This is a genomic window from Serratia sp. NGAS9, from assembly GCF_009905295.1.
Classification (GTDB): Bacteria; Pseudomonadota; Gammaproteobacteria; order Enterobacterales; family Enterobacteriaceae; genus Serratia; species Serratia bockelmannii.
The window spans coordinates 3316682-3431018 of record NZ_CP047605.1 but is presented as its reverse complement, the minus strand read 5'-3'; the positions used below and the strand labels follow the sequence as shown (position 1 = coordinate 3431018).

The following is a 114337-nucleotide window of genomic DNA, read 5'->3' as shown; positions in this document are numbered from 1 at the left end:
TTTACGATCGGATGATCCAGGTTGCCGATCGGGAATTCACGAACTGGCTGAACACATTAAACGAGAAGGAGTGACGCGATGGGCATAACGTTGGAACAGCTTATTGCGGATGAAAAGCCCGAGGTCGTGGCCAAAGCGCAGGCGCTGGCGGCGGACATCATGCTGAACATTCACCTTGCCGAGCTGCGTGAAAAAGTACAGAAAACGCAGGTTGAAATGGCGCAGGCGCTGGGGATCAGGCAGCCGACCGTTGCCGTGATGGAAAAACCGGGCCGCGATCTGAAACTGTCTTCGCTTAAACGCTATGTTGAGGCGGCCGGCGGCAAACTGCGCCTGGACATCGAACTGCCGGACGGTTCGCACTACGAATTTGTGCTGTAAGCGCTAACGGCAGAAAAGCAAAAGCCCGCTCAGGTTTCCCCGAGCGGGCTTTGCGTACCTGGGATGCTTTGAAACAACCAGGCGGCCGTAAAAGCAAAGAGGCGCAAGACGGGCAGGCTGTCTGAGCACTGTCGTTTGGGCCGGATAGCGTTAAACAAGCCACGCGCACTCCCTTTACGATGTCTTGCTTGCCCGTAACTGTCTCCTTGCTCCTTAGCTGAAACGATACAAATTATATTGATAAGTAGCTCGTTTAATGTGCAAAAAGTCAACGTCTTTCATTAAAACTGCGATGAAATTCGTATTTTTATCGCGCTATTTCGTCAAGTACTCACCCGGTGAAGCTCATCACATTTCTTTAACCTGCTTAACAGTAGATTTTCCTTGTTTATAAAAAATCGATTCAGCTAAAGGGGAAGGGAAATGAAAAAGACATGGGTGATGGCGGTGTTTTCGGCCCTGATTTCAGGGCAGGCTGCGGCGCAGAGTTGGGTGCTGACCAGCGCTGAAGATGGCGTGGAGAAAGGAAACTGGAAGATTTCGAGCGAGGCGCTGAAGATTAAGGATAAAACGTTCAGCATTGAGCAGAAGGTGTTGCACGGCGGTAAGCAAGAAGGCAGCAAAGTCGTGATTATCCGCAGCGAGGATGGCCTGACCATCACGCTGAGTCCCACCCGTGGCATGAACCTCCTGCGGGCAGAAGGATTTGGCGCGAAAATGGGATGGGATTCCCCAGTCAAAGAGGTGGTCAACCCCGCCTTTATCAACCTGGAAAGCCGCAATGGGCTCGGCTGGCTGGAAGGTTTCAATGAGATGATGGTGCGTTGTGGCTATGAGTGGACCGGTCATCCGGTGACCGAAGGAGGGCAAATGTACACGTTGCACGGCAAAGCGGGCAATACGCCGGCCTCGCGGGTTGAGGTTGAGGTCGCGGATACGGCGCCGTATGAAATTCGTGTTCGCGGCCTGATCAAAGAGAGCACATTCAAAAAAGCCGATCTGCAAACCCTGACCGAATTGCGCTATGTGCCCGGCAGCAACAGTTTCCGCCTGCATGATGTGTTAACCAACCGGGCGGATTATCCCCATGACTACCAGATTATTTATCACAGCAATTTCGGCGCACCGATTCTGGAAAATGGCGCCCGCTTCCTGGCGCCGATGGCCAGCATCAGCCCGTTTAACGACTATGCCAAAGCCGGGCTGAAGACCTGGGCAACCTATGCCGGTCCAACCAAAGTGTTCGATGAAATGGTCTTTAACATTAAGCCATTATCGGATCCGAATCATCAGACACTGGCGGCGCTGGTCAATAACGCGGGCGACAAAGGGGTGGCGATTCAGTTCGATACCCGCCAGTTGCCCGTCCTGACGCTGTGGAAGAATACCGATACGTTAAAACAGGGGTATGTCACGGGGATTGAGCCGGGCACCAGCTATGCCTACCCGGTCACTATCGAGCGCGAACAAAAACGCGTTAAGCAGCTGCAGCCAGGCGCCAGTGCGCAGTTTGATCTGACCTATACCTTGCTGCACAGCAAAGCGCAGGTGGCGGATCTGGAGCAGAAGATTGCGGATATTCAGGGCAAGGTAAAAATTGATGAGAATGACGCGCCGATAGCCAAAGAGTAACGCTGCCTGTCGATGCATTTAGCGTTAAAGCAAAAAGCCCGCTTAAGTTTCCTTAAGCGGGCTTCTCTAAATATGGCTCCTCTGACTGGACTCGAACCAGTGACATACGGATTAACAGTCCGCCGTTCTACCGACTGAACTACAGAGGAATCGTGTGAACGGGGCGAATAATAGCGGGGCGCCTGGGGTTTGTCAAAGCGCTAAACTGCAAAAAAAGTGCGTTTGCTGAGGGAATGAGCACCTTGCGCTGTTTTTCGGCATTTTCCATCGCTATGCGTTGATTTTTGCATCCCAAATCGTTTTGACGCCGCTTGCACACGCCTTTGCACGGCGATGGTGCAGGGCCGTTCTCCCTCCCATACTTCCTCTCGCGCTAGCCGTATTGCCCAGTCTCCGGCTAACGCCGCCACACGCCGCGCCGCAACTGATATGTAGGATGAATAAGCAAACAATATGTATTCGTCGTCACAATGGCTGGATTTTTGCTTACCCATTTTTGGGGAATGCGACTGCGCTCTCAAGAAAATTATTTTCCCCGTCTACACATAAAGTGACTGATCCGCGCCCCAGGGCGTTTCGCTACAACAGTGCTGAGGAAGATAACAATGTCATCGAAATTGATAAAAAGTCCGCTCGCTGCTTTGCTCATCGGTTGTTTAGGTACGGCGTTTTCCGCGCAGGCCGATATTGTCATCGGCGTCGCCGGGCCGTTCTCCGGGCCGAACGCCACATACGGCGATCAGTATTGGCGCGGGGCTTCGCAGGCAGCGGCGGATATCAACGCCGCCGGCGGCATCAAAGGGGAAAAAATCAAACTGGTGCAGGGGGATGACGCCTGCGAACCGAAGCAGGCGGTCGCGGTCGCCAACCGGCTGGTGGATCAGGACAAGGTCTCGGCGGTGGTCGGCCACTTCTGCTCCTCTTCCACCATGCCCGCCTCCGAGGTGTATGACGAGGCCGGCATCATCGCCATTACCCCCGGCTCCACCAACCCGCAGATCACCGAGCGCGGCATGAAGACGATGTTCCGCATGTGCGGGCGCGACGATCAGCAGGGGGTGATCGCCACCAACTACATGCTGGATACCCTGAAGGCCAAACGCATCGCGGTGATCCACGATAAAGACACCTACGGCCAGGGGCTGGCGGACGCAGCGAAGGCGGCAATGAACAAGCGCGGGGTCAAGGAAGTGCTGTATGAGGGGCTGTCGCGCGGTGAGAAAGATTTCAACGCGCTGGTGACCAAGATCGCCTCGGTCAAGCCGGACGTGGTCTACTTCGGCGGCTGCCATCCGGAAGCCGGGCCGCTGGTGCGCCAGATGCGCGAGCAGGGCGTGACCGCCAAGTTCTTCTCCGGCGACTGCGTGGTGACCGAAGAGCTGGTGACCGCCGCCGGCGGGCCGCAGTACACCAACGGCGTGCTGATGACCTTCGGCAACGATCCGCGTCAGATCGCGGAAGGCAAGGCGGTGATCGCCAAGTTCCGTGCCAGCGGTTTTGAACCGGAAGGGTACACCCTCTACTCCTATGCCTCGATCCAGGCGATCGCCGCCGCCTTCAACGCCACCGGCGGCAAAGACAGCGCCAAGGCCGCCGAATGGCTGAAGTCGCACGATGTCGACACCGTGATGGGCAAAAAAGCCTGGGATCAGAAGGGCGACCTGAAGGTCTCGGACTACGTGGTCTATCAGTGGGATGACAAGGGCAAATATCACCAGCTTTGAACAACCCAATACTGACGTTGTGACTCTATGACAGACGGGCTCGCCGCCCTGGCGAGCCCGTTCCGCGATGACCTTTGGGCCGCGTCGGACTGCGTTGGCGGCCTTACCAGGCGAGACTGCTCATTATGGATGTATTCTTTCTGCAACAGCTGATCAACGGCCTGACCCTCGGTGCGGTGTATGGCCTGATCGCCATTGGCTACACCATGGTTTACGGCATCATCGGTATGATCAACTTCGCTCACGGCGAGGTGTACATGATCTCCGCCTACCTGTGCGCCATCGGTTTGGCGCTGCTGTCGTTCTTCGGGCTGCACTCGTTCCCGTTGCTGATCCTCGGCACGCTGGTGTTCACCATCGTCATCACCGGGGTGTACGGCTGGGTGATCGAGCGTATTGCCTACAAGCCGCTGCGCAACTCCACCCGCCTGGCGCCGCTGATCTCCGCCATCGGCATGTCGTTAATCCTGCAAAACTACGCGCAGATAAGCCAGGGGCCGCGCCAGCAGGGTATCCCTACGCTGCTGAGCGGCGTGTTCCGCCTGGAGTTCGACGGCGGCGTGGTGCAGATCACCTACACCAAGGTGTTCATTCTGGTGGCGTCACTGCTCGGCATGGCGATCCTCACCTACATCATTCAGCGTACCCGGCTGGGGCGCATCTGCCGCGCCACCCAGCAGGATCGCAAAATGGCCTCGATTCTCGGCATCAATACCGATCGGGTGATCTCGCTGGTGTTTGTGATCGGTGCTGCCATGGCCGGGCTGGCCGGGGTGCTGATCACCATGAACTACGGCACCTTCGATTTTTACGTCGGCTTTATCATCGGTATCAAGGCCTTCACCGCCGCGGTGCTGGGCGGCATCGGCTCGCTGCCGGGCGCGATGCTGGGCGGGCTGCTGCTCGGGGTGGCGGAGGCGCAGTTCGCCGGCATGGTGAACTCGGATTACAAGGACGTGTTCTCCTTCGGGTTGCTGGTGGCGATTCTGATCTTCCGTCCGCAGGGGCTGCTCGGCCGGCCGCTGATCGCCAAGGTTTAAGGAGAATGCCATGTCGCAATCCGTGATCAACGGCGGGCTGGACGTTAAACGCAGCCTGCTGGACGCCGTCTTGGCCGGGCTGATCGCCCTGATCGTGTTCGGGCCGATCGTCGGCATCGTGCTGAACGGCTACAGCTTCAACTTCGAACCGCACCGGCTGGTGTGGATTATCGTCGCGGTGATGGTCGGGCGGCTGCTGCTGAGCCTGTTCCTGCAAACCGCGCCGGGGCGCAGAGTGCTGGCGCGCTTCGACGGCGGCAACGACGGCGTCTACGTACGGCCGCTGGGCGATAAATCCAACCTGCGCTGGTTCCTGCCGCTGATGGCGGCGATCGCGCTGCTGTTCCCGTTCGTCGCCACCAAATACCTGCTGACGGTGGCGATCCTCGGCCTGATCTACGTGCTGCTCGGGCTGGGGCTGAACATCGTGGTCGGGTTGGCGGGGCTGCTCGATCTGGGGTACGTGGCGTTTTACGCCATCGGCGCCTACGGGTTGGCGTTGGGCTACCAGTATCTCGGGCTGGGGTTTTGGGCGATGCTGCCGCTGGGGGCGCTGATGGCGGCGTTGGCGGGCGCGCTGCTGGGTTTCCCGGTGCTGCGCATGCACGGCGACTACCTGGCGATCGTCACGCTCGGGTTCGGCGAGATCATCCGGCTGGTGCTGAACAACTGGATGTCGCTCACCGGCGGGCCGAACGGCATTTCGGTGCCGGCGCCGACGGTGTTCGGCCTGGAATTCGGCCGGCGCGCCAAAGACGGCGGCGTGCCGATCCACGAGTTTCTCGGCATCGATTACAACCCGAATCTCAAGTTCATTTTCATCTACGCGGTGCTGTTTTTGGTGGTGCTGCTGGTGCTGTACATCAAGCACCGGCTGACGCGCATGCCGATCGGCCGCGCCTGGGAGGCGCTGCGCGAAGATGAGATCGCCTGCCGCTCTCTCGGGCTGAACCACGTGCTGGTGAAGCTGTCGGCGTTTATGCTGGGCGCCTCCACCGCCGGGCTGGCGGGGGTGTTTTTCGCCACCTATCAGGGCTTTGTCAACCCGACCTCGTTCACCTTCTTCGAGTCGGCGCTGATCCTGGCGATCGTGGTATTGGGCGGCATGGGGTCTACCCTTGGCGTGGTGCTGTCGGCCTTCGTGCTGACGGTGGCGCCGGAGCTGCTGCGCAGCTTTGCCGAATACCGGGTGCTGTTGTTCGGCGTGCTGATGGTGGCGATGATGATCTGGCGGCCGCGCGGGCTGGTGCGCATCAGCCGCGCCAGCTTTGCGGAACGCAAGGGGGTGGCGCCATGAGCGACGCCATTTTGCGGGTGGAACACCTGATGATGCGCTTTGGCGGCATCAAGGCGCTGAACGACGTCAATCTGGAGGTGGAGCGCGGCTCCATCACCGCCCTGATCGGCCCCAACGGCGCCGGCAAGACCACGGTGTTCAACTGCCTGACCGGTTTTTACCGCGCCACCGGCGGCGCGATCCTGCTCAATACCCACAAGCGGCCAACCGATGTGATCCAGGTGCTGGGGCAGAAGTTTCGCGCCGGTGATTGGATACGCCCGAAGCGGCTCGGTTCGCGCCTCTATTACAAGATGTTCGGCGGCACCCACCTGGTCAACCGCGCCGGGCTGGCGCGCACCTTCCAGAATATCCGCCTGTTCCGCGAAATGTCGGTGGTGGAGAACCTGCTGGTGGCGCAGCACATGCAGAGTAACCGCAACCTGATCGCCGGGGTGCTGAATACGCCGGGCTACCGCCGGGCGGAAAGCGCCGCGCTCGATCACGCCTTCTACTGGCTGGAGGTGGTAGATCTGGTGGACTGCGCCAACCGGCTGGCGGGGGAGATGTCCTACGGCCAGCAGCGGCGGCTGGAGATCGCGCGCGCCATGTGCACCGCGCCGGAGATGATCTGCCTCGACGAGCCTGCCGCCGGGCTGAACCCGGTGGAGACGGCCACGCTGAGCCGCATTATCCGCTTCCTGCGCCAGCATCACGGTATCACGGTGCTGCTGATCGAGCATGATATGGGCATGGTGATGGAGATCTCCGATCGGGTGATCGTGCTCGATCACGGCGACGTGATCGCCCGCGGCACGCCGCAGGAGATCCAGCACAACGAGGCGGTGATCGCCGCCTACCTGGGCGCGGACGAAGAGGAGCTGGCGGGATGAGCGAGGCGATGCTGGAATTTCGCGAAGTGGACGTGTTTTACGGGCCGATCCAGGCGCTGCGCAAGGTGTCGCTGCAGGTTAACGCCGGGGAGACGGTGGCGCTGATCGGCGCCAACGGCGCGGGCAAATCCACGCTGTTGATGTCGATCTTCGGCCAGCCGCGCATCGCCGGCGGGCAGATCCTGTTTGGCGGCGAGGACATCAGCCGCCGCTCCACGCACTTTGTTGCCAGCAGCGGCATCGCGCAGGCGCCGGAAGGGCGGCGCATCTTTCCGGACATGAGCGTAGAGGAGAACCTGCTGATGGGCACCATCACCGTCGGCAATCGCTACCTGGAGGAGGATTTGCCGCGCATGTTCGAGCTGTTTCCGCGCCTGAAAGAGCGGCGCAACCAGCGGGCGATGACCATGTCCGGCGGTGAGCAGCAGATGTTGGCGATCGCCCGCGCGCTGATGAGCCGGCCGAAGCTACTGCTGTTGGACGAGCCGAGCCTGGGGCTGGCGCCGATCGTGGTGCGGCAGATCTTCGGCGTGCTGCGCGAGCTGACCCGCAGCGGCATGACGCTGTTTCTGGTGGAGCAGAACGCCAACCACGCGCTGAAGTTGTCCGATCGCGGTTATGTGATGGTCAACGGCCAGATCCGCCTCACCGGCAGCGGCCAGGAGCTGTTGAACGATCCGGAGGTGAGAAAGGCCTATCTGGGCGGCGGCTGAGCGCCGCCCCACGGGCAGGGATGCCCGCGTTCATCCCTCGATGGCGCTTCGTTCTTGATCATCGTAGCGCGAGCGGGCCGCTCTGAAGGAGCCGGCGGAGGAGATAATCCACGACCAGAGCGGCAGCATGTTGAGCAGCATCTCTTCCCCCGCGTCGGTGATGGTGTAAACCACGCGGGGCAGTTTTTCCTGATAATCGCAGCGCGATATCAACCCGTCCCGCTCGAGATGGCGCAGCGTCCGCGTCAGCATTCTCTGCGTCACGCCCGCTAATTGGCGGCCTATCTCGCCGTGGCGCAGCGGCCCGTGGGTACCCAGGAGATGCAATACCCCCAGCGACCAACGGTTGCCCGCATGCGCGAGGATCTCACGCTTTAACCCTTCATCGTCGTTGCTCAATGCTTCACAGAACGCCTGTGAAAATTGCAGCAGCGCTTCCCGATCGTTCGTCATATTCCTCTCCGGTATCACGCGTGTACCTAATTGAACCCGTTTTTGTCAGCTGTCAGGATGGCGCAGTGTCAAGACAGGAGGCAAGAATGAAATCCACAAATCCATCTATCAATACCGTGCTCATCCTCGGCGCCGGTGAACTGGGGCTGCCGGTATTGCGTGCGATGAGCCGGCAGGCTCGGTTACACCATGCTTTAAAAATCAGCGTGCTGCTCCGGCCGGAGGCCGCCCGCGCCGTGAGCGGCCCGCTCCGGGCGCGGCGGGATGAGCTGGCGCGGCTTGGGATCGCCGTGGTGGAAGGCGATCTGCAGCAAAACGGCGTGGAGGCGCTGAGCGCGCTATTCCGTTCCTTCGACGCGGTGATCAACTGCAGCGGCTTTGTCGGCGGGGCGGGCACGCAGATAAAGATCACCCAGGCCGTCTTGCTGGCGGGCGTGGCGCGCTACTTCCCGTGGCAGTTCGGCGTGGACTACGATGTCGTGGGTAAAGGCAGCGGGCAACAGGTGTGGGATGAACAGCTTGAGGTGCGTCACCTGCTGCGCGCGCAGAGCGCAACGGAGTGGGTGATTGTTTCCACGGGCATTTTCACCAGCTACCTGTTTGACCCCGGCTTTGGCGTGGTGGACGCGGCAAGCAAAACGGTGCGCGCGCTGGGCGACTGGCGCTACGCGGTGACGCTGACCACCCCTGAGGACATTGGCCGGCTGACGGCCGCGATTTTTTTCCATCGGCCCGCGTTTCGCAACCAGGTAGTCTATATCGCTGGGGACACGCTGACCTACCGCGAGCTTGCCGATGTCATGCAGGCGCACTGGGGCGTTGAGGTCAACAGAGTCTTGTTGGACAAAGAGCGGCTGCAGGAGGAGGTGCGGAACCATCCGCGCGACGTCGGCGCCAAATACCGGCTGGCTTTCGCCCGCCCCGACGGCGTGGCCTGGGATAAGGCGAAAACCTTCAATGCGCGCCAGGGCATAGCCACCACCACCGCCGAGCAGTGGCTGGCGCAGCAATGGCCGATCTCTCAGGACGGTTAGTCGCCTGAGCGCCGGAATCAGAACTGGCGCTGCATCCAGCGCACGTTCAGCCGCACCAGGGCGATGATGGCGCTGGAGAGCAGCCGCAGCCCGCCGGGCATGTCGCGGCGGCGGATGTCCAGCAGCAGCACGGTGCGCACCTGCGGGCTGTCGTTCCACACCTCGTGTTCGAAGGTATCGTCCCACAGCATGAACTCCCCTTCGTGCAGCCGGTATTCGCGGCCGTCCACTTTCAGCACCGCCGCGGGTACGCCGTCGGCGCGTTTGGGCATGTCCAGCACCAGATAGCCGCGCAGAATGCCGCGAAACGGCCCGCGGTGGGGCGGCACCTGCTTGCCGGGCGCGAGGAAGGAGAGCGAGGCGGACAGTACGTCCGGCGACGAAGCGATCAGCGCCGCCAGCGTCGGGCAACGCGCCAGGTTGCGGTCAATCGGCTGGCCGTAGGCCTTCATGATGAACATGCGCCAGTCGCGCGCGTCGTTGGCGGAGATCGATTCCTGCTGGATCATGATCTCGTGAAAACGGGGAATATTGTGCAGATCGTGGGCGACGGTCAGCGCCTCTTCGCGGATCTGCCGCCATTGAGCGGTGAAACGTTCGGCGTCGGGGAACAGCGCGGCGCTGTCGAGCACTGGTTTGCCCTGAATGCGGCGATCGTAAACATTGCGCAATGCGAGCACGGACCAATCATAAATCGCAGACATAATGACCTCGCCTCAGAAAACGCCAAAGGGACACTGCGCGCGGTTCTTCGGCGCGGCGCGTCCTGTGTGGCGGCCGGAGGGGAAGAGCGGCAGGAAAAATTGGTACGCTTCAAGAGATTAGCACAGCATTTGTGCAACCGTGTGTCTGCGAATGTGTCGAAATGCGGCGAAAAAAACCACACAATTAAAGTGTGACGCGTATCGCATTTAGCGGGCCGGTTGGTTAAAATATCGCTACTTGCCCGCACCTGTCCGGATTTTGTTTACCATGGAACACGCTCCCGTTTCGCGCTCAACCGCCTGGTTGCGCGTGGTTATCCTCGCCGTCTCGGCCTTTATCTTCAACACCACCGAATTTATCCCGGTCGGTCTGCTGAGCGATATCGCCGTCAGCTTCTCGATGCAAACCGAACAGGTCGGCTTGATCATTACCATTTATGCCTGGATCGTCGCCGCCGCCTCGTTGGCGTGCATGCTGCTGACCAGCAAAATTGAGCGCCGCAAGCTGCTGATCGGCGTGTTCATGCTGTTTATCGCCAGCCACGTGCTGACCGCCGTGGCCTGGGACTTCACCACGCTGGTTATCTCGCGCGCCGGCGTGGCGCTGGCGCACTCGGTGTTCTGGTCGATCACCGCCTCGCTGGCGATCCGCGTGGCGCCGCCGGGCAAGAAAGCCCAGGCGCTGAGCCTGCTGGCGGGGGGCACCGCGCTGGCGATGGTGCTCGGCCTGCCGCTCGGGCGGGTGGTGGGGCAGTTGCTCGGTTGGCGCATGACCTTTATCGGCATCGCGGTGTGCGCCACCCTGGCGCTGGTGCTGCTGTGGCGCCTGCTGCCGGTACTGAAAAGCGAGCATTCCGGCTCGCTGGCCAGCGTGCCGCTGCTGTTCAAACGCCCGGCGCTGGTGGCGCTGTACATGCTGACTATCATCGTGGTGACGGCGCACTTCACCGCCTACAGCTACATCGAGCCGTTTATCCAGACCGTGGCCGGGCTGTCGGAGAACTTCACCACGCTGATGCTGCTGCTGTTCGGCGCCGCCGGCATCGTCGGCAGCCTGCTGTTCAGCCGCTACAGCGAGCGGTTTCCTTCCGGCTTCTTTATCGGCGCCATCGTGCTGTTGGCCTTGAGCCTGCTGCTGCTGTTGCCGGCCGCCGGCAGCGAAAGCCACCTGACGGTGCTGTGCATCTTCTGGGGCATGGCGATCATGGCCATCGGCCTGTCGATGCAGGCCAAAGTGCTGAGCCTGGCGCCGGACGCCACCGACGTGGCGATGGCGATCTTCTCTGGCCTGTACAACTTCGGCATCGGCAGCGGCGCGCTGCTGGGCAACCAGGTGAGCCTGCATCTGGGCATGGGCAACATCGGCTTCGTCGCCGCGCCGCTGGCGCTGATCGCTCTCGGCTGGTGCCTGCTGAGCGTCTATCGCAGCGAACGGCTGCAGCAGCACCACAGTCGTTAATCCACCGATTCGGGATGCCGCTGCGGCATTCCGCGCTGCATTTTCCTGCTATAAAACAGGCTGCTGCAGCGTTTTATGCTTAACTTTTTTTCATAGTCTGCTAATTAAAAATTTAACTCCGACGCCGCTTCGCTAGCATAGAAAGTCATCAAAAATGTTAATGCGAGGTTAACGGTGAGTGAATCTGTAGCGGCGTCGCCGATCCATGCGCGGGATTTGGCGACCAGAATCGACGCCTTGCCCGCGTCGGCCGGCCTGTGGCGCTTTATTATTCTGCTGTCGCTGGGCGGTTTTTTCGAACTTTACGATCTGTTCCAGACCGGCTATATCAGCACCGGCCTTATCGCCGACGGCATTTTCCACACCGGCGCGCAGGGCGTCTTCGGCGTATCGGATCAGGCGGCCTTTGCCTCCGCCACCTTTCTCGGCCTGTTCGTCGGCGCCAGCCTGCTGAGCCCGTACGCCGATCGCTTCGGCCGGCGCGCCACCTTTATGTTCGCCCTGATCTGGTATGGCGCTTTCTCGCTGCTGCTGGCGTTTCAACAGCAGGCGGAATGGGTGATCTTTCTGCGTTTTCTGGTGGGCGTTGGGCTCGGTATCGAGCTGGTGACCATCGACACTTACCTGACGGAATGGGTCCCCGCGCACCTGCGTACCCGGGCTTTCGCCTTCGCGTTCTTCGTGCAGTTTCTGTCGGTGCCGGCGGTGGCGCTGATGTCCTGGTGGCTGGTGCCGCAGACGATTTGGGGCCTGAGCGGCTGGCGCTACGTGGTGATCGCCGGCGCGCTGGCTTCGCTGGTGATCTGGCTGGTGCGCAAGGGGCTGCCGGAGTCGCCGCGTTGGCTGGTGCAGCAGCGGCGCTATGCGCAGGCCCGGCAGGTGATGCGGGACATGGAACGGCGCTGCGGCGTGGCGGTCACGGATTTTCCGTCGCGCCCGGTGGACGATGCCGAGGGGGCGCCGCTGCGCGGCCGCTTTCGCGACATCTGGGCGCCGCAGTATCGCGATCGCACGCTGATGCTGGTGGTGATGAACTTCTTTCAGGCCATCGGCTTCTTCGGCTTCGGCAACTGGCTACCGGCGCTGCTGTCGGGCAAGGGTGCTTCGGTCACCCACAGCCTGCTGTACGCTTTCTTCATCACGCTGGCTTACCCGCTGGGCTCGCTGCTGTGCAGCTTCTACGCCGACAAGATGGAGAACAAGTGGCAGATCGTGTTGTCCTGCCTGGTGACGGTGATCTTCGGCTCGCTGTTCGCACTGCAGAACAACCCGCTGTGGCTGATCCTGTGCGGTTTCTTCATCACCTGGTCCAACGCCTGGCTGACCTACAGCTACCACTCTTACCAGTCCGAGATTTTCCCGACCCATATCCGCGCCCGCGCCGTCGGCTTCTGCTACTCCTTCAGCCGGCTGTCGACGGTGTTCAGCAGCATCATCATCGGCATTATCTTGCAGTACGGCGGTTCGTTGGGGGTGATCGCGTTTATCGTCGCCAGCATGCTGATCGTGATGCTGGTGATCGGGCTGTTCGGCCCGAAAACGCGCGGCATCGATCTGGAAAACATCTGACGTTTTGCGCCGGCGGTGACGCCGGCTGCTTCAGCAAAAAAATTCGCGATCATGCGAAAATTATTCCGTTATCACTGCCTTTGCGCCTGCCGTACTGTTAACCCGTACAAAATCCAATTCGATACCGAGCGGGGAACACGTCATGAGCACCCTTACCGCGCCCGATGGCGCACGCATTTTCTATAAGGATTGGGGCCGCGGCCAGCCGATCCTGTTCTCCCACGGTTGGCCGCTGTCCGCCGACGCCTGGGACAACCAGCTGCTGTTTTTCGGCCAGAGCGGATTCCGCGTGATTGCCCACGATCGCCGCGGCCACGGCCGTTCCGATCAAACCTGGCACGGCAACGACATCAACCAATACGCCGACGATCTGGCTCTGCTGATCGAAACGCTGGATCTGCGCGATCTGATCCTGGTCGGCCATTCCACCGGCGGCGGCGAAGTGGCGCGCTACATCGGCCGTCACGGCAGCGATCGGGTGGCGAAGGTGGTGCTGGTCGGCGCCGTGCCGCCGCTGATGCTGCAAACGCCGGTCAACCCTGAGGGCACGCCGATGGCGGCCTTCGACGGCATTCGCAGCGGCGTGGCGGGCAACCGCTCGCAGTTCTTCAAAGATTTGGCGGTGCCGTTCTATGGCCTCCACTGCGACGAGGTGGAGAGCAATGCGGGGCTGATCGACCACTTCTGGCTGATGAGCATGCAGGGCGGCGTGAAAGGGCAGTACGAGTGTGTGCGCGCGTTCTCCGAAGTGGATTATACCGCCGATCTGCTGGCGATCGACAAGCCGACGCTGCTGGTGCACGGCGATGCCGATCAGATCGTGCCGATCGGTGCCTCGGCGCTGAAAGCCGCTAAGCTTATGCAACAGGCGGAGCTGAATGTTTACGCCGGCGGTTCTCACGGTTTGGCGCAGGTCGATCCCGATCGCTTCAACGCCGATCTGCTGGCCTTCATCCAGAATTCGCCGTTTTAAGGGGGCGCGATGAACCTGACTGCTATCGCCGCCCGCTGCGTACAGCGGCTGAATGCGCCCGCGGTGCGCTGGCTGCTGCTGCTCGCGATTTGTACCGCCTATATTCAGGGCGGATTGGTCAAGGCGTTGAACGTTGAGGGCGCCATCGCCGAAATGACCCACTTCGGCCTGCAGCCGGCGGCGCTGTTCGCCGTGCTGGTGACGCTGCTGGAACTGGCGGCGTCGGCGCTGATCCTGAGCGGCTTTTATCGCTGGCTCGGCGCGTTGGCGCTGGCCGGTTTTACCCTGATGGCGACGCTGATGGCCAATCCGTTCTGGCAGTTCGACGGGGCGGAGCGCGGCCAGATGATGAACGGATTTTTTGAACACCTCGGGCTGGCCGGCGCGCTGTTGCTGGTGGCATTTAACGATTTGAAGGAGCGAACGGATGGCTGAACAGACGGAAAACAAGGCGGCGGCGGGCGGCTTCGCGCCGCTGAAAATCCCATTATTTGCGGTGCTGTGGGGTGCCACGGTGCTCGGCAACGTCGGCAGCTTTATGCGTGACGTCGCCAGCTCGTGGCTGATCACCGACCTGTCGAGCAACCCTTCGGCGGTGGCGCTGATGCAGACCGCCGCCACGCTGCCGGTGTTCCTGCTGGCGATCCCGGCCGGGGTATTGTCGGACATCCTCGATCGGCGACGCTTTCTGATCTTCGTGCAAATTCTGCTGGCCTGCGTCAGCGGCAGCCTGTTGCTGCTGTCGCAGACCGGTGCGCTGACGGTGGAATACCTGCTGGCGCTGACCTTCGTCGGCGGCATCGGCGCGGCGCTGATGGGGCCGACCTGGCAGGCGATCGTGCCGGAGCTGGTACCGCGCACCGAGCTGAAAAACGCCGTGGCGCTGAACTCGCTGGGCATCAACATCGCCCGTTCCATCGGCCCGGCGGCCGGCGGTCTGCTGTTGGCCAGCTTCGGTGCCGGCGCGGCCTACGGCGCGGACGTGATGAGCTATGTGCTGGTGATCGCGGCGCTGCTGTGGTGGAAGCGGCCGAAGGCCGAGGACAGCGGGCTGTCGGAGCATTTCTTCGGTGCCTTCCGCGCCGGCCTGCGTTATGCCCGCTCCAGCCGCGAGCTGCACGTGGTGCTGCTGCGGGCGGCGGTGTTCTTCGCCTTCTCCAGCTCGGTTTGGGCGCTGTTGCCGCTGGTGGCGCGCCGCATGCTGGGCGGCAGCGCCGGTTTCTACGGCGTTCTACTGGGGGCGGTAGGCGCCGGGGCGATCCTTGGGGCTATTGTGCTGCCGCGTCTGCGCCAGCGGCTGAATGCCGACGGGCTGGTGTTGCTGGCGGCGGTGCTCACCGCCGTGGTGATGGCGGCCCTGTCGCTGGCGCCGCCGCAGTGGCTGGCGGTGGTGCTGCTGCTGGTGCTGGGCGCCGGCTGGATTATCGCGCTGACCACGCTTAACGGCGCGGCGCAGGGCGTGCTGCCCAACTGGGTGCGTGGCCGTGGTCTGGCCATTTACCTGATGGTGTTCAACGGCGCGATGGCGGCGGGCAGCCTGCTGTGGGGACTGGTGGCGCAGGAGCTGGGCGTGGCCGCCACGCTGCTGGTCGGCGGCGTCGGCCTGTTGGCGGCGGGGCTGCTGTTCCACCGCCTGCGTCTGCCGACCGGTGAGGCCGATCTGCAGCCGTCGAACCATTGGCCGGAGCCGTTGGTTAACACGCCGGTTGAAAACGATCGCGGCCCGGTCATGATCCAGGTGGAGTACCGCATCCGCGAACAGGACCGGCCGCAGTTCTTGCGCACGCTGCTGATGCTGGAACGGGCGCGCCGCCGCGATGGCGCTTACGCCTGGGGCATCACCGAGCATACCGGCGATCCGGAATGCATCATGGAGTGGTTCCTGGTGGAGTCCTGGGCGGAGCACCTGCGGCAGCACCAGCGGGTGTCGCACGCCGACGCCGACCTGCAGCAGGAGGCGCTGCGCTTCCACATTGGCCCTGAGAAACCGGTGGTGCATCACTTCCTGTCGCTCGACCGGCGTCAGGTGAAGCATTAACTGCACGGCCAGGCGGCGAGAAGGTGCTATGCTTTTGGTCGGTTCGGCGGCGCGGCCGCCGTAAGACGAATGTAGTCAGCACAGGGAGACACATTGATGACGGCACCTTCTGCTTTTGCCCGCGAGCTTGGGCTGCGCTATCCGATCGTTCAGGGGCCGATGAACGGCGCGTCGCCGCCGGCGTTGGCGGTGGCGGTGAGCAACGCCGGGGCGCTGGGATCGTGCGCGGCGGCGCTGTTTTCACCGGCGGTGATCCTCGAACGGGTGCAGCAGATCCGCGCGCAGACCGCCGCGCCGTTCAACATCAATCTGTTTCTGCTCGATGAGCAGCACCCGGATCTCGCCGAGCTCAAGCGCGCCCAGCACCTGCTGCGGCCGTTCCGCGAAGCGCTGGGGCTGAGTGAGCCGCCCATGCCGATCCAATTCGCCGAAAACAACCGCGACCAGATCGCGGCCCTGTTGGAGGCGGCGCCGCCGGTGGTCAGCTTCACCTTCGGCGTGCTGCCGCGCGCCACGGTCACGCAGTTCAAGAAGGCCGGCTCGCGGGTGATCGGCACCGCCACCACGGTGGCGGAAGCCCGCGCCTGGGAAGAGGCGGGCGCCGACTTCGTGTGCGTCTCGGGCGCGGAGGCGGGCGGCCACCGCCCGACCTTCCTCGGCGACATTGAGCAATCCTGCGTCGGCCTGATGGCCCTGCTGCCGCAGGTGGTGGCGGCGGTGAAGATCCCGGCGATCGCCGCAGGCGGCATCATGAACGGGCGCGGCATCGCAGCGGCGCAATTGCTGGGCGCGCAGGCGGCGCAGCTGGGCACCGCGTTCCTGTGCAGCCCGGAGTCGGGCATCGCCGAAGCCTGGCGGGCGGCGCTGCGCAACGCCGGCGATGACAGCACGCGCCTGACGCGCGCCTTCAGCGGCCGCCCGGCGCGCGGCATCGTCAATGATTTCATGCGGCAGATGCGCGCGGAAGAGGCGCAGATCCTGCCTTATCCGGTGCAGAACGCGCTCACCGGCGATATCCGCCAGGCGGCGGCCAAGGCCGGGCGCGGGGAGTTTATGTCGCTGTGGGCCGGGCAGGGCGTGGGCCTGGCGCGGCCGATGCCGGCGGCGGAGCTGGTCGCCACCCTGGCGGCGGAGCTGGAAGCGGTGTGAGCTCGTCTGCGCGATTTATTGCTGTGGCAATGTAAAAAGACGCCGGGGTGAGGCCTGAGAAGAGATGAACAGTCCGGCGTGAAGGCCGGACTGCGGGTTTGCCTTGGCTAGACGAGAATATCGGCGGAAGCGTCGACATGCCCAACGATTTTGACAAGGAAATCAGGTAATTGATTGCCGGAGAGATTGATGGCCAGATCGGTGACATTCTGCTGCGCGTCATAATTCAGCGCCGCTTCATACAACGAGCCGCTTAAACTATCCACGAAGTGCAGCTCGCTCCCGTCGGCCTTAGCCGTCTGGTTGAGCCACGACAGATCGATTTTATCCACCGCCGTCTGGAAATCGCGGATCCAATCCGGCGCGGCGGCTTGGCTGTCGCCGGCTTCGCGGAAGACGAAGGTGTCCGCACCTGCATTGCCCCAGAGCTGATCGGCGCCGCCGGCACCGTAAATGATGTCGTTGCCTGCACCGCCTTTTAGCGTATTGTTCAGCGCGTTGCCCACTAAAATGTCTGCGCCGCTGCCGCCGATGATATTTTCAATCTGCGCGCCGTAGGCGATGGCGATATTTGCCTTCAAGCCGCCCACATCAGAGAATGCGCCTTCGTTAATGTTGATGCGCTGATCCTGGCTGTAGCCTGAAAAATCCAGCGTGTCATTGCCGCCGGCATCCCAGATAGCCGCCACGATTTTGTCCGTGGACGCCTTAACGCTCAGAAAGTCTCTGTCCGTATTCGAGTTGAAACCATAGGTGGTATCGCCGGTGCGCGTGGTGGTATTCGCGCCGTAAAGCTTCTGTATGGCGGTAATATCATCCAGCTGCGGCCCTGATGGCCAAACGCCTTTATAGTCAGCGCTGGTGTATTGTTCGTTAAAATAGCTCATCAAAGAATATTGATGGTCGTCTTCATAATACTTCGCCGAGTTGGCGTAGGTGGGGTAGGTGGCATTTGACGCATCATAATTGCCGGGATGAGAAAGCCCCAACGCATGCCCTATTTCATGAGTCAGCGTATCCCTGGCGTAGTTATTGGTTTGCGGATTGGAGGCGTCGTAGCCGTTATTGCCGCTGATCCAAATGGTGCTTTTGAGATTGCTCTGCGTACTTTCATACGAGGTGTAATTGCCCCCGCTGGCCGCCTTATAAAAACCAAACTTTATATCTGCATTTTTCGCGTCGTTGCCTTTAACCTCGGTGAACGTGATGTTGGCCACATCCGACCAGGATTGCAATGAAAGCTTGGTTTGGGCTTGCTGGGCGGCGGTAAGCTGCGCGGCGCCCGTCTTGTCGCTGTCGGTATAGACGGGGAAAGAGTAGGTCAAGGTAGCCGCATGGTCGGTCACGCCTTTGCCATTGGCGGAATAATGGCTCCTCAGCAGCAGATCTGAAACCTCTTGCGTGGTATATGACGGTTTACTGCTCCCCGCGTGATCGCCTCTTTCATAACGGGTTAAATAATCGGAAATCTTATCGGTCGCTAATGACATATCAAACTCCTTTGGACGTTGACAATATTGCAGCTAACGCTCTATATGCTCGTACACAGGTTTGAAAATCAGGGGTAATTAATGTGATATCATTGGTTTGCCTCCTTGGTCTGGCTTGAATATTGCGTTCAAGCGGAATATATCCTTATCATTAATCACGGTGAGGAATTAATTGTGCACTGTGATTGAGTTAAAGCAGTATAAACACAATTATTTCATTAATGAGTTATTCTTATATGAATCTTTTACATAAGATATGCGTAAAAGGCGTGCTTAAATAACCAGGTGGAATTAAATTTTTATTTAATATTACACTGTAATTGGCTCGCGAAATTTACGTGATTGATTTATCTTTTTGCTTTTATTTAATTTTTATCTATGAATGGCGGCGAGTACCCGCCATTGCCGCAATGCATATGGGCGGCTACTCGCCGGCGCTCGTCATTAATTGAGTACGGGATTATTAAGGGCGTCCGCGTACACCGATTAACTTACCTGATACTTAAAAACTGTAGGTGCCCTGCGCCAGCACGAAGTTCATGTTTTTCAGCCCGGCATGTTGCTGCAGGCTGTTGCTGACGTCGAAGTAGACATAGGCCACCTTGAACTGAAGATCGCTGCGCGGTGTCCAGGTCGTTTCAACCTGATACTGGTTGCCGATAAAGCGCGAGCCCTGCGCGCTGCCCTTCACCGGGCGCATTGGCCCGAGGTAGAAGGCATCCTCGCGGCGTTGCCGCCACAACGCGTCCCAGCTGAAGTCGATGGCCAGGGTTTGCCACGGCGTCATCGTGACCGAAGGGTGGATGGCGATCAGGTTAGCCGGCGCCACCAGCCCGTTCTCGGTCAGGTAGGGCAGCTTGGGGTACATGGCGTTAAAGGTGTTGAGCTGCCCATCGTGACCGTTTTTATCGCCGCTGGCGATGCCAATCTTGCCGCCGAAGCGCGGTTGCCAGCGCCAGTCGTTGACCGTATAGCCGGCGTGCGCCGACGCCGACCAGGCGCGGATGTCACGCTGTTCTGCGCTGCCGAACTGCCAGGCGGCTTCATTATCCCAGTCGAACCCCTGTGCCGCGCCGAAAATGCGTGCGCCGAGGGTATAGCGCCGCTCTTGCCCGCTGAGCTGCGCGTAGTGGACGTCGTTATCCTCAAAGCCGAAGGTGTAGAGATCGAGCGAGGAGGCCAGCGCTGCCAGCGGCGTGGTGCCGTACAGCCCCCAGACCTTTTGGCTGTTGTCAGTATCGTCGTCGAAACTGCCGGTTTTGAGGGTGACGGGATGGCCGATAAAGGCGTCGAGGCGGTTTTTATCCTTGGCCCAACTGGCGCGGATAGCATCGAAGGAACGGCGCACGTTGGGGCCGTCGCGGGTGCCCAGCAGGTGCAGCGAGCCCAGCGCAATCTCCTGGCGGCCGGCCCGCAGGGTGCCGAGGCCGTAGGCGGTGGGCAGTTTTAAGTCCACATAGCCCTGGCCGAGATAAGCATGATCTTCGTCGGTCGGCTTGCGCCCGCGATCGCGCGGGGTGGCCAGCGACGATCCCACCTGCACATAGGCGCCGAAATAGTCGCCGTAGTCGAGGCGCGCGCCAACCAGCAAGCGCTGCATGAAAGTGTCGTCGCGTCCGCCGCTCAGATCCCGTTGATCCGTCCATTCATAGCGCTCGCGCAATGAACCGTCGAAAGATAAGGTGGCCGCATCGCCCAACGGGATGTTTTTCCAGGGGGAAGCGGCGGGCTCCGCCGCCAGCGCGGGGAGCGTGGAGAACAGCAACAGTGCGGGTAGCGTGCGTTTCATCATGGATATCCGAAGAAAAGAGCGCGCCGCAGCGCGCCTTGGGTTTATTTAGCCGTCTGGTGAATTTCGGCGATGTAGCCGCCGGGAAAACGCACCAGCGCCGAGGCGCGGCGTTCCGCCGCCGTCGAACGCCACAGCACCTGCGCGCCGCTGGCCGTCGCTTTGGCCAGCGTGGCCTGCAGATCGTCGACGCCATAGCCGGTGCGCTCATGGCCGAACGGATAAGGCAGATGCCCGTCGGTGACGAAAATGCGCGTTTTGCCGAAGCGGGAGTCCAGTTCGATCTGGCGGATCTTGCCGTTGCCGTTACGGCCGATCGCCGTGTCGCTGACCTGTTCGTCGCTCACGACCTTGCCGTGTGAGAACGCCTGGTAGCTTTTCAGGAAATCGTCGACGCGGTAGGCGGAGAGATACAGGCGGTTTTCCGGCACGCTCAGCAGCGGCTTGTAGTCAGGCGCCTTGGTGTGCCAATAGAGCTGCATGTTGACGCCGCCGGGCCACTGGATCACCGCGTCGCGGCCGATCGGATCGTCGAAAGGCGCAACCTGCACATCGGCGCCGGCGTCCCTGGCTTGCCGGATGGCGGCGTCCATATCCCTGACCAGAAAACCGTTGCGCTCGGCGCCGAACGGGTACGGGATCGGCGTTTTGAAATCGAACACCGAGAAGCTGCCGGCCGGCGTCAGTATCAGCTGGGAGTAAGTTTCGCTGGGGGTGGGCGTGACGTTGACCAGCACGCGTTCGGTACTGGTGCCGCCGAAGGTTTTCAGGATGCTGTCGACAAAGGCGTCCATCTTGCCGCGTTCGACGTAGACATGGGTGGTGTCATATTGCGGCCCCACGGCAAGAGGCGCCGTATCGGCCGCCCATGATACGGCAGGGAGCAGTAGCGCAAGGGCCGATATCCTCAGCCGACGAGAAGAAATGCCGATAATATGTTGCATGATGACCTCCAGGTAGCGGTTATTTTCCTGAGTGAAGCGTAATTCCCTATGAGCTTTCCCGTCGGCTGAAAAATAAAAACGAAAAACGCAATGTGCGTCGTGAAACATTAAATAAGGGCGATGTTCTGGCGCCTAAGCGAATATCGCGCAGGTGCAAAATATCTCTTTTTATGGGCGTGGAACGGTGGGGCGCCTTTGCCGGCTCAGCCCGCTATCGCTAAGGAATGGCGGTGGTCATGAGGCCCGCTTCGCCGCGTGTTGAGGTGAATCGAGGATAATCCATAACGGTGTTCTCCTAGATGGGATATATCGCATGAGCCAGCTGAGTTTACGGTCTTCATTGCCGTCTAAATATAAATACAGCATTAAAAGAATTGCCGCCCATCAAATTTTTATATGACTTGTTGAGTAAATACGAATAAGCGGGGAAAGAGAATATCGCGGCGCCTGACAGGGCTGACGTGGAGCAGAGGTGGTGCTGATCTCAGGGGAAAAAACGGCCTGCCAAAGCAGGCCGTTGGGGGGACGTTACGCCAGATCGAAACGATCGAGGTTCATCACTTTGTTCCAGGCGGCGACGAAGTCGTGGGCGAACTTCTCCTGCGCGTCGGCGCTGCCGTAGACTTCGGCCAGCGCCCGCAGCTGCGCGTGCGAACCGAACACCAGATCGACGCGGGTGCCGGTCCACTTGACCGCGCCGCTGCGGCGATCGCGGCCTTCGAACAGGCCGTCTTCACCGATCGGGTGCCAGGTGGTGCCCATGTCGAGCAGGTTGACGAAGAAGTCGTTGGTCAGCGCCTGCGGCCGCTGGGTGAACACGCCGTGCTGCGTGCCGCCAACGTTGGCGCCGAGCACGCGCAGCCCGCCGACCAGCACCGTCATTTCCGGCGCGGTCAGGGTCAGCAGCTGCGCCTTGTCGACCAGCAGCGTTTCGGCCGGCACGCGGTATTTACCCTTCAGGAAGTTGCGGAATCCGTCGGCGAGCGGCTCCATCGCCTCGAAGGAGTCCACGTCGGTCTGTTCCTGCGAGGCGTCCATGCGGCCCGGGGCGAACGGCACCGTCAGGGTGAAACCGGCGTTCTTCGCCGCCTGTTCCACGCCCGCCGCGCCGGCCAGCACGATCAGATCCGCCAGCGAGACGCGCTTGCCGCCGGTCTGCGCGTCGTTGAAGGCGCGTTGGATGCTCTCCAGCTTGGCCAGCGTCGCGGCGAGTTGCGCAGGTTGGTTGACCGCCCAGTCCTTTTGCGGCGCCAGGCGAATGCGCGCGCCGTTGGCGCCGCCGCGTTTGTCGGAACCGCGGAAGCTGGAAGCGGAAGCCCAGGCGGTGGAGACCAGCACCGACACCGGCAGGCCGGAAGCCAGCACGGCGTTTTTCAGCGCGGCGATGTCCTGCTCGTCGATCAGCGGATGATCGACCGCCGGGATCGGATCCTGCCAAATCAGCTCTTCCTGCGGCACTTCCGGGCCGAGGTAGCGCGCGCGCGGCCCCATATCGCGGTGGGTCAGCTTGAACCAGGCGCGGGCGAAGGCGTCGGCCAACTCTTCCGGATGCTCATAGAAACGGCGCGAAATCTTCTCGTAGGCCGGATCGAAGCGCAGCGACAGGTCGGTGGTCAGCATGGTCGGGCGGCGTTTCTTGTTGGGATCGAAGGCGTCGGGAATGGTTTCACCGATGTCTTTCGCTACCCACTGATGCGCCCCGGCCGGGCTTTGGCTCAGCTCCCATTCGTATTCGAACAGGTGGCGGAAGAAGTCGTGGTTCCACTGGGTCGGGGTGGTGGTCCAGGTGACTTCCAGGCCGCTGGTGATGGCGTCTTTGCCAACGCCGGTGCCGAAGGTGCTGTGCCAGCCGAGGCCCTGCGACTCCAGCCCGGCGGCTTCCGGATCGGCGCCGACGTTAGACGCCGGGCCGGCGCCGTGGGTCTTGTCGAAGGTGTGGCCGCCGGCGATCAGCGCCACGGTTTCTTCGTCGTTCATCGCCATGCGGGCGAAGGTTTCACGGATGTCACGTGCGGCGGCCACCGGATCGGGATTGCCGTCCGGGCCTTCCGGGTTAACGTAGATCAGACCCATCTGCACTGCCGCCAGCGGGTCCTCCAGATCGCGGTCGCCCGAGTAGCGGCTGTTTGGCCCGCCGCTCAGTTCCAGCCAGATCTTCTCAGAACCCCAGTAGACATCGTCCGGCTCCCAGGTGTCGGCGCGGCCGCCGGCATAGCCGAAGGTTTTGAAGCCCATCGATTCCAGCGCCACGTTGCCGGTCAAGATAATCAGGTCGGCCCAGGAGAGGTTGCGGCCGTATTTCTGTTTGATTGGCCACAGCAGGCGACGCGCCTTGTCGAGGCTGACGTTGTCCGGCCAGCTGTTGAGCGGGGCGAAGCGCTGCTGGCCTTCGCCCGCGCCGCCGCGGCCGTCGCCGATGCGGTAGGTGCCGGCGCTGTGCCAGGCCATGCGGATGAACAGGCCGCCGTAGTGGCCGAAGTCTGCCGGCCACCATTCCTGCGAGTCGGTCATCAGGGCGTGCAGATCCTGTTTGACCGCCGCCAGATCGAGACTGTTGAAGGCATCGGCGTAGTTGAAGTCTTTATCCATCGGATCGGACAGGGGGGAATGTTGGTGCAGCGGTTTCAGGCTGAGCTGATTAGGCCACCAATCCTGATTGGTGGGGCCGTTCTGCGGTGCGGGCTGCTTGCCGCCCGAAAACGGGCATTTGCTTTCAGTTGTCATAATGCGCTCTCTGCTTCCATAAAGGTGCTCCAGCCGCCGGGCGTGGAGCGGTTAACAAGGCATGCGGGTAAGGCTTGCGTCGGGTGTTGCGCTAAATAACTGAACTCAATGGATTCGCATCGCCCCGGCCGCTAACGGGCAAAAGGCGACTCATGGCTAAGCTTAGTCAGCGGTGGCGGAGAGATAAAATAGGAATGAGTGAATATTGTGATAGCTTGCGGCGATTTATGGGTGTGCTATTGATAGTCAACACGCCGTGTTATCGGCGCCGCAGCATAACCTTGAGCACCGCGTCCGCCAGCTTGCCGAACGGCGCGCGCAGGAGGTCGGTAAAACGCCAGCGGCTCTGGATAAAGACGCCTTTGGCGTGGCTCAGCGCCCGAAATCCTTCGATGCCGTGACAGGCCCCCATGCCGCTGGGGCCGATGCCGCCGAACGGCAGATCGTCCTGGGCGAAATGCAGTAGGGTGGCGTTAACGCTGACGTTGCCGGAGGTGGTGCGCGCCAGCAGCCGGTCCCGATCCTCGCCCGGCGGACCGAAGTAGTAGAGCGCAAGCGGGCGTGGCCCGGCGTTGATAACGTCGATCGTTTCATCAAAGGCGGCGTAGGTGCGCACCGGCAGCAGCGGCCCGAAGATCTCCTCTTGCATGATCCGGCTGTTGTCGGGGGCGCCGACGATAAGCGTAGGGGCCAGCGTGTTCGGCCGTTCAGACGCCGAGTCCGGGCGGTGGCCCACCGGATGGATTTGCGCGCCCCGCGCCTGGGCATCGGCGAGCAGATCGTGCAAGCGGTGGTAGTGCCTGTCGTTGATGATGGCGCCGTAGTCGTCGCCGGTTGGCCCGTCGGGATAAAAGCTTTTAACCGCCGCGTCATAGAGCGCCATGAAGCTTGCCAGATCGTCCTGATGAACCAGCAGGTAATCGGGCGCGATACAGGTTTGGCCCGCGTTTGACAGCTTGCCGAACGCCACGCTCTTGACGTTTCTGGCGTTAACCGCGCCGCGCGCCATGACGGCGGGGCTTTTGCCGCCCAGTTCAAGCGTTAACGGCACCAGATGTTTGCCGGCCGCCTGCATGACCTGACGGCCGATCGCCGTGCTGCCGGTGAACACCAGATGGTCGAACGCCAGCTCGCTGAATTTGGCCCCGACGTCCGGCCCGCCGGTCACGACGGCGACCTCATCGACAGGAAACAGCGCCGCCAGCATCGTTTCGATGAGGCGGCTGGTATGTGGCGTGAGCTCCGAAGGTTTCAGCATCACGCGGTTGCCGGCGGCCAGCGCGGTGGCCAGCGGGATGAAGGTCAACGAGAAGGGATAGTTCCACGGCGCCATGATGCCAATCACGCCCTTGGGCTGATATTGCACATAGGCGCGTGCGGCCTGATACGGCAGGGCGACGTGGCGGCGCTCCGGCTTCATGAAGCGTTTCAGGTTGCGCAGCAGGTAATCGATCGCCTGAACGGTAACCAGAATCTCCAGAATGTCGGTTTCGTAAGGCGAACGGTGGCCGAAGTCCGCGCTGACGGCCGCCGCCAGCGCGGCGCGCTGGGCCAGAATGGCGCTTCGCAAGCGGCGCAGGGCGGCCTTGCGCTGTTGCATCGTCGGCGCGCCGTCGCGCAGGAAGGCGTGGCGCTGGGCGGCAAGCCACGGCTCCATCGTCGTGGCGGTGTCATCTCCTTGCACTTGAATACTCCTGATGCCGATCGCGTTACTGAGGGAAATACCGCTTGCCGGGCCACTATTGACCTTAAAGTGAACTTTAAACCTATACTCGTTAAACGATCAACGCAAGATCGTCGGCCAACCGGGATGAGGGAGCCAGAGATCCCGGCGCCGCGCGCAGTATAAACCTTCTTTTTTAACCATAGTGTAAATGGGAGAAACGACATGGGTTATGTAACGACCAGCGATGGCGTCGAGATTTTCTACAAGGATTGGGGCCCAAAAAACGGCAAGGTTATCTACTTCCACCACGGTTGGCCGCTGTCCAGCGATGATTGGGATGCCCAGATGCTGTTCTTCGTGAACAAAGGGTTCCGCGTGGTTGCGCACGATCGCCGCGGCCACGGCCGCTCCAGCCAGGTGTGGGAAGGGCACGACATGGATCATTACGCCGATGACGTCGCCGCGGTGGTAAAACACCTGGGCGTGCAGGGCGCCATGCACGTAGGCCACTCGACCGGCGGTGGCGAGGTGGTGCGCTATATCGTGCGCCACGGCGAGGACAAGGTGTCCAAAGCGGTGCTGATCAGCGCGGTGCCGCCGCTGATGGTGAAAACCGACGCCAATCCGCAGGGCACCCCAAAATCGGTATTCGATGATTTCCAGGCGCAGCTGGCCGCCAACCGGGCGCAGTTCTATTACGACGTGCCCGCAGGCCCGTTCTATGGCTATAACCGCCCGGGTGCCAAACCGTCGGAGGCCATTATCTGGAACTGGTGGCGGCAGGGCATGATGGGGGGCGCCAAGGCGCACTATGACGGCATCGTCGCCTTCTCGCAGACCGATTTCACCGAAGATCTCAAGAAGATTGCCATTCCGGTGCTGGTGATCCACGGCGATGACGACCAGGTGGTGCCTTATCAGGATTCCGGCGTGCTCTCGGCCAAGCTGGTGCAAAACGGCACGCTCCATACCTATAAGGGCGCGCCGCACGGCATCCCGACCACCCATGCCGATCAGGTCAACGCCGATCTGCTGGCGTTCGTGAACAGTTAAGCGCGAACAAGCACTTTTGCTCCGCCCTGAGTGGGCGGAGTTTTTTGTATGCAAAAACCCCCAGCTAGGCTGGGGGTTCCGTAAAGCTTTCAGCTTTGAGCCAGTTATAAAGACCCCTTTTGATTTGTTAAAACAGTTTGCGGTCTGGCAACTGCGAACGTTCAACAAGAAATCAAAAGGGGGTCCCTATGAGGGACGAAAAGAGCTTAGCGCACACGCGCTGGAACTGTAAATATCACATAGTATTTGCGCCGAAGTACCGAAGACAGGTGTTCTACGGGGAAAAGCGCAGAGCAATTGGCAGTATCTTAAGAAAGCTTTGTGAATGGAAAAGCGTGAATATTCTGGAGGCGGAATGTTGTGTGGATCACATCCATATGCTTCTGGAAATTCCCCCCAAGATGAGTGTATCGGGGTTTATGGGGTATCTGAAGGGCAAGAGCAGCCTGATGCTTTATGAGCAGTTTGGGGATTTGAAGTTCAAATACCGTAACAGGGAGTTTTGGTGTCGAGGGTATTACGTTGATACGGTGGGTAAAAATACAGCCAAGATACAAGAATACATAAAGCACCAACTGGAAGAGGATAAGATGGGTGAGCAGTTGTCGATCCCCTATCCAGGTAGCCCGTTTACGGGTCGTAAGTAACCGATAGAAGCAAATGTCAGATCGCGATGCGCCTGTTAGGGCGCAGCTGGCAAGAGAGCCTTATAGGCGCATATGAAAAACCTCCGGCTATGCCGGAGGATATTTATTTGATTGCGATGAGGAACGCCAATGCAAACGATCCTGGGCGCCAGTGGCCAGATCGCCCAAGAGCTGGCGCGTGAACTGAAGCGCGCGTACACCGATGATTTAAGATTGGTCAGCCGCAACCCGAAGAAGGTCAACGACAGCGATACGCTGGTCGCGGCCGACCTGCTCGATGCACAGCAGACCCTGGCGGCGGTGAAGGGCAGCGACGTGGTGTATTTCGCCGCCGGCCTGCCGCCGGATTCGGCGCTGTGGGAGCGGCAATTTCCGACCATGCTGCAGAATGCGTTGGACGCCAGCCGTACCGCGGGCGTGCCCTTTGTTTATTTCGACAATACCTATATGTATCCGCAGAACGGCGAACTGCAGACGGAATCGACGCCGTTCGCGCCTCGGGGGCGCAAGGGACGGGTGCGCGCTCTGATGACCGAGAAGGTGCTCGACGAGATGGAGCGCAAGCAGATCCCCGTGCTGATCGGCCGTGCTCCTGAGTTTTATGGGCCGGGAAAAACGCAGAGCTTCACCAATGCGTTGATCGTCGACAGGCTGAAAGCGGGGGAAAAACCGCGCGTGCCGGTTCGCGACGACAGGCTGCGCACGCTGATCTGGACGCCCGACGCCAGCCGTGGGTTAGCCCGGCTCGGCAATACGCCCGACGCGTTCGGCCAGACGTGGCATCTCCCGTGCTGCGACGAACGGCTCACCTATGCGCAGTTCGCCGCCTTGGCCTGCGAGGTGTTTGGGAAGGACATTTCATATTCCGTCATCGGCAAATGGGCGTTGATCGCCGCAGGGCTGGTTTCGTCCGGGGCGCGTGAGATGCGCGAGCTGCTGCCGCGCTACGAGTACGACAACCTGTTCGACTCGACCAAGTTCAAGCAGCGCTTTCCCGACTTCGCCGTCACGACGTATCGCGCCGGGCTGGAAACGATTTGGCGGGAGTGGAAGAACACGCAAGCGCCGCGTTAAGATGCCCGCCGCGCCAGGGCTAGCCATAGCGCGCTACGCTGGGCTGCCGGCCCACTCGAGCCATTAAGCGAGCCTCGCCCCTCACCGGGCGGGGCTTTTTATTGGCTGCGCGAAAGCGGATCACCAGTGATAGCTGATGCCCATATCGAGCTTGTCCGACGCATCGACGCCGGCCGCGTGCTGCGAAAGGTTATTGAATTCATAGTTAATAAACACCTGCATGTTGCTATTGAGCAACCAAGTCACCCCCAACTCTTCGTAGTTCAATAAGTCGGTGTTGCGGCCTGCCCGGGCCTGTATTAAACGGGTATAGCCGATGTTGGGCTGAATATGGTCCGTCAGCCGGTATTTGACGAGCGCTTCATAACTTGACGCCGAGCCGCGGTTAGCGGTTTGTTGCGGGCTGATGGCGTTGTCGCTTTGGGTGAACACGGCCGCAAGATAGATTTTTTTCGACGCATAGAGAACCCCTTCGGCCAGCGTATCGATGCGTCGGCGATAGCCGGCGGCGTGTTGCTGCCGCTGCGTGGTTTGAGACGCCGAGGCGGCGGCGATGAGGCTGAGCGTCGGCGTCAGCGCATAACGGAACGAGGCGCCGAAGCCGTTGCCGTTTTGTTTGCCCGGCGCTTGCCGATCGTCGCCGTCTTTGAACTGATATTGCAACGCGAGGGCGGCGCGCCGCTGAAACAGGCTGAAAGTTTGGCGGTAGGTGAGCAGGTTATGCGCCCGGCCGCGCATAAAGTTATCGATGTAGTTGTACGCCATTTCCCTAAACAGCGGGGAGCGATCGGTCAGGGCGGTCACATCATAAAGTACGCCCCAGTTGCGGCCGATATCGAGGCTGCCCAGGGTGGCGTTTTGCACGCCGATATAGGCGAGCCGGGTGCTGTTTCGGCTCGCGTCGGCGAAGCTGACGGTATATTCCCAGTGGGCGTAAGCCTGCCAGCGCGGCGCGATCTTTTTTTTGCCTATCAGGCCGAAATAGAGGTAGCTGCGGTCGCCGTCGTCGCGTTCGTTTTGGCCGCTGTAGCGTCTGGCGATAATCGTGCCGTAGAAATTCAGGCTGTTTTGCTGCGATCCCATCAACGACACGGCGAAGGCGCCGCGCGGCAACAGGGCCAGCAGGGGGAACAGCATGCCCGCCGAAAAATAACGAGGATTGCGTTTTATCATGATGGCACCGTCCCTGTGCGCGGCAAACCCGTGTGCTTGCCGCCCCGGCGAAGCTTAAGCGTGCGTTTCGCGTTTAAAGTAACTGACGATCCCCTGAGCGATCGCCGTGGCAATTTTATTTCGGAAGGCGGGGGTGCCGAGCAGCCTTTCTTCCTCAGGGTTGGTGATGAAAGAGGTTTCCACCAAGACGGAAGGAATATACGGGGACTTTAAGACCACGAAGGCCGCCTGTTCGGTATTTTTGGCATGCAAATGATGGATGGGCGCAATATGCTGAATCAGGTGCGAGCCCAGCGCCAGGCTCTCTTTGATTGTTTCCGTCTGCTCCAAATCAAACAGTATCTTCTGCAAATAGCGATCTTTCTTGATGACGTTGGGGCCGGCGAGATCGTCCGCCGCGTTTTCACTGTTCGATAAGTATTTCGCCATCGCGCTGCTGGCGCCTTTATTGGAAAGCGCAAAAACCGACGCGCCGCAGGCACTGGGGCAGGTAAAGCCGTCGGCGTGGATGGACATGAAAAGATCGGCGCCATGCCGGTGCGCGATCTCCACCCGATCGTACAGCGGAATAAAAACGTCGCTGTCGCGCGTCAGGCGGGCATCGATGCCGTGTCGATCAAGCTGTGCACGCACATTTCTGGCGATCTCCAGAACGACATGTTTTTCCAGCGAACCGGTGTGGCCAATGGCGCCGGAGTCGATGCCGCCATGACCGGGATCCAACATGACCAGGAATCTTTTTCGCGCCCCCTGAGGGCCGTTCTGCTTTTTGGGACGTGGCAGGCCGTGGGCGTGAGCCAGCGGGGAAACGGCGCCGTTCAGCGCCAGGGCCGCCAACCCTGCCAACATCATTCTGCGGCGAGATAACCGGGTGTTCAAAAGGTCCGTCTTAGCCATAAGGTTAACCAGCATAAAAGGAAAGGGTGTTTTTGTTATAACATAACAATTTCACGCGCCGGCGGGGTTGTCTGTTAGCGGCTGTTACTTTTAATGTCATTCCTTAAATTCACTGGTTTTTTATACTGCATTTATTTTGTTTATTGAATGTTTGTATTGATATTAATTTGTTTTGCATTTGTTAATTCTTATTTTGACACACTATTTAATCTAATATTTCAAATGAGATTTATTCTCCTCTTTAATTGATATGTTATAACGTAAATATTAAAACGGATAAAAAGCGGGGTCTTTGCCGCCGGCATGAAGCTACTCACGTTTTTGGAGCGTTAACATGACTTTTAAACACCAGGAAAAAGAGACACTAAATATATTCGCCGTTCTCGCGGTCTCGTTAAGCACGGTCATCGCCATGCTCGACAGTACCATCGCCAACGTGGCATTGCCGGTGATCGCCAAAGATTTCGGCGTTTCCGAATCGGCCTCCATCATGATTATTAATGCCTACCAGTTTGCCGTTGTCGCCTCTTTGATGCCCTTCGCGGCGCTGGGCCGCGCGGTGGGCAATAAAAAGATCTTTATAGCCGGGGTGGTGCTGTTCGCTTTTTCATCCTTGGGCTGCGCGCTGTCCACGACGCTGTCGATGCTGACGGCATTCAGGGTGATACAGGGCTTCGGTGCGGCGGCGGTGCTCAGCGTCAATGCGGCGCTGATCAAGGAGATATACCCGGAAAGGCTGCTGGGGCGCGGCCTGGGGATCAATGTGATGGTGGTGTCGGTTTCCGCCGCCGCCGGGCCGTCCATCGCCTCGGCGATACTTTCTCAGACGAGCTGGAACTGGCTGTTTACCATCAATGTTCCCATCGCCTGCCTGTCGCTGCTGCTGAGCCTGATCTTCCTGGCCCCCCGCGAGCGGCGCAGCGTTGGATTCGACAGCGGGGGGGCTCTGTTGGTGTTTGTGCTGTTTATCGCTTTCTCGCTCAGCACGATGAGCATGACCACCCACCATCTGCCGGCGGCGGCGCTCAGCTTTGCGGTATTCGCCGGGCTGGCCGGGTGGCTGTACATCAATCAGAAAAGAAAGGCCAACGCCGCGCTGATCCCGATCGCGATGCTGCATAACCCGACGCTGTCATTGTCTTTGCTGATGTCGATGCTGTCTTACAGCACCCAGCTTTTGGCTTTTGTATCGCTGCCTTTCTATTTCCACAATGTCCTGCAAAGAAACGTGGTGGACATCGGTCTGCTGCTGACCGCCTGGCCGCTGGCCACCATGGCGTCTTCGCTAATTTCCGGCGATTTGGCCAAGAAATACGATCCCAATCTCGTCGCCCTGTCAGGCCTCGCCTGCTTGTTGGCCGGCATGCTGCTGATGGCCAATTTGCCGAGCGATCCGTCGAATGGGGCGATCGTATGGCGCGTGGCGCTGTGCGGCATCGGTTTCGGCCTGTTTCAATCACCGAACAACCTGCTGATCATGACCTCGGTCTCGCACGAAAACAGCAGCATCGCCAGCGGCCTGTTGGGCAGCTCCCGGTTGATCGGGCAAATCGTCGGTTCGGCGTTAGTGGCGATTTTCTGCAATATGCGCGGCGCGCAAGCGACGAATATCAGTTTAATGGCGGGGGCGGCATTCTCGTTCCTTTCTCTGGTCGTGAGCTATATGCGCTTCAAGTCCGCCGTTACGTTAAAAACCAGCAAATAGAAGCACGAGGTTTCCCATGCGATTTATCCCATTAGTGCCGTTGGTTATCGGGATGGCGGCGTTTTCCCTTGCCGGTTGCACGACCTACCACGACGTGGCGTTGCAACAAAAAGAGGCGGGGCTCAATAGCCCGTATTACCTGCTGCAGCCGCCGGTCTATGTCGGCGACCAGTTGAAATATGGCCTGAAGGACGGCAGCGGCGGCGAGCTGAAGGTGGCGAAGGTGGAACCTAAAGACATCGTCGCCGACAGCGGAAAAATCATTCCCCTGGCAGAGCTTTCTTTCCTGCAACGAAAAGACCTTTCCACGGGAAAAACCGCCGCGTTGGTTGGCGGCGGCGCGGTAGCCACCACGGCAATCGTCTTTGTGGCCGGGATAACCATTATGGCAGCAGGCATCGCCGCGTCGGCCTAATACAGCCCATCGACGCGCGCCGCCGAGCGTGCGCGCAGGAGGCACCATGTGCGTAACAGTGAAATTTATCGCCACCGCGCTGCTGGCCCTATTTGCCTTGCCGACGGTGCCTTGCGCCGGCGCCAGCCTGCCGGCGGCGGCCGAGCCGTTGCAAAGCGCGGCGACGCAAACGCTGCCCGGCAGCTACCCGCGGATCGTCATCACCGGCAACTGCCCCTTCGGCGTGATCCTGGCGAACGAGGCGGCCTATCGGCACGTCGTCGGCGTGGGGCCCTGGGCGTTCATGCATGCCGATAGGCATGTGTTGAAGGACATGAAGCCGGATATCGGCAGGATCACGTCCGATTTCATCAATAAAGACTATCGGGTCAACATGGAGTCGTTAATGAATCTGCGGCCCGACATCATTTATTACTACGGCAAAAGCCAGGACGATCGGCTGGAAAGGGCGGGCGTGATGACGGTCGATCTGGACGCCGGCGGGAAGACCAAATACCAGCCGATGGTCACCCAGGTGTATTGGGAAAATACCTTCGCCGACACACTCGGCCTGCCGCGTACGCATAAATTCAAAGACGCCTGGGAAAAGACCCTGAAACAGATCCGCCCCTATGCCGCCGCCATCCGCGCGCAGCACGTCAGGGCGTTGTATCTCGAAGAAAGCGACGGCAGGCAGCTGAAGGTGAGCGGCCCGCACACCTACGGCGACACCTACCTGAAAATGGCCGGCATGGACAATGTCGCCGGGGATTTGCCGGTAAAAGGGGATGCCGGCAGGTACATCAACGTTTCGATGGAGCAGATCATGGCCTGGGATCCGGATGTGATTTTCGTGGTGTTCGGCAGCGCCAAAGCACTGCTGCGCGGGGGGATCCCCGGCCAGGCGTGGGAGACGCTCAGGGCGGTGAAAAACGGCAAGGTTTTCTCGACGCCGGTGGGCATTCACAACTGGGGGGGCCTGTCGGCGGAAACGTCACTGTTGCCGCTGTTTATGATCAACCGGTATGCCCCTGAAGACATTAGCGACAAAACGCTGCGGGAGGAGACGCGTCGCTATTATCAGACGATGTTCTCTTATGCGATCCCGGACCGGTTGCTGGATGAGGTGCTGGCGCAACGCTAGTGCCACGGTTGAATAGCGTGAGTTCGTTGGAGGAGCTTGGGGATGCCGGGCAGAGGAAAATATGTGGCGATCATGGCGGGATTGTTTATTTCGCTCTGTGTGGTCGCCTTCGCATCGCTGTTTGCCGGCCGCTACGCCTTGTCGGCCCATGATGTGGTGCAGATTTTATGGCAGGGGAACATGCCGGGGGAAAACCAGGCCCGCTACTCGGTGATTTTTAACCTGCGCGCGCCGCGGGTGGTGGCGGTGATGCTGGTGGGCGGTGGGTTGGCGGTCGCCGGTGCGACCTTTCAGGCGGTGCTGAAAAACGCGCTGGCCAGCCCGGACGTGCTGGGCACCTCTTCCGCCTCCGCCTTTGGCGCTGCGCTGGGCATTTTGTTGAGTTTGCCTTTTGCCCTGAGTTCCCTGCTGTCGTTTCTTTTCGGCGTGGTGAGCTTGCTGCTGGTGCTGGGCATCTGCCGCCTCAAACGCCGGCAGGATGCACTCACCACGATTTTGTCCGGCATGATTATCGCGTCGCTGTTTATCGCGTTTGTCTCGGTCATAAAATATGTCGCCGATCCGCAGGATACCTTGCCGGCGATCGTCTTTTGGCTGATGGGCAGCTTCGCTTCGGTAGCGAAAGCGCAGGTTTATTGGCTGATCCCGCTGTTTGCGGCGTGTTACCTGACTATCTACCGGCTCAGGTGGAACATGAACATTCTCTCGCTGGGAGACGACGAGGCGCGCATCGCCGGCCTGAATCCGCCTCGGCTGAAGATCCTGTTGCTGATCGCCGCCTCTTTGCTGGTTTCCGCCTCGGTGAGCTTGGCCGGCGTGGTGGGGTGGGTCGGCTTGGTGATCCCGCATTTGGTGAGAAGCGTGTTGGGGTATAACCACGGCCGCCTGATCCCCGCTTCGGCGCTGAGCGGGGCGCTGTTTTTGCTGGCGATCGACAATATCGCCAGAGGGGCCACCTATGCTGAAATCCCGATCGGCATCCTGACCGCGCTGATCGGCGCGCCGCTTTTCGCTCTCCTTTTTGTTATGAGCAGCAAACATGATCACAGTTAACCAGCTGACCCTGGGTTTCAAGGGGCGAGAACCCCTTCTCGACAACGTCAGTTTTCATCTGGCGCGGGGCAAGATCCTCAGCGTGCTCGGGCCGAACGGCGCCGGTAAAACCACGTTGCTGAGACACATCGCGGGCCTGTGCCGGCCCCTGTCTGGCGTGTGCCAGATCGGCCGCATCGACAATCGGCCCGCCCGGTTGGCCTATGTGCCGCAGGCGAAAACGCCGCATTTCGCTTATGGGGTGCTCGATTTTGTCACTTTCGGCTGTGCTCGCCAGGCGGGGTGGTTCGCCAGGCCGCGGCGGCAAGATGTCGCCAAGGCGCAGGCGGTGTTACACGCGCTGGAGATCGCGCCGTTGGCGCAGAAAAATATCAACCAGATCAGCGGTGGAGAACTGCAGATGTGTTATTTCGCCAAGGCGCTGGCGGCGGATCCCGACGTCATGATCCTCGACGAACCGGAATCGAATCTGGATTTTTACAATCAGGCTAAAATGATCGAGATGCTCTGGCGCCTCGCCAAAGAGCGGCAGATGACGATCGTGCTGAATACGCATTTTCTGCATTATGCCGATCGCATCTCCGACAAGTGCCTGCTGATGAATAAGCGACAGTGCATGTTTGGCGATAAAAACGCCTTGCTGCAGGAGGATATCCTGGAGCGTTATTTCCAGGTGCCGGTGAGAAAGTGCCGGTACGAATATGCCGGCGTCAGCGAAGAAACGTTCATTGTCGCGCTACCGCACCCCGCTTGAGCGCCGCCAGCGCGAGGGTGATTGAGGGATATCCCTCATTGCGGCCCCGCCGGCGGTTATTTAAGCTGAAAGAGAAATGCAACGGTGAATATGGAGATAATCATGACTGATTCAGTATCCAACGATCGTAATCCCACCCCGGATGTGGCGGAAGACAACGCATTCTTCCCATCGCCTTACTCCCTCAGCCAGTACACCTCGTCCAAAACCGACTTCACGGGTGCCAGCTACCCGAACGCCTATCGCGGCGGCAAGTGGAAGGTGCTGATGATCGCCTCGCAGGAGCGTTACCTGCTGATGCAAAACGGCAAGTTCTTCTCGACCGGCAACCACCCGGTCGAGATGCTGTTGCCGATGTATCACCTGGATCTGGCCGGTTTCGAGATCGACATCGCCACGCCGTCCGGCGATCCGGTGAAGCTGGAGATGTGGGCGTTCCCGCATGAAGATGAAGCAGTCAAGGCCACCTACGAGAAGTACCGCAGCCAGCTCAAGCAGCCGAAAAAGTTGACGGAAGTGGTGAAGGATCTGGATGGCGGCAACTACCTCGGCGTTTTCATCCCCGGTGGCCACGGCGTGCTCAATGATATCCCGTTCAGCGAAGAGGTGAAAAAGACCCTGCACTGGGCGCATGACAACGATCGCTATGTGATTTCGCTGTGCCACGGGCCGGCCGGTTTGCTGGCGGCGGGCATTGGCGAGAACAAAGAGGATTTCCTCTATCGCGGCTATGAGATGTGCGTGTTCCCGGACTCGCTCGATACCGGCGCCAACATCGACATCGGCTATATCCCCGGCCCGATGCCTTGGCTGGTGGGCGAACGCCTGCGCGAGCGGGGCGTTAAGATCGTCAACGCCGACATCACCGGCAAGGTGCATAAAGATCGGCGCTTGCTGACCGGCGACAGCCCGCTGGCTTCCAACAACCTCGGCAAACTGGCGGCAGAGACGCTGCTGGCCGACGTCGCCACGCGATGAGCGACGAGATCGCGCAGCGCGCTTTCCAGACGGCGCTGGCGATGGACCACGAGCGAACCCTGTCCGCCATTCAGGGGCGGGTTCGCGCCTTCGCCGCGCCGTTCGGTTTCGATCGCTTTGTGCTGTTTTCCGCTTCCGCCACGGCGGAAGCGGGGATCGAGCATATCTATTGGGTCGAAGGCGACTGGTTCGGCGACGGCGAGGCGGTCGATGCGCTGACCTACGTGCGGCACTGCCCGGTGACCCGGCACATGCTGCGGGCCAGCGAGCCGTTCTTCTGGACCAAAACCCGGGCGCAGCAGGGCGAGCGCTACCGGATTGTGCGCACGCCGCGCGGAGCCGGTCTGCACGGCGTGCAGATCCCGGTGTTCGGCCCCGCCGGCCTGGAGGGCGCCGTCAGCCTGGGGGGCGAGCGCATCGACACCTCGCCGCCGGTGCGGCTGGCGCTGTCGCTCGTGGGTTCGGCGGCCTTTCTGGCGGCGCGGCGGCTGTTCGAACCGGCAGCCGGTGAGGGGGGGAGCCGGCTGTCGGCGCGCGAGCGCGAGGTGCTGAGCTGGACCGCCATCGGCCGGCGGCAGGCGGATATCGCCGCGATGCTCGGCCTGTCTGAACGCACGGTGGAAAACCACCTGCGCCGCATTCGCCAACGCCTTGGCGCCGCCACCACCGCGCAGGCGATCAGCGTGGCGATCCGCCTGGGGGAGATCGCCCCCGAGAGCCGTTAGCCCGCCGCCATTTGCCGCAGCAACCACTCGCGTAGCGCAATGATATCGGGGCGCTGCGCAGTTTCTTCGGTGGCCATCAGATAGTAGTTGGCGCCGGGTAACGCCATCTCGAACGGCGCGGCCAACACGCCGCGCTGCAACAAATCGCGTGCCAGCAGCCGGCTGGCGATCACCACCCCCTGGCCGGCCACCGCCGCCTGCAGCGCATGGGTTTCGTCGCTGAAGGTCAGCCCGGCTTCCACATTCAACCCTTCCGGCCCGTAGCGCCGCCGCCAGTTTTCCCAGGTCGGCGCGTCGGCGGGCACCTGCCGATGTTCCACGTGAAACAGCGTTACCCGCTGCAAATCCTCGATGCGCTCCAGCGCCAGCGCCGGGCTGGCCACCACGATAAAACGATCCTCATGCAGCAAGGTGCAGTGCAGATCGCTTTCCGGCGTTTCGCGGTAGCGAATGGCGACGTTCACGGTGCGCTGGCTGAGATCGACCCGCTCGACGCTGGTGTGCAGGTGCAGATCGATGGCGGGAAACTCCGCCTTGAAATCCGCCAGGCGCGGTACCAGCCAGTGGGTGAGAAAATTGGAGGTGGTGGTGACGGTCAGCGCCGGCGGCTGCTGGGCGCGGGTGATTTGGGCGACGGACTGCTCCAGCGCGGCGAAGGCGCGCTGGGTGCCGGCATACAGGATCTCGCCGGTCTCGGTCAGGCTGACGCCCTGCGCGCTGCGCTCGCACACCCGGCATTCCAGCACCGACTCCAGCAGCTTGATCTGGTGGCTGACTGCCGTCGCGCTGACGCCCAGCGCTTCGGCGGCATGTTTAAAGCTGCGGCAGCCGGCCACGGCGTGGAAGGCGCGCAGCGCGCCCAGCGGCGGCAAACGGGTTTTTCTCATGGCTGAATTATTCTCATCCAAGGCTGAAAACTATGAGTTTGTCTGAGCGATTATACAAGAGATAGGCTACTGACATGTGAACAGGGAAATGAATTTATTTCATCATTTCCATCATGTCGGGAGTGAACGATGAGCCTTTATATCAACAACGGTGCCCTGGGCGCCATGGCACACACGGGAGCGGCGGCGAGCGCCCTGGCGCTCAGCGTGCCGGCCGCGGCAGGCGCCTTGCTGCTGAAGACCGAAAATCTGCTGGGCATCGGCGCGACCCTGATGCTGCTAACGGCATTGGCGCTGGCGTTTCTCGGCGGCGCCGCACTGGCCCGTCTACGGCCGCTGCGGAACCGGCCTGCGCTGGCGATTCTCCGCTACGGCTTTTTACTGGCAGCGGTGGGGTGGCTATTGACGCTGCTGATGCTGTTCGGCGGCCATGATTGGCCGGCCCTGCTGGCGGGCATCGTCCTCGGCGGTCTGGGGCAGGGCGTCGCCTACCGCACGGCAGTGGGGGAGAAAGCGGCGTTCGCCGTGGCGTGCAGGCTGACGATGGTGGTGACTATCGTGGCCGTAGTGATTGCCGCTTCGCTGGTGCAAACCTATGCCGCACCGGGGATAAAGGGAGCCTGTTTCGCGCTGGCGTTGCTGGTCGACCTGGCGTTGCTGGGGGCATTGATGGCGCGGGTTGCGGAGCGGGATGGGGAGTGAGCCGTCGCGCTGAAGATAAACAGCCCGCCCGGGGTAACGGGCGGGCTTCGCTTAGGCGGCCGCCAGTTCTTGCGGCGTAACGTTTTGCAAGCCGACAAGCTGAATGGCCGGCTGCTCCAGCGTGATGCCGAAGTCGCCTTGATCCCAATTGTAGATATTGACGACGTGCTGATTGAGCGCGCTTTCGCCCTGCATGAATATCGACAGATCCTGCGTATGGGTTTGCGCGTTGTAGTTCAGCGAGAAGCTGCTGTTTGAGCCTTCGGCGCCGAAGGCCAGCAGGTGGTTATCGATAGACAGGGAAGAGGCCTGTAAAAAGCCCAGTTCGAAGCTGTCGTCGATGTAAATATTGTGGGTCTGCTTCACGGGAATATTCAGCAGGCTGTTGGGGAAAGGCACATCGTTGGACAACATGCTCAGGTTCACGCCGAGATAATCCTGCGGCGCACTCCCACCCGACGCAGTGGTATAGCCGTGCTCGAAGCGAATCTCGCTGGAGCCTTTGCCCAGGTTAACCTCCAGGCCGTTGGCCGGTGTCAGCACCCGATCGTTAAAGGTGACGTTATCCTTAAAGTTCGTCAGCTTCACAGCCTCGATGTTGTACAGCCCGTCCTTAAAACCGTACAGCCCGATGCCGTTTTTCTCGACCACCCCGCGCCCGCCGTAGCTGCCCTGGGCGTCAAACTTCAGGTTTACCCCGTGCGACAGGCTGGAATAATCGACCGTATCATGACCGCTGCCGCCGTCGATGACCGTCCAGCCGTAGTTGCCGGCGTTGTTTTGCCAGCCGCGCGGCACGCTGATGGTGTCGTTGCCGCTGCCGGTGTTAACGGCGATATTGCCGAACGCCAGCGTGAAATCATCGTCATACAGCGTACCGACGCGGTACAGATTCGGCGTGGACAGCACGTCGGCAATGTCGTTGAAAATCGCCGAGCCGATATCCAGCTTGCCGGGAATGAGGCTGCCGCCGCCGGTCACGCTGCTGCCGTAGGATTCGGTGTAGAAATCACGCGCCGCTTCGGCGGCGAGGCGGATGGTCTCGTGGCCAATGCCGAGGGTGGTTAAATAGGTGGGCACTTCGCCCGCCAGCAGCGTTTCAACCACGTAGCTGAGGTTTTTCATCTGCATGGAGACCTGCGCCGCCGCAATCAAATCGTAGGTGCCGCTTTCGACCTTAAAAGGCGAGGTGTCGTTGGTGGCCACCCATTCGGTAAAGAACGAGTTATCGCCTAAATAAGAGAACAGCGTGGTGCCGGCCCAGGGGGAATAGTTGGGGGCGCCGGTCGAGGAGGCATCGGTGAACACCTCGGATGCCGCCGCGCCCGCGTCGATCAGGCCGACCTCGTGAATGTCCGGCACTTTGGCGCTGGTGCGCGGGGCATCCGGCAGCGGCGCGTTGGGATCGCTGCTCAGATCGACGCCAAACAGCGTCTTGGCAAAGTTTTTGGCGATGTTGTCGGAGGCATTTTGAATGCGCGTTTCCCAGTCATCGGGCACATGCCCGGTGCGCAGCTCATACTGCAGCTTGGTTTGGTCGCGAATGTAATGGGCAAACGCCCCCTGATTCGAGTTCACGCCATAGGCGCCTTTGATCCAGGTATAGACCGCGATATCCACGCCTTGAATAGGTTGGTTGGCATGGTTGGGATCGGTGAGCGCATCGACGGATGCGGCATACACGGCCGGCCAGTCGCCGGCTTTGGCGGCCTCCCAAATCGCTTGCAGTTTTTCTCGGTCGGTAATGACGTAAGCCATATAAACACTCCTTGTTGCTGAGGGATTGCTGTGAAATTCAACATGATGAATGGAGGCGCGCGATGGAATAAACCGAAACCCGTACAGCCAGAAACGCGCATGCCGCGAGCCGCAGCGAACGATGGGCGGCAGGCGCCCATAGCGAAAGGATAGACGTAACTTATCGAGTGCGAACAATTCGCTTATCGATTGTTTTTACAGGATTATTGCTGTAAATCGGCGGGTTAACCCGCGTATTGGTGCCAGGGAGGGATTTCCGTCAGCTGGGTTAGGAATCTTCTTAGATAAAAGAGTGGGTTTCGCTGGTGGGGGTTGGCCAAACGTTGGCGTTATGGCGGTGATTGTGGTTGCCGCTTTGCGGATTCACACCGACGGCAACGCAGGGGGGCGCTCCAACGCTGCTGGGGTGTGGAATGGGGTGAGGAAATGCCGGCGTGGGGACTCTGGCGGTCGGCTTTTTGCCAGAAGCGGACGTATAAACTGCTTGTACTAATTATTAGGTAATAAATTGCAGTCTCTTCCCTGCTTCTACATATTCAGAAAGATCATTCGAAACATCTAGTTGATGTAGATAATTAGTGGTTGAAAGGTGCCAGGAATGACGGAAGAATAGGCCTATATTGCTGAGTTTAAATGGGTTGAGGGGCAAAAAGTGGACTCGCCTGAAACAGTAAAGAAAATCGTTATGCTGGCCATTTTGGTCAGTCTTACCGCGGGTTGCGCACCGTTACACCCTTCCGGTTGCCATAAGACCACGGCAACGGGTAGTTGCAGTTCAGGACGTTGGGATGATCAGGATGAATGGGGCGTGCAAGCGAGGGCAATCAGGGCGGCAATAAATGCTGAACTTGATGAGCCGCAAAACTGGAAGGGGAAAAAATGCAGGTTGCATATTGAATTTGCTCAGGATGGCACGGCTTTAAACGTATCAACCAGCAATGGCAATACAGCCTATTGCGAAGCGATAAAGTCAGCAGCCCATAAAGCCAAATTTCCAGCCTTCAACAATCCAGAAGTCTATAGAGATTTTCAAAAATCGGGCTTCGATATGCGCGGTTAGCCCGATAATAGCCCTTTCAGTGCCCGCTTCTCGCTCATAGCAGACCCAATGACCACGTAGCCTGTCCGTTGCGTGCCAGAAGCGGAAGTAGCTAATAACAGTTTGAGTGGATCAACCGGGGGGACAGTTCAGTTGCGTTCCAGGAGAGGACATTACTGGCCCTCACCGTTCTTTGCTTTTTTACGCATGTTCTCCGATCAATACATACATGCTGATGAAGTCATTCAATCAATCTTTTCTGCTTAGGCTGCGCAAACCATTTTGGCGAAAAGCAGATAGATTTGGTGTTGTCTTAACCTACAAACTGTAATGTGCAAGGCCGCTTTCACGGCCTAATTCATCGCGGAGTATTATCTTCTATATATGTCAAATATCAGATATAAACCCAAAGCTATCGAACATTGCATCCTTCATTTCGCGGACTTCATTTTCCTTTACCTTATAAACTTCATTATTGAAATCAACAATGGTCTCAAAGAATATATTTTTATAATATTCATACAATCCAGTGGTTACTAGGAATTCCTTGAAATCAAATTTATAACTTTCTCTCGGATTATCATCTAATCTCTCTCCGATAAAAATATTTTTATTTTTTTTTGAGGACGTTTTATTATAACGATAAGATGAAAGGTCCTCTTTGTCGATAATATCTGGGATTATTTTTATAAACTCAGAATCTATATCAAACTTATCTCTTTTTTCACCTTTTATTACGTTCAAGAAGTCTAGTTTTAAAATTGTTTGTATCGTAGTATAGCCGGTTAAGGTGACAAATGTATCATTCAGTGTACTTTCCCCATAAAGCCCTCCGCGTGATAATAATTCGTCAAATAGTACAGAAATTTCTTCATAGGTCAGGTTAGCATATTTTTCAAACCCAGTGGTTTTGAATGTTTCAAGCGTGATCTCATTCAAAAAAGATAGATTATCTAAATAGTAGAGAAATTGTAGTAGGTTATCGAATTTAGGTGATGACTGGAGGGATTTTCTCAAAAACGCATAAATTTCACTTTTAATGGTTTTTTCCTGCATTGTACTAATAAAAAATGCAGCAAAAAACTCCTGTACCGATTTATGAAGATAAACAAAACGGTCATTACCATCGGCCTGCAACAAACAGGTTATGTTCACAATGTCGTTAGTGAATGCTTCAGCTAATTTTTCATCATACCCATGGCTTTTAATAGCACTTTTTATATGTTGATGAAGCGTGTGTGAGTCAAGATAGTACTGTTCTCTTAATAATGATTTAAGGCAAAGGTTTGAGAAAAGCGTACGGGCGGGTTCCACCTCAATACCTGACTCTCTCTCCCTATTATTATAACCTTTTGTTTTATCATGTCGCGCATATAAAACGCCAAATAGCTGGCGATAAAAATCAGTAATATCCTTTGGCACTTCATCCATGTATGGAAAGCAATGATATAAGAGCGTAACCATAATAGGGTTACTGATGGTTTCCTCAAAGTATGTATTCTCAATAAGCAGATTACACAGGCTTCGAAATGTTGTCTTGTTAGATTTGTTGTCCTGTCTTTCAATCAGGTTAAGTATGTGCAGTTTATCTTCTAAATCTATTTTCTTTACCTCCAGATTATTAATTCCTGGCATTTGACAAATTTGCGTGTTTGGTCTGCTTGTTGTTATAAGTGGACAGGCATAAGTTTTGTTTAGTTCGAGTATCGACTTAATAGCTTGAACTGTGGTCTCCTGCCGGATTTCATCAAATCCATCAAGCAGTAAAACTATCTTTTTCGATTGGAGTAAGTATTCAACATTCGAGTCTGTAACCGTAATGTGGAGGCTTTTAAGTAAATTCTTGAAGTATGCTAGTATATCTCCGTCCGGTACGTTTCTAAGCTCAATGAAAAAAGGAACTCTCTCCGCTTTTTTAATTTCCTCTAGAAAAAGCTTGCGCAGTATAGTGCTTTTTCCCTGGCCGGCTATACCAATAATATTAACGATCCCGCTAAACTGAAGGATAAAGTCATCTTTTATTGATATTGAGTCACCGTTAGATGCAGTAACGACTGTCAGTGGGTGATAAATATCTGTAAGTGTTACATCGTCATTCGGATTTATAAGAGTACGCATTTTAAGCGTATGTTGGACGTGTTTTTCGATGAATTTATTTTTGGACCATCCGTTATGTAGTTCGTGAACTATCTCTTTTGCATCTTCGCAATCTCTTGGCCACTGAGAGTTGAAAATCTTCTGAAGCATTAACTCAACGGATTTTACTACTGCGGCTTCTATAATTTTAGCAGTGAATGGGTCTACCATGATATCGCACCTTTAGGCTGTCCTCTGATATATTTTCTACTATACAATAGCCCACTAAAAATTTTAACAATTAAAAATTTCCGTTTGCTATCAATAGCATTTAGCATTTAGCATTTAGCATTTAGCATTTAGCAGTTTTCAGGTACAGCCTTCGTAGGGGGAACATGTAGATCTCCTATCGGTATAGCTGATTACGAACGTCCGCTTTTCGCTCATAGCGGACTATCGTTCGCCTGACCAAATAAGCCTCAGTGCGATGAAACAAATACCGAGGCAGGCTGCGCGGGCGGAATGGCGAAGTTACGCTGCATGCGTTTTATCTCCTCTGCCGGTGGCAGACCAAACAGACGCTTGAATTCGCGGTTAAATTGCGATGGGCTTTCATAGCCAACGGCGTAACTCGCGGCGGCGGCGGTGATTTGTTGGCGCACCATCAGCATCCGTGCCTGGTGCAGGCGTACCGATTTCACATACTGCATCGGCGGCATCTGCGTTATCGCTTTGAAATGGCTATGAAAGGTCGGCACGCTCATGCCGGCCATCATCGCCAGTTGCGTCAGCGTTAACGGCTCCGCGTAAGCGGCATGGATGTGCTGCAACGCTTTACCGATTTTGCCAAACTGCCCCTGCAAGGCCAGCGCGGCACGCATTGCGTTGCCTTGTGCGCCTGTCAGCACGCGGAAATAAAGCTCACGCACCCGCGCCGGGCCGAGGATCGCCGCCTCAAGCGGGTTAGCCAGGACGTCAAGTAAGCGAAGTACGGCCATTTTTACCGCGCCGTCCATGGGGCTTGACATCATGCTTTGCGGCGCGACGGGAGGATGCGGGGCGCCATGCTGTTCAATCTGCAACATCAGTTCAGCGGCAAGCTGAAAATCCAGATGCATATAAATCGCCAGCAGCGGATGTGCTGCCGACGCGTCGGTTTCCATCACAAACGGCACCGGCACCGAAACCGCCAGGTAGTGCTGCTCATCATATAAATAGGTCTGTTGACCGAAATAACCGCGTTTGCTGCCCTGGCAGACAATCACGATCCCCGGATCGTAAAGCACCGGCGTTCTGGCAAGCGGGCGATCGGAACGCAAAATTCGCACATCAGGTAGGGCAGTGAGGTTGTATCCCTCTTGCACCGCAAGTCTATTCATCAGGGCAATCATGTCGGACATCCCACCACCTCATAAAATCAGGCAAGAAAAAGAGAAAATACGGCCTAAAAATGCGGCAGGGAAGAGAATACCATGCAACCTTCATGGTTCATGGGAGTTCTTTTTATGGCATCTGCAAAAACGATTTTAATTACCGGCGTCAGCAGTGGCTTTGGTCAGGCGCTGGCGCGGGAAGCCCTCGCCGTGGGGCATCGGGTTATAGGGACGGTGCGCAACAGCGAAGCGCTACAGGCTTTCGCCGCGCTCGATACGCAGCGGGCTTTTGGCTATCTGCTTGATGTCACGGACGTTGAACGTATTGATGAGGTGGTTGGAGAGATAGAGTCTGCCATTGGTCCGATAGATGTGCTGGTGAACAATGCCGGTTACGGCCATGAAGGCATTCTGGAAGAATCCCCGCTTGCAGAGCTGCGCCGCCAGTTTGACGTCAATGTGTTTGGCGCGGTGGCGATGATCAAAGCCGTGCTGCCGGGCATGCGCCAGCGCCGTCGGGGCCACATTATCAATATCACCTCAATGGGCAGTTTCATTACCTTGCCCGGTATCAGCTATTACTGTGGCAGCAAATTTGCACTGGAAGGAATATCAGAAACCTTAAGTAAAGAGCTTGCCCCGTTCAACCTACACGTGACCGCCGTGGCGCCCGGTTCGTTTCGAACGGACTGGGCCGGGCGTTCAATGGTACGCAGCCCTCGCCGTGTCCCTGACTATGACGCGCTATTTGAACCTGTTCGTCAGGCGCGCCAGGAAAAAAGCGGCAAGCAACTCGGCGATCCGATTAAGGCGGCTCATGCCATGCTGGCATTGATCGAGAGCGGGAACCCGCCAACGCATCTGTTGTTAGGCAGTGACGCATTAAGTTTGGTGCGGCAAAAGCTCGAGGCGCTAGGTAAGGAAATTGAACAATGGGAGAAACTCACCCGTTCAACGGATGGCTGAACGGTGTCGGGTAGAGAGTGTGTAGGGGATCACCGATTATGATCCGCCCAACAGCAAAAAGCCCGCTCAGGTTTCCCTGAGCGGGCTTCTCTAAATATGGCTCCTCTGACTGGACTCGAACCAGTGACATACGGATTAACAGTCCGCCGTTCTACCGACTGAACTACAGAGGAATCGTGTGAACGGGGCGAATAATAGCGAGGCGCCGTCGGCATGTCAAAGGCGGATTACACATTCTGTGACTGTTTGCTTACAGAATGCGCAACCCGTTGAGTTTTTTGGCAGATTTAGCCCTCGAGCGCCCGCTGCAGGCGCAGCTGATAGCGGTAAACGCCGGCGGTGAGCAGGTAATCCCGGTGCACGCTCGGGCTCCAGGAATCGTCGCCGCCCACCCCCATATGGAAGCCGTCCAGATGCAGCCAGGTGCCTGCTTCCGGCTGCAGCAGATGCTGGTGGCTGCAGGCCATCAGCTGTTGCAGGCCGTAGCGGCTGAGCGAGAAGTGGAAGCGGCCGTCGATGCGCCAGCCGCCGTAGCGCAGGCTGCGGGTGTCGCAGCGCAGGCCGTTCTCGCCGGGGAAAATATACGGCGTGTGCAGATCCGCCAGCGGCAGGCGCCAGCGCCCGTGTTGCGCGGCCAGGCAGCGATCCGGGTAGTTCTCGTGCGGGCCCAGGCCCAGCCATTCCGCCTGCGGCTGCACCGTCGCCAGTTGGCAGTGCAGGCCGATGCGCGCCGGCGGCGGCAGGGCGTCGGCCACCTCGACCTCCACGTTCACGCTCACCGCGCCCAACGCGTCGAACAGCCACTGTTTGCGGCTGATCAGCAAAATCTCCCCGTCCACGCCGAACTGGTGTTCGCTCACCACCTGCACGACGTTTTGCATCGCATCCGCCTGCAGCCGCGTGCAGCGCTCCTCCAGCCGGTACAGGCCCGCCAGCTTCCAGCGTTCGACCCAGGCGTTGGGATCGATATGGTCCGCTTCGCTGACGCCGATGTCGTTATCGATCGGCGCGCGCGCAAAGCCGTCGCGCAGCGGCGTCAGCAGCTGCGGCTGTTCATTCTGCCACCACTGCGTCAGGTGGCCGCTGCTGCGCTCGAAGCGCCAGCGCTGGTCGCCGTGGGTGAGCGTCAGCCCCTGCTCGTCTTCAGTCAGTGTGGGCGGCAGGCCCTGCGCCGGCGGCGGGGCGGGATGCAGCGCGCGCGGCACCCGCCACTGATCCCAGGCGCAGCGGTGGTGCGCTTCGGACCAGTCGGTGGCCTGCGGCTGCACCACCTCCACGTTCAGCCACAGCTCGCCGGGCTGATGCAGCATCGGCAGCCGGTCGAGCAGGGTGAAGCGAGTGCTGCCCTGCGGCGGCAGCGCCAGATCGAAGCTGCCGCTGGCGCGCTCCACGCCGTCCAGCTCCAGCCGCCAGTTGAGCTGTTCGTTGTCGGTGTGGCGGAACAGGTAATCGCTGGTGACGGTCAGCGTTAGCGAGGCGGCGTCGAAGGCGAAGCGGAACAGCTGCTGGGCCCGCTGCGCTTCGAACAGTGCCGGGTGTGGGGTACGATCCGCGAACACCAGCCCGTTCAGGCAGAATTGGCGATCGTTGGGGGAGTCGCCGAAGTCGCCGCCGTAGGCCCAGAACTCTTCGCCGCGCTCGTCGCGTTTGATCAGCGCCTGATCGACCCAGTCCCAGACAAAGCCGCCCTGCAGGCGCGGATGTGCATGGAACGCGCGCCAGTAGCGCTCGAAACCGCCGAAGCTGTTGCCCATTGCATGGGCGTATTCGCACAGGATCAGCGGCCGCTGTTCCTCCGGCAGGCCGATCCACTTGCCGAGCGCCCATTTGGGCACCGCCGGGAACGGCTGATCCTGATCCACTCGCGCATACATCGGGCAGATGATGTCGGTAGCGGCGGTGTCGGCGCCGCCGCCTTCATATTGCACCGGGCGGGTCGGATCCTGGCTTTTCACCCAGCGGTACAGCGCGTCGTGGTTTACGCCGTGGCCGGACTCGTTGCCCAGCGACCAGATAATGATGCAAGGGTGGTTGCGATCGCGTTGCACCATGCGGGTGACGCGCTCGCTCATTGCCGGCAGCCACAGCGGATCGTCAGCCAACCGGTTCATCGGCTGCATGCCGTGGGTCTCGATATTGGCTTCGTCCACCACGTACAGCCCGTAACGGTCGCACAGCCGGTACCACAGCGGGTGATTGGGGTAATGCGAGCAGCGCACCGCGTTGAAGTTGTGCTGCTTCATCAGCAGGATGTCGTGGCGCATCGTCGCCTCGTCCATCACCTGGCCGTGGCGCGGATGATGCTCGTGGCGGTTAACGCCGCGGATCAGCAGCGGCTGTCCGTTGAGCTTCAGCAACCCGCCGCTGATTTCTACCTGACGGAAGCCGACGTCATAGGCCTCCACCTCGATAATCTCCCCCTCGGGCGAGAGCAGGGCGACGGTGGCGCGATACAGCGCGGGCGTTTCGGCGCTCCACAGCGCCGGGCGTTCCACCGGCAGGCGCAGCGTGACGCGATCGTCATAGGCGCCGCGCTCGTCCACGATCTCGCTGCCGAGCGGCTGGGTGCGTTCGGCCACCCGCGTGCCGTCGCGCCACAGCTGAACCTGCACCTGCAGCGGGCCGGGCCGGTTGGCGCGCGCCGTCACCACCAGTTCGCCGCGGGTAAAGCTGTCATGCAGCGGCGTGGTGATGCGCACATCGCTCAGGTGCGCGGCGGGTTTGTGCAGCAGGCTGACGTCGCGGAAGATGCCGCTCATGCGCCACATGTCCTGATCTTCCAGATAGCTGCCGTCGCACCAGCGCAGCACCATCACCGCCAGCCGGTTTTCACCCGGCCGCAGCCACGGGCTGAGATCGAACTCCGCCGGCAGGCGGCTGTCCTGCGAATAGCCGACCCAGTGGCCGTTGCACCATAAATAGAACGCCGAGTTGACGCCGTCGAAGATAACGCGCGTCTGGCCGGCGGCCAGCCAGGCCGGATCGACGCTGAAGGTGCGCGAGTAGCAGCCGGTCGGGTTGTCTTCCGGCACGCGCGGCGGATCGACCGGGAACGGGTAGCGCACGTTGGTGTAGATCGGCGCATCGTAGCCGGCGAGCTGCCAGTTGCCCGGCACCGCCAGCGGGGCGGCGTCCGGCAGATCCTGCTGCAGCCAGCCTTCCGGCGCCGCCTCTGGGCGCGGGAAATAGCTGAAGCGCCACTCGCCGTTCAGCGACCGGCGGCTGGCGCTGGGGGCATCGTCGCGCGCGTCTTCCACCGTGCGCCAGCTGGCGAACGGCGGGTGAGCGTCCAGCCGGCGGTAGTGGGTGCAGGCCGGGTTTTGCCAGTCACGGCGGGCGAGGATCTCGGTCAGGGAAGCAAGGGGCGCAGCGGGCATCGGCGATCGTCCTGTCGGCTAGGTGATGCTCACCAAGATGCTGACCGGCGCATAAAAAGTAAAGCGGTTACACGCAACCTTGCAAGGGCGATCAAATAACCGTTAATGCGGTTCGCCGGCGCGGTAGATCCGCTGCGGGCGGCCGACCTTGCCGTAAATGATCTCGGCGCGCAGCTGCTGCGCGGCGGTGCAAAACTCCAGATAACGGCGCGCGGTGGTGCGGCTGAGCCCCATTTTTTGCGCAACGCTTTCAGCGGTGTGGCGCGCGGCGGGTTCGGCAAACAGTGCGCGGACCTTGCCCAGCGTCAGCTCGTCGATGCCGGCGGGCAGCGCCGCCTGCTGTTCGCCACGGGCGTAGGTGTTGAACATCTCGTCGATGCGGCGCTGGTTGAGGCGCGCTTTGTCCTTCAGCGCTTCGCGGCGTTGGCTGAAGCGCTGCAGGGTCTGGCTCAGCCGGTCATAGGCCAGCGGTTTGATCAGGTAGTCGAACACGCCGTAACGCAACGCCTCGGCCACGGTGGCCATGTCGCTGGCGGCGGTGATGAACACGATGCCGCCGCGATACCCGCTCAGCGTCAGTTCGCGCAGCAGGATGATGCCCTGGCCATCGGGCAGAAAGTTGTCCAGCAGAATCAGGTCCGGCTTGAAGCGCTCGGTCATGGCGCGAGCCTGCGCCAGGGTGCCGGCCAGCCAAATCTGGCGGCAGCCGCCGTTCTGGCGGATAAACTCCGCGTGCATTTCCGCCAGCGGCGTTTCGTCTTCAACGATCAGGATGTTCAGCCATTCCATAATGAAACCTACTATTGCAATCAAGATGCTAAATGAATGTAAGTAAACTGCGGCGCCAAATAAAGATTATCTCAATAATAAACACCATAAGATTAATTAAGCAAATAAAGAACATTAAATAACTTATTAACCGGGAACGGTTTGTGAAATAGGTCAATAATCGGCGTTTTTTTTCTGTTTACCATTGCTTTATCGAACGCGAAGCGGCGTTTATCTCCATGGTTTTTAAGGTTTTAATTATCCTTGTTGATGTTAATTAAAATGCCTTTTTGTATTTAACTTGTTGTTTGTCAGTTAACCCAGAGAGCGTGTTATGTTAGGCGATGCTGTATTTAATCGGGTAAAGCGATCGGATCATAAAGCGATTTCGGAAATAAGCGCCTTCTTGCGCAGTAACGATCTGAATATCGACACCACGGTTGAAATATTTATTACCGTTACCCAGCACGACAAATTGGTCGCCTGCGGCGGTATCGCCGACAATATTATCAAATGCGTCGCCATCAGTCCGCTGATGCGTGGCGAAGGGTTGGCGCTGGCGCTGGCGACCGAGCTGGTGAACCTGGCCTACGAGCGCCATCACACTCAGCTGTTTATCTACACCAAGGTGCAGAACGAGCCGCTGTTCCGCCAGTGCGGTTTCTACCCGATCGCCACCGTGCCGGGCATCGTGGTGCTGATGGAAAACAGCCCGTGTCGCCTGAAGCGCTACGCCGCCCAACTGGCGAGCCAGCGCCGGCCGGGCGATACCATCGGCAGCATCGTGATGAACGCCAACCCCTTTACCCGCGGGCACCAGTATCTGGTGCGTCAGGCGGCCAAGCGCTGCGACTGGCTGCACCTGTTTCTGGTAAAGGAAAACACCTCGCGCTTCAGCTATGAAGACCGGCGCCGGCTGGTGCTGGCCGGCACCGCCGATATCCCCAACCTCACGGTACACGAAGGCTCGCAGTACGTGATCTCGCGCGCCACCTTCCCCTGTTACTTCATCAAGGATCAGGGCGTGGCCGACGACTGTTACACCGAAATCGATCTGAAGATCTTCCGCCAGTATCTGGCGCCCGCGCTGGGCATCACCCACCGCTTCGTCGGCAACGAGCCGTTCTGCGCGGTGACCGCGAAATACAACCGCGACATGCGTTACTGGCTGGAAACGCCGGCGCTGCCCAGCCCGCCGATCGCGCTGGTGGAAATCGAGCGTTTGCAATATCAGGGCACGGCGATCTCCGCCTCCTGGGTGCGCAAGCTGCTGGCGGCGGGGGACTTCCACGCCGCCGCGCCGCTGGTGCCGCCGGACACCCTGTACTACCTGCAGGATCTGCAAACGCAGCGCCGGGCCAAGGCGGCCCCGCATCCTTTTGAGTCCGCACAATCAGGTGAATGATGAAAATTATCCGAGAAGCAATGGCCGGCACGCTGGAATCCAGCGATGTCATGGTGCGCATCGCGCCCGCCGAGGGGCCGCAGCACGATCTGTTGATCGCCAGCAGCGTGGAAAAACAGTTCGGCGCGGCGATCCGCCACACCCTGCTGGAGGTGCTGCAGCGCTATGAGGTGGAGCCGGTGCAGGTGATCGTCGACGACAAGGGGGCGCTGGACTGCGTGCTGCGCGCCCGGCTGGAAACCGCGCTGATGCGCGCCTGCGAGGGCGGCCAACTGCCGTGGGAGGCGAAAGATGAAAACGCTGAATAAAACCCGGCTGCGCCGCAGCATGCTGTTCGTTCCCGGCGCCAACGCGGCGATGGTCAGCAACGCCTTTATCTACCAGGCCGACGCCCTGATGTTCGATCTGGAAGACTCGGTGATCCTGCGTGAAAAAGACGCGGCGCGCCGGCTGGTGTACCACGCGCTGCAGCATCCGCTGTATCAGGAGGTGGAAACCATCGTGCGCGTCAATGCGCTCGACTCCGCCTACGGCCTGGCGGACCTGCAGGCCGTGGTACGCGGCGGCGCGGACATCGTGCGCCTGCCGAAGACCGACAGCGCGCAGGACGTGGTCGACATGGAGCGCGAGATTGCCGCCATCGAAGCGGCCTGCGGCCGGCCGGTCGGCAGCACCGGGCTGCTGGCGGCGATCGAATCGGCGCAGGGCATCACCCACGCGGTGGCGATCGCGCACGCTTCGCCGCGCCTTATCGGCATCGCGCTGGGGGCGGAAGACTATGTGCGCAACCTGCGCACCGAACGCTCGCCGGAGGGCATCGAGCTGCTGTTCGCCCGCTGCTCGCTGCTGCAGGCGGCGCGCGCCGCCGGCATTCAGGCGTTCGACACCGTCTATTCCGACGCCAACAACGAAGCCGGCTTCCTGCAGGAAGCGGCGCTGATCAAACAGCTCGGCTTCGACGGCAAATCGCTGATCAACCCGCGCCAGATTGAGCTGCTGCACAACCTGTACGCGCCGACCGCCAAAGAGGTGGCGCACGCGCAGCGGGTGGTGGACGCCGCTGAAGCAGCGGAGCGGGAAGGGCGCGGCGTGGTGTCGCTCAACGGAAAAATGGTCGACAGCCCGGTGATTGAACGCGCCCGGCTGGTGCTGGAGCGCGCCGCGCTGTCCGGCTTGCGGGAAGAACCGGCGCAGCACGGGGAGGAAGCATGATGAACCGCCAACAACGATTGATGACCTTCGCCAACCCGGCGGATCTGCCGGGCTATCAGGACGTGTCCAAAGCCAACCTGCAGGCGCGCAAACCGCGCGATCTCAAGCTGTGCGACTCCTTGCAGGAAGCGGTGCGCCGCAGCGGACTGCAGGACGGCATGACCATCTCCTTCCACCATGCGTTTCGCGGTGGCGATTTGACCCTCAATCAGGTGATGGAGACGCTGGCGGCGATGGGGTTCCGCAACCTGACGCTGGCCTCCAGCTCGCTGACCGACTGCCATGCGCCGCTGGTTGAGCATATCCGCCACGGCGTGGTGAGCCGCATTTACACCTCCGGGCTGCGCGGCCCGTTGGCGGACGCCGTTTCGCGCGGCCTGTTGGCGGAGCCGGTGCAAATTCACTCGCACGGCGGCCGGGTCAACCTGATCGAATCCGGCGAGCTGAAGATAGACGTGGCCTTCCTCGGCGTGCCGGCCTGCGATGAGTTCGGCAACGCCAACGGCTACAGCGGTGAAGCCTGCTGCGGCTCGCTCGGCTATGCGCGGGTGGACGCCGAGGCGGCGGGCACCGTGGTGCTGCTGACCGAGCAACTGGTGCCGTATCCGCATCATCCCGCCAGCCTGGCGCAAGATCGGGTGGATCTGATCGTGCAGCTGGAGCGGGTGGGCGATGCCGACAAGATCGGCGCCGACGCCACGCGCATGACCTCGAACCCGCGCGAGCTGCTGATCGCCCGCCGCGCCGCCGAGGTGATCGCCGGCTCCGGCTACTTCACCGAAGGGTTCTCGCTGCAAACCGGCACCGGCGGCGCCTCGCTGGCGGTGACCCGGTTCCTGGAAGACAAGATGCGCGCCCGCGGCATTCGCGCCGCGTTCGCCCTCGGCGGCATCACCTCGACCATGGTGGATCTGCACGAGAAAGGGTTGATCGGCAAGCTGCTGGACGTGCAGAGCTTCGATCGGGCGGCGGCGACCTCGCTGGCGCGCAACCCGCGCCATATCGAAATCAGCGCCAACCAGTACGCCAACTTCAGCTCCAAGGGCGCGTCGGTCGATCGGCTCGACGTGGTGGTGCTGAGCGCGCTGGAAATCGACACCGGCTTCAACGTTAACGTGCTGACCGGCTCCGACGGCGTGCTGCGCGGCGCGTCCGGCGGCCACTGCGACACTGCCGCCGCCGCGCGGCTGGCGATCATCGTTGCGCCGTTGGTGCGCGGGCGCATCCCGACGCTGGTGGAGCAGGTGACTACCTGCGTCACGCCGGGCTCCAGCATCGACATTCTGGTGACCGACCACGGCATCGCCGTCAATCCGGCGCGGCCGGAGCTGGCGCAGCGCCTGCGCGAGGCCGGGCTCGAGGTGGTGAGCATCGACTGGCTGCGCGCCCGCGCGCTGCAGCTGACCGGCGAACCGCAGCCGATCGCGTTTACCGACAAGGTGGTGGCGGTGGTGCGCTACCGCGATGGTTCGGTGATCGACGTGGTGCATCAGGTGGCGGAGTAAGCGATGGCCGCCGTCGATCCCCAACTGGCCGCCGAACGCGCGGTCAGCCTGCCGGCGCTGCTCACCAGCCGCGAATGCCGCCAAGCGCGCCAGCAGGCGTGGCTGGCGCAGCACGAGTGCACGCTGCTGGTGCTGACGCTGGTGGTGCCCGGCCCGGTGAAGGACAGCGCGTTGACGCGCGGCATCTTCAACCTCGGGTGGGCGGCGCTGCTGCGGCTGTGCGCCGAACAGGGTTGGCCCAGCCCGCAGGCCGAGGCGCTGGCGCTCGCCACCGGTTGCGAAGGGTTTGTGGCTCTGCGCGCCGATGCCCAGCGGGTGAAAGACTGCGCCATGCAGCTGGAGGTGAGCCGCCCGATCGGCCGGCTGTGGGATATCGACGTGCTGGATACGCAGGGGCGCATTTTGTCGCGCCGCGACATCGGCCTGCCGGAACGGCGCTGCCTGCTGTGCGGCCAACCGGCCAAGATCTGCGCCCGCCAGCGGCGGCACAGCAGCGAGCAGCTGCTGCATGAAATGGAAAGGATGTTCAACGATGCGATCTCTGCCGATTAATCCACCCGCCCGTCACACCGAGCCGGCCTGCGGCTTCGCCCGCGCCGCTTTCCGCGCGCTGCTGGTGGAGGTCAACCTCACGCCCAAACCGGGGCTGGTGGATCGCCATAATACCGGCGCCCACCGCGACATGGATCTCGGGCACTTCTACCGCAGCGCCCGCGCCATCGGCGTGTGGCTGCCGCGCTTTATCCAACGCGGACGGGAAGACGCGGCTTTGCCGGCAGAGCAGCAGCTGGCGCGGCTGCGGCCGCTTGGCCTGGCCTGCGAAAACCAGATGTTTCGCGCCACCGGCGGCATTAACACCCACAAGGGCAGCGTGTTCTCACTCGGGTTGCTGTGCACCGCCTTCGGCCGCCTGCAGCAGCAGGGCCGCGCCATCGGCGCAGAAGCGCTGTGCGCCGAGGTGGCGGCGATGTGTCGGGGGCTGGTGGAGCGTGAGCTGCGGCGCAACAACGCCGGGCAGACCGCCGGCCAGCGGCTGTTCGCCGCGCACGGGCTGAGCGGCGCACGCGGCGAGGCGGAGTCCGGTTTTCGGTTGGTGCTTGACGGCGCGCTGCCGCTGTATCGGCAACGGCTGGCCGCCGGTGGCGACGAACAGCGGGCGCTGCTGGACAGCCTGCTGTGGCTGATGGCCCACAACGACGACACCAACGTCGCCTCGCGCGGCGGCCTGCACGGGCTGCGCTGGCTGCGGCGCCGGGCGGCCTTGCTGCTGGCGCAGGGCGGCTCGGCGGGGGAAGCGGGCCTGGCGCGCCTGCGGCGCTTCGATGCCGACTGCATTGCCCGCAACCTCAGCCCCGGCGGCAGCGCCGACTTGTTGATAGTGACCTGGCTGCTGGCGCAGCTGGGTGCCCAAGAATAATAACCAAGCCTTCAGGAGAGTCCCTATGTCCCAAACCCAGGAAAAGATCTGGAAAGCGATAGCGCCGCTGGCGGTGCTCGCGATCCTGTTATTGATACCGGTGCCCGACGGCATGCCGCCGCAGGCGTGGCACTACTTCGCCATCTTCGTGGCGATGATCGTCGGCATGATTCTGGAGCCGATCCCGGCCACCGCCATCAGCTTTATCGCGGTAACCGTCAGCGTGCTCAGCGCCAACTGGGTGCTGTTCGGCGCGCAGGAGCTGGCGGAGCCGGGCTTCAAGGCCGGTAAAGAGGCGCTGAAATGGGGGCTGGCGGGCTTCTCCAGCACCACCGTCTGGCTGGTGTTCGGCGCCTTTATCTTCGCGCTGGGCTACGAGGCCACCGGGCTGGGGCGGCGCATCGCGCTGTTCCTGGTGAAGTTCATGGGCAAGCGCACGCTGACGCTGGGCTATGCGGTGGTGATCATCGATATCCTGCTGGCGCCGTTCACGCCGTCCAACACCGCGCGCACCGGCGGCACGGTGTTCCCGGTGGTGAAAAACCTGCCGCCGCTGTTCGATTCTTTCCCTAACGACCCCTCCTCGCGCCGCATCGGCGGTTACCTGATGTGGATGATGGTGGTCGGCACCAGCATCAGCTCCTCGATGTTCGTCACCGGCGCCGCGCCGAACGTTTTGGGCATCGAGTTCGTCGGCAAGATTGCCGGGGTGCACATCAGCTGGATGCAGTGGTTCCTGGCGTTCCTGCCGGTCGGCCTGCTGCTGCTGATCATCGCGCCGCTGATCTCCTACTACCTGTACAAACCGGGCGTGACCCACAGCAGCGAAGTGGCCGCCTGGGCGGATACCGCGCTGGGGGAAATGGGCAAGCTGACGCGCAAGGAGTACACCCTGATCGGCCTGGTGCTGCTCAGCCTGTGTCTGTGGGTGTTCGGCGGCAAAATGCTGGACGCCACCGCGGTATGCCTGCTGGCGGTGTCGCTGATGCTGGCGCTGCACGTGGTGTCGTGGAAAGAGATCACCAAATACTCCAGCGCCTGGAACACGCTGGTTAACCTGGCGACGCTGGTGGTGATGGCCAACGGCCTAACGCGCTCCGGCTTTATCGACTGGTTCGCCCAGACCATGAGCACCCACCTGGACGGCTTCTCGCCGAACATGACGGTGGTGGCGCTGGTGCTGGTGTTCTACTTCGCCCACTATCTGTTCGCCAGCCTGTCGGCGCATACCGCCACCATGCTGCCGGTGATCCTAGCGGTCGGCAAAGGGCTGCCGGGCGTGCCGATGGAACAGCTGTCGATGCTGCTGGTGCTGTCGATCGGTATCATGGGCGTGCTGACGCCGTACGCCACCGGGCCGGGGGTGATCATCTACGGCTGTGGCTACGTGAAATCGAAAGACTACTGGCGCCTGGGCGGCATTCTCGGCGTGGTGTACATCGCCGCGCTGCTGCTGATCGGCTGGCCGATCATGAGCCTGTGGTACTGAGTTGAAGCCACGCGGCCACCGCCCGGTGGCCGCGGTTACGATCCTTTCCCGTGAACCCTGTCACACACTTGTCACACTAACCCCGCCATCATACGCAGGCAAACGCTAACACCTTAAAAATAATCATTTTCCGGGAGCCTCTGCGGATGAGAAAAAAAACGTTATTGCTGTGCCTGCCTTTGTTATTCACCGGGAACGCGCTGGCGGACGCCGGCGGTTATCAATTGGAACAGGTGCTGGTGATGAGCCGCCATAACCTGCGCGCGCCGCTGGCCAACAACGGCAGCGTGTTGGCGCAGTCCACGCCGAAGGCTTGGCCGGCCTGGGAAACGCCGGGCGGCCAACTGACCACCAAGGGCGGGGTGCTGGAAGTGTATATGGGGCACTACTTCAACGCCTGGCTGAAGCAGACCGGCCTGTTGCCGCAAGAGGGCTGCCCGACCGCCGGCAGCGTGTACGTCTACGCCAACAGCCTGCAGCGCACGGTGGCCACCGCGCAGTTCTTCAGCAACGGTGCGTTCCCTGGCTGCGACGTCAGCGTGCATCATCAGGACAAGATGGGCGAGATGGATCCGACCTTCAACCCGATCATCACTGACACCAGCGAAGCCTTCAACCAGCAGGCGCTGGCGGCGATGAACGCAGCGCTGGGATCGCTGAAGCTGGACGCCTCTTACCAACAGCTGGCGAAGATCATCGACTACAAGGATTCCGCCGCCTGCAAGACCGACAAACACTGTGACCTGACCAAAGAAGCCAGCGTGATGAGCGCGGTGCCGGGCAAAGAGCCGGGCGTCTCCGGCCCGCTGCGGGTGGGCAACTCGCTGGTGGACGCCTTTATGCTGCAGTATTACGAAGGTTTCCCGATGAAAGAGGTGGCCTGGGGCAAAATCGCCACCCCGCATCAGTGGCAGCAGCTGGCGCAGTTGAAAGACGGCTATCAGGATTCGCTGTTCACCTCGCCGGTGGTGGCGCAAAACGTCGCCAAACCGCTGCTGACCTACATCAACAACGCGCTGCTGGGCGAGCGCAAACCGGACGCGCCGAAGTTGACGGTGCTGGTCGGCCACGACTCCAATATCGCCTCGCTGCTGTCGGCCATGCAGTTCCAGCCGTATCAGCTGCCGCAGCAGTACGAGAAAACGCCGATCGGCGGCAAACTGGTGTTCCAGCGCTGGCGCGACGCGCAGAACGACCGTGAATTGCTGAAGATTGAGTACGTCTATCAGTCCACCGAACAGCTGCGCAAGGCGACGCCGCTGACGCTGCAAACCCCGCCGCTGCGCGTGACGCTGGCGCTGAAAGGCTGCCCGATCGACAAAGACGGCTTCTGTGCCTGGAGCGATTTCGAAAAGACCATGAAAGGCATCTTGTAATGCCCGGCCTCTCTTCCGATCGCGGGGGAGAGGCATAGGCGCGGCTGCCGGGGGATTGTGCTTGAATCCCCTCAACCGATCACCTAGCATTTCGTTAGGTGTAACGGGGAGAGAAAACCATGCGACCATCCATTGTTCTTGCAGAACATCGCCAGGCGATCCGAAAAACGGTTGGGCTGTTCCCTGCGGCCAATCCGCGGATTTTCGGCTCGGTGCTGCATGGCACCGATCGGGAGGGCAGTGATTTGGATCTGTTGGTCGATGCGTTGCCGGGTGCCACGTTGTTTGATCTGGGAGGGCTGCAGTCGGAACTGGAAGCGCTGCTGGGCATTCAGGTGGATCTGCTGACGCCGCTCGATTTGCCGCCGACCTTTCGTCAGCAGGTTTTGGCGGAGGCCCAACCGGTATGAAAGATGCGCGGTTGGTCGATTATCTGAGCCACATGCAACAGGCGGCGCAGGATGCCTGTGATTTCGTTGATGGCTTGGCGGCGGCAGATTTTATCGAAGATAAACGCACTCAGCAGGCGGTCATTATGAGCCTGATTATTATCGGTGAAGCCGTGACGAAAATCATGGATGGCAGCCCCGCGTTTACGCAACGCCATCCTGAAATCCCCTGGCGAAACATGCGCGGCATGCGTAATCGCATTGCGCACGGTTATTTTGATATCAACCTTGAAGTGGTCTGGGCGACGGTGCAAACGGCGTTGCCGGAACTGCTTACACAGCTGTTGGCGGTACGCCAGGATGCTGAGAAGTTAAACGACGGTGATTAAGCTTTCTTTGGACAGTGACTCTGGTTCCTGCCGGAGCCCCACTTTTATCCGCAATATCGAATTTTTCACGCCGGACGGCTATCCGGGCCAGGTCGCGCGCTGCCATTTTGCGCTGGCGGAGTATCGCGACGAGAGTTTTCCCGAGGCGGGCTTTGCGCTGCCGGACCACCTGGCGCGCGCGGTGCCGAAACGCCGTGCGGAGTATCTGGCCGGGCGTGTTCTGGCGCGGCAACTGTTGGCGCCGCTCGGTTTTGCCGATTTCACCCTGGCGCGCGGCGAAGATCGCGCGCCGCAGTGGCCGCCGGGCATCGCCGGGGCGCTGAGCCATAATTCGCATACCGCGCTGTGTGCCGTACACCCTGAGCGCGGGCTGGGCGGCGTTGGGCTGGATGTGGAGACGCTGCTCTCCGACGTGCGGGCGGAGGAGCTGTGGGGGGCGATCGTTTCGGCGGGGGAGCGCGAGGCGTTACTGCGCGAGGCGCTGCCGTTCAACGAACTGCTGACGCTAACGTTTTCCGCCAAAGAGAGCCTGTTCAAGGCGCTTTATCCGCAGGTGCGCTGTTACTTCGATTTTCTCGATGCGCGCATGGTCGCCGTGGATACGCAGCGGCAGACGTTTGTATTAGCGTTGCTTAAGACCTTGACGCCAAATTGCCCCGCCGGCCGCCGGTTTAACGGGCGTTTTTGGCGTGAAGGTGACGATGTCACGACTTTTATTTTTTGCTAAAACATAATAATAACAGTGTGTTATTTCTTGCGGCGCCGTAACGCGGATGTGCCGCGGCGGGCGGAAAGATTCATTCATCGGAGATTGACCCACGGTGGGGTTCCGGTGTAGTTTATTCTCCTTTTATGGCTAATGATAATTATTCGCATAAACATTATCATTGGTAAGGCGCAACAAAGGAGTGGTCTTGTGGCGACACTGACGACAGAAAACCAAACCTTCCCCGGGTTTGTGTACGCCGAACAATCGACCTTTTTGTACCGGTCCGAATTCCGGTCCCTCTCCGCCGACGGCGTGTTTGAGCGTATCGAAACGCCGGCGTTCGGCGGCGAGCAGGAAGGCAGCGCGCTGGCGCAGCATATTCGCCAGGCGCTGGCGCGCGCCAAAGCCGCCGGCCAAGAGACGCCGGTGGTGGTGGGCGCCATTCCGTTCGATACGCGCCGGCCTTCCTGCCTGTACGTGCCTGAAAACTGCCAGTTTGTCGCCAACGACAGCTTTACCCGCGCCGCGCGCCCGATGCTGCAACAGCCGCATCGCCTGGCCGCCTGCACCAGCATTCCGGACGAGCCGCGCTTCAAGCACGCGGTGGCGGAAGCGGTCAGCCGCTTTAAACAAGGCAAGCTGGACAAGGCGGTGCTGTCGCGCATCCTCGACATCGAGCTGGAGCAGCCGGTGGCGGGCCACCAGATCCTCAATAACCTGATGGTGCAGAACCCGACCGGTTATCACTTTTCCCTGCCGTTGGCCGATGGCGGCGTGCTGATCGGCGCCAGCCCGGAGCTGCTGATCCGCAAGCAGGGCGGCGAGATCCACACCAACCCGCTGGCGGGCTCGGCGCGCCGTCAGGACGATCCGCAGCAGGATCGCCTCGGCAGCGAGCGCCTGATGCGCTCGACCAAAGACAAATACGAACACAAGCTGGTGATCGACGACATCCGTCGGCACCTGGCGCCGCTGTGCGCCAGCCTGAGCGTGCCCAGCGGCCCGTCGCTGCTCAGTACCGGCACCATGTGGCATTTGTCCACCCGCATTCGCGGCGAGCTGCTGAACCCGAATATCAACGTGATGCAGCTGGCCTGTCTGCTGCATCCGACGCCGGCGCTGTGCGGCTTCCCGACCGAGAGCGCCCGCCAACTGATCGCCGATCTGGAACCGCACGATCGCGGCCTGTTCAGCGGCATCGTCGGCTGGTGCGACGCCAACGGCGACGGCGAGTGGGCGATCGTCATCCGCAGCGGCCTGCTGCGCGGCAACCGGGTGCGGCTGTTCGCCGGCGCGGGTATCGTCGCCGCCTCGACGCCGCAGTCCGAGTGGCTGGAAACCGCCGCCAAACTGGGCACCATGCTCAACGCTTTCGGCCTGAACAGCGGCGCGCTGTAGGGCCTCTTTGCGGCGCAGCGCGCGCCGCATCCTATCCTTTTCGCAGGAGACAACGATGAACAACAACATGACCCGGCTGTGCGCCCGGATGGCGGTGTGCGCATGAGCATTCAGATGGATTTCGCCGGCAAACGCGTGTGGGTGACCGGCGCGGCGCGCGGCATCGGCGAGCAGATCGCCCGGCATTTTTTGACGCAGGGCGCCGAGGTGGTGGGGTTTGATCGCGAGTTCGCCAATCCGGATCTGCCTTACCCTTGCGTGACGCTGGACATCAGCCGGCCGGAGCAGGTGGAGGCGGTGTGCCGCCAACAGCTGACGGAGAACCCGCGACTGGACGTGTTGGTCAACGCCGCCGGCATTCTGCGCATGGGCAATACCGAAGATCTGAGCGTGGATGACTGGCATCAGTGCATCAACGTCAACGCCTCGGGGGCGTTTTACCTGTTCCGCGCCGTGCTGCCGCACTTCAAGGCGCAGCGCAGCGGGGCGATCGTCAGCATCGGTTCCAACGCCGCGCACGTACCGCGCGCGCAGATGGCGGCCTACTGCGCTTCCAAGGCGGCGCTGACCAGCCTGAACCACTGTGTGGGGCTGGAAATGGCGCCGTTCGGCGTGCGCTGCAATCTGGTGTCGCCGGGCTCGACCGACACGCCGATGCAGCGCGGCATGTGGCAGACCGACGATGCGCAGCAACGCACCATCGCCGGCTTCCCCGAGATGTTCAAGCTGGGGATCCCGCTGGGCAAAATCGCCCGTCCGGACGAGATTGCCAACGCGGTGTTGTTCCTGGCCTCCGACCTGGCCAGCCACATCACCATGCAGGACATCGTGATCGACGGCGGCGCGACGCTGGCCGCCTGAGTCAGACCCGCTGGCGGCGCAGCAGGTGCTGCGCGCCTTCCGCCGCCAGCAGCAGCACCGCCAGCCAGATCGCCAGATAGGTTGGCCATTCGCTTTGGCTGATGCTCTCGCCGAGCAGCAGCGCGACGATCACCAGCAGCACCGGCTCCACATAGCTCAGCAGGCCGAACAGGCTGAACGGCAGCAGGCGGCTGGCGAGGATGTAACACACCAGCGCCACGGCGCTGATGACGCCGAGCAGCGGAATGCGCCAATACAGCTCGGCATTGATCGACAGCGCCGCCGCGCCGCCGTCGCCGAAGGCGAACCAGGCCGCCGCCGGCAGCATCAGCGCCAGTTCGCACCACAGCCCGCCGAGATTGTCGGTGCCGAAACGCCGCCGCAAAATAAAGTAGAGCGGATAGCCCAGCGCCACCACCAGCGTCGGCCATGAGACGCCGCCCGCCTGATACAGCTCATTGCCTACCCCCACCATGGCGCACGCCACCGCCAGCGTTTGCAGCAGCGACAGCCGATCGCGGTAGATCAAACGGCCCGCCAGCACCATGGTCAGCGGCAGCAGAAAATAGCCGAGCGATACGTCGAGCGCCTTGCCGTGCAGTGGCGCCCACAGGAACAGCCACAGCTGCACCCCCAGCAATGCCGAGGTGAGCAACAGGCCCAGCAGGCGCCGCGGCCGTTGGCCGATCCCGACCAGCGTGTCGCCCACTTTGCGCCAATCGCCGGACAGCGCCATGAACAGCGTCAGGAACGGCAGCGTCAGCAGCGTACGCCAGCCGTAGACCTGTTCGCCGTTCAGCGGGGTGAGGGTAGAGGTGAAGTAATACATCGCGCCGAACAAGATGGAGGCGACGACCGAAAGAGTGATGCCCTTAATCACACGCATTCCTGGTGAGTGATTGATTTTATGGCGGCTACTGTAGAGAAATTTGCCGCCAACGACAATGGCGTTGCCGGGCGCTGGACAATCGGCGGCGGCGGGTTACAATGAATACTGTGTATTTATACAGGTTGTGGCGATGACAATCGATCTTTTTGAAGACGCGCTGCCGCCGCCGTGGCGCGAAGAGATCGCCCCCGGCGCGGTGGTGATGCACGGCTTCGTGCGCGATCACGGGCCGGAGCTGCTGGCGGCGGTGCAGGGTGTAGTGGCCCAGGTGCCGTGGCGGCATTTAACCACTCCCGGCGGGCACGTGATGTCGGTGGCGATGAGCTGGTGCGGCAACGGCTGGACCAGCGACAGCCGCGGCTACCGCTATTCGGAACGCGACGCGCGCAGCGGCAAACGCTGGCCGGCCATTCCGCCCATCCTGATGGCGCTGGCGGACGAAGCCGCGCGGCAGGCGGGCTTTGGCCCCTTCGTGCCGGACTCTTGCCTGATGAACCGTTACGATCCGGGCAGCAAGCTGTCGCTGCATCAGGATAAAGACGAACACGACTTCGGTGCGCCGATCGTCTCGGTGTCGCTCGGGCTGCCGGCGGTATTTCAGTTTGGCGGGCTGCAACGCAGCGACCGGGCGCGGCGCATCCCATTGGCGCACGGCGACGTGGTGGTGTGGGGCGGCCCATCGCGGCTCTGTTTTCACGGCATCCTGCCGGTCAAGGAAGGCTACCACTCGCTGGTGGGGCCGCACCGCATCAACATCACGCTACGCAAGGCGCTTTAACGGCGGCTCCTGCGCCAGGCAGGCGACGAGATAGTCGATAAACACCCGCAGTTTGGGCGGCAGATACTGGTTGGGCGCGTAAAGCAACCACAGGCCGCCGTGATAGCTGCTGAGGAAATCCCATTCCGGCAACACCTGCACGATCTCGCCGTCGTCGAGCGCCTGGCGAGCGGTAAAATACGGCAGGCTGCCGATGCCGATATGCCGTTTCACCGCGTCCAGCCGCACGCCGGTGTGGTTGGCGGCGTAGCGACCGCGCACGTTGACCGTCACCGTTTTGCCGCTGCGGCGGAACTTCCATTGCGCATCGCTCGGCGTCTCTCCCAGATAGATGCAGCTGTGCGCCGCCAGATCGTGCGGGTGCTGCGGCGTGCCGTGCTGCGCCAGGTAGTGCGGCGTGGCGCACAGCAGATGGTCTATTCTCATCAACTGGCGGCCGATCAACCCGGGCGACGGGCGATCGGTAATGCGCAGCGCCAGATCGACCCGATCGTCGATCAAATCCATGTAGCGATCTTCCAGCCGCAGCCTCACGTCCACCTTTGGGTAGCGGCGCAGGAACTCCGGCATGTGCGGATGCAGCACAAAGCGGCCCACCGCTTTGGGTACGCTGACGCTGACCAGCCCTTCGGGCTCCACGGCGCCGCGCCCGCCGATCGCCATGACCGCGTCGGCCGCCGCCAGCAGGGTGCGGCAGTGCGCAAACGCCTCTTCGCCGCTTTCGCTCAGCCGCAGTTTGCGGGTGGTGCGGTGCAGCAGCTGCAGCGCCAGCGCCTGCTCGAGCTTCGCCACGCTGCGGCTGACGGCGGAAGGCGAAGTGCCCAGCTTGCGGGCGGCGGCGGAAAAACTGCCGCTCTCTACCACCTGAACGAAAATGGCCATTTCGGGCAACAGCGCGTAAGAAAGATTTGTGCTCATGACGCAAAGGTCCATTGTGATGGCGGCTGATTATGCTCCGATTATGACATGAATATAATGGCTCTTCGAACCGAGGAGAAAAATGATGACCGAACGACGTTATTACTACAGCGACGATTTACAGGGCCAGGCACGGGTGTTGAGCTGCGCGCCGGCCGAGGCGGGCGCTTACGCCGTGGAGCTGGACGCCACGCTGTTCCACCCGCAGGGCGGCGGCCAGCCGTCCGATGTGGGAGCGTTAGACGGCGTCGCCGTGCTACGGGTGCAGCAACAGGGGGATTCCGTGGTGCACTTTACCGCCGCGCCGCTGCCGATCGGGCCGGTCACGATGCAAATCGATGAAGCGCAGCGTCGGCTGCACGCCCGTTGGCACTCCGGCGGGCATCTGATCGGCTGGCTGGGCGAAACCCGGGGGTGGCGGCCGGTCAAGGCGCATCATTGGCCGGGGGAAGGGCGCATCACTTTCGCGCCGGGATCGGATGCGCAGACGATAGAAGCGGACTTTTTGCAGGCGGAGCTGGCGCGCTTGATAGCCGCCGATTTACCGCGCCGCCAGCAGGCGGTGGACGGTTTGCGCCAGATCGGTTTCGGCGAGCTGCCCGCCTACGGCTGTGGCGGCACCCATGTCGCCGCGCTGGGCGAGGTGGGCGCGATCGCGATCACCGGCATAAAGATGAAGAAAGGGCAGTTGAATGTGCAGTATGAGCTGGGTTGAATAAGGGAGAGCGGCTCAACGCCCGGCCTGCCGCAGCTGGGTGCAGAATGCGCATTGACATCCCGCTACCGGCACTGCCGCGCAGCTGCCGATGTTCACCGGCTGGGCGTCCATGGCGTGAAAGCCGTAAAACAGATTTTCGATGTTTTGTTCCGCCGCGCGCGCCTGTTCCGGGCGCGGTTCGGGCACTTTTGACTGAAACGCCGCGGCCTTGCCGGCCAACAGGCTGAGAAACAGCAGCGACAGCTGGATTTTCATCGTCGTCTTCCTTTGGCTGAGGTTTTGATACTTTATAACAAAATGCATTCGCCGCCAAGCGACGCGTCTTGTGCGATTTACACCATTGGTTAGCGAAATTAGTTCGTTCAATTCCCCGCCGATTTGGTTTGTTATCTAACCCATAACTTTCAGAAATAATATGGGTGCGGCGCGAATGTTTAAGTTTTCTTTCAAGGCATTAACCGGTGGAATAGCGGTGGCGTTAGGAGGGGCGGCGGCGATGAGCCCGGCGTTGGCGGCGGTGCAGGGCGGCACGCTGATCTACCTCGAACAGCAGGCGCACACCAATCTTTATCCGCCTTCCGGTGGGTTTTACCCCAACGGCGGTATTCTCAATCAGATCACCGATAAGCTGACTTACCAGAACCCCAAGACGCTGGAAATTGAACCCTGGATCGCCGAGTCCTGGAGCAGCAACGCCGACAAAACCGAATATACCTTCAAGCTGCGCCCCGGCGTGACTTTCTCCGACGGCACGCCACTGGACGCCAACGCGGTGGCGAAGAACTTCGACACTTACGGGCTGGGCAACAAGGAGAAACGCCTGCCGGTTTCCGAGGTAATCAATAACTACCAGCGCAGCGAAGTGGTGGATCCGCTGACGGTTAAATTCTACTTCACGCGGTCGTCGCCGGGTTTCCTGCAGGGCACCGCCACTATTGGCTCCGGGCTGGTATCGCTCGGCACGTTGAACCGCAGCTACGACGAACTGGGCGATGCGCGCCATATCATCGGTTCCGGTCCGTTTGTGGTCAGCGGCGAAACGCTGGGGCGTGAGGTCGAGCTCAGCGCCCGCAAGGATTATGACTGGGGGCCGGCCAAATCGCCCCAACAAGGGCGAGCCAATCTGGACGGCATCAAGGTGATCGTCACCGGTGAGGACAGCGTGCGCATCGGTGCGCTGCAGGCCGGGCAGGCGGATTTTATCCGCCAGATCCAGGCCTATGACGAGAAGCAAACGCAGGATCAGGGCTTTATCATTTATGCCGCACCGACGCGCGGCGTCAACGACAGCATCGCTTTCCGGCCGGATAACCCGCTGGTGGCCGATCTGCGCGTGCGTCAGGCGCTGCTGCATGCCACCGACAGCAAACAGATCGTCGATACGCTGTTCTCCGCCAACTACCCGCAGGCCAAATCGGTGATCGCCTCCTCGGCCGCCGGCTTTGTCGATCTGTCCGACAAGCTGAAATTTGACCCGCAGCAGGCTAACCGGCTGTTGGATGAAGCGGGTTGGAAAAAGGGCGGCGACGGGCTGCGGGAAAAGGACGGCAAGAAGCTGGTGCTGACGGTGTATGAATCGTTGCCGCAGCCGCAGAACAAGGCGGTGTTGCAGCTGGTTTCGCAGCAGTGGGTGAAGGTCGGCGCGCGGCTGAACATTCTGGCGGGCGACGCCGGCAGCCGGGTGGCGGATAATCTCGACCCACAGAAAACCCCGGCGACGGTGGTGGAGGTGGGGCGCGCCGATCCGGATGTGATCAAAAGTCAGTTTTATCCAACCAATCGCGATGGGCTGCTGCAGAAGGGCGGTACCAGCAGCAACAGCAATTTTAGTGATGACAAGCTGAACGCCCTGCTGCTCGGCATTGCCTCCGAGGTTGACGCGCAAAAGCGCCTGCAGACAGCCGGTGAGGCGCAAAACTACCTGATTGACCAGGCCTACGTGATCCCGTTTTTTGAGGAGCCGCAGGTGTTCGCCGGCGCGCCTTATTTGAAGGGGGTGAGCTTCGAAGCGGTCGGCCGCCCGAGCTTCTACGGCGCCTGGTTAGAGAAACATTAAGGGGGCGCAATGAAGCGATATCTGGCGGGGCGCATCGGGCAGGCGGCATTGGTGCTGTGGGCGGCCTTTACCCTGTCGTTCCTCCTGCTGCAGGTGCTGCCGGGCGATGCGATCCTGATCAAATTCCAGAACCCGGACATGGGGCTGAGCCCGGCGCAGATCGCCGACATGCGCGCGGCCTATGGCGCGGATGTCCCCTTGTGGCGGCAGTATCTGCATACCCTGGGCAGCGTGCTGCATGGCGATTTGGGCTTCTCAATGCAGGCCGGGGTGCCGGTTACCGCGCTGCTGGCGGCTAATCTGCCCGCCACGCTGCAGTTGGCGGTACTGGGCTTTGCGGTGGCGTTGCTGCTGGCGCTGATTATCGCTTTTGCTTCCAACCTGACCGGCTTCGGCTGGCTGCGTTCGGCGCTGCAGATGCTGCCGTCGCTGTTCGTTTCAGTGCCCACCTTCTGGCTGGGCATTGTGCTGATTCAGCTCTTTTCGTTCCGCCTGAAGCTGATCCCGATCATTAACCCCGGCGAGTGGCAGGGGTTGATTTTGCCGATCGCGACGCTGGCGCTGCCGATCTCTGCGCCGTTGGCGCAAATTCTGATCCGCAGCATCGATGCGGTGCAAACCCAGCCGTTCGTCGCGGTGGCGCGGGCCAAGGGCGCCAGCCGCAGCGGGGTGCTATGGCGGCATATGGCGCGCAACGCCATGCTGCCGGCGCTGACCATCGCCGGCATGCTGTTCGGCGAACTGATCGCCGGGGCGCTGATCACCGAAACCGTGTTTGGCCGCAGCGGCCTGGGGCAATTGACCCAGCAAGCGGTGGTCAACCAGGACGTGGCGGTGCTGCAGGCGATAGTGCTGATCTCGGCCACCGCTTTCGTCATCATCAATTTGCTGGTGGATCTGCTGTTCCCACTGCTGGATCCGCGGCTGAAAACCCAGGCAGGAGCATCCCTATGAGCAGTATCTCCTTTGAAAAAGCCACGGTTCCTGAGCGCGATCTGTCCGGCGCTGAAAGTGAAGGCGCGCTGCCCGCCAGTCGTCCAAGCCGCCGCCGTGTCCCCCTGACGCTTTTGCTGGCCTGGGCGGTCATTGCGCTGGTGGTGCTGTGGGCGTTGGCGCCGCAGCTGTTTACCGCCTACAGCGGCACCGAAGGCATTGCCGGCGCGCAGCGGCTGGCGCCCGGCGGTGACCATTGGCTTGGCACCGATCAACTGGGACGCGACCTGTATGCGCGCATGGTGTACGGCGCGTCTCAAACCCTGGCCGGCGCGGTAGTGGCGGTGGCGCTGGGGTTGGTGTTCGGCACCGCGCTCGGCCTGATCGCCGGTGCGTTGGGCGGCGTGGCGGACGACGCGGTGATGCGCGTCGTCGATGTGCTGTTGTCGATCCCCGGCCTGCTGCTGTCGCTGAGCATTATCATCCTGCTTGGTTTCGGTACGGTCAACGCCGCCATCGCGGTGGGTGTCACTTCAGTTGCCAACTTTGCCCGTCTGGCACGGGCGGAAGTGGTGCGAGTGCGGCACAGCGATTACGTTGAAGCGGCCTACGGCAGCGGCGGTAGCTTTTGGGCGGTGCTGTGGCGGCATATCCTGCCGAACTCGCTGACTTCGGTGATCGCCTTCTCGGCGCTGCAGTTCGGCAGCGCGATCCTGGCGATCGCCACCCTGAGTTTCCTCGGTTACGGCACTCCGCCGCCAACCCCGGAATGGGGGCTACTGATCGCCGAAGGGCGCAACTACATTTCCACCGCCTGGTGGCTGACCACCTTCCCGGGCATTGTGGTAGTGGCGGTAGTGTTGGCGGCTAACCACATCAGCCGTTCGCTGGGAGGAAAAGCGCGATGAGCATGCAAGCGGCATGGCAACGGGCGGCGCGGCCGCCGGTACTGGCGCTGGACAAGGTTTCCATCGCCTATGAGGGCAACGAAGGCAGGCGAAGGGTGGTGCATGAGGTGTCGTTCACGATTGAGCCGGGCGAGGTGGTGGCGCTGGTTGGCGAATCCGGTTCCGGCAAAACCACCACGGCGCAGGCGATCATCGGCTTGCTGGCCGACAACGGCCACCTTGAACAGGGCACCATCCGGCTGCACGGCACCGATATCGCCGGCTGGTCATCGCGGCGGCTGGATGCGGTGAGAGGGGCGCAAATCAGCCTGATCCCGCAAGATCCCGCCAGCTCGCTCAACCCGGTAAAAACCATCGGCGAGCAGGTGGCGGAGATCGTCAATATTCACCGCCGGTTGCCGCGCGCGCAGGTACAACAGCGGGTGACGGAACTGTTGACTCGCGTCGGGCTGACGCACCCGGAACTGCGGGCGCGCCAGTTTCCGCATCAACTTTCCGGCGGCATGAAGCAGCGGGTATTGATCGCCATCGCTATTGCGCTGCAGCCGGCGTTGATCATTGCCGACGAACCGAGCAGCGCGCTGGACGTGACGGTGCAAAAACGCATTCTCGATCTGATCGACGAGCTGCGGCGCGAATTTGGCACTGCAGTGTTGCTGGTGACGCACGATTTGGGCGTGGCGGCGGAACGCGCCGATCGACTGCTGGTGTTCCGCCACGGCCGGGTGCAGGAACAGGGGGCTACCGCCGAGGTGCTGCGCGCGCCTGCCAGCGCATACACCCGCAAACTGTTTGCCGATGTGCCTTCATTGAGCGGCGCCGTTGCGCCGCCGCCGAAACGCAGCGGGCAGCCGCCGGCGATCGTGGTTCAGGCGCTGGTGAAGGATTTTCGGCTGTCCGGCGGCCAGGGGTTCCGCGCGCTGGATAGTGTGTCGTTTAGCGTGCCGCGCGGCACCACCCATGCGTTGGTAGGAGAGTCCGGGTCGGGCAAAAGCACGCTGGCGCGTTGCCTGCTGGGCTTCGAGCGGCCGGATGCCGGGCAGATCCTGATCGACGGCGTCAACGTTATCGGTCTCAGGGGCGAAGCGCTGCGTCAGTTTCGGCAGCGCATTCAGCTGGTTTATCAGAATCCGTTCAGCTCGCTCGATCCCAAACAGACTCTCTATCGGGTGATTGAAGAACCGCTGCTGAATTTCGCGCCGATCGGCAAACCGGAGCGCGATCGGCGGGTGCGTGAGCTGTTCGAACGGGTTGCGCTGCCGCCCGATTTGCTGAACCGCAGGCCGCACGAGTTGTCCGGCGGCCAGCGTCAGCGGGTGGCGATTGCCCGCGCGCTGGTGCTGCAACCGCGAATATTGGTATTGGATGAGGCCACGTCGGCGCTCGACGTCACGGTGCAGGCGCAGATCCTGCATTTGTTGCAAGAGTTGCAGCAGGAGCGGGACCTGACCTACCTGTTTATTTCTCACGATCTGGCGACGGTGCGGCGGATTTCGCACAGCGTTTCGGTATTGCACCGCGGTGAACGGGTGGACGGCGGCGCCACCGCCGAGCTGTTCGCCATGCCGGGGAGCGATTACACCCGTCAATTGATCGCCGCCATTCCCGGCCGCGCATCGCATGCCGGACAGCCAAAATTCGAGGAGGCGATATGAGCGGAAAAAGACTCGGTTTCTTCACCCGATTGCTGGATCAGGGCAGCGCACAGGAGCGCTACCGGCTGGCGATCGAACAGATCGTGCACGCCGAACGAGCCGGGTTCAACACCGCTTGGGTGGCGCAGCACCACTTTCATGCTGATGAGGGCGGTCTGCCATCACCGCTGGTGTTTTTGGCGCAGGCGGCGGCACGCACCCGCCGTATCCGGCTGGGCACCGGGGTGATCACTTTGCCGATGGAGTCGGCGCTGCGGGTGGCGGAAGACACTGCGGTGCTGGATCTGTTGTCCGACGGCAGACTGGAGGTGGGCGTGGCCGGCGGCGGCACGCCGTCTTCTTTCGCCGCTTTCGGTCTCGACGCCGGTCAGCGCAACACGGCATTCGCCGAGAATTTGCGCACGTTGCTGAGTGCCTGGCGCGCAGAGGCGTTGGGCGGCGAAGACAACCGGCTGTACCCGGCGGCGCCGCAGCTGGCGCAACGTGTCTGGCAGGCCACGTTCTCGGTGGAAGGGGGGGGACGGGCCGGCCGCGCCGGTGACGGCCTGATGCTGTCGCGCACGCAGCCGCGCCCCGCGGACGCGCCTGACCTGCCGCTGGACGAACTGCAGAATCCGATCATTGACGCTTATCTGGCGGCGCTGCCGCCAGGGGTGGCACCGCGCATCATGGGGTCGCGCACCGCGTTTGTCAGCGAGAACGGCCAGCAGGCGCGCGACTTCGCCACGGCCGGGTTGAGCCGTGGGCTGGAGCGTATGCGCGCCAGCGGCCACCGGTTGGCCGATACGTCGCTCGACGGCCTGATCCGCGCTTTCGACGTGCACTTGGGCACGCCAGATCAGGTGATAGCCTCGCTGCAACGGGACAGCGCGCTGGCGCGCGTCACCGATCTGGCGTTTCAGGTGCACTCTATCGATCCACCGCACGCCCATATTCTGCGTTCTATCGATCTTATCGCCCGCCACGTGGCCCCTGAACTGGGCTGGCGGCGCGGCACGCCTGCCGCTGCTTATGAATATCACGTTGAGGAAAAGCTATGACGACATTATCGCACCAGGTCGATCTGCTGGCCGAACTGGCCGAGATTGCGCCGGATTCCACGCTGGCGCAGGCCAGAGCCACCCGTCAGGCGGCGACCGATGCCGTTCAGTCCAGCTATCTGGCGCTGTTTGCGCCTGCGGACGCCGGCGATTTTCCGCTGGCGCAGCGGCTGCGCTTGGCTCAGCGCATCAGTGAATGGCACGGCGAGCCGCGCTTGGCCGCGCACTACGCTGCTCTGCTGGAACGTCAGGGCGACGCGCCGGAAGACGAGCGGCTGCCGGTGGCGTTGGCGCATGCAGAACGTTTGGCGTTTCAACCGGCCAACGCCAACGCCCAGCACTTGCAGGCGCTGCGGCAGGCCGGCTGGTCGCTGGACGCCATCGTCACATTGTCGCAGTTAATCGCCTTTGTCAGTTTCCAAAGCCGCTTGCTGCGGGGCTACCGGCTGTTGGGCGGCAAGACGGACGACGCTGCGGCGCATCAGCCGGTAACGGCCGGCCGCTGGCGTACGGAGCGCACGACGCGAGGCGGCCGTCACGCGCCGCCGGCGTTTACCCGGCAAGAACTGGGGTGGGAGCCGTGGATCGCCGCCAAACCGTTGGCGGAATTCGATGACGCCGGCCGGGCGTTGCTAGAGCGGTTTGGCCACGCCGATTCCGATTACTTCCGCCTGTTGGCGCGCAACCATCCGGTGCTGGAACAACGCACGCTGGCGGACCGGGCGATTTTTTATACCTCCGGCGGGTTGGCGCGGCAGGATCGCGAGCTGGCGGCAACGGTCGCCAGCAAGGTGAACGGCTGCATCTACTGTGCCTCGGTGCATGCGCGCAAGGCGGCGCAGCTGTCGAAGCGCGAAGCCGAGATAGATCGGTTGCTGGCGGTGGCGCCGGGCGGCGCGTTGAGCCAGGGGCAGGATGACGCCTGGCAAGCGCAGATAACCTTTGCCGCCGCACTATCCGCAACGCCGCCGCAGGCCGACGCCGGGCAGCTGACGGCGTTGCGCGCTCAGGGCCTGGATGAGCTGGCGCTGTTGGATTTGGTGCAGGCGACGGCGTTTTTTGCCTGGGCCAACCGGTTGATGTTGACGCTGGGCGAACCTTATCTCTGATCCCTGCCATCTTTCAGGTGGCGACATTGTCGGCTGCAACCTGGAATCCACCGGACATCTGGCGTTGGCGCTTTCGGCAGGGGATCACATCGGCCAAACCGCCTCGCGCACGGCGATCGCTCTGGGCAGCAGCCCGAGGGCGTAGAAGCGGTCGGCGATGCTTTGCTGCTGGCGGATCACCTGTAAATCCATGGCGCGAACCTCGTGGCTGCGGCGCGACAGCGCGAGTTCCAGTGAGGCGCTCGCCAGCCCCAGTTCGTTGGAAAGGTGACGAGCGGCTTCTCTCGGCTGCGCGGCGATGTAGCGGCCGGTGTGCTGCAGCGCCTGCATCAGCGGCCGCAACAGATCGTCCGAACGCTCGGCGAAGCCGCGGCGCGCCAGGTAGAATTGCTGATTGAGCACCCGCTGGGTGCCGTCGGCGATCACGCGCAGTTCCCCGTTGCGCTGCGCGTCGCTGAGCAGCGGATCCCACATCATCCAGGCGTCTACCGCCTGCAGGTCGGTCGCCGACAGCGGATACTTCGGCGGCGCGTAGACGATACGCACGTCGTTCAACGTCAATCCCTGTTCGTCCAGCATCTGCAACAATAAATAGTGCACGTTGGAGCCTTTGTTGAGCGCGATGCGTTTGCCGCGCAGATCGGCGGCGCTGCGTATTGGGCTGTCTTGCGGCACCACCATCGCCACGCTCTGCGGCGCAGGCGGCTCAAAACCGACGTACACCAGCGCATTGCCCTGTGCCTGGGCGAAGATCGGCGGCACTTCGCCGGTGGTGCCGAAGTCTATCTCATCGCCGTCGAGCGCGTGCAGCAGCTGCGGCCCGGCGGGAAACTCGCTCCACAACACGCTGATGCGCTGTGTGGCGAAGAGCTGTTCCAGGCTTTGCCGCGCCTTGAGCACCCCGAGGTTGCCGAACTTTTGATAGCCGATGCGCAGTTCGCGTTCGGGCAGAGACGCTGCGGCGATGGCCGGTGAATGTGCGGGTGCGCCGGCGCTGCGACGGCGCGGTTTGATCAGACCAAGATGTGCCAAATGGGTGCGCAGGGTATTGCGGCTGACGCCAAGCAACGCCGCCGCTTGCAGCTGGTTGCCGCCGCTGCTTTCGAAGGCGTTGCGCACCAGCGCATCCAGCACCCGTTGGTAAAGCTGTGCGCTGTCGCCTTGCAACTGCCGCTGCACAAAGCGGTCGATGGCGTCGTCACTGCTGCCGTCGTTATCCGTCAGGCGATGGGTGAGCTGCAGTTGCTGCGGTGCGATCGCCCCCTCCTGGCTCAGCAAGACCGCATTATGCAGCGTGTTCTCCAGCTCGCGCACGTTGCCAGGCCAAGGGTAGTCCAGCAGCGCCTGCTGCGCTTCCGCCGTCAACCGCGGCAGTGGCCGTTCCAGACGGCGGGCGTACAGCGCAAGAAAATGTCTGGCCAGCACCGGAATATCCTCCGGCCGCTGGCGCAAGGGCGGTAAAGTCACCGCCGCCACGTTCAGGCGGTAATAGAGATCTTCACGGAACCGCCGTTGGCGAATCGCGCCGGCCAGATCGACGTGAGTGGCGGCGATGACCCGCACATCGATCTTCAGCGGTTTGCGCGAACCGACGCGGGTGATCTCCCGTTCCTGCAGCACGCGCAGCAGCTTGACCTGCAGCGACAGGTTCAACTCGCCGATCTCGTCCAGCAGCAGGGTGCCGCCTTCCGCCGCTTCGAACCAGCCCTGATGAGTGCCGACGGCGCCGGTGAAGGCGCCTTTCTCATGGCCGAACAGTTCGGCTTCCGCCAGGCTTTCCGTCAGCGCGCCGCAGTTGACCGCCAGGAAAGGTTGATGGCGGCGCGCGCTGTGGTGGTGCAGATAGCGCGCCACCACTTCTTTGCCGGTGCCGGTTTCACCGACGATCAGCACGGTGGCGTCGGTGGGAGCCAGCCGATCGAGCACGCTTTGCAGAGCGAGCGACGCCGGATCGATCAGCACCGGCTTGTCGGCGGCGAACGGTTGGGGATCGTACATGGGCGTCTCCTGTCTACGACGATGGGAAAAAAATCTTATCCCAGCCAATGGGCAGCCGCGAGAGGATAAAAGGCGCACGGTGCTGCATTGGCAACAGCTTTCCGCCGCTGCCTGCTGCCAATGCAGCAGTGTTTTGACGTCGATATTTCATCAATATATTGATATTTATTGGTTTTTTAAAATCTGCAATGTGGCATGCATCCTGCTTTTCTTTTTATAACCAAGCAAAGTTTTTCTATCGATAAATACTGAAAATAGTTATATAGGAAAGGCATAAATGACTGAGTCAGTGAAAGAGCGCATCAACGTTTTCTGGTTTCTGCCGACCCACGGCGACGGCCGCTATCTGGGCACGGCGCAGGGCGGGCGCCCGGTGGACCTGCCTTATTTGCAGCAGGTGGCGCTGGCTGCCGACAACCTCGGCTATTACGGCGTGCTGATCCCAACCGGTAAAAGCTGCGAGGATTCCTGGCTGGTGGCGGCGGCGCTGGCGCCGATCACCCGCCGGTTGCGCTACCTGGTGGCGGTGCGCCCCGGCCTGCAGCCGCCGAGCCTGGCGGCGCGCATGGCGGCGACGCTGGATCGGCTGTCGGACGGACGCCTGCTGATCAACGTGGTGACCGGCGGCGATCCGGTGGAAAACAAAGGGGATGGCATCTTCCTCAGCCATGCCGAACGTTACGAAGTGACACAGGAATTTCTCACGGTGTATCAACGGCTGCTGCAAGGGGAGAAGGTGGATTTCAGCGGTAAGCATATTCGCGTCGAAGGCGCCGAATTGCTGTTCCCGCCGGTGCAGGAAAACGGCCCGCCGCTCTATTTCGGCGGCTCATCGCCGGAAGCGATCGACATCGCCGCTGGGCAGATCGACACCTACCTGACCTGGGGCGAACCGCTGGCTCAGGTGGCGGAAAAGCTGGCGGCGGTGCGCCAGCGCGCCGAGCGGCAGGGGCGTAAACTCAGCTATGGCATTCGCCTACACGTTATCGTGCGCGAAACTGAAGACGAAGCCTGGGCGGCGGCCGAGCGACTGATCGCGCATCTGGATGACGACACCATCGCGGCGGCGCAGCAGATCTTTGCGCGCATGGACTCCACCGGCCAGCGCCGCATGAGCGAACTGCACGGCGGCTCGCGCGAGAGTCTGCGCATCGGCCCCAACCTGTGGGCCGGCGTCGGCCTGGTGCGCGGTGGCGCTGGCACCGCATTGGTGGGCAATCCGCAGCAGGTGGCGGCGCGCATACGCGAGTATCAGGCGCTGGGCATCGACAATTTCATCCTTTCCGGCTATCCGCATCTGGAAGAGGCTCACCGCTTCGCCGAGCTGGTGATGCCGCTGCTGCCGCTGGCGCAGTCGGCTCATCAGACGGCTCGCACGATCAATACCGGCCCGTTTGGCGAAACCATCGGCGGCGATCGTCGTCCCGGCCCGGCGCAGCGGGAGGGCTGATGGCGAAGCGTGCCCATATTATCGTTATCGGCGGCGGTTTCACCGGCGCGGCGCTGGCGATCCAGCTGGCGCACGGAGCGGTGGATGTCACGGTGATCGAACCGCGCGCCGCGCCGGGCTATGGCGTGGCGTATTCGACCACCGAGCCGACCCACCGCATCAACGTCCCGGCCGATAGGATGCAGCTGGCGGATGAGCCCGCGGGGGATTTTGACCGCTGGTTCCGTCAGGGCGGCGGGCTGACGGCCGATCCGCAGGCGTTATGGCGCGACGGTAAGGCCTATCCGCAGCGCGGCGCCTTCGGCCGCTATGTCGAGGAACGTTTTCATCAGGCGGCGCAGTCGGGCCAGGCCCGCTTGCGGCACCTGCGCGATCGGGCGCAGTACCTGCAGCCGCAGGCGCAGGGCGCGTCTGTCATCACCGCCGGCGGCGAACGGCTGTGGGGCGATTATGTGGTGTTGGCGACCAGCCATCCGCCGCCCGCGCTGCCGCGGCAGATCGCCCCGGAACTGGCGCGCGACGCGCGGTTAATCGCCAATCCCTGGGCGGAGGGGGCGCTGGATGAGATTGAACCCGATGAATCATTGGCGATCGTCGGCAGCGGGCTGACGATGGCCGATGCGGTGGCGGCGTTGCACCGCCGCGGGCATCGTGGGCCGATTACCGCGTTCTCTCGTCATGGTTTGTTGCCGCGTGCCAATGCCGAAGGGGAGTACCCGACGTGGTCGTTTACCCCGCCATCCGGACTGTGTGACGGGGTGCGGCAGGTGCGCCTTGAAGTGGCGCGCGCCGCTGGGCAACGGGTGCCGTGGCAGGCGGTGTTGGACGAGGTGCGCGCCCAGGGCCAGCGTCTGTGGCAAGCATTGACGCCGACCGAACAGCAGCGCTTTCTGCGGCATCTGCGCGCCTATTGGGACGTGCACCGCTATCGCATTGCGCCGCAGGTGAGCACGTTGCTGGCGGAGCAACAGGCGGCGGGCACGCTGCAGGTATTGGCCGCTCGTTTGCGGCGGGCAGAACCCACGCCGCAGGGCGTGCGTTTGACGATTCTGCCGCGCCAGGGCGCAGAGCGGGCGCTGCAGGCGCAGCGGCTGCTGATCGCTACGGGTCCGGCCCATGCCGGCCTGATCGCCGCCAGCCCGTTGCTCAGCTCGCTGGCGGAGCAGGGGGCGCTGCGCGCCGATCCGCTGGGATTGGGGCTGTGGGTCAATGCCGACAGCCAGGCGATCGGCGGCGACGGCCTTGCCAACCCGCGCCTGCTGGTGGCCGGCCCGGCGGCGCGTGGCCGCTTCGGCGAACTGATGGGGCTGCCGCAGGTGGCGGAACACGCCCAAAGCGTCGCGCAATATCTGCTGGCGCGATGTCCGGCTGCAAACTGATCGTCCATTCCCGTTTTTAACACCCTAAGACCCCCCATCCGGCCCGGCTCCGCCCGTGGCCGGCAGATAATTGTGGAGCTCGCTATGTCATCGCAACGTGAAATTCGTCTTAACGCTTTTGATATGAACTGCGTCGGCCATCAGTCGCCGGGGCTGTGGGCGCACCCGCGCGACCGTTCCTGGCAGTATAAGGATCTCGAATATTGGACCGATCTGGCGCGCCTGCTGGAACGCGGCAAGTTCGATGGATTGTTTATCGCCGACGTGCTGGGGATTTACGACGTGCTTAACGGCAGCGGCGACGCGGCGATCCGCCAGGCGACGCAGGTGCCGGTTAACGATCCGCTGGCGCTGGTGACGCCGATGGCGCTGGTTACCGAACATCTCGGCTTCGGGTTGACCGCCTCGCTGTCATTTGAGCACCCTTATCCTTTCGCCCGCAGATTGTCGACGCTTGATCACCTGACCAAGGGGCGTATCGGTTGGAATATCGTCACTTCTTACCTGGAGAGCGGCGCGCGCAATATTGGCCACCGGGCGCAGACCGATCACGATGCGCGCTACGACTACGCCGATGAATACCTACAGGTGGTTTACAAGCTGCTGGAGGGCAGTTGGGAAGACGGCGCGATTTTGCGCGATCGTCAGCGGCGCATCTTCAGCGATCCGGCGAAAATTCATCCGATCAACCACAAAGGCGAGTTCTTCCAGGTGCCGGGCATTCACCTGAGCGAGCCTTCGCCGCAGCGCACGCCAGTGTTGTATCAGGCCGGCGCTTCCAGCCGTGGCAAGCAATTTGCCGCGGAGCACGCCGAATGCGTGTTTGTCGCCTCTCCTTCGAAAACCTTGCTGAAAAAAACCGTGGCCGATATCCGCCGCCGCGCCGCCGAGGCCGGGCGCGACCCGCGCAGCATCCTGATCTTCAACCTGCAGACGGTGATCGTCGGTGAAACTGACCGGCAGGCGCAGGAAAAATGGCGGGAATACAAATCCTATACCAGCTACGAAGGCGCGCTGGCGCTGGTGTCCGGCTGGACCGGCATCGATTTCGGTCAGTATCAGCCGGATCAGGTGCTGAAGCATCTGCACACCAATGCCATTCAGTCGGCGGTGGAAACTTTCTCCAGCGCCGATCCCTGCCGTGAATGGACCGTACAGGGCATCGCCGAATGGGTCGGCATCGGCGGTTTCGGCCCGCTGTTGGTGGGCGGCCCGCAAACCGTGGCCGACGAACTGCAGGCGTGGGTGGAGGAAACGGATGTTGACGGTTTCAATTTGGCCTACGCCGTTACCCATGAAACCTTCACCGACGTGGTGGAACTGCTTATCCCCGAGCTGCAAAAACGCGGAGTGTATAAGCGCGACTACACAGCGGGCACTCTGCGAGAAAAATTGTTCAATCAGGGGCCGCGCCTGGCAGAGCCGCACCCGGCGGTGGGCTACCGCTGGCCGGCCGGCGCGCTCTTGGCCGATGCACTGAGCGTCAAGTGAGGATGCGATGATAGAGATTGAAGGATTGCACAAGGCTTACCGCGCGCCGGACGGGCGACGGATTGAGGTGCTGAAGGGCGTTTCGCTGCAGGTGCCGGCCGGATCGATTACCGCCGTGGTCGGCCCCAGCGGGGCGGGCAAATCGACGCTGGCGAAATGCATCAGCCTGCTGGAGCGGCCGAGCAGCGGCAGTATCCGGGTGAACGGCCAGGACTTGTCGCGGCTTGCGGGCGAGGCGCTGCGCAGGGAGCGGCGGGCGATAGGCACGGTGTTCCAGTCTTCCGCGCTGCTGCAGCGTAAAACCGCCTGGCAGAATGTGGCGCTGCCGTTGACCTATCTGGGCGTGGTGCCGCGCGATATCGACAAGCGGGTAAAGAGCCTGCTGGCAGCGGTAGGGTTGGCGGACAAGGCGGCGTTTTACCCGGCTCAGCTGTCCGGCGGCCAGCGCCAAAGGGTCGGCATCGCCCGCGCGCTGGCGCTGAATCCGTCGGTGCTGCTGGCGGATGAGGCCACCTCCGGGCTGGATCCGGACGCCACCGGGGCCATTCTCAGCCTGCTTAAACAGCTGCGCGATCGGTATGGCCTGTCGATCATCCTGATCACCCACGAGATGGATGCGGTGCGCGACGCCGCCGACGCGGTGGCCGAGATCCGCGACGGCGTGATTGTGCAGCAAGGGCCGGTGCGCGAGCTGTTGGCGGCGCCCGATTCCTCGCTGGGCCGCCAGCTGTTCCCGCTGAAGACGCTGGCGTCCGATGCCGCGTTGCGGCTGCAGGTGACCTATTCCGCCCGTCAGCCGGCGGCCACCGACTGGATCAGCCGCATCAGCCGCCAACTCGACCTGCAGATCGATCTGCTGGGCGGCCACGTTGAAGTGGTGGGCGGCAGCCTGGCCGGGCGGTTAGAGATTGCGGTGCGTTTTGGCGGCGGTTCGCGTTCGGTGGCTGAACTGCAGGGCGAGCTGCGACGGTTGGGCATTCTCGCCGAGGTGCTGGAACAGCCGGCGGCCTTGCAGGAGGCGGTATGAAAAATCTGTCTGACAGCGTGATGAGCCAGGACACACCCTGGCGCGAGATCCATCGGTTGATGCTGCCGGCCTACGGCGAAACCTGGCTGATGGTCGGCATCGTGATGCTGTTTGTGGTGGCGATCGGCGGCGCCGTCGGCGTGGTGTTGTTCAACACCTCATCGCGCGGCTTGTTTCCGCGCCCGGCGCTGAATCGCGCGCTGAGCTGGTTGGTGAACATGGGCCGTTCGCTGCCGTTTCTGGTGCTGATGGCGGCGATTATTCCGTTCACCTTCTGGTTGACCGGCACCACCATCGGCATTCCGGCGGCGGTGATCCCGATGATCGTCGCCGGCATTCCGTTCTTTGGCCGGCTGGTGGAGAACGCGCTGCGCGAACTGCCGCCGGAGGTGACGGCGGTGGGGCTGGTGTCCGGCGGTTCGATCTGGCAGATAGTCACCCGCGCGCAGCTCAGCGAGGCGCTGCCGGCGATCGTCGCCGCCATCACGCTGAACGTCATCTCGATGATCGAGTATTCGGCCATCGCCGGCACCATTGGCGCGGGCGGCATCGGCTATCTGGCGGTGGTGTACGGCTACCAGCGTTTCGACAATCACATCATGATCGCCACCATTGTGGTGCTGATCGCCACGATTCAACTGATTCAGTTTATTGGTGACCGCCTGGTCGCCGCGTTGCGTCATCATCAGGAAACCTTTTAATCATGCCTAATCACGATTTTGAGATAGTGAAGAAGAAACGCTGGCCGTGGCCGGTGGGTATCGCGGCGGTGGCGATTGTCGCCGCCGCGGTTTGGCACTTCAGCGCCGGCCAGCAGCAGACGGTGCAGTTCGGCAGCACGCTGAAAGTGCACTTTGAGCCGGCGATGGCCGGAGAGCAGCGGGTGATCGAGTACGTCGGCGACCATATCGCGCCGGATTACGGCCTTAGGCTGGAGGCGGTTGGCCTGCAGGATCCGGTGCAGGCCGATCGTGCGGTGGCGCAGGGGCAGTACGCCGCCACGATCTACCAGCACCAATGGTGGCTAAAGCAGGTGGTAGATGCCAATGGTTTTAAGCTGACCCCGACGCTGCCGGTGTTTCAGTGGGCGTTTGGCATTTATTCCGACCGCTATACGTCGATCGCGGAGTTGCCGGACGGCGCGGAGATCGTGGTGCCCAACGACGGCGCCAATCAGGGGCAGGCGTTGTGGCTGCTGCAGCGCATTGGACTGATCGGGCTGGATCCGGCGATCGAGGCGCGCACCGCCAGGCTGAAAGACATTCGCGAGAACAAACGCCATTTTAACTTCAAGGAGTTGGATTTGCTGACCATGCCGCGCGCGCTGAATTCGGTAGATGCGGCCATTGGCTATGTGTCGCAGTTCGACGCCGGCAAGGTGCCGCGTGAGAAGGGCATCTTGTTCCCACCGGCGCCGAAGACCTTCGCCTCGCAGCTGGTGATTGGCACGCCCTATCTGCAGGACGAAAATATTCGCAAGCTGCAGCGGGCGTTTGCCGATCCCAGGTTGCAGGCGTGGCTGAAAAGCACCGACGACCCGCTGGTGAAAGGCGTGCTGGTGCCGGTATCGGCAGAATAATCCCCGCCCGAAATGACCGTGATAAAGACCGGATTAACGCGCGTTAATCCGGCGCTTTTGTTACGCTGTAACAATGTTTAATTTATTGATATTAATGATATTTATAGAAGAAATTGTTGTTTGTCGGCGTAATTTTTTCACCCTATAAACGAGGTGTCACCTGCCAATTACAACGAGGAAGCTATGAGTACCTTAAATATCGATACCGCGCCGCCGTTATCTGCGCCCATCGGCTCGGCCAGCGATGTGGCGCGTTTGATTAACCAGCGCAGCGAGAAAAATACCCATGCGCGCATGATCGTGCTGTTGGCGCTGGGCGGTGTTTTTCTCGATGCCTATGACCTGACCACGCTGTCTTACGGCATCGATGACGTGGTGCGTGAATTCAGCCTCAGCCCGCTGCTGACCGGGGTGGTAACTTCTTCGATCATGGTCGGGACCATTCTCGGCAACCTGGTCGGCGGCTGGTTGACCGATAAGTACGGCCGCTATCAGGTGTTTATGGCCGATATGCTGTTTTTTGTGGTTTCCGCCATCGCCGCCGGGCTGGCGCCCAACGTCTGGGTGCTGATCGGCGCGCGCTTTTTGATGGGGATCGGCGTCGGCATTGATTTGCCGGTGGCGATGGCCTATCTGGCCGAATTCTCCAAATTCACCGGCAAGGCCAACAAGGCGTCGCGCCTGGCGGCCTGGTGCCCGATGTGGTACGCCGCTTCGTCGGTGTGTTTTCTGATCATCTTTGCGCTCTATTTTCTATTGCCGGCCGAATATGCGAACTGGCTGTGGCGCGCCTCGTTGATTTTCGGCGCCGTGCCGGCGTTGCTGATCATCATGGTGCGCAGCAAGTTTATGAACGAGTCGCCGCTGTGGGCCGCTAACCAGGGCGATCTGAAAGAGGCGGCGCGCATCCTGCGCGAGTCATACGGCATTGCCGCCCATGAGGCGGAACCTGACGCCGCCCAACCGGCGGCGCCGCCGAAGGTCAGCTTCCGCGTGCTGTTCCGCAAGCCGTACCGCGAGCGCACGCTGGTCGCCAGCGTGATGAACGTTTGCATTTCCTTTGAATACACCGCCATCGCCTTCTTTCTGCCGTCGATTCTGGCGCAGTTTCTCGGCGCCGGGGTGTTTGAAACTATCTCCGCTTCGCTCGGGCTGAACGTGCTGTTCGCTTTTACCGGTGGCCTGCTCGGCATGCGTCTGGCATGGAAGTATCCGTCGCGCCACGTGGCGATCGCCGGATTCGCGCTGCAGTTTATCGCGCTGATTGCCCTGGCGTTGATCGGACATCCGCAGGCGGCGTTCGGCGTTGGGCTGGCGATCCTGATGTTGGGCCTATGGCTGTTCGCCGAAGGATTCGGCCCCGGCGCGCAGATGATGATTTATCCGGCGCTCTCTTACCCGACGGCGATCCGCGCCACCGGCGTCGGTTTCGGCCGTTCGCTGTCCGGTATCGGCAGCGCGCTGGCGCTGTTTATTCTGCCGATTTTGCAGGCGCGCTTCGGCACCGACATGTTTTGGATTGTTTCACTGGCGGCGGCGATCCCCATCGTCTTCCTGCTGATCATTCGCTTTGAACCGACGGCGCACGATATCGACGATCTGGCCGATCGCGCTTAACCACAGAGGACACTGACATGACGCAACACCTGTTATCCACCGGAGCAGACTACGCACAGCTGGCCGCGCGTTTTCGGCCGATCTTCGCCGAAATCGCCGCCGGGGCGGTGGAGCGAGAGCTGTCGCGCACGCTGCCGCATGAACCGATCCGTTGGCTGAAAGAGGCGGGGTTCGGCAAGGTGCGCCTCCCGCGTGAAAAGGGCGGCGACGGCGCTTCGTTGCCGCAGCTGTTCGAACTGCTGACCGAACTGGCGGAGGCGGACTCTAACCTGCCGCAGGCGCTGCGGGCGCATTTCGCCTTCGTGGAAGATCGGCTGAACGCGCCGGACGGCCCGGAGCGCGATCGCTGGTTCGAACGCTTTCTCGACGGCGAGCTGGTCGGCAGCGGTTGGACCGAGATCGGCGGCGTGAAGCTGGGGCAGGTCAATACCCGGGTAACGCCACAGGCCGACGGCTGGTCGCTCAACGGCGAGAAATTTTACAGCACCGGCAGTCTGTTTGCCGATTGGATCGACGTGTATGCCGAGCGTAGCGACAACGGCGGCCCGGTGATCGCTTTGGTGAACGTCACCCAGCCGGGCGTAGAGCGCGACGACGACTGGGACGGATTTGGCCAACGCACTACCGGCAGCGGCACCACGCGTTTTATTGATGCGCAGGTCGAGCAGGCGCACGTCTACGCCTTTGCCGAGCGCTTCCGTTACCAAACTGCGTTCTATCAGCATGTGTTGCTGGCGACGCTGGCGGGGATCGGTCGCGCGGTGCTGCGAGACGTCGGCGAGGGCGTGAGGCAACGTAAAAGGATCTATAGCCACGGCAACGCCGGTTGGGTGAAGGACGACGTGCAGATCCAGCAGGTGGTGGGGCAAATCAGCGCCTGGGCCTATGCGGTTGAGGCGACGGTGCTAAAAGCGACTTCCTCGCTGCAGCAGGCTTATGAGGCGCATCGTTCCGGCGATGAAGCGCTGCTGCAGGCGCTTAACGTGACGGCGGAACTGGACGCCGCCAGGGCGCAGGTCATCGCCGGGGAGTGGGTGCAGCGCGCCGCCGGTGAATTGTTCAATGCGCTCGGCGCTTCAGATACCCGTACCGGCAAGGCGTTGGATCGCCACTGGCGCAATGCGCGCACGCTCTCTTCACATAATCCGGTGATCTACAAGGCGCGCAATATCGGTGACTGGGAAATTAACCGCCATACGCCGACCTTTATCTGGCAAATCGGCAGTGGCGGTTGAGGCCGTGGCTATTCCGTCCAAACCTGCGTGCTGCGCGGGCTGTCCATCTGATAATCCGAATAGGGGCGGGTGAAGAACTCGCGCCCCAACTCGCGGGCGGCCTGCAGCGGGTTGCGCGGATCGCGGGCGATCTCAGCGCGCTGGTTGCCGGCGCCGTGCACCAGCCCGACGAAGGCGGAATGGGTGTAACGGCTGAACTCCTGGATCTGATGCACGATGCCCAGCGCCGCGCCAGGATAAGTTTCTTCCGACGCCACCGCCAGCCCGATGCGTTTGCCGCTCATGCGTTGGTGCACCTGTTCCGCCTGAGGGTAGGCGTTGGAATAGAAGCTGAACGAGCGATCGAAAAAGGCCTTGGTTTGCGCCGACATGCCGTACCAGTAAATCGGCGTGCAAAATACCGCGCCGTCGGCCGGCAGGAAGTGCTCCAGGAACAGCTCGGCGTAGCGATCGCCCGGCGGCGGCGTATGGCGTTCATCGCTCAGAAAACCGCTCAGGTAATCATCGAGAAAATGCAGGCTGGCGACGGTGCCGGCTTCGGCGGCGCCCACCAGGATCGCCTGCGCCAGCGTGGCGCTGTTGCCGTCACGGCGCGGGCTGCCGACCAGCACAACCAGACGTTTGGATTGATGAGTTGTATTCATGTCATGTTCCTCGGTATGAAGTGAATTCAACCCTACTTTAGAAACAAGTGACGGCAGGCGACAAATGACGGCTTTTCTGCCAGGATGAATTCAACTCACCTAGAGGGATTTCGCCATGTTCGCCACGCTGCCCGTCAACGCATTACGCACCTTTGAATCCGCCGCTCGCCTGCGCAGCTTCAAGCTGGCGGCGGCCGAGCTGGCGGTGACGCCGACGGCGATCTCGCACCAGATCAAAGCGCTGGAGCAGCAGTTGGGGTTTGCGCTGTTCGAGCGAGTGCCGCGCGGCGTGCGGCTGACGGCGAAGGGAGAAACGCTGTTCGCCGGGGTGCACGGCGCGCTGCTGGACGTCGCCGCCACGCTCGAAGGCCTGCGGCCGCAGCCCAGCAGCGGCTCGCTATGCGTCTCGGTGACGCACTCGTTCGCGGCGCTGTGGTTGGTGCCGCGCCTGGGGCGTTTCTACCAGGCGTACCCGCACTATCTGGTGCGCCTGGAGGCCTGCGCCGAGGTGATCGATCTGCAGCAGGACGCCAGCGTGGATGTGGCGGTGCGTTACAGTCGCGCACACTATCCCTCGCTGCATCAGACGGCGCGGCTGGAGGAGAGCTTTGGCGTTTACGCCGCGCCGGGGCTGGCTGCCGCCGAACCGGAAAATCCGGTGCTGATCACCGTGAAGTGGGGGGATTCTGCGCTGTACGACAGCGGTTGGCATGACTGGTGCCGGGCCGCCGGCGTGGACTGGTGGCAGCGCCATGCGGCGATGCGCAGCTATCACGAGGAACATTACGCCCTGCAGGCGGCGGTGGCCGGGCAGGGGTTGGTGCTCGCCAGCTCGGTGATGGTGTCCGAGATGGTGGACAACGGTCTGCTGGTGGCGTACCGGCCGGAGGTGCGCGTTCCGGGTGCCGCGTACAGCGTGTTGTGCGCGCCGGGACGCGAGCGGCACCCGCCGGTCAGGGCGTTTCTCGCCTGGCTGCAGCAGGAACTGCCGCAAGGCAATGGCACGAAATAAAAGTTTTACCGTCCTAAGCTGTGGGAATATCAGCGAACTTTTGTTTTTACTTCACTGCGAGAACCTATCATGAGCCAGCCAAGAACCTCCGATTACCCGATTGACGCGCAATTTATCGAGCGCTGGTCGCCGCGCGCGATGACCAACGACGCCATCGACGATCAAACGCTGCTGAGCTTCTTTGAAGCGGCGCGCTGGTCGCCTTCGGCCTACAACATTCAGCCGTGGCGCTTTGCCTACAGCAAGCACGGCTCCGACAGCTGGGAGAACTACCTGGAGTTCCTGATCGACTTCAACCGCGGCTGGGCGCAGCACGCCTCGGCGCTGGTGGTGATCGTCTCCAAAACCACCAGCCTGAACGGCGAGCGGCTGGTGGACAACCCGACCCACGCGTTCGACACCGGCGCCGCCTGGGCCAACATGGCGCATCAGGCGCACCTGAAAGGCTGGCTGACCCACTGCATGAGCGGCATTCACCACGACAAGATCAAAGCGGCGTTGCAGCTGCCGGACGACTATGCGGTGCACGCCATGGTGGCGATCGGCAAACCGGGCGACAAAGCCCGCCTGCCGGATTTCCTGCAGGAAAAAGAGGCGCCGTCGGGCCGCCTGCCGCTGGGCAAGACCGTCAGCGAAGGGCTGAATTTCACGCTGTGATTGCCCGCGTTCTCGCCGAGGCCCGCTTGGCGGGCCTTTTTTATGCGGCGAGTAAAACTTTGGGAGTATGTTCGCGTTCGCTTATTCGCTGTATATTTTGTTATATAGCGATTGCGTAATGAGGAGGAACCCGTGGGAGATCATTTTGGCAAAGGGTTGTTGGCGGGGTTAAAGGCGGAGAACCTGAAGCCGGAGGCGGAGCTGTCGCGCTTTTGCTCCGACTACAAGCGCGGCTTCGTGCTCGGCTATGCGCACCATTTAGCGCAGCGCTGCGGCGACGAGAACCGGGCGGCGTTCGAAGCCGGTCAGCTGAGCCGTGCCTATGGCCTTGGCAGTGAGCCGATGAGCGAGTTCTTTTCCGGCGGCGACAGCCGGCTGGCGGAGAAGTTTTTCCGCGCCGGCTATAACCGACCGGCGCAGGGGTAGCGCAGACGAGCCGTCAGGCGGCGCTCAGCACCGCCACCATATACACGCACGGTTGGTCGCTCTGGTTTTCAAAGCGGCAGTCCGCCGGTGGGCCGAGCTCCAGACAGTCGCCTTCGGCCATTTCATGGCGCGCCTCACCCTCAAGAAAGACCAGCTCGCCGGATAAAACCCAGATCAGCTGACGTTTGAACGCGTACACCGAAGCCGGCATCGGGATCGCCGCGCCGGCCGGCAGTTCGATGCGCACCAGATCGAGCGGCAGATCGGTGCGCGGCGACACGTGGCGCCGCACGTAGCCGCTCTCCGGATCGACCCAGACCGGTTGATCTTCCCGGCGCAGCAGCCGGCCTTCCTGCGTTTCCGCCCGGGCGATCAGCTTGGACATGCTGAGGCCGAACGCCCCCGCCAGCCTGCCCAACAGCATCGCCGTCGGGCTGCTCTCGCCGCGCTCGATCTTATGAACCATCGCCCGTGAGACGCCCGCCCGTTCGGCCAGATCGGACAGCGACCAGTGGCGCGCCTCGCGCTCAATGCGAATGCGTGCGCCGATCAGCTGATTTAGATTGTCTAATTTAATATTCATATCGTAGTATTATAGTGGACAATTGGCCGGGGTAAACCATGATTATACGAAATGCGACGCTCAACGATAGCGCGGCGATTGCCGCTATCTATAACGACGCGGTGTTGAACAGCACCGCCATCTGGAATGAACAAACCGTGGATGCGGCCAACCGCGCGGCGTGGATCGGCGAGCGGCAGGCGGCAGGTTACCCGGTGCTGGTGGCGGTGAACGGCGCGGACGAGGCGATCGGCTACGCGTCGTTCGGCGATTGGCGAGCCTGGGACGGCTATCGCCATACCGTAGAGCACTCGGTGTATGTCCATCAGGCGCATCGCGGTGCCGGGATTGGCAAGGCGCTGTTGATCGCCTTGATTGCACGGGCGCGGGAGATCGGCAAGCATGTGATGGTGGCCGGCATCGAATCCGGCAATCGGGCCTCCATTCAGCTGCACCTGGCGCTCGGGTTCCGCGAGGTGGGGCGTATGGAGCAGGTGGGCGCCAAATTTGGCCAATGGCTGGATCTGACTTTCCTGCAGCTGACGCTCGACGAGCGGGCGGCGCCGCCGGCGCGCTGACCCCGGGAGGCAGGGCGATGAATATGCTGTTACTGCTGATCGCGGCCGGGATGGGGCTGGTGGTGCAGAATCTGTTGATGGTGCGTATTACCGAAAGCGTTTCGACCATCCTTATCACGCTGGTGATCAACTCCAGCGTCGGTTTGTTGCTGCTGGTGGGGTTGCTGCTGGCCAAAAACGGCCTCGGCGCGGTGGCGGAAGTGACCGGCGCCGCCAGGTGGTGGATGCTGTTACCGGGGCTGCTGGGATCGCTGTTCGTGTTCGCCGGCATCCTGGGCTACCAAAAACTGGGCGCGGCGGCCACCATCTCGATCTTGGTCGCCAGCCAGCTGTGCATGGGGCTGCTGGTGGACGTCTACCGCGCCGGCCCGGCGGCGCTGCGCGAGAATCTGCCGGCGCTGTTGGGCGCCCTGCTGCTGGTGGCGGGCGCCTATCTGGTGGCGAAACGCAGCTTTTGACGGCGGCTGACATGCAAAAAGCCCGCTCGGGTTTCCCTGAGCGGGCTTCTCTAAATATGGCTCCTCTGACTGGGATCGCCTTTGCCAGTAACTGGCTAATAAATAAGCTAAACCTGAAAGCTCTTGTTGTCAAGACCACCAGAATGACCACCAAGTGCTGAAGTGCAACAGACCATAAAATGGCCTCTCGCCAGTCGGCTATCGAGTTGGTTTCTCTGACCATGAACGCCGCATATTAATGACCTGCTCAACATCGACTAAATAGCTGCGCGGAATAGTAGATCACTTTGAGGGAACCCAGCCCGGATTGTGCGATCAGATCAATCACCAAATCAAAACAAATCACCAACCTATTGTGAAGATCTCCACACTTATTTTGCGGATGGTGGTTTGGTCGCTAACAACCCCAGCTATATCGGTCTGCTGGAAGTTTTCAGGGACATGAAGTTTGATTTTCCTGATGTTACTCATAAAGTCAGTGTATGTATCGTAATAGGTGATGCTTTGTTTCCACATTTTCACCGACTGCACTCTTTGTATCTCTTCCTGCGAGCATAACCCGGATGCACTGGCTCACGCTGAAGTACCCGATACACTCGTGCATCGGGCATGTAGAAAGGTTACTGTGTTTGAAACTCCCAGGCATCAATCTCACCGAAAGTGATCTTTTTGCGATGGTCTACCGCTTCCGAAGGTACTAAGTATAATTTGTCTTCCATTTGGAAAAAATAATAACGATTTCCAATGATGATTTTTTCTTCAGGATCTGGATATTTTTCCTTAAATATTTCATTGTCATCGTAGAAACATTTTGCAGGATAAGAGACTCGATCGATAATGAGGTCAGTGGAAGTCATGGGGGCGTTGATAGTGTGCAAATCGCGAGCTTCATAGGGGGTTATGAACAAGTAGTCGGACATCAACTCTACTCGTTGAACAAACTCATGTTCACTATCGTTATTTTTTTTAAGAATATCAACTAACCCGGAATAGAGAGCGTTTTTTTCAAAGAGTGAATTACCGGTCTTTGAGAATTTTACATATTGGTAAATCAGTTCATTGATAACTCTAAACTGCGGAATGGTGACAGTGGTCTCGCTGGCTGTCACTTCGGCACCGTTATAGTTGAGCCGATGGTGAAGCATTTTATTTCTAATCTGAGAACACATTTTGTACAGCGTATGAAGGAACAAATCATCAATTGAATCTTTATCAATATTGGATTCGAGAATGAGGATTTTTTTGTTGAAGCTTTCGTTGACACAGTCAAAACGAAGATCAACATAGCTATCCAGATAATCAAAGAAAATAGGAAATAAGACAAATTTTGTGTAATTATTTTGCAAACTGCTATTCCATGAGAAAAAACCTATGCAGTTTAATGGGTATTTTGTAGTTGAGCTACCATTCGTCTTGCTGTATAAAAATCTATTGTTTGCCATATTGTTCATAAAGCAGTTACCGATAATAGCCTGAACAATGTCAAAATGTTTTTGCATCATACTGTGACTCCATGTCTGTAAAACATAAAAAAACCTTAGATAAGAGGGGAATACTTAAATTTGCGCCAATGATCCTAACATTGTGGTGTTGAGACAAAAGCAATGATTGGTCACTGATGTCCGCCATTTTACCAAGAGTGTGATAGGGGTATCGTCTTGTTAACGGGTATACAGAACGCAGAACAGCAAAAAATCCTGCTTAAGTATCCTTAAGCGGACTCTTCTTAAATACGGCTCCTTTGACTGGGATCGCCTTTGCCATTAATTGGCTGATAATTAAGCTAAATCGCAAATCCCTTTCTGTCAAGCCCCCCAAACTGACCACTTATGCTGTACATGCAATCTATCTTGAGCATACAAATCTTTTGTTAGTCAGAGTTTAAGTACACCCGTTTTAGTTCCACGGCGCTGGTCAAGGAATACCTGCGCAGCGAGCTGGTAGGCTTTGAGCATGAAGTCTTTGCGGTGCTGTTTCTGGATACGCGCCACCGGCTGATCAAGTACCGGGAGATGTTCCACGGCACCATCGACAGTGCATCGGTGTATCCGCGTGAAGTGGTCAAGGAAGCCCTGGGGCTAGTTGAGGTGCGTATGCAGGATCAGGTCAATGTGGCCGGAGCAGGCTCCGTGTCGTTTTCGGAGCAGTGGCTGATTTGACGTACCATCTACACAAAAAAGCTATCAGTCCTTATCCACCCAACGCGCCTCGCCTTTTCCAATACGGCGGATGGTGACACTCGTTCCGTTCTGTAGAGATTCAACTTCAAGCAGGCTCGGTAGTTCCGCCTGAAGCCTCTGTCTGATTGTTGTGAGCTGTGAAAAATCTGGCGTCGCGATCGACACTTGTCCATCTTGCGGATCAACTTCAATACGCAGAGGCACTGTTGAGTCTGTTGCCCATTGCATGGTCCACTCCTGCGACGCCCACCTGCCATCTACGCTTGACACAACGTCGTGCCGAAACTGCTGCCAGATTGCATGAGTCTCAAGCGTGGGCCATCCAGGAACATGGTCGAAGCCTGCTACTTCTTCCGATCGTAACCAGGTTTTCATTTCCGCGCGATTTGTGAAGCAGGGCGCGAGCTGCTCCACGGCTGTCTTGGCGGCCACCCGCGAGGGCAGTCCGGCCCGAACAAGCATGGCCATGGCGTTGGACGGTAGTCCAGCTTCCAGGCAGGCGGCAGCAGCTCCTTCGACGGGTAGTTCTGATTCGTCTCCATTGATGCGCCGATTCATCCGGATGGCTTCAATCGCCCAAACCAGGCGATAGACAAATGCGTCGTCCACGAAGCGCATTCCCTCTTGGCCGATGGCCGCTACGTCTTGCCCTCGCACCCAAGCTCCCAGCAAGTCTCTCCAGTTCGCCGGCAGTGGGTCATCTGGAACGAAGGGACGGATCGCAAGAAGCCGCTCTCCCATTCCAATGAGAGCAGCGATCAGGGCATCTGCGTCACTGGCGAGGGCGGCTGCATCGCCACGGTCAAGAAGCACAGTCAGCTCGACAGCCAACGCGTCGATGGCAAGGCCCGATTCTAGGCCCACTCCCATCGCGAACTGACCTTTGCGTTGCTCGACCGTTGTTTTGTTCCAAATGAGCTGTGCTCTACTGAGGAGAATCCACACTTGCTTCTGCTTTTCGACGCCGTCAAGGTGAGCGATTTGCCTTGCCCAAAGTGAACCCGCAAGGGCTTCATCGAGCAGCCTTGGTAGATCCGCACTTTGCGCGTCAAGCGCTTCGACGAGCCCAAGGACGGTTGTATCCAACCGCTCGATGAGGCTCTCCATTGAGTCTGACTCCATCTCACCATCTACAGCGTCCGGGAACCAAGCATCTTGCGTGCTAGACAGGTAGTCCATGGCATCCCCACGCGCAAAAACACCCGACGTCGAGAGGCGACGTATGACCTCGTTTACCACGACAATGATGCCGCTTGAAAGTGACCGAGTCTTGGCCGACGTGACCAACTCTCTCCATCGCTGGTGGCGCCAATTTTCTGGCTGATGCATTACGTGGATCACGAGTCCTTCGAGATCCACGAATGCGCGCCCGGCGCGGCCCGCAACGTTGGCAAACTCCTCACCCGTGATCAGAGTGCCCGCCCTGTACAGATTTGGGATCAGGAGTACCGCTGCATTGAGGTTCAGTCCCTGCGCCAAGGTGGGTGATGCCACGGTAACGCGTAGAACGCCTGCGGCAAGTAGTGTCTCCACTTCCCGCAGGAAGGGGCCGGGAAGACGACCATGATGAATCGCAACGCCGATGGCCAGACAGCGTACTGCAGGATGTTCGGCGCCTAGCCACTCCCTACCTACGGACATGGCACGTTCAACCTCTTGGGCGTTGGCAAGCAGAGATGGCAGAAAGCCTCGTCGCTGCAGGTCCAGGGCAGTCTCGGCAAATCCTTCAACATGATCTCGTTGGGTGCAAAATACGAGAGCTCTCTTTCCTTGCTCAGAGAACTTCCATGCCGCTGCGAGAGTTAGCTCCTTGTTGTCCTTTGGAAACGCCTTTCGACGAGGGCGAATGGGTGGGACCTCTGGCACAAAGTGTCGAATGAAAGGGCCATCTGGCTCAAGGTCGAAGCTCAGCCGCGCAGAATTTCCGAGCCAAGACAGAGTGCCAAAGCGCTGACGCGTAGGGCGCCAACTGGACTGGATCGGATCGCCAGGCGCATCACTGCGAATCCACGCAGTCAGATCGTTGAGCTGATCGCCTGCCGGTAGAATTGCCGAAAGACAAACGATCCGTCGGTCGCCATGGTCAGTGCGCCGCAGCAACCGTTGCACCAGATTCTCATAGCGGATCTCGCGTTCACTTGGGCCAATCAGATGTCCTTCGTCTAGGACGATCAAGCCGACATCATTGATGATGTCGGGGTCGTTCCGCAAAGCAAAATCCAACTTTTCTGGGGTGGCTATGACGATGTTCTGTTCCCGCAGCGCATCCTCGTCATTTCCTGCTACACCGCTGCTTCCATACAGCGACGAGACAGAAAATCCAAGAGGTGTGAATGTCTTGCGGAAGGAGCGCTCGGTCTGAGCGGACAGAGCCCTGAGTGGTGTGACTATCAAAACGCGTTTACCACACGCCAGGGCCATCAACACAGCGATCTCTGCAATCCGTGTCTTGCCCGCGCTCGTGGGGAGCGCGACCACTAGGTCGTCGGAGACATCGACGGCTCGCTGTGCCGCCAGAAGTTGAGAAGGCCACAATTCGACCTCAGATGACCTCCTGCAGTACAACTCAGAGACAAAAAGCTTCCGAAGTTGTGCGTAGTCTTGCGAGCCAAGTGGCCCTTCGGAGGGCAGAACCTTGTGCAGACTGCTTGCCCAAAGATCATCTATCAGGTTCACGGTGATTCGAAGAATCCACCAGAGTGACACCGCGCTGGCCGCTCCGGTCAACGAAATCGCCCGTCTCAGCAGGTTGCGAGCTTCTACAACGAGGGACTCTTGGCCGGTTTGCAGGGCAAACTCAAAGAACACCAATGCTCTGAACATTGTCGACGTCGCTACACGCGAAACGATATCGTCGGGGTCAAGCGCTCCCTCGGCCGCAGCTCTGGCGATTCCCTCATCTCGGTTCGCTGGGCTGCTAAGCCAATCCCTCGCACGTTGAACCAGGCCTTGAAGATCACGCACGATTAGGAGCGCGAGCACATCCTCGGCAGGCGAACGATTCTGATCGGCCTGTAATTGCGACAGAAGCGAAAATGCCAGCGCAGAGTAGTTGGCCAAGTGATAGGAAGCAGCCCCCATTGTTCGATAGAACCCTCGAGATGCGTCGGCCTGTGACCCGTTCTGAACCAATGCCTCAAAAGCCCCACCTGCCTGTACGAAGCCTTTTCGCCAAGTCACTGCATCGCCTCCAAGCTCGCGTAGCGCCAAGGAAACACGTAGTACTGAGAAGCCATAGTCCGCAAGATCGGAGTCGAGCCCTTCGCTGAAGGCTGGAGCGTCTGGTGGCAAGTTTCCTTCATGGCGAATAAGAGCCCTTGCTTGACCCCGGGCCTGCAGGCGACCTCGATATCCGTCTTGTGTGATGTCGAGCAGGAATGCAGTCAATTCTTCAATCGTTTCCAAGTGCCAGAGCCCTCTCGTAGCAGGCCAGAATGAAGGCCTGATGGTCTTCTATGCGCAAATTTGCAGAAAGATGGGGACGAACCAGATCCGCCGCTGCGAGATCGTCGTACAGTGCCTGAGGCGTGGCGTTGCCCGACAAGGTGAACAGCATGTGACTGGTTCGCCCTTGGGGCGCAGCTCGACTGGCGACTTCATTACGAATCCGTCTACCTATCTGCCGTCGTTCGCCTTCACCCTCCATGAGTCGATCCGCGACGAAGAGAAGGGATGTTGCCGTAGGTCTGCCATCGTCTCTGGACAGTGCTTTTCGCGCCTCAGAGATGGTGGCGTTGGCAAGGTTTGCACGACTCTTAGACTCGCCTTTTAAGTAGTGCAAATTTTGTTGGTCATCGAGCTTTAGACCGACGAAATCGTCGCCGCGCAGCGCCATCTCTCGACCATCCTTGTATCGCAGGCGACGGATCGGAACCTCGAATTCAAGATGTTCTTCGACCAACTCGGACGCGAGGATCTCGCCAAGCTCTCCCGAACGTGCTCGGGTGGAGCGCGGCATGCGCTCAGCCAAAATTGCAGCCGCGCCTGGATATCCCAACTCACGGACGTCTTCAGCTATTTCGTCCAAATTGTCGTAGTGAGCTCGGATCCGAGTAGTTAGGGTAGCTTCGATAGCAGCCCTTCCTCCATCGCGTTCGGACAAGCGCCATAGCTGCTTGTTGTCTTGCTCTTGGATAGTTATGTCGCACCAACGTGGATATAGCATTCAAAAGCTCCGTATTCTTATGCCAGGTCTTTCTGAGAGAGGTGGATTAAACCCTCAGTGCGACGGCCGCAAGCTGCAATTTTCTTCCAACCCAAAAGTTGCCTCACGTCATCACTTTAAGTTCTTCGACGTTACCCCGGCTTCAGCCTCGCGGAGAATACTAATGATCTGTTGGTTGGAAAAACGCTTCTTCATGGGGATGCCCTCATGTGGCTTATGAAGACATTACTAACATCGGGGTGTACTAATCAACGGGGAGCAGGTCACCACTCATAAAATATTTTTCAGAATCTTGGGTGTTGACAGTAGTAAATTGATTGGATTTCAGTTAGAAAATATTATCGATAAATTAACGGAGTGACGGGATGAGTAACGCGCATGAGGCCAGCGCGTCGGCCACTGGCTATCTGTATCAGTGTCGCTACGCATTGCTAAAAGGACTGGAAGCTACTCTGGATTCACCAGAGTTCAGGATTTCAATTGAAAAGTTTGATGATATAGCTTTTGAGGCAAACGGCTTACCGATTCATCTTATCCAGACCAAACATCATAAAGCCAAAACTGGAAAGCTGACTGACAGCAGCGCTGACCTTTGGAAAACGCTACTCATCTGGATAAAAAGTGTAGCCACCGATAGTGGCGGTTTCTCAAGAACTCGTCACTTCCTAATAACAACTGGTTTGGCACCTTCGAATTCGGCATCTTTTCTATTACGAACAGAAAGTCGTAACGAGGCTCAAGCCGATTTTTTGTTACTCACGACTGCAAACAGTTCAAATAACCGCGCGCTACAAGAAGCTTTCAACGCCTATAAGCTCTTACCGGAGGAGGCTCGATTTGCTCTGTTAAGATCAATATATGTACTTGATAGATCTCCTTCGATTACTGATGTTAAAGAAGATATTTACCGGCAGTTGCACCGTGCTGTAGGAAGACAGCATATCGAAATTTTCACCGAGCGTTTAGAAGGCTGGTGGTTCGACCAAGTGATACGTATGCTCAGCGGCAATGAGGTGGGCAGCATCCCAGTGCTGGCTATTGAATCCCGCATTGATGAACTGCGAGAGGAGTTTCGACGTTCCTCATTACCTGTAGATTTTCGGTCATTTTCTCCTCCTCAAGAAGTGATCGCTCAGCTAGATAGTCGACCCTTTGTCAATCAATTGCGTAAGATAAATCTCGGTTCGGCCCGTATTGAGTATGCCATCCGTGATTATTACCGAGCTTCAGAGCAACGCTCAAAATGGGTAAGAGAAGAATTATTGCTTAATGATGAGCTTAAAACGTTCGAGCAAGACCTGATAGAGGCTTGGCAACCACGATTCGCCGCACAGAAAGACGATTTATTACCTGATAGTGATGAGTCCGATCGTATACGTTCTGGAAAGGACCTGTTCACATGGGCAGAACAGCAGGCATGTTTTCCTCTCCGCAGCCTACGAGAGCGGTTTCTTACCCACGGAAGCTACCATATTTTGGCTAACCGATACGCAGTGGGGTGGCACCCTGACTTCATGCAGAATAATAGTGATGAACAGAAAGGAGAGGATTGATGATGGAGCCTTGGTCTTCCCGTCCCATCGAGGAGAGCTACCTCTTCAACCCAGCTTTCTGCGTATTGCTTATAGCCAATACATCGTCAGAATTCAATAAAAAGACCGGTTGCTCTTTACCCTTTGCACTAGCCTTTATAATCCTTCCGATAATTCTTCATCAGAAAACACGCAAGGCTCTGCCTGCTACAACCGTAACGTCACTAATGGCATGGTGCCAGGACAACCGAGATACGATGATTAATTTCCCCGACAGAGTCAGGCGGCTAAACGGTATTACCCGTGAGAGCATATTATTTGGCACAAGGCAAAGCGCTCTTTGCTTGGATGAAAATGGTGACTTAAAGAAAGGAGCTAAACTGCTCTCACCTTCAGAAAAACGAACGCCGCTGTTTACTCAGGAAGCCGGAGAATGCATTGAGCGTGCGGCATTTCTGGGGCGTTGGCTCGCAGCAGCTGGTACAACAGCGACTATTTATGCTGCATGGGGGATAGCGCCATGAGTCTTCAGATAGCCAGCCTTGTGATTTACAACCACGGGGGAGAACGTCGTGAAATCACCCTTCATCCCGGTCAACTGAACATCTTGACCGGCGCATCCAAAACGGGTAAATCAGCAATAATTGATATTATTGATTACGTTACCGGGCGAAGCGAATGTTACGTAGCCGATGGCGTTATCCGCAAATGTACACAATGGTATGGGATCCTTTTTCAACTGAATGATAGCCAAATCTTTATCGCGCGACGCAATCCAGATGCCGGTACACAGTCTCACGGCGACATCTATATTGCCCGCGGGAGCTCCCTGTCGATTCCCGATGGCGCAACTCTCCACAAAAACACTACAGTCAACGCTGTGGAGAAATTTCTGGGAACGGCAATCGGCATTAATGAAAACGAACACCGTCCCCCGAGTCCTACGCGACCCTCTCTGGAGGCAAATTTCCGCCACTCGCTTCTTTTTTGTTTCCAGGATCAGAACGATATTGATAACAAACAGCGTCTGTTTCATCGCCAAGATGATGGTTTTATAGCGCAGGCTATCCGGGACACCTTTCCTTATTTTCTTGGCGCAATGGATGAAGAGCGGCTCTTACAGCAAGCCCAATTGGACGATGCGCGAAAACTACTGCGTCAGCTTGAAAGGTTGGTACGGGAAGCTGAATCGCTGGATGACGCCACATTTCCGCGTGCAAAAGCTCTTCTTGAAGAAGCTAAAATGGCAGGGCTTACCGACGATCGAACCGTAGTTGTAAACTATGAGGCCTGCATGACTCTGCTCCAAAGCTTGAGCGAGCGAGGAGTATTTTCAGATGCAGTTGTAGTAAGTGATCATGATGACATATTGATGCGACTGCGCTCAGAACGTCAAGGGATGCGTACTGAGCTTGAGAGACTGAATAGCGAGATTCGTGAAACGCGGGCGTTTACCTCAGAATCAACCGGCTATGAGCGAGAGGCGCGGGAGCAGCGTGCAAGACTCAGCGTAGTGAATTTGATAAAGTCCTCAGAGGTATCGCAGCTTTGTCCTCTTTGCGAAAGTCACCTCGAAAACGTTCCTCCTTCTGTTGCTCAACTCAACCATTCACTCAGTGAATTGAGCCGACAACTTGAGGCGGTAGAAGCAGAAAATCCAAGGCTCCAGAAGCGCTTAGCAGCCCTCCAAATACAGGAAAATACTCTCCTCAATAATCTTCGAGAGAATCAGAAAAAAATCAGTGATTGCATCCAACAAGCTGAATATCTGCGAGTACAGCAGGAAAACTTTATGCTGCAGGCGCGGACTCTGGGGAAAATCGCACAGTATCTTGAAACTGTCAGCGATGCAGAGCAGTATTCGGGTCTTCGCACCCGGTTAGAAAATCAGCAATTGACTGTAAGTTTCCTTGAAAAAAAATTGGATCCGACTGCTGTACGAGAGAAACTTGCGGCCTTCCTCAATATAATCGGCCGTTATATGACTGAATATTCGGAACTTCTCGATCTAGAACATCAGGGAAGCAACCTGCGTCTAGATATTCGCAAACTCACCGTTGTGGCAGATACCTTGGACGGACCGGTACCACTTTTCCGTATGGGCAGCGGGGAAAATTGGGTCGGCTACCATATTTTGGCTCATCTGGCCCTTCATCGCTGGTTCCGTCAAAAAAAACGCCCCGTGCCAGGATTTCTAATTCTCGACCAGCCATCGCAGGCGCATTATCCACCTGAAAAAGATAATGATGGGTCTATTGACGCTCTGAAGAATGAAGATCAGAACGCTGTAAATCGGCTGTTCAGCCTAATCAACCACGCTGCTAAAACGCTCGCCCCTGATTTACAGATAATAGTTATGGACCATGCAGACCTTAAAGATGACTGGTTTCAGGCTGCAGTCTCTGATCGCTGGCGTAATGGCGTAAAACTTATTCCAACAAGCTGGATAACACCCCAGAAATAATGGCAAGACGCAAATTTGAGCCTACAGCGCACTTATTTCTGAGCGTAAGAACACTGTGCTATGTTGGCGGGGATAGCTACTATCCGGTGACTGAAGTAATGAAGGTTTAACTGGAACAACGACGTCTAGGCAGGCGAAAGATTTGTAAGTAGGTCTGGAGAAGATAAGGTTTGGCTCTGCATGAGAATGTGAACGCTGGAACATAAATCCAATTGAGGCATTAACTATAACTTGCTGCAGTGCTGTGCCAAAGCAATAAATTTAGTAAAAATATGATGGCTAGATTTGATAGGTTGATTTATAGGGGTTGTTATGTGTTTTGCAAATTTAAAGATACTCAACTTTCGTGATTTTGAGACAGTTAATATCCCTCTGACGGGCAACATAGTCTTGTTGGGCGAGAACCTCGTCGGTAAGAGTAATCTTCCATTAGCGATTCGCCTGTTCAACCTTATGATAGATAGATATTAATGGTGTGATTTATAAGGGAATGTACAATCATGAAAATGTGCCAAATACTAACAGGAGTTTTATGATGATTGATAGATTAGAACTTACAAAAAACATTCAATTCTATAACTTAATAATACCAGAAGACAATCGAAACAGAACAATAACAGACGTTGAAATAACTAATATTTTGGATGCTGCAGATGACAATATTGAACCTGGTAGTGATTACCTATTAGAGGAATTTAGAATTGAAAAAAGATTAATTGAAAATGATATCCCGTATAAATATTCATTGCGAATCTTCCCAACACTCAAGCCAGTGTATTTTATTGGGGAGATCGAGGGCGGAGAGAACTACCAAGATAAAATTTATGCTTTTATATTAATTCTTGAGTTTGATAATAGTGTGGCAATAATAAAGAAAAGCTGTGCAAATATTTCAGATGATATTGAAAGAAGTTTTAATTTAGTATCGAGTAATTTATTGGCTAGCACCTTTAATGATTCTGATGTTTTATTCCAAAAAATATCCACAAGAACAATAACTAATTCAGATAAGGCAATCAGAAATAGATCTGCAGAATCAGCAGATCTTAAAGGTTCTTACTCTACTCATGCTGCTGGCAGGTCAATACCTTACTACTTAAAACTTAGGCAAGGTGCAATAATTAAGACAATCTCTGGTTCAGGACGATTGGTAGAGGCGTCACAGAGAGTTAATTTCGATGAAATTGCGACATGGTCTTATAATCAACTTTGTCTGATAAGGCAAGGTGGAGGGGTTAAGGACTTCCTCAATTCTTTTGCAAAACAAAAAGATTTAAGTGAGGTTTTAAGCTCTACTGTGCCAAGTGCCTTATTAATAGAAAGTACTTCATTATATGAAAAGTTACAATCGGAAGGCGCCATACTAAAATACAAATTGCCTGATGGATCCGATTGCATTCTAAATGAAATACAAGTAAATCGGTTGCTTCATAAACTTGAAAAAGTTTATGAAATAAAACCTGACTTGACTATTCAAGTGCCGCTTGGTAAGGCTAAGGTACGAAAAAACAACAAAACACTAACGATTGACTCTACTGTTCTAAAAAAAATAAAAGTTTCGTACAACTCTAAAGATATAACTTTGCAAAGTTTTATCTTTAAAAATGGTTTCTACAGCATTACGTTTACTGACCCATGCTATATGTATTTTATGGGTAATTGTTTCGAAGACTCTTCAGGCATATCGGAAATCAATAGCATATTAGAAATGCTTGTCCCTAAAGCTAATATAAAAAACGTTTTAAGTGAGAAAGGTTTGCTTTTAAAAGGAATGGATAAGTTCTCTAATGATTCCATGTTTGATGTGGTGGAAAACATTCATAGTGGGGATGATTACATTTTTTGCGATGACTTAGGGAATGAATGGGCAGACCATATCACATTTAATAAAGCGGATTCATGCATTTGTTTCATTCATTCAAAGCATGGTGACAAAAGCACATCAGCAAGTAAACTTCATGACGTTGTTGGTCAGGGTATAAAAAATCTTGGATATATGTATTTTAACACTGCTGATTTTACTGTTAAATTAAAAACAAAATTTAATAAAAACTATACTGGAGTTTACAATAAAAAGTCAGTGTCAACCAAGATAAAAAAGGTAAGAAAAGGTGACACTAAAAACATTAAAAAATACCTTGACGACCTTTTTAAGGATGTTAAATTGCATAGAAAATGCATTCTTAGCTGTTCATTTTTATCCAAAAAAGAGATAGAACGCGAGTTCATTAATTTGCGAAGAAAAAAACCGGTTAAGCCTCATGTGATTCAACTGCTATGGATCTTGTCTTCTTTTTCTCATGCTGTAAAAGAGGCTAATGCTGTTCCAATTATTTATTGCGATAACTAGAAAACATTTTGAGAGGGGTAGAAAACCTCTCAAAACAATACCGATGAATATTCCTAATTTATACTATCGATTGGAGGTTTGGAATTTGTTTGAAAGGTGCATCAAACTCTATGTATCCAATCTCAATAGATTAAATTTCAAGCTCTATACAGCATGCTTTATTTAGAAGGAGACAATTGATACTACTCTTTTGATCAGGTATCAATCGCAGAGCTATGAGAATAAATAATAAAAAACTCATAAGCTGAATTGATGAGCTTTAAGTTACGCGCCAACAGGAAGGCAACTGATCCTATAGGATAATCCCTTGAAAAGTCAGCACTTGAATATGTGGGATTTTATCATGACCTTAAATAAGGCTGAGGCCAGAAATACGCGGGCTCCCGGCATCAGAGCGCCTAGCTGCCAGGCAATCCCCGAGCAAACCGCAGTTGGCTTCGCTGCATAAGTGGTTGATAGAGAAAAGCGCGACACTGTCGTAGAAATCCCGGTTGGGGGTGGCGTTCGCTTATGCGTTCAATCAGTGGGGTGCTCTGTGTTATTACTGCGATGACGGGCCGGTGGAACCTGATAATGATGATGCGGAGCGGGCGCTGAGAGAGGTCTGTCTGGGGAAAAGAATTATATATTCTTCGGTAGTGACAATGGCGGTGAGCGCGGCGCACTGCTTTATGGGCTGATAGGCACGTGCAAACTCAATGTATTGACCCTGAGGCTTATCTGCACCATATCCTGGCGTACTGCCGAAGGCGTCTACAAATAAAGTGGCCGAATTGCTGCCATGGAACGTGGTTCTCACCGATAAATAACCGTCAATACGGCGTTCACTTAACGCTTATCGATATAGTCATTCCATTTTTCTTCAAGAGATATACCCTTGTGGCGTAGCTTTATGCCTAGTGTGTACTCTCTAACGTCCGCTTTCGTTAAAGATGAGTGTCAGACTTGAATGTGTTCTACCTCAGAACACTGCTACATCAGGTCTGAAGTTATACAGTGAAATTCATTTTCTAAATCACAACCTTCAACCCATTTCACCGCTGCGAACCAAGGGGCGCTACGCCCGGCTATGTAGGTCATATCTTTTCCTTCCGTGTGCTTTTCGTTCCCGTATCAGCTTCCGGCTAATCGTTTCCCAACACAACCCGTCCCGCAAGGGTAAATAGCACGCATTCTGCGCCCTTGCGGGCCGGAACGATGTCGGGAAAGCGAACCGTCAGGCGATTCGAAGACGAAAATCACACCACTGACGGAGAAAAAATCATGACTATTTCCCTGCATACCCAGGCTAGCGCCCCTAACACCGCAGCAGCGACCAGCGTATCCCCGCTGGACCCGTCAGGCTCCTCAAAAACGAAATTTTCCAAAACCAAAACTGATATTTATCAGACCGTCACTGACAGCATCATTGCGGCACTGGAAACTGGTGTTAAACCCTGGGCGTGTCCGTGGCAGCGTACCCCTGGTATGTCGGGTTTACCGTCCAATTACGCAACTGGTATGGGTTACAGTGGAATGAATATCATGTTGTTGTGGTGCAGTGCGTCAGAACAGGGATTCAATGATTCGCGTTGGATGACCTACAAACAGGCAAAAACGGAAGGCGGGCAGGTACGTAAGGGAGAACACGGCACAACAGCTATTTTCTATACCATGTTGGAAAGGGAAAATAACGAAGGAGAAACTGACTATATCCCGATGCTGAAAACTTTTACCGTGTTTAATGTTGGGCAAATTGACGGTTTGCCTCTGAGTGACAAAGCAGTTTGCCCGGCAGAGACCTTTGAGTCGTTACCGCGTGCGGAAGCGCTTTTCCGTAACAGTGGTGCAACCATCATTGAGAAGGGACAAAACGCCTTTTTCGCACCGTCAACCGATGAAATCCATTTACCGGAACGTCGTCTTTTTAGCGATGCTGCCAATTTCTACGCTACGGGCCTGCATGAGCTGGTTCACTGGAGCGGGGCCAAAAGTCGGCTGAACCGAGAAATGAGAGGGAAGTTTGGCAGTGAGGATTATGCTTTTGAGGAGTTGATCGCCGAACTGGGAAGCGCGTTCCTGATGGCGGACCTGGGGATTGTCGGAGAGGTTCAGCATGAAAGTTATATTGCTTCCTGGCTGAAAGCACTGAAGAACGACAAACGCTATATTTTCAAGGCCGCCAGCGCGGCATCGAAAGCGCATCGTTATTTAATTGATAAAATCTGAGCAGGAAGTGGCCGCAAAGGAATGCGGCTTTGTGTGCAGGGATAGGCTTGACCAGTAACGCTGTAGAGACATGAGTGAGGCGGAGCGCAGCCAGGCGAGCACCGAACAGTCATGTCACTACAGTGGAATAAAGCAAGCCACACGGATAGGACTGAACGGGCAGCTATTCTCTGTTATCAGTAACTGCCTGGAGCGTCTGCAGCCGCTGCTCCAGGCAATCTAGTCTTTCTTCGAGGCCATGACTTTGCTGCTCAATATCTTCCAGCGTTTCTGACAGAAGATCACGTAGCAGCACAAAATTTGCGTGCAGGGCATATACAAAATCGTTGCCGCGTTCCAATAATGCTTCGCGCGGTATGTCCCGCAATGCGGAATGCGTCATCCATGTGACCAGCGCTTTTGCGCTCATTTCGGTTAGTACGTCCGAAAGTCGGTCAGTTTCTCTGTTCATTCTGGACTCCTGTCTATTCTGATGATGGGGGAGTATTTCGGTAGGGCATTACTTCTGGTCGTTGCACTGCTGGTGGGCTGGTTGGGGCAGTTGGTGAAACAGAACAACTATATGAAGTTGCCTAAATCCAGCCGTTGCAACTCGTCGAGCGTGTAGATGCGGAAGACATTTCGGTGGCGGGTTTCCAGCGGGATGTGCTGGTGGTTAACGATGACGTGCCGGATGCTGTCAAACAACCGTTCAAGACCGCGCTTTTTCTGCGGATCCGGCACGATATAGAAAACGTAAATCCAGTCTTTACGGGTCCGGGCCAGTAAATGGCTGGCGATGATCGACTGATAACGGGCTTTAGTTTTTAGGCGGCGCTCGGTCTCTATGGCGATCACGGTGCCGCCGGGAAAGGTGATCAGCCCATCCGGCCGGTGACTGACCTGGTAACGACTGAGGAAGGTTGTGCGATCGCCGTTGATCCACCCGGATGCGCCTTTTTGCTCAAGGGTGATCCGGGCGACCTGATTATCGAGGTGATGCTCCAGCGTCCAGCCGGTAACTTTTGACGGCTCAAACCGCGCCGGGAAAAGTGCATCGTCGGGTGTTAACACAACGGCTATCCCGTCACTGGTAATGCCCCACAATGAAATTTTCATCGTGCGTGATACCAGGACGTGCTTTTGTATTAACCCCATGCCCTCGACTTTTGAAAGCAGGGAATACAGCGATTTATGATCCCTGAAGCCGAAGAGAAGCATCAGTGTTTTAAAGTCACTGTACGTCTCTTCTTTCAGGAAATTCAGCAGTTTTTGTATTTTTTCGCGGTGTCGCGTCTGGCGTTCGCGGTATGCGGTGATCAGCATCATTCCCCCCTTTAAAAATCCAGCAATGACGGGTTATCCTCTTTATCGGCAATCGGTGTTGTTGTATCTTTTTCGTCCGTATCAAAAAAAAGATCAGGCCGAGTTTTGGTGATATCCGGCGTTGATGACGGTCGGGGGGAGGTTTCCTCCTCGTTAAAATCCAGGGTGATGTTTACCGTTGCGGCGCTGGCGGCAATCGCGGGCGACACTGCACTGATCTCCAGTTCGCGTTTTTTCACCCTGATGGGCGAAATCAGCGAAGCAGCCGGGAGTGCTTTTGTCGTAAAGATGAAGCTGACAAAATCGGGTAGGTTCAAGATCATATTGCTGTCGGTAAAGAAACGCTCGGCCTGCCTGATGGTGCGTTCATCGTCGATAGTCTCTGTCAGCACGGCATCGGTTTTCGCTTTGCGGACCTCATCATCGACTAATATGGTGCCTGACATCCTGGCTACCCATTCCGCGGTGTCCGGGTCCATGACACGGTAAACCAGTTTGAATTTGGCGTTCTCAACCACCGCACCGACAACGGCGTCACCTTTCAAATCTGCCGGACAATCTTTTAAATCGGCAATCGACTGATGGTCCATAATAATATGCACGCCTTTATCGCGTGCCGCGCCTAAACCTTCCAGCGCGGGCCTGGATAAATGGTATTTCAGTTCCGAAAGATAAATAGCAATGGGGCGGGGCACGTCTTTCACTCGCTCACGCCTTTCTGCCAGCTGGTACAGGCGAACCAGCAGCATGCGCTGCGCGGTAATGATTTTGCTGTTGCGCATTGAACCAATCACATAACAGCAACCACCTTCCTCAAATATCGTATTAAGCGAAAATCCGGTGGGGGCATTAATGGCATTGAGTAAGGCCAGCTCTTCAATTTTCCCGAAAAAGGCTTTTATCTTATCTGCAATGCCCTGAACGTAGTCTCCGTTATACACATCCCGAATGGTTGAGGCAGTATTACGGGTGACAAACTGCGCGGCTATCCGGGCCGCTTTCCGGTCATCAATGCGATAAAAGTCCGACTCCTGACCTTTCTCTGCCAGACTGAAACCAGCAACAAAAAGCTCTTCCAGTTCATCGGCGGTGATCTCTTCAATCAGGTTTAACTGGTATGCCTGTTTCCTCAGGTCAATTAAGGCAAAGGGCTTCCCTGCATCTTCACAGGCTTTTCGGTAAAGGTGTGGTGCCCATTCATCATCCTTGGGGTCCATAACAAATACGCCTTCACCGGCCAGAATACTTTGGTAAAGTAATATCCCGGTGGCAACGCCTTTACCGGCGCCGGTGGTGCCGATGATATCCGCGTGTTGTTTTTGCCAGTCTTTTAACGGCAGGTACATCGGCTGAATATCGCGGTCCATGCCAATAAATAACCCTTTGTTCAGGTCGATATAATCCAGCGGGTCATAATGCAATGTTTCCGGCAGCAGGGATTTCACAGTACGGACATCGGTGCGTAATTCCCGTTCAAGCGTGGTTTTCCTGACGAGGCGTTTCTTTATTTTATCTAATTCAGGGGTTAATACCCTGCGCAGCAGAATATGGAAAATAAAACCTGTTACGGTAAAGGTAATCAGCACCGGCCATGCCAGAACGGGAATGCTGGCGATAACACGGCCCCGATAAAGCCACTGGAAAATCCAGATAAGTACCGGCCCCATCGTACCGCAAAGAAAACAGACTATGGAGAAAGCAATAATCAGCTTTTGCCACAACGGGGCTTTTTGCCGTTCATCGCTTTTCATCGACGCGAAAAACGGCATCGTCAGCCCCGATAACAGCGCTAGCATCAGCTGATGCTGTTGCATAAAAGCAATGAAGCTCAGCGCGCCATTCACTATCGGCGACAGTGAAACGGCCAGCTTATTCAAAATCACGATGCCTCCTTCGTCAGCAGTTCGCCCCATGACATCGCCCCATCAGTTCGCCCCACGGTGTTGGGCGAAAAGGCGGGGCGAGCGTATGGGGTAAAGAAGGTGGCCGCGTTGCGGCCATGTGCAGGGAAGCATGCTTTCCTGCACGAAACGGCGTGCACCAGTACATGCGGGCTGGACGCCCTTATGGCCTGTCACATGGGGGTAATGTCGCGGCTGGACGCCGTGCCAAAACCCCCAACGTCAACGGCGGCACACCGTCGCCCGCTACGCGCGACCACCCCCTTTAAGACGGTCGCTTTCGCCTTTTTCTTCCCTTTACTCGTTCCTCGTAGCGGGAATAAAAGGGAAGCTGACCTTTAAAGAGGGGGGTCGCGCCACGCTACCGGCTTTTGGCCGGAGACTTATCTGCGACGGTGTGCGGGGCGATGCCCCCCAAATAAACCGCTGTCGTGGGCGACAGCTTTTCGCTCGCTGGGGCGGCGAAATTTATCCGGCTCCCCCGGCCTGCAAAATCCGCGTGGGCGCGGCTGTTTGCAGGTGAGGCGCGGTGCCTGAATTATTTTCGCTCCTTAACCCGCGAAAATATTTCTGTCCGCTGCCTCATTTTTACGGCCCCTGTTTCTTCGCTCCTTAATCCGCGAAAAACAGAAGCCATAAAAACCTGAAAACCGTCACGCTCTCCGCCCGTCTCGCCAGTATTAACCACGAACGCGGCCATATTTACTGATGACCTGACTGATAGCCGCCGGGTCTGCCGAAACACATTCAAGTAAAAACGATTTTCTGGCATCGGCCGTATGGTCAGGAAGAAAACCGTGTTTATTCTCTTTCACGATATTAAAGAATGCCCGTTCAGCGGAATGACATTCACTGCTGCCGCTGTTTCCCGTTGTTTTACCGTACATGCATAAAACCACTTCGCAGGCTTCAGCGGTCGTTGCGGATGTTGAACATGACGCCATAACGCCGAGAAATAATAAGGAGAGTATGACTTTCTTCATTTCAGTCACCGGTATGATTAATGAAAGGTTGCGTATTTAGGGTAATGTTATTTGCCAGAGTTATTGTCTGAATGCCTCTTTCATGCTTTTTAAATGAACTGGCTTAAAGTAAATATCACTCATCCGGCGCACATCGCCGTGTATGTCAATACTGACGATGACATCAATGCTTTTAAGTACCTTGCGTAACAGCACATCAAAAGGAATATTCCGGCAGTCGGGGTTTTCATAGCAGCGGTCAATGATCCCTTCAATACATTCTTCCGGGCTGCCTGCATGCAGGGAGGTGATTAATCCCTCATGCCCGGAACCAATAATTTTAAGCGCGTCCCATGCCTCCCGCCCACGAATTTCCGCCAGTAATATCCGGTCAGGGTTCATCCGATAATTAGCACGGATCAGCCTGCCGGGGGTGACAATGGCATTATCCCCGCCATCCGCCGGGTAAAAAAGATGCACATAATTGGCGTGGTGATAAAAATGGATTTCGGGATTATCTTCGATTGTGGTCAGCCGAAGATGCAGTGGAATATAATGCAGCAGCGTTTTCATATAGGTGGTTTTACCGGAGCCGGTTTCACCCACAATAAAAATCGTTTTGCCATATTCCACGGCCTTTTCCATAAAACGGGGGATATTCCCGCTGTGATATAACTGAACCAGTGCATCATCCTGGCTTTCCGTTCTCTCCTGACCAGCCACACGCTGATAAAATCCTGCATCAATCCATGACTGATGTGTTTTCTGCTCAAACGAAGGCTTGCGCAGCGTAATGGATACCGTATTACGCTCACAGGCCGGGGGAATAATCGCCTGAATACGTTCGCCGGATCTTAATGTTGCAGAAAGGATGGGTGATGTATCGTCAATATTGTCGTCTTGCCAGGATGCCAGCGCCCTGGCAAAGGCATGACACTGACGCAGCGTGATCGGGGATGCCTGTTTATGCCAATTCCCCCGGATTTTCGTATGCAGTTCGCCCGGTCGGTTAACGGCAATTTCTGTCAGGCCATCCTGCGCAAGAAAATCACCAAAGAGCCGGTTTTTCATAAAGTCCAGTGACAGGTTTTCAGCGTTCATACCATTTCTTTTTCAGCCGTAGTTGATAAACAGAGGAAAAATCAATATCCGTGCCGGTCATGATGCCGATCACATCGCCCTGGTTCAGGTACATCGTGGGCGGGATACTGATGCTGTTTTCCAGCGTCGTTTTCGCCATTTCCGCCGTGGCGGCGCGGGTATTTTCGGTATAGTCGGTATTGCGGTCTTTACCCGGCGCGGCATCTGATGCCGCTGCTGCCACGTCCTGTACGGTACTCAGCATCAGGGCGTTGCCGAAACGCTCCCAGAAATGGCTGTCGATCCAGCCCGTGATCCCCGCCTCGCCAAGCGGGCCGGTGGCCTGCGTATCGGTGAGCGGGATTTGCAGGCTGCCGGGCTCCGGCGTGCGCAACTCCGTCCACAGTACAAACATCCGGCTGCGCCCGTGTTGCAGTGCCCCGGTGCGGTAGATACCACGGGCAACTGTTCCCGCCGGGATCAGCATTACATGGTTACTGGAGCTCCAGACATTCTCACCGATCAGGCAGGAGATATGACCGCCAACATCGGACACGAAGCGCCGCATCATCGAACACGGAATATAGCGATCCACCGGGATATAGAGATCGGGATCAAGGCCCAGCCGCCTGACACCGGTGACGCGTGCGACGCCCGGATTGTCGTTGTTATTGCTGCCTGCCGGTGCTGTTGTATCCGGGCAGCGCAGGCGTCCATCTTCGCCACTGACCAGTACCGACTGACAGGATGTGTACGCCGTGGAGGCTGACGGGCTGCCCGACGTTCCCGCATTGCTGCGCGATCCGCTTCGGGACGTGCGTATATCGTCGCCTGACCCTGTACTGCCGCTGTTCAGCCCGTCTGCCAGCGCTGCCGCCTTGTTCAGGGCGGGTGGCCCGGGCGGCAGGGCTGGAGTGGCAGGGGGGCTCTGACTGGCAGGGGCTACGCTTTCCTGCCTCCCTGGCCCGAAGAGGCCAAACGGATTACTGTCCATGCCCAGATTTTTACGCTCCTGCTGCACCGCTCCGGAGGAGGGCGGCGACGCGGTGTCAGATTCTTTCTCATCACCCCTTTTCAGGGCGCTGAGAAGACGATCGCCACCGGATGCCAGCGCGATGACCAGGACCAGACTCAGCAGGCTGACGATCAGCGTGCGGTGACCGGAAGCTTTACGGAAACGGGTCACTTCCGGCTTACCGGGCGGCGTTTTCTGCTCCGGCTCCTGATATGCCATTGCCGCGCGGGCGCGTTCACGGGCTTCCGCTTCCCGTTCGGCGGTGGTTTTTTCCGGTTCGTCCGGGAAAGATTTGTCGGTCATTTTGCCTCCAGCGTAACGGACGGCGAAACGGTGTCACTGTTGGTCAGCGGGATACGCCCGAATCCGTCGTTTTCGATCCCCACCACTGAGCTCCCGTAGCGCAGAACCAGCTGCGGAGATGCCGGAACCACCATCACGGTGTAGTTGCCCCGTTTAACCGTTCCGGGCGTGACCGCCTGCTCCTGACCGTTAACCACCCGGAAAACGGAAGGCAGGGTTTTCGCGGGAGAAAAACCGATATAAGCAAAACGACCGTCATCCCAGGCAAAGTCCGGGGCAATGGAGGCTGAACCGGCGGCTACACGCCTGGTGTAGCGCCAGTTGCGCGGCGTGGCCGGATGCCGGAATGCCGACGCTATCCGCTGTCGGTCCAGCGCTTCCTGCTGTTGTTGCTGGCGGGTGGCACTGGCGGCGGCTGACTTTTTCCGCAGTTCGTCAGGATAGTGGTAGCGGATAATGAATGCCTGGGCGGGAGAGTCTTTATCCAGTACGTTCAGCTCCAGGCTGTAGTCGCGTTTCGATGTCACCACGAACAGGTTGGTTTTCCAGTCTTTTGCCGTCGGCAGAAAGACCTGGCTGATGTTGTTGCCGCTGGCATCCGTGACTGGCTGGGCGATGGGATTCGGGCTGACACCCACCCGGTTATCGCTTTTCGTCACGGTCCAGCCTCTGGGAAAACCCGCCTGCGCATCGATGACTGTTTCATCGTCATCAAATACCAGCATGGTGACGTAGCCGGGTCGGGTACTGACGACCGTGACGTTCTGGCTGTTGTACGTGACGTTCTGCATCCGGCTGTCATACGCGCTGCCGCGCGGTGTCGCCGAGCTCCATGCCACGCATGACGCCAGTAAACCCGTGAGGAGCAGAATGTGTTTCAGCATCATTCCCCCCTCAGCTCTTTGTCGCGCTGGTAGCTGGTGACGATAAAGCCCAGCGGGTTCACTTCGCGCTGGCTGTCGGTCAGTTGCCGGTGCGGGACGTAGCGGTATGTGAGGCGGATATTCCAGACATCCGTTTTCACGGAATTATCAGCAATACGGCGGATAGTGCGCTTGATACGCAGGGTTGCCAGATTATCCGGCCCGGTGGCAGGCGCATGCACATTGGAAATAATGTCGATATCAACAATATATTCCGCCTTGTTAAAAATCACGTCCGGTGCCTGGTCGCCGTTAAACCCGTCCAGATAGTCCCGGTTCACGCTGTCGCTGTTAAATAACTGCACGTCGTCATAATCACGCTGGAGGGAGAAATAATTATATCCTTCGCGGAGCCTGACATAGTGTGCTGCCAGTGAATGCGCCAGTGCCTTTTCAGACGAAATATCCCGCTCCTTTACGCGCGTCATATATTCATAGCGCCCGGTTTGTTTATCCACTGACCATAATTCAGTGTCGGTGGTTTTCAGCGGCAGCAGAATAATAATGGTCGCAATCGCCATTGCGGCCAGAATCAGTCCGGCAGCGGCCACCCGCCAGGCGGTTCTTCGGGAACGCTCTTCCTTTTCCAGCAGGATGGATTCAAAAGAGCGGGAAACATTAACAATGTTCTGAATATCAGACATGGTGAGTGAGCTCCTGAATGATGGCGGGGGAATTTACCGGCTCGGGTTCGCCGGATACCGGCGGAAGGTCGCCCTGATACTGTACGCAGCCCGTGAGCGCGCACAGCATCAGAAGGAAGATGCTGAATTTCATGGAAGTTCCTTATTACAGGGATGCAGAAATGCCGCACCGGTGGCGCAGGCCACGGCGTGACGGGGAAAGGAAATTAAGGGTCGGGAGGATTAACGGTGACGCTGCCGGTTCAGGCGTTTCATGCTTTCGATGGCGGCGGCGCGTTTCTGCCAGGCGCTCACGGTTTTACCCGCGCCTGCGCCAGTGAGTCTGCCGGTCGCCGCGGCGACGGCCATGCCGCCTTTCGCAGCCAGGCGGGCACCGCCCTTTATCCCCGGCCCGGCCAGGTCAGCGGATTTGTTCGCCAGTCCGGTCAGACCACTCATGGCCGCCCCCTGTAACACCGCCTGTACAGCGGCTCCGCTGAGGGCGCTGGCGAGCTTCGCCGAGAACCAGACCACCACACCCGCTGCAATCCCGGCCAGCAGGCACTGTGCCGCCAGCGTCACCATGTTGCTGACATTGGATGTCCGGGTCGCTGCATCAAGGATTTTATTCAGGTAATTGATGGCGATACGGATGGATAAGGCGGAAAACATGATCGTTAATATTGCCGCGAAAATCGTTTTCAGCCAGTTATCAAACATCGGCTTAAGAAAACCGTACAGCAGGCAGAAAATAAAGAGCGGCGCGGTGGTCGTCATTAACAGGATGATAATTTCAGCGAGCAGGTTGACAAAGGTGGCAGCCAGTAACAGAACGATCGCGCCGCCCCATACCAGCACTTCGGCAAAGCCACCATTCAGTTTGACGTAAGTCGAGGTGTCCATACTGAACAGTGTCTGCCCCAGTGTCTGTGCCTTTTCCCAGACGGTATCAAGCAGCGCCCAGACGTTATCATTGCCGCTGACACCGTCTTTGAGTCCCTGGATAGCCGCTACCGCCATATCCAGCCAGCCATCCCGGTTTAACGCAAAGGTGGTGATCAGCAACATTCGCCCCACATCCCAGACGACATCTTCAACCGGGGCCCGGAGTTTGCCAGCCAGCGTCTGATAACCGCGATACAGTATAAATAAGGTAAAAGAGCTGACGATGATAACGCTGATCATCGTACCGTAAGTGGAAGACTGACCTTCCAGTACGGCATTCAGTCCATCCATGATGTTTTTGTCCATACCCACAAAAATACCACCGGACATGGTGCCTCACCTGATAGATAAAGAAAGGAAATAAAAAACAGGGAGAATTCTCTGTTTTGCTGGAGGAGATATTATTGTGTGACGGATTTTCTCTTTTCGGCTTCTTGCTGAAAGAATGTCTCAAATTTTTCTTTTATTCCGGGTTTGCCAATTTGAGCGAACATAATGGCAGCCCGTTGAGCAAACTCGCAGTTATCGCTTGCCTCGCCATCCTTCAGGCATTGCGTGTAAACCGCATATGTTTCGTCAGGATGCTGCTTATACCAGGTTTCGGATTTGGTTTCCTTGCAGCCGGAAAGTAATATCACGCCTGAGAGTGTGCATAAGGTGAATAAGGATCTGACCACGGATAACCTCCTTATAAATTATTAAGGTCAGCAACAGGTGCCGATAGCTGCTGCTGTTCAAAGGCTTTCTGTCTTTGCTGTTCCAGCAATGTCGTTCGCTGTTCAGCCTGTCTGACAGACATCTCCCACTGATTTGTCAGCGCATTTAACTGTACGCTTTTCGCCGCGATGGCGTTAGCCAGATCCTGAGACTCTTTCGAATCCTGTGCATTCGATATACGGTCAGATAAGTCTGATATATCG

The 114337-nt window shown here is 58.8% G+C and carries 103 protein-coding genes, 2 tRNA genes and 3 pseudogenes (2 of these 108 cut by a window edge); 70 read left to right on the top strand and 38 right to left on the bottom strand.

Annotated elements, in window-relative coordinates; translation table 11 throughout:
• The 3 genes from GUC32_RS16350 to GUC32_RS16340 form a co-directional block, all read left to right on the top strand.
• A protein-coding gene (locus tag GUC32_RS16350; RefSeq protein ID WP_369435331.1) for a type II toxin-antitoxin system RelE/ParE family toxin crosses the window boundary here: on the top strand, positions 1–74 show its 3' end. Its footprint begins 280 nt before the window's first position; 74 of the gene's 354 nt are visible here — the last part of the coding sequence; the start codon falls outside the window, past its left edge; its stop codon occupies positions 72–74.
• Positions 75–78: 4 nt separating this feature from the next.
• Positions 79–381, top strand: a complete 303-nt coding sequence (locus GUC32_RS16345; protein WP_369435330.1) for a transcriptional regulator — start codon at positions 79–81, stop codon at positions 379–381.
• A gap of 423 nt (positions 382–804) precedes the next feature.
• Positions 805–2013, top strand: coding sequence for an aldose 1-epimerase family protein (locus GUC32_RS16340; RefSeq protein WP_369435329.1), 1209 nt, complete (start codon positions 805–807; stop codon positions 2011–2013).
• A gap of 73 nt (positions 2014–2086) precedes the next feature.
• On the opposite strand, the gene GUC32_RS16335 is transcribed toward GUC32_RS16340, so the two are convergent.
• Positions 2087–2162 (bottom strand) — tRNA-Asn (locus GUC32_RS16335).
• Between the two features lie 456 nt (positions 2163–2618).
• Between GUC32_RS16335 and GUC32_RS16330 the strand changes: the two genes are divergently transcribed.
• The 5 genes from GUC32_RS16330 (at position 2619) to GUC32_RS16310 (ending at position 7659) form a co-directional block, all read left to right on the top strand.
• A complete protein-coding gene (locus tag GUC32_RS16330; protein WP_016927040.1) occupies positions 2619–3737 on the top strand; it encodes a branched-chain amino acid ABC transporter substrate-binding protein in 1119 nt (372 codons plus the stop codon).
• A 125-nt stretch (positions 3738–3862) separates the two neighbouring features.
• On the top strand, positions 3863–4777 hold the full coding sequence (locus GUC32_RS16325; protein ID WP_004928592.1) for a branched-chain amino acid ABC transporter permease: 915 nt from the start codon (positions 3863–3865) through the stop codon (positions 4775–4777).
• A gap of 10 nt (positions 4778–4787) precedes the next feature.
• Positions 4788–6074: a high-affinity branched-chain amino acid ABC transporter permease LivM gene (gene livM, locus GUC32_RS16320; protein ID WP_369435328.1), complete on the top strand. Its 1287-nt coding sequence runs from the start codon at positions 4788–4790 to the stop codon at positions 6072–6074.
• Positions 6071–6946 carry an ABC transporter ATP-binding protein gene (locus GUC32_RS16315; RefSeq protein WP_025303490.1) on the top strand — a complete coding sequence of 292 codons (876 nt, stop codon included), beginning with the start codon at positions 6071–6073 and terminating at the stop codon, positions 6944–6946. The genes livM and GUC32_RS16315 overlap by 4 nt, the downstream gene beginning before the upstream one ends.
• Positions 6943–7659: an ABC transporter ATP-binding protein gene (locus GUC32_RS16310; RefSeq protein WP_025303489.1), complete on the top strand. Its 717-nt coding sequence runs from the start codon at positions 6943–6945 to the stop codon at positions 7657–7659. The genes GUC32_RS16315 and GUC32_RS16310 overlap by 4 nt, the downstream gene beginning before the upstream one ends.
• Before the next feature lie 30 nt (positions 7660–7689).
• Here GUC32_RS16310 and GUC32_RS16305 read toward each other — a convergent pair whose 3' ends face one another.
• Positions 7690–8112 carry a helix-turn-helix domain-containing protein gene (locus tag GUC32_RS16305; protein ID WP_089181113.1) on the bottom strand — a complete coding sequence of 141 codons (423 nt, stop codon included), beginning with the start codon at positions 8110–8112 and terminating at the stop codon, positions 7690–7692.
• Between the two features lie 86 nt (positions 8113–8198).
• Between GUC32_RS16305 and GUC32_RS16300 the strand changes: the two genes are divergently transcribed.
• Positions 8199–9146, top strand: coding sequence for an aromatic alcohol reductase (locus tag GUC32_RS16300; protein WP_369435327.1), 948 nt, complete (start codon positions 8199–8201; stop codon positions 9144–9146).
• Positions 9147–9163: 17 nt separating this feature from the next.
• On the opposite strand, the gene GUC32_RS16295 is transcribed toward GUC32_RS16300, so the two are convergent.
• Positions 9164–9850, bottom strand: a complete 687-nt coding sequence (locus GUC32_RS16295) for an aspartyl/asparaginyl beta-hydroxylase domain-containing protein (RefSeq protein ID WP_025303486.1) — start codon at positions 9848–9850, stop codon at positions 9164–9166.
• A gap of 268 nt (positions 9851–10118) precedes the next feature.
• Here GUC32_RS16295 and GUC32_RS16290 point away from each other — a divergent pair, with 268 nt between their 5' ends.
• From GUC32_RS16290 to GUC32_RS16265, 6 genes are all read left to right on the top strand, one after another.
• Positions 10119–11309 carry a sugar transporter gene (locus GUC32_RS16290; protein WP_342122004.1) on the top strand — a complete coding sequence of 397 codons (1191 nt, stop codon included), beginning with the start codon at positions 10119–10121 and terminating at the stop codon, positions 11307–11309.
• Positions 11310–11483: 174 nt separating this feature from the next.
• Positions 11484–12878 (top strand): MFS transporter, encoded by a 1395-nt coding sequence (locus tag GUC32_RS16285; protein WP_169541360.1) that lies wholly within the window; start codon positions 11484–11486, stop codon positions 12876–12878.
• 142 nt (positions 12879–13020) lie between these two features.
• Entirely contained in the window at positions 13021–13851 is an 831-nt protein-coding gene (locus tag GUC32_RS16280; protein WP_043143107.1) for an alpha/beta fold hydrolase, read from the top strand.
• 9 nt (positions 13852–13860) lie between these two features.
• Positions 13861–14286: a DoxX family protein gene (locus GUC32_RS16275; RefSeq protein WP_049209251.1), complete on the top strand. Its 426-nt coding sequence runs from the start codon at positions 13861–13863 to the stop codon at positions 14284–14286.
• The gene (locus GUC32_RS16270; RefSeq protein ID WP_049203315.1) at positions 14279–15889 is read left to right on the top strand and encodes an MFS transporter; all 1611 of its coding nucleotides are present in this window, start codon (positions 14279–14281) and stop codon (positions 15887–15889) included. The genes GUC32_RS16275 and GUC32_RS16270 overlap by 8 nt, the downstream gene beginning before the upstream one ends.
• A 96-nt stretch (positions 15890–15985) precedes the next feature.
• Complete coding sequence (locus tag GUC32_RS16265) at positions 15986–17038, top strand: nitronate monooxygenase family protein (protein WP_049209250.1); 1053 nt, start codon at positions 15986–15988, stop codon at positions 17036–17038.
• A gap of 107 nt (positions 17039–17145) precedes the next feature.
• Here the strand turns inward: GUC32_RS16265 and GUC32_RS16260 are convergent, their stop codons facing one another.
• From GUC32_RS16260 to GUC32_RS16240, 5 genes are all read right to left on the bottom strand, one after another.
• On the bottom strand, positions 17146–18528 hold the full coding sequence (locus GUC32_RS16260) for a serralysin family metalloprotease (protein ID WP_089181109.1): 1383 nt from the start codon (positions 18526–18528) through the stop codon (positions 17146–17148).
• Positions 18529–19030: 502 nt separating this feature from the next.
• A complete protein-coding gene (locus GUC32_RS16255; protein WP_025303478.1) occupies positions 19031–20320 on the bottom strand; it encodes an alginate export family protein in 1290 nt (429 codons plus the stop codon).
• A gap of 41 nt (positions 20321–20361) precedes the next feature.
• Positions 20362–21159 (bottom strand): glyoxalase, encoded by a 798-nt coding sequence (locus tag GUC32_RS16250; RefSeq protein WP_197538599.1) that lies wholly within the window; start codon positions 21157–21159, stop codon positions 20362–20364.
• 630 nt (positions 21160–21789) lie between these two features.
• Positions 21790–23985, bottom strand: a complete 2196-nt coding sequence (gene katG, locus GUC32_RS16245; RefSeq protein ID WP_369435326.1) for a catalase/peroxidase HPI — start codon at positions 23983–23985, stop codon at positions 21790–21792.
• A gap of 259 nt (positions 23986–24244) precedes the next feature.
• Positions 24245–25669: a coniferyl aldehyde dehydrogenase gene (locus tag GUC32_RS16240; RefSeq protein WP_301481009.1), complete on the bottom strand. Its 1425-nt coding sequence runs from the start codon at positions 25667–25669 to the stop codon at positions 24245–24247.
• 204 nt (positions 25670–25873) lie between these two features.
• Here GUC32_RS16240 and GUC32_RS16235 point away from each other — a divergent pair, with 204 nt between their 5' ends.
• The 3 genes from GUC32_RS16235 to GUC32_RS16225 all read left to right on the top strand — a co-directional run bounded on the left by GUC32_RS16235 (position 25874) and on the right by GUC32_RS16225 (position 28425).
• Entirely contained in the window at positions 25874–26704 is an 831-nt protein-coding gene (locus GUC32_RS16235; protein ID WP_025303474.1) for an alpha/beta fold hydrolase, read from the top strand.
• Between the two features lie 188 nt (positions 26705–26892).
• A complete protein-coding gene (gene tnpA, locus GUC32_RS16230) occupies positions 26893–27351 on the top strand; it encodes an IS200/IS605-like element IS1541B family transposase (RefSeq protein ID WP_141997679.1) in 459 nt (152 codons plus the stop codon).
• Positions 27352–27480: 129 nt separating this feature from the next.
• Positions 27481–28425 carry an NAD-dependent epimerase/dehydratase family protein gene (locus GUC32_RS16225; RefSeq protein WP_342116176.1) on the top strand — a complete coding sequence of 315 codons (945 nt, stop codon included), beginning with the start codon at positions 27481–27483 and terminating at the stop codon, positions 28423–28425.
• 120 nt (positions 28426–28545) lie between these two features.
• Here the strand turns inward: GUC32_RS16225 and GUC32_RS16220 are convergent, their stop codons facing one another.
• Positions 28546–29598, bottom strand: coding sequence for a porin (locus GUC32_RS16220; RefSeq protein ID WP_049295964.1), 1053 nt, complete (start codon positions 29596–29598; stop codon positions 28546–28548).
• A gap of 54 nt (positions 29599–29652) precedes the next feature.
• Positions 29653–30495, bottom strand: coding sequence for an N-acetylmuramoyl-L-alanine amidase AmiA (gene amiA, locus GUC32_RS16215; protein ID WP_025303471.1), 843 nt, complete (start codon positions 30493–30495; stop codon positions 29653–29655).
• A gap of 334 nt (positions 30496–30829) precedes the next feature.
• Here amiA and GUC32_RS16210 point away from each other — a divergent pair, with 334 nt between their 5' ends.
• From GUC32_RS16210 to GUC32_RS16180, 7 genes are all read left to right on the top strand, one after another.
• Positions 30830–32200, top strand: a complete 1371-nt coding sequence (locus GUC32_RS16210) for an MFS transporter (protein WP_079449929.1) — start codon at positions 30830–30832, stop codon at positions 32198–32200.
• 52 nt (positions 32201–32252) lie between these two features.
• Entirely contained in the window at positions 32253–32615 is a 363-nt protein-coding gene (locus tag GUC32_RS16205; protein ID WP_016927066.1) for a hypothetical protein, read from the top strand.
• Between the two features lie 46 nt (positions 32616–32661).
• A complete protein-coding gene (locus GUC32_RS16200) occupies positions 32662–33738 on the top strand; it encodes an ABC transporter substrate-binding protein (protein ID WP_212637287.1) in 1077 nt (358 codons plus the stop codon).
• A 42-nt stretch (positions 33739–33780) separates the two neighbouring features.
• A complete protein-coding gene (locus GUC32_RS16195; protein WP_025303467.1) occupies positions 33781–34791 on the top strand; it encodes an iron ABC transporter permease in 1011 nt (336 codons plus the stop codon).
• The gene (locus tag GUC32_RS16190; RefSeq protein ID WP_049295963.1) at positions 34778–35545 is read left to right on the top strand and encodes an ABC transporter ATP-binding protein; all 768 of its coding nucleotides are present in this window, start codon (positions 34778–34780) and stop codon (positions 35543–35545) included. The genes GUC32_RS16195 and GUC32_RS16190 overlap by 14 nt, the downstream gene beginning before the upstream one ends.
• Before the next feature lie 102 nt (positions 35546–35647).
• Positions 35648–36523 carry a glyoxalase III HchA gene (gene hchA, locus GUC32_RS16185; RefSeq protein WP_016927070.1) on the top strand — a complete coding sequence of 292 codons (876 nt, stop codon included), beginning with the start codon at positions 35648–35650 and terminating at the stop codon, positions 36521–36523.
• Entirely contained in the window at positions 36520–37248 is a 729-nt protein-coding gene (locus GUC32_RS16180) for a PA1136 family autoinducer-binding transcriptional regulator (RefSeq protein WP_148123579.1), read from the top strand. Before hchA ends, GUC32_RS16180 begins: the two co-directional genes overlap by 4 nt.
• On the opposite strand, the gene GUC32_RS16175 is transcribed toward GUC32_RS16180, so the two are convergent.
• Complete coding sequence (locus GUC32_RS16175) at positions 37245–38135, bottom strand: LysR substrate-binding domain-containing protein (protein ID WP_369435325.1); 891 nt, start codon at positions 38133–38135, stop codon at positions 37245–37247. The two genes, GUC32_RS16180 and GUC32_RS16175, sit on opposite strands and share 4 nt — an antisense overlap.
• Before the next feature lie 129 nt (positions 38136–38264).
• Here GUC32_RS16175 and GUC32_RS16170 point away from each other — a divergent pair, with 129 nt between their 5' ends.
• Entirely contained in the window at positions 38265–38837 is a 573-nt protein-coding gene (locus GUC32_RS16170; RefSeq protein ID WP_369435324.1) for a hypothetical protein, read from the top strand.
• A 51-nt stretch (positions 38838–38888) separates the two neighbouring features.
• Here the strand turns inward: GUC32_RS16170 and GUC32_RS16165 are convergent, their stop codons facing one another.
• The gene (locus tag GUC32_RS16165) at positions 38889–40595 is read right to left on the bottom strand and encodes a hemolysin (protein ID WP_369435323.1); all 1707 of its coding nucleotides are present in this window, start codon (positions 40593–40595) and stop codon (positions 38889–38891) included.
• A 685-nt stretch (positions 40596–41280) separates the two neighbouring features.
• Here GUC32_RS16165 and GUC32_RS16160 point away from each other — a divergent pair.
• Positions 41281–41655, top strand: a complete 375-nt coding sequence (locus GUC32_RS16160) for a cell envelope integrity TolA C-terminal domain-containing protein (RefSeq protein ID WP_233496344.1) — start codon at positions 41281–41283, stop codon at positions 41653–41655.
• A gap of 366 nt (positions 41656–42021) precedes the next feature.
• Here GUC32_RS16160 and GUC32_RS16155 read toward each other — a convergent pair whose 3' ends face one another.
• Positions 42022–43941: an NACHT domain-containing NTPase gene (locus GUC32_RS16155; RefSeq protein WP_369435322.1), complete on the bottom strand. Its 1920-nt coding sequence runs from the start codon at positions 43939–43941 to the stop codon at positions 42022–42024.
• Between the two features lie 248 nt (positions 43942–44189).
• Positions 44190–45110, bottom strand: coding sequence for an AraC family transcriptional regulator N-terminal domain-containing protein (locus GUC32_RS16150; protein ID WP_369435321.1), 921 nt, complete (start codon positions 45108–45110; stop codon positions 44190–44192).
• Between the two features lie 105 nt (positions 45111–45215).
• On the opposite strand from GUC32_RS16150, the gene GUC32_RS16145 reads away from it, so the two are divergent.
• Positions 45216–46049 (top strand): oxidoreductase, encoded by an 834-nt coding sequence (locus GUC32_RS16145; RefSeq protein ID WP_369435781.1) that lies wholly within the window; start codon positions 45216–45218, stop codon positions 46047–46049.
• Positions 46050–46146: 97 nt separating this feature from the next.
• Here GUC32_RS16145 and GUC32_RS16140 read toward each other — a convergent pair.
• The 3 genes from GUC32_RS16140 to dpiA all read right to left on the bottom strand — a co-directional run bounded on the left by GUC32_RS16140 (position 46147) and on the right by dpiA (position 50215).
• Positions 46147–46222 (bottom strand) — tRNA-Asn (locus GUC32_RS16140).
• Positions 46223–46336: 114 nt separating this feature from the next.
• Positions 46337–49426, bottom strand: coding sequence for a beta-galactosidase (locus GUC32_RS16135; protein WP_099817417.1), 3090 nt, complete (start codon positions 49424–49426; stop codon positions 46337–46339).
• 102 nt (positions 49427–49528) lie between these two features.
• Positions 49529–50215 (bottom strand): two-component response regulator DpiA, encoded by a 687-nt coding sequence (gene dpiA, locus GUC32_RS16130; protein ID WP_151429213.1) that lies wholly within the window; start codon positions 50213–50215, stop codon positions 49529–49531.
• 313 nt (positions 50216–50528) lie between these two features.
• On the opposite strand from dpiA, the gene citC reads away from it, so the two are divergent.
• The 13 genes from citC to dhbA all read left to right on the top strand — a co-directional run bounded on the left by citC (position 50529) and on the right by dhbA (position 62344).
• On the top strand, positions 50529–51599 hold the full coding sequence (gene citC, locus GUC32_RS16125) for a [citrate (pro-3S)-lyase] ligase (protein ID WP_004940809.1): 1071 nt from the start codon (positions 50529–50531) through the stop codon (positions 51597–51599).
• Entirely contained in the window at positions 51599–51907 is a 309-nt protein-coding gene (gene citD / locus GUC32_RS16120) for a citrate lyase acyl carrier protein (RefSeq protein ID WP_019452464.1), read from the top strand. Before citC ends, citD begins: the two co-directional genes overlap by 1 nt.
• On the top strand, positions 51891–52811 hold the full coding sequence (gene citE, locus GUC32_RS16115) for a citrate (pro-3S)-lyase subunit beta (protein WP_033651847.1): 921 nt from the start codon (positions 51891–51893) through the stop codon (positions 52809–52811). Before citD ends, citE begins: the two co-directional genes overlap by 17 nt.
• Positions 52811–54316, top strand: coding sequence for a citrate lyase subunit alpha (citF, locus tag GUC32_RS16110; protein WP_004940815.1), 1506 nt, complete (start codon positions 52811–52813; stop codon positions 54314–54316). The genes citE and citF overlap by 1 nt, the downstream gene beginning before the upstream one ends.
• A gap of 3 nt (positions 54317–54319) precedes the next feature.
• Positions 54320–54868 (top strand): citrate lyase holo-[acyl-carrier protein] synthase, encoded by a 549-nt coding sequence (gene citX, locus GUC32_RS16105; protein WP_049204979.1) that lies wholly within the window; start codon positions 54320–54322, stop codon positions 54866–54868.
• Complete coding sequence (gene citG / locus GUC32_RS16100; protein WP_369435320.1) at positions 54849–55733, top strand: triphosphoribosyl-dephospho-CoA synthase CitG; 885 nt, start codon at positions 54849–54851, stop codon at positions 55731–55733. Before citX ends, citG begins: the two co-directional genes overlap by 20 nt.
• A 25-nt stretch (positions 55734–55758) precedes the next feature.
• Positions 55759–57222, top strand: coding sequence for an anion permease (locus GUC32_RS16095; RefSeq protein ID WP_004940821.1), 1464 nt, complete (start codon positions 55759–55761; stop codon positions 57220–57222).
• A 146-nt stretch (positions 57223–57368) separates the two neighbouring features.
• Entirely contained in the window at positions 57369–58598 is a 1230-nt protein-coding gene (gene agp / locus GUC32_RS16090) for a bifunctional glucose-1-phosphatase/inositol phosphatase (protein ID WP_369435319.1), read from the top strand.
• 119 nt (positions 58599–58717) lie between these two features.
• Positions 58718–59008 carry a nucleotidyltransferase family protein gene (locus tag GUC32_RS16085; RefSeq protein WP_049204986.1) on the top strand — a complete coding sequence of 97 codons (291 nt, stop codon included), beginning with the start codon at positions 58718–58720 and terminating at the stop codon, positions 59006–59008.
• Positions 59005–59376 carry a DUF86 domain-containing protein gene (locus GUC32_RS16080; protein WP_043143151.1) on the top strand — a complete coding sequence of 124 codons (372 nt, stop codon included), beginning with the start codon at positions 59005–59007 and terminating at the stop codon, positions 59374–59376. Before GUC32_RS16085 ends, GUC32_RS16080 begins: the two co-directional genes overlap by 4 nt.
• Positions 59377–59383: 7 nt before the next feature.
• A complete protein-coding gene (locus GUC32_RS16075; RefSeq protein ID WP_043143153.1) occupies positions 59384–60103 on the top strand; it encodes a 4'-phosphopantetheinyl transferase in 720 nt (239 codons plus the stop codon).
• A 189-nt stretch (positions 60104–60292) separates the two neighbouring features.
• Positions 60293–61483 carry an isochorismate synthase MenF gene (locus GUC32_RS16070; protein WP_197825219.1) on the top strand — a complete coding sequence of 397 codons (1191 nt, stop codon included), beginning with the start codon at positions 60293–60295 and terminating at the stop codon, positions 61481–61483.
• Positions 61484–61585: 102 nt separating this feature from the next.
• Complete coding sequence (dhbA, locus tag GUC32_RS16065; protein WP_313257605.1) at positions 61586–62344, top strand: 2,3-dihydro-2,3-dihydroxybenzoate dehydrogenase; 759 nt, start codon at positions 61586–61588, stop codon at positions 62342–62344.
• Position 62345: 1 nt separating this feature from the next.
• Here the strand turns inward: dhbA and rarD are convergent, their stop codons facing one another.
• Complete coding sequence (rarD, locus tag GUC32_RS16060) at positions 62346–63224, bottom strand: EamA family transporter RarD (RefSeq protein WP_369435318.1); 879 nt, start codon at positions 63222–63224, stop codon at positions 62346–62348.
• Between the two features lie 139 nt (positions 63225–63363).
• Here rarD and alkB point away from each other — a divergent pair, with 139 nt between their 5' ends.
• Positions 63364–64011: a DNA oxidative demethylase AlkB gene (gene alkB, locus GUC32_RS16055; RefSeq protein WP_089196036.1), complete on the top strand. Its 648-nt coding sequence runs from the start codon at positions 63364–63366 to the stop codon at positions 64009–64011.
• On the opposite strand, the gene GUC32_RS16050 is transcribed toward alkB, so the two are convergent.
• Positions 63994–64929: a LysR family transcriptional regulator gene (locus tag GUC32_RS16050; protein WP_049208721.1), complete on the bottom strand. Its 936-nt coding sequence runs from the start codon at positions 64927–64929 to the stop codon at positions 63994–63996. The genes alkB and GUC32_RS16050 overlap by 18 nt on opposite strands.
• Before the next feature lie 85 nt (positions 64930–65014).
• Between GUC32_RS16050 and GUC32_RS16045 the strand changes: the two genes are divergently transcribed.
• Positions 65015–65644: an alanyl-tRNA synthetase gene (locus tag GUC32_RS16045; protein WP_049208723.1), complete on the top strand. Its 630-nt coding sequence runs from the start codon at positions 65015–65017 to the stop codon at positions 65642–65644.
• 15 nt (positions 65645–65659) lie between these two features.
• Here GUC32_RS16045 and GUC32_RS16040 read toward each other — a convergent pair whose 3' ends face one another.
• A complete protein-coding gene (locus GUC32_RS16040; RefSeq protein ID WP_025303447.1) occupies positions 65660–65902 on the bottom strand; it encodes a hypothetical protein in 243 nt (80 codons plus the stop codon).
• A gap of 175 nt (positions 65903–66077) precedes the next feature.
• Between GUC32_RS16040 and GUC32_RS16035 the strand changes: the two genes are divergently transcribed.
• Genes GUC32_RS16035 through GUC32_RS16010 form a run of 6 tightly spaced genes read left to right on the top strand, consistent with a single transcriptional unit; the run spans position 66078 to position 73348 of the window.
• A complete protein-coding gene (locus tag GUC32_RS16035; RefSeq protein ID WP_369435317.1) occupies positions 66078–67703 on the top strand; it encodes a TIGR04028 family ABC transporter substrate-binding protein in 1626 nt (541 codons plus the stop codon).
• A 9-nt stretch (positions 67704–67712) separates the two neighbouring features.
• Entirely contained in the window at positions 67713–68657 is a 945-nt protein-coding gene (locus GUC32_RS16030; RefSeq protein ID WP_142590237.1) for an ABC transporter permease, read from the top strand.
• Positions 68654–69544, top strand: a complete 891-nt coding sequence (locus GUC32_RS16025) for an ABC transporter permease (RefSeq protein ID WP_043143166.1) — start codon at positions 68654–68656, stop codon at positions 69542–69544. Before GUC32_RS16030 ends, GUC32_RS16025 begins: the two co-directional genes overlap by 4 nt.
• The gene (locus GUC32_RS16020) at positions 69541–71199 is read left to right on the top strand and encodes an ABC transporter ATP-binding protein (protein WP_049295943.1); all 1659 of its coding nucleotides are present in this window, start codon (positions 69541–69543) and stop codon (positions 71197–71199) included. Before GUC32_RS16025 ends, GUC32_RS16020 begins: the two co-directional genes overlap by 4 nt.
• Complete coding sequence (locus GUC32_RS16015; protein ID WP_142590238.1) at positions 71196–72239, top strand: putative FMN-dependent luciferase-like monooxygenase; 1044 nt, start codon at positions 71196–71198, stop codon at positions 72237–72239. The genes GUC32_RS16020 and GUC32_RS16015 overlap by 4 nt, the downstream gene beginning before the upstream one ends.
• A complete protein-coding gene (locus GUC32_RS16010; RefSeq protein ID WP_142590239.1) occupies positions 72236–73348 on the top strand; it encodes an alkylhydroperoxidase domain protein in 1113 nt (370 codons plus the stop codon). The genes GUC32_RS16015 and GUC32_RS16010 overlap by 4 nt, the downstream gene beginning before the upstream one ends.
• 84 nt (positions 73349–73432) lie before the next feature.
• Here GUC32_RS16010 and GUC32_RS16005 read toward each other — a convergent pair whose 3' ends face one another.
• Complete coding sequence (locus GUC32_RS16005) at positions 73433–75346, bottom strand: sigma-54-dependent Fis family transcriptional regulator (RefSeq protein WP_142590240.1); 1914 nt, start codon at positions 75344–75346, stop codon at positions 73433–73435.
• Between the two features lie 277 nt (positions 75347–75623).
• On the opposite strand from GUC32_RS16005, the gene ssuD reads away from it, so the two are divergent.
• From ssuD to GUC32_RS15965, 8 genes are all read left to right on the top strand, one after another.
• A complete protein-coding gene (gene ssuD / locus GUC32_RS16000) occupies positions 75624–76796 on the top strand; it encodes an FMNH2-dependent alkanesulfonate monooxygenase (protein WP_043143175.1) in 1173 nt (390 codons plus the stop codon).
• Complete coding sequence (locus tag GUC32_RS15995) at positions 76796–78175, top strand: FAD/NAD(P)-binding protein (RefSeq protein ID WP_142590241.1); 1380 nt, start codon at positions 76796–76798, stop codon at positions 78173–78175. Before ssuD ends, GUC32_RS15995 begins: the two co-directional genes overlap by 1 nt.
• Positions 78176–78259: 84 nt before the next feature.
• Positions 78260–79666: an LLM class flavin-dependent oxidoreductase gene (locus tag GUC32_RS15990; RefSeq protein WP_369435316.1), complete on the top strand. Its 1407-nt coding sequence runs from the start codon at positions 78260–78262 to the stop codon at positions 79664–79666.
• Between the two features lie 7 nt (positions 79667–79673).
• Positions 79674–80693 (top strand): methionine ABC transporter ATP-binding protein, encoded by a 1020-nt coding sequence (locus GUC32_RS15985; RefSeq protein ID WP_043143177.1) that lies wholly within the window; start codon positions 79674–79676, stop codon positions 80691–80693.
• Positions 80694–80698: 5 nt separating this feature from the next.
• On the top strand, positions 80699–81394 hold the full coding sequence (locus tag GUC32_RS15980; RefSeq protein ID WP_025303421.1) for a methionine ABC transporter permease: 696 nt from the start codon (positions 80699–80701) through the stop codon (positions 81392–81394).
• Positions 81395–81396: 2 nt separating this feature from the next.
• On the top strand, positions 81397–82272 hold the full coding sequence (locus GUC32_RS15975) for a MetQ/NlpA family ABC transporter substrate-binding protein (protein WP_089196030.1): 876 nt from the start codon (positions 81397–81399) through the stop codon (positions 82270–82272).
• A 183-nt stretch (positions 82273–82455) separates the two neighbouring features.
• Positions 82456–83889, top strand: coding sequence for an MFS transporter (locus GUC32_RS15970; RefSeq protein WP_025303419.1), 1434 nt, complete (start codon positions 82456–82458; stop codon positions 83887–83889).
• 17 nt (positions 83890–83906) lie between these two features.
• A complete protein-coding gene (locus GUC32_RS15965; protein ID WP_089196029.1) occupies positions 83907–85124 on the top strand; it encodes an acyl-CoA dehydrogenase family protein in 1218 nt (405 codons plus the stop codon).
• An 8-nt stretch (positions 85125–85132) separates the two neighbouring features.
• On the opposite strand, the gene GUC32_RS15960 is transcribed toward GUC32_RS15965, so the two are convergent.
• Entirely contained in the window at positions 85133–85768 is a 636-nt protein-coding gene (locus GUC32_RS15960) for a flavodoxin family protein (protein WP_049208746.1), read from the bottom strand.
• Positions 85769–85883: 115 nt separating this feature from the next.
• Here GUC32_RS15960 and GUC32_RS15955 point away from each other — a divergent pair, with 115 nt between their 5' ends.
• The 3 genes from GUC32_RS15955 to GUC32_RS15945 all read left to right on the top strand — a co-directional run bounded on the left by GUC32_RS15955 (position 85884) and on the right by GUC32_RS15945 (position 87863).
• A complete protein-coding gene (locus GUC32_RS15955) occupies positions 85884–86780 on the top strand; it encodes a LysR substrate-binding domain-containing protein (RefSeq protein WP_049203552.1) in 897 nt (298 codons plus the stop codon).
• A 69-nt stretch (positions 86781–86849) separates the two neighbouring features.
• A complete protein-coding gene (locus GUC32_RS15950) occupies positions 86850–87437 on the top strand; it encodes a nitroreductase family protein (protein ID WP_369435315.1) in 588 nt (195 codons plus the stop codon).
• A gap of 132 nt (positions 87438–87569) precedes the next feature.
• Entirely contained in the window at positions 87570–87863 is a 294-nt protein-coding gene (locus GUC32_RS15945; RefSeq protein WP_025303414.1) for a DUF2623 family protein, read from the top strand.
• Between the two features lie 13 nt (positions 87864–87876).
• Here the strand turns inward: GUC32_RS15945 and GUC32_RS15940 are convergent, their stop codons facing one another.
• Complete coding sequence (locus GUC32_RS15940; protein ID WP_025303413.1) at positions 87877–88446, bottom strand: XRE family transcriptional regulator; 570 nt, start codon at positions 88444–88446, stop codon at positions 87877–87879.
• Between the two features lie 38 nt (positions 88447–88484).
• Between GUC32_RS15940 and GUC32_RS15935 the strand changes: the two genes are divergently transcribed.
• From GUC32_RS15935 to GUC32_RS15925, 3 genes and pseudogenes are all read left to right on the top strand, one after another.
• On the top strand, positions 88485–89003 hold the full coding sequence (locus GUC32_RS15935) for a GNAT family N-acetyltransferase (protein ID WP_049295933.1): 519 nt from the start codon (positions 88485–88487) through the stop codon (positions 89001–89003).
• Between the two features lie 17 nt (positions 89004–89020).
• The gene (locus GUC32_RS15930; protein ID WP_025303411.1) at positions 89021–89461 is read left to right on the top strand and encodes a DMT family transporter; all 441 of its coding nucleotides are present in this window, start codon (positions 89021–89023) and stop codon (positions 89459–89461) included.
• Positions 89462–89803: 342 nt separating this feature from the next.
• Positions 89804–89941, top strand: a pseudogene (locus GUC32_RS15925) (patatin); the annotation flags it as partial.
• 140 nt (positions 89942–90081) lie between these two features.
• Here GUC32_RS15925 and GUC32_RS15920 read toward each other — a convergent pair.
• On the bottom strand, positions 90082–90963 hold the full coding sequence (locus tag GUC32_RS15920) for a hypothetical protein (RefSeq protein ID WP_064793685.1): 882 nt from the start codon (positions 90961–90963) through the stop codon (positions 90082–90084).
• Positions 90964–91356: 393 nt separating this feature from the next.
• Here GUC32_RS15920 and GUC32_RS15915 point away from each other — a divergent pair.
• Positions 91357–91620, top strand: a pseudogene (locus GUC32_RS15915) (JAB domain-containing protein); the annotation flags it as partial.
• A gap of 24 nt (positions 91621–91644) precedes the next feature.
• Here the strand turns inward: GUC32_RS15915 and GUC32_RS15910 are convergent.
• Entirely contained in the window at positions 91645–95046 is a 3402-nt protein-coding gene (locus GUC32_RS15910) for a DEAD/DEAH box helicase (RefSeq protein WP_197826469.1), read from the bottom strand.
• Positions 95033–95806, bottom strand: a complete 774-nt coding sequence (locus GUC32_RS15905; protein WP_064793688.1) for a Hachiman antiphage defense system protein HamA — start codon at positions 95804–95806, stop codon at positions 95033–95035. The genes GUC32_RS15910 and GUC32_RS15905 overlap by 14 nt, the downstream gene beginning before the upstream one ends.
• Positions 95807–96171: 365 nt before the next feature.
• Here GUC32_RS15905 and GUC32_RS15900 point away from each other — a divergent pair, with 365 nt between their 5' ends.
• The 6 genes and pseudogenes from GUC32_RS15900 to GUC32_RS15875 all read left to right on the top strand — a co-directional run bounded on the left by GUC32_RS15900 (position 96172) and on the right by GUC32_RS15875 (position 104360).
• Complete coding sequence (locus GUC32_RS15900) at positions 96172–97359, top strand: ABC-three component system protein (RefSeq protein ID WP_064793689.1); 1188 nt, start codon at positions 96172–96174, stop codon at positions 97357–97359.
• Positions 97359–97862 (top strand): three component ABC system middle component, encoded by a 504-nt coding sequence (locus GUC32_RS15895; RefSeq protein ID WP_064793690.1) that lies wholly within the window; start codon positions 97359–97361, stop codon positions 97860–97862. Before GUC32_RS15900 ends, GUC32_RS15895 begins: the two co-directional genes overlap by 1 nt.
• Positions 97859–99802: a DUF3732 domain-containing protein gene (locus tag GUC32_RS15890; RefSeq protein WP_064793691.1), complete on the top strand. Its 1944-nt coding sequence runs from the start codon at positions 97859–97861 to the stop codon at positions 99800–99802. Before GUC32_RS15895 ends, GUC32_RS15890 begins: the two co-directional genes overlap by 4 nt.
• Before the next feature lie 532 nt (positions 99803–100334).
• Positions 100335–102152, top strand: a complete 1818-nt coding sequence (locus GUC32_RS15885; protein WP_227514810.1) for a hypothetical protein — start codon at positions 100335–100337, stop codon at positions 102150–102152.
• A 368-nt stretch (positions 102153–102520) separates the two neighbouring features.
• Positions 102521–102961, top strand: a pseudogene (locus GUC32_RS15880) (transposase); the annotation flags it as partial.
• A 454-nt stretch (positions 102962–103415) separates the two neighbouring features.
• Entirely contained in the window at positions 103416–104360 is a 945-nt protein-coding gene (locus GUC32_RS15875; RefSeq protein ID WP_064793693.1) for an ArdC family protein, read from the top strand.
• Positions 104361–104523: 163 nt separating this feature from the next.
• Here GUC32_RS15875 and GUC32_RS15870 read toward each other — a convergent pair whose 3' ends face one another.
• The 12 genes from GUC32_RS15870 to GUC32_RS15815 all read right to left on the bottom strand — a co-directional run.
• Positions 104524–104811 (bottom strand): hypothetical protein, encoded by a 288-nt coding sequence (locus GUC32_RS15870; protein WP_064793694.1) that lies wholly within the window; start codon positions 104809–104811, stop codon positions 104524–104526.
• Positions 104812–104918: 107 nt separating this feature from the next.
• Positions 104919–105665, bottom strand: coding sequence for a MobC family replication-relaxation protein (gene mobC / locus GUC32_RS15865; RefSeq protein ID WP_064793695.1), 747 nt, complete (start codon positions 105663–105665; stop codon positions 104919–104921).
• A gap of 11 nt (positions 105666–105676) precedes the next feature.
• Entirely contained in the window at positions 105677–107548 is a 1872-nt protein-coding gene (locus GUC32_RS15860; protein ID WP_064793696.1) for a type IV secretory system conjugative DNA transfer family protein, read from the bottom strand.
• Positions 107549–108246: 698 nt separating this feature from the next.
• Positions 108247–108549 carry a TrbM/KikA/MpfK family conjugal transfer protein gene (locus GUC32_RS15855; protein ID WP_072032071.1) on the bottom strand — a complete coding sequence of 101 codons (303 nt, stop codon included), beginning with the start codon at positions 108547–108549 and terminating at the stop codon, positions 108247–108249.
• A gap of 60 nt (positions 108550–108609) precedes the next feature.
• Positions 108610–109629 (bottom strand): P-type DNA transfer ATPase VirB11, encoded by a 1020-nt coding sequence (gene virB11 / locus GUC32_RS15850; RefSeq protein ID WP_048762574.1) that lies wholly within the window; start codon positions 109627–109629, stop codon positions 108610–108612.
• The gene (gene virB10, locus GUC32_RS15845) at positions 109619–110926 is read right to left on the bottom strand and encodes a VirB10/TraB/TrbI family type IV secretion system protein (RefSeq protein ID WP_048762575.1); all 1308 of its coding nucleotides are present in this window, start codon (positions 110924–110926) and stop codon (positions 109619–109621) included. The genes virB11 and virB10 overlap by 11 nt, the downstream gene beginning before the upstream one ends.
• On the bottom strand, positions 110923–111813 hold the full coding sequence (gene virB9, locus GUC32_RS15840; protein ID WP_170928019.1) for a P-type conjugative transfer protein VirB9: 891 nt from the start codon (positions 111811–111813) through the stop codon (positions 110923–110925). The genes virB10 and virB9 overlap by 4 nt, the downstream gene beginning before the upstream one ends.
• Positions 111810–112493, bottom strand: a complete 684-nt coding sequence (locus GUC32_RS15835; RefSeq protein ID WP_040206884.1) for a virB8 family protein — start codon at positions 112491–112493, stop codon at positions 111810–111812. The genes virB9 and GUC32_RS15835 overlap by 4 nt, the downstream gene beginning before the upstream one ends.
• Positions 112486–112626: a hypothetical protein gene (locus GUC32_RS15830; RefSeq protein ID WP_040206882.1), complete on the bottom strand. Its 141-nt coding sequence runs from the start codon at positions 112624–112626 to the stop codon at positions 112486–112488. The genes GUC32_RS15835 and GUC32_RS15830 overlap by 8 nt, the downstream gene beginning before the upstream one ends.
• A gap of 89 nt (positions 112627–112715) precedes the next feature.
• Positions 112716–113747 (bottom strand): type IV secretion system protein, encoded by a 1032-nt coding sequence (locus tag GUC32_RS15825; RefSeq protein WP_040206880.1) that lies wholly within the window; start codon positions 113745–113747, stop codon positions 112716–112718.
• Positions 113748–113818: 71 nt separating this feature from the next.
• On the bottom strand, positions 113819–114094 hold the full coding sequence (locus GUC32_RS15820; RefSeq protein ID WP_040206878.1) for an EexN family lipoprotein: 276 nt from the start codon (positions 114092–114094) through the stop codon (positions 113819–113821).
• Between the two features lie 11 nt (positions 114095–114105).
• On the bottom strand, positions 114106–114337 hold the end of the coding sequence (locus GUC32_RS15815) for a type IV secretion system protein (protein WP_040206876.1). The gene runs 497 nt beyond the window's last position; only the last 232 of its 729 coding nucleotides appear in the window; its start codon lies off the right edge, out of view — the gene reads right to left on this strand; it ends in the stop codon at positions 114106–114108.

Excerpts from the sequence above, each read along its gene's own strand:
- virB11 (WP_048762574.1), bottom strand. The coding sequence starts at position 109,629 with ATGAACGCTGAAAACCTGTCACTGGACTTTATGAAAAACCGGCTCTTT.
- GUC32_RS15855 (WP_072032071.1), bottom strand. The coding sequence starts at position 108,549 with ATGAAGAAAGTCATACTCTCCTTATTATTTCTCGGCGTTATGGCGTCA.
- GUC32_RS16195 (WP_025303467.1), top strand. The coding sequence starts at position 33,781 with ATGCCGGGCAGAGGAAAATATGTGGCGATCATGGCGGGATTGTTTATT.
- GUC32_RS15975 (WP_089196030.1), top strand. The coding sequence starts at position 81,397 with ATGCCTAATCACGATTTTGAGATAGTGAAGAAGAAACGCTGGCCGTGG.
- GUC32_RS16095 (WP_004940821.1), top strand. The coding sequence starts at position 55,759 with ATGTCCCAAACCCAGGAAAAGATCTGGAAAGCGATAGCGCCGCTGGCG.
- GUC32_RS16270 (WP_049203315.1), top strand. The coding sequence starts at position 14,279 with ATGGCTGAACAGACGGAAAACAAGGCGGCGGCGGGCGGCTTCGCGCCG.
- GUC32_RS16305 (WP_089181113.1), bottom strand. The coding sequence starts at position 8,112 with ATGACGAACGATCGGGAAGCGCTGCTGCAATTTTCACAGGCGTTCTGT.
- livM (WP_369435328.1), top strand. The coding sequence starts at position 4,788 with ATGTCGCAATCCGTGATCAACGGCGGGCTGGACGTTAAACGCAGCCTG.
- GUC32_RS15835 (WP_040206884.1), bottom strand. The coding sequence starts at position 112,493 with ATGTCTGATATTCAGAACATTGTTAATGTTTCCCGCTCTTTTGAATCC.
- GUC32_RS15900 (WP_064793689.1), top strand. The coding sequence starts at position 96,172 with ATGAGTAACGCGCATGAGGCCAGCGCGTCGGCCACTGGCTATCTGTAT.
- GUC32_RS16255 (WP_025303478.1), bottom strand. The coding sequence starts at position 20,320 with ATGATGAAACGCACGCTACCCGCACTGTTGCTGTTCTCCACGCTCCCC.
- GUC32_RS16275 (WP_049209251.1), top strand. The coding sequence starts at position 13,861 with ATGAACCTGACTGCTATCGCCGCCCGCTGCGTACAGCGGCTGAATGCG.
- GUC32_RS15895 (WP_064793690.1), top strand. The coding sequence starts at position 97,359 with ATGATGGAGCCTTGGTCTTCCCGTCCCATCGAGGAGAGCTACCTCTTC.
- GUC32_RS16340 (WP_369435329.1), top strand. The coding sequence starts at position 805 with ATGAAAAAGACATGGGTGATGGCGGTGTTTTCGGCCCTGATTTCAGGG.
- GUC32_RS15885 (WP_227514810.1), top strand. The coding sequence starts at position 100,335 with ATGATGATTGATAGATTAGAACTTACAAAAAACATTCAATTCTATAAC.
- GUC32_RS15970 (WP_025303419.1), top strand. The coding sequence starts at position 82,456 with ATGAGTACCTTAAATATCGATACCGCGCCGCCGTTATCTGCGCCCATC.
- GUC32_RS15960 (WP_049208746.1), bottom strand. The coding sequence starts at position 85,768 with ATGAATACAACTCATCAATCCAAACGTCTGGTTGTGCTGGTCGGCAGC.
- GUC32_RS16235 (WP_025303474.1), top strand. The coding sequence starts at position 25,874 with ATGGGTTATGTAACGACCAGCGATGGCGTCGAGATTTTCTACAAGGAT.
- GUC32_RS16085 (WP_049204986.1), top strand. The coding sequence starts at position 58,718 with ATGCGACCATCCATTGTTCTTGCAGAACATCGCCAGGCGATCCGAAAA.
- GUC32_RS16315 (WP_025303490.1), top strand. The coding sequence starts at position 6,071 with ATGAGCGACGCCATTTTGCGGGTGGAACACCTGATGATGCGCTTTGGC.
- GUC32_RS16015 (WP_142590238.1), top strand. The coding sequence starts at position 71,196 with ATGAGCGGAAAAAGACTCGGTTTCTTCACCCGATTGCTGGATCAGGGC.
- GUC32_RS16005 (WP_142590240.1), bottom strand. The coding sequence starts at position 75,346 with ATGTACGATCCCCAACCGTTCGCCGCCGACAAGCCGGTGCTGATCGAT.
- GUC32_RS16310 (WP_025303489.1), top strand. The coding sequence starts at position 6,943 with ATGAGCGAGGCGATGCTGGAATTTCGCGAAGTGGACGTGTTTTACGGG.
- GUC32_RS16025 (WP_043143166.1), top strand. The coding sequence starts at position 68,654 with ATGAGCAGTATCTCCTTTGAAAAAGCCACGGTTCCTGAGCGCGATCTG.
- GUC32_RS15935 (WP_049295933.1), top strand. The coding sequence starts at position 88,485 with ATGATTATACGAAATGCGACGCTCAACGATAGCGCGGCGATTGCCGCT.
- GUC32_RS16165 (WP_369435323.1), bottom strand. The coding sequence starts at position 40,595 with ATGGCTTACGTCATTACCGACCGAGAAAAACTGCAAGCGATTTGGGAG.
- GUC32_RS16190 (WP_049295963.1), top strand. The coding sequence starts at position 34,778 with ATGATCACAGTTAACCAGCTGACCCTGGGTTTCAAGGGGCGAGAACCC.
- citC (WP_004940809.1), top strand. The coding sequence starts at position 50,529 with ATGTTAGGCGATGCTGTATTTAATCGGGTAAAGCGATCGGATCATAAA.
- GUC32_RS16210 (WP_079449929.1), top strand. The coding sequence starts at position 30,830 with ATGACTTTTAAACACCAGGAAAAAGAGACACTAAATATATTCGCCGTT.
- amiA (WP_025303471.1), bottom strand. The coding sequence starts at position 30,495 with ATGGCTAAGACGGACCTTTTGAACACCCGGTTATCTCGCCGCAGAATG.
- GUC32_RS15890 (WP_064793691.1), top strand. The coding sequence starts at position 97,859 with ATGAGTCTTCAGATAGCCAGCCTTGTGATTTACAACCACGGGGGAGAA.
- GUC32_RS15985 (WP_043143177.1), top strand. The coding sequence starts at position 79,674 with ATGATAGAGATTGAAGGATTGCACAAGGCTTACCGCGCGCCGGACGGG.
- dhbA (WP_313257605.1), top strand. The coding sequence starts at position 61,586 with ATGAGCATTCAGATGGATTTCGCCGGCAAACGCGTGTGGGTGACCGGC.
- GUC32_RS16155 (WP_369435322.1), bottom strand. The coding sequence starts at position 43,941 with ATGGTAGACCCATTCACTGCTAAAATTATAGAAGCCGCAGTAGTAAAA.
- GUC32_RS16135 (WP_099817417.1), bottom strand. The coding sequence starts at position 49,426 with ATGCCCGCTGCGCCCCTTGCTTCCCTGACCGAGATCCTCGCCCGCCGT.
- virB9 (WP_170928019.1), bottom strand. The coding sequence starts at position 111,813 with ATGATGCTGAAACACATTCTGCTCCTCACGGGTTTACTGGCGTCATGC.
- GUC32_RS16180 (WP_148123579.1), top strand. The coding sequence starts at position 36,520 with ATGAGCGACGAGATCGCGCAGCGCGCTTTCCAGACGGCGCTGGCGATG.
- GUC32_RS16020 (WP_049295943.1), top strand. The coding sequence starts at position 69,541 with ATGAGCATGCAAGCGGCATGGCAACGGGCGGCGCGGCCGCCGGTACTG.
- GUC32_RS16040 (WP_025303447.1), bottom strand. The coding sequence starts at position 65,902 with ATGAAAATCCAGCTGTCGCTGCTGTTTCTCAGCCTGTTGGCCGGCAAG.
- GUC32_RS16260 (WP_089181109.1), bottom strand. The coding sequence starts at position 18,528 with ATGTCATTAGCGACCGATAAGATTTCCGATTATTTAACCCGTTATGAA.
- GUC32_RS16145 (WP_369435781.1), top strand. The coding sequence starts at position 45,216 with ATGGCATCTGCAAAAACGATTTTAATTACCGGCGTCAGCAGTGGCTTT.
- hchA (WP_016927070.1), top strand. The coding sequence starts at position 35,648 with ATGACTGATTCAGTATCCAACGATCGTAATCCCACCCCGGATGTGGCG.
- GUC32_RS15905 (WP_064793688.1), bottom strand. The coding sequence starts at position 95,806 with ATGCTATATCCACGTTGGTGCGACATAACTATCCAAGAGCAAGACAAC.
- GUC32_RS16280 (WP_043143107.1), top strand. The coding sequence starts at position 13,021 with ATGAGCACCCTTACCGCGCCCGATGGCGCACGCATTTTCTATAAGGAT.
- GUC32_RS16150 (WP_369435321.1), bottom strand. The coding sequence starts at position 45,110 with ATGTCCGACATGATTGCCCTGATGAATAGACTTGCGGTGCAAGAGGGA.
- GUC32_RS16050 (WP_049208721.1), bottom strand. The coding sequence starts at position 64,929 with ATGAGCACAAATCTTTCTTACGCGCTGTTGCCCGAAATGGCCATTTTC.
- katG (WP_369435326.1), bottom strand. The coding sequence starts at position 23,985 with ATGACAACTGAAAGCAAATGCCCGTTTTCGGGCGGCAAGCAGCCCGCA.
- alkB (WP_089196036.1), top strand. The coding sequence starts at position 63,364 with ATGACAATCGATCTTTTTGAAGACGCGCTGCCGCCGCCGTGGCGCGAA.
- mobC (WP_064793695.1), bottom strand. The coding sequence starts at position 105,665 with ATGCTGATCACCGCATACCGCGAACGCCAGACGCGACACCGCGAAAAA.
- GUC32_RS15825 (WP_040206880.1), bottom strand. The coding sequence starts at position 113,747 with ATGTCCGGTGGTATTTTTGTGGGTATGGACAAAAACATCATGGATGGA.
- agp (WP_369435319.1), top strand. The coding sequence starts at position 57,369 with ATGAGAAAAAAAACGTTATTGCTGTGCCTGCCTTTGTTATTCACCGGG.
- citG (WP_369435320.1), top strand. The coding sequence starts at position 54,849 with ATGCGATCTCTGCCGATTAATCCACCCGCCCGTCACACCGAGCCGGCC.
- GUC32_RS16030 (WP_142590237.1), top strand. The coding sequence starts at position 67,713 with ATGAAGCGATATCTGGCGGGGCGCATCGGGCAGGCGGCATTGGTGCTG.
- GUC32_RS16290 (WP_342122004.1), top strand. The coding sequence starts at position 10,119 with ATGGAACACGCTCCCGTTTCGCGCTCAACCGCCTGGTTGCGCGTGGTT.
- GUC32_RS15950 (WP_369435315.1), top strand. The coding sequence starts at position 86,850 with ATGAGCCAGCCAAGAACCTCCGATTACCCGATTGACGCGCAATTTATC.
- dpiA (WP_151429213.1), bottom strand. The coding sequence starts at position 50,215 with ATGGAATGGCTGAACATCCTGATCGTTGAAGACGAAACGCCGCTGGCG.
- GUC32_RS16035 (WP_369435317.1), top strand. The coding sequence starts at position 66,078 with ATGTTTAAGTTTTCTTTCAAGGCATTAACCGGTGGAATAGCGGTGGCG.
- GUC32_RS15920 (WP_064793685.1), bottom strand. The coding sequence starts at position 90,963 with ATGATGCAAAAACATTTTGACATTGTTCAGGCTATTATCGGTAACTGC.
- GUC32_RS16175 (WP_369435325.1), bottom strand. The coding sequence starts at position 38,135 with ATGAGAAAAACCCGTTTGCCGCCGCTGGGCGCGCTGCGCGCCTTCCAC.
- citD (WP_019452464.1), top strand. The coding sequence starts at position 51,599 with ATGAAAATTATCCGAGAAGCAATGGCCGGCACGCTGGAATCCAGCGAT.
- virB10 (WP_048762575.1), bottom strand. The coding sequence starts at position 110,926 with ATGACCGACAAATCTTTCCCGGACGAACCGGAAAAAACCACCGCCGAA.
- GUC32_RS15965 (WP_089196029.1), top strand. The coding sequence starts at position 83,907 with ATGACGCAACACCTGTTATCCACCGGAGCAGACTACGCACAGCTGGCC.
- GUC32_RS16010 (WP_142590239.1), top strand. The coding sequence starts at position 72,236 with ATGACGACATTATCGCACCAGGTCGATCTGCTGGCCGAACTGGCCGAG.
- GUC32_RS16205 (WP_016927066.1), top strand. The coding sequence starts at position 32,253 with ATGGCGGCGTTTTCCCTTGCCGGTTGCACGACCTACCACGACGTGGCG.
- tnpA (WP_141997679.1), top strand. The coding sequence starts at position 26,893 with ATGAGGGACGAAAAGAGCTTAGCGCACACGCGCTGGAACTGTAAATAT.
- GUC32_RS16160 (WP_233496344.1), top strand. The coding sequence starts at position 41,281 with ATGCTGGCCATTTTGGTCAGTCTTACCGCGGGTTGCGCACCGTTACAC.
- GUC32_RS16330 (WP_016927040.1), top strand. The coding sequence starts at position 2,619 with ATGTCATCGAAATTGATAAAAAGTCCGCTCGCTGCTTTGCTCATCGGT.
- GUC32_RS16295 (WP_025303486.1), bottom strand. The coding sequence starts at position 9,850 with ATGTCTGCGATTTATGATTGGTCCGTGCTCGCATTGCGCAATGTTTAC.
- citX (WP_049204979.1), top strand. The coding sequence starts at position 54,320 with ATGGCCGCCGTCGATCCCCAACTGGCCGCCGAACGCGCGGTCAGCCTG.
- GUC32_RS16170 (WP_369435324.1), top strand. The coding sequence starts at position 38,265 with ATGAGCCTTTATATCAACAACGGTGCCCTGGGCGCCATGGCACACACG.
- GUC32_RS15870 (WP_064793694.1), bottom strand. The coding sequence starts at position 104,811 with ATGAACAGAGAAACTGACCGACTTTCGGACGTACTAACCGAAATGAGC.
- GUC32_RS16265 (WP_049209250.1), top strand. The coding sequence starts at position 15,986 with ATGACGGCACCTTCTGCTTTTGCCCGCGAGCTTGGGCTGCGCTATCCG.
- GUC32_RS15990 (WP_369435316.1), top strand. The coding sequence starts at position 78,260 with ATGTCATCGCAACGTGAAATTCGTCTTAACGCTTTTGATATGAACTGC.
- GUC32_RS15875 (WP_064793693.1), top strand. The coding sequence starts at position 103,416 with ATGACTATTTCCCTGCATACCCAGGCTAGCGCCCCTAACACCGCAGCA.
- citE (WP_033651847.1), top strand. The coding sequence starts at position 51,891 with ATGAAAACGCTGAATAAAACCCGGCTGCGCCGCAGCATGCTGTTCGTT.
- GUC32_RS15830 (WP_040206882.1), bottom strand. The coding sequence starts at position 112,626 with ATGAAATTCAGCATCTTCCTTCTGATGCTGTGCGCGCTCACGGGCTGC.
- GUC32_RS16080 (WP_043143151.1), top strand. The coding sequence starts at position 59,005 with ATGAAAGATGCGCGGTTGGTCGATTATCTGAGCCACATGCAACAGGCG.
- GUC32_RS16200 (WP_212637287.1), top strand. The coding sequence starts at position 32,662 with ATGTGCGTAACAGTGAAATTTATCGCCACCGCGCTGCTGGCCCTATTT.
- GUC32_RS15955 (WP_049203552.1), top strand. The coding sequence starts at position 85,884 with ATGTTCGCCACGCTGCCCGTCAACGCATTACGCACCTTTGAATCCGCC.
- citF (WP_004940815.1), top strand. The coding sequence starts at position 52,811 with ATGAACCGCCAACAACGATTGATGACCTTCGCCAACCCGGCGGATCTG.
- GUC32_RS15995 (WP_142590241.1), top strand. The coding sequence starts at position 76,796 with ATGGCGAAGCGTGCCCATATTATCGTTATCGGCGGCGGTTTCACCGGC.
- GUC32_RS15930 (WP_025303411.1), top strand. The coding sequence starts at position 89,021 with ATGAATATGCTGTTACTGCTGATCGCGGCCGGGATGGGGCTGGTGGTG.
- GUC32_RS16300 (WP_369435327.1), top strand. The coding sequence starts at position 8,199 with ATGAAATCCACAAATCCATCTATCAATACCGTGCTCATCCTCGGCGCC.
- GUC32_RS16045 (WP_049208723.1), top strand. The coding sequence starts at position 65,015 with ATGACCGAACGACGTTATTACTACAGCGACGATTTACAGGGCCAGGCA.
- GUC32_RS16345 (WP_369435330.1), top strand. The coding sequence starts at position 79 with ATGGGCATAACGTTGGAACAGCTTATTGCGGATGAAAAGCCCGAGGTC.
- GUC32_RS16220 (WP_049295964.1), bottom strand. The coding sequence starts at position 29,598 with ATGATAAAACGCAATCCTCGTTATTTTTCGGCGGGCATGCTGTTCCCC.
- GUC32_RS16325 (WP_004928592.1), top strand. The coding sequence starts at position 3,863 with ATGGATGTATTCTTTCTGCAACAGCTGATCAACGGCCTGACCCTCGGT.
- GUC32_RS15940 (WP_025303413.1), bottom strand. The coding sequence starts at position 88,446 with ATGAATATTAAATTAGACAATCTAAATCAGCTGATCGGCGCACGCATT.
- ssuD (WP_043143175.1), top strand. The coding sequence starts at position 75,624 with ATGACTGAGTCAGTGAAAGAGCGCATCAACGTTTTCTGGTTTCTGCCG.
- GUC32_RS16225 (WP_342116176.1), top strand. The coding sequence starts at position 27,481 with ATGCAAACGATCCTGGGCGCCAGTGGCCAGATCGCCCAAGAGCTGGCG.